The organism is Streptomyces sp. NPDC017936, assembly GCF_044328485.1.
Classification (GTDB): domain Bacteria; phylum Actinomycetota; class Actinomycetes; order Streptomycetales; family Streptomycetaceae; genus Streptomyces.
The window spans coordinates 57,672-172,524 of sequence record NZ_JBIRHK010000019.1 but is presented as its reverse complement, the minus strand read 5'-3'; the positions used below and the strand labels follow the sequence as shown (position 1 = coordinate 172,524).

At 70.5% G+C, this 114,853-nt stretch carries 83 protein-coding genes, 24 pseudogenes and 2 riboswitches (1 of these 109 running past the window's edge); of the genes and pseudogenes, 39 read left to right on the top strand and 68 right to left on the bottom strand.

Annotated elements, in window-relative coordinates:
* Positions 1–122: 122 nt before the first annotated feature.
* Positions 123–755, bottom strand: a complete 633-nt coding sequence (locus ACH4F6_RS32960; RefSeq protein ID WP_397964031.1) for a TetR/AcrR family transcriptional regulator — start codon at positions 753–755, stop codon at positions 123–125.
* 101 nt (positions 756–856) lie between these two features.
* Here ACH4F6_RS32960 and ACH4F6_RS32955 point away from each other — a divergent pair, with 101 nt between their 5' ends.
* Positions 857–1,771 carry an NmrA/HSCARG family protein gene (locus ACH4F6_RS32955; RefSeq protein ID WP_397964030.1) on the top strand — a complete coding sequence of 305 codons (915 nt, stop codon included), beginning with the start codon at positions 857–859 and terminating at the stop codon, positions 1,769–1,771.
* Positions 1,772–2,060: 289 nt separating this feature from the next.
* On the opposite strand, the pseudogene tpg (ACH4F6_RS32950) reads toward ACH4F6_RS32955, so the two are convergent.
* The 4 genes and pseudogenes from tpg (ACH4F6_RS32950) to ACH4F6_RS32935 form a co-directional block, all read right to left on the bottom strand.
* Positions 2,061–2,615: pseudogene (gene tpg / locus ACH4F6_RS32950) on the bottom strand (telomere-protecting terminal protein Tpg); the annotation flags it as partial.
* Between the two features lie 9 nt (positions 2,616–2,624).
* Positions 2,625–3,358 (bottom strand): annotated as a pseudogene (locus tag ACH4F6_RS32945) (transcriptional regulator); the annotation flags it as partial.
* Positions 3,359–3,399: 41 nt separating this feature from the next.
* Positions 3,400–3,645, bottom strand: coding sequence for a hypothetical protein (locus tag ACH4F6_RS32940; RefSeq protein WP_397964029.1), 246 nt, complete (start codon positions 3,643–3,645; stop codon positions 3,400–3,402).
* Positions 3,646–3,911: 266 nt separating this feature from the next.
* Complete coding sequence (locus ACH4F6_RS32935) at positions 3,912–4,691, bottom strand: alpha/beta fold hydrolase (RefSeq protein WP_397964028.1); 780 nt, start codon at positions 4,689–4,691, stop codon at positions 3,912–3,914.
* Between the two features lie 34 nt (positions 4,692–4,725).
* Between ACH4F6_RS32935 and ACH4F6_RS32930 the strand changes: the two genes are divergently transcribed.
* The 5 genes from ACH4F6_RS32930 to ACH4F6_RS32910 all read left to right on the top strand — a co-directional run bounded on the left by ACH4F6_RS32930 (position 4,726) and on the right by ACH4F6_RS32910 (position 9,269).
* Entirely contained in the window at positions 4,726–5,391 is a 666-nt protein-coding gene (locus ACH4F6_RS32930) for an NAD(P)H-dependent flavin oxidoreductase (RefSeq protein ID WP_397964027.1), read from the top strand.
* A complete protein-coding gene (locus ACH4F6_RS32925; protein ID WP_397964046.1) occupies positions 5,279–5,611 on the top strand; it encodes a hypothetical protein in 333 nt (110 codons plus the stop codon). The genes ACH4F6_RS32930 and ACH4F6_RS32925 overlap by 113 nt, the downstream gene beginning before the upstream one ends.
* 603 nt (positions 5,612–6,214) lie before the next feature.
* Positions 6,215–6,496, top strand: coding sequence for a hypothetical protein (locus ACH4F6_RS32920; protein WP_397964026.1), 282 nt, complete (start codon positions 6,215–6,217; stop codon positions 6,494–6,496).
* An 818-nt stretch (positions 6,497–7,314) separates the two neighbouring features.
* Positions 7,315–8,778: a PP2C family protein-serine/threonine phosphatase gene (locus ACH4F6_RS32915; protein WP_397964025.1), complete on the top strand. Its 1,464-nt coding sequence runs from the start codon at positions 7,315–7,317 to the stop codon at positions 8,776–8,778.
* Positions 8,778–9,269, top strand: a complete 492-nt coding sequence (locus ACH4F6_RS32910) for an STAS domain-containing protein (RefSeq protein WP_397964024.1) — start codon at positions 8,778–8,780, stop codon at positions 9,267–9,269. The genes ACH4F6_RS32915 and ACH4F6_RS32910 overlap by 1 nt, the downstream gene beginning before the upstream one ends.
* Before the next feature lie 275 nt (positions 9,270–9,544).
* Here ACH4F6_RS32910 and ACH4F6_RS32905 read toward each other — a convergent pair whose 3' ends face one another.
* Together ACH4F6_RS32905 and ACH4F6_RS32900 are read right to left on the bottom strand one after the other, a co-directional pair.
* Positions 9,545–10,498, bottom strand: a complete 954-nt coding sequence (locus ACH4F6_RS32905; RefSeq protein ID WP_397964023.1) for an anti-sigma factor RsbA family regulatory protein — start codon at positions 10,496–10,498, stop codon at positions 9,545–9,547.
* Positions 10,495–11,418, bottom strand: coding sequence for an MEDS domain-containing protein (locus ACH4F6_RS32900; protein ID WP_397964022.1), 924 nt, complete (start codon positions 11,416–11,418; stop codon positions 10,495–10,497). Before ACH4F6_RS32900 ends, ACH4F6_RS32905 begins: the two co-directional genes overlap by 4 nt.
* A 210-nt stretch (positions 11,419–11,628) precedes the next feature.
* Between ACH4F6_RS32900 and ACH4F6_RS32895 the strand changes: the two are divergent.
* Positions 11,629–11,844 (top strand): annotated as a pseudogene (locus ACH4F6_RS32895) (hypothetical protein); the annotation flags it as partial.
* Here the strand turns inward: ACH4F6_RS32895 and ACH4F6_RS32890 are convergent.
* Positions 11,837–12,403 (bottom strand): winged helix-turn-helix domain-containing protein, encoded by a 567-nt coding sequence (locus ACH4F6_RS32890; RefSeq protein ID WP_397964045.1) that lies wholly within the window; start codon positions 12,401–12,403, stop codon positions 11,837–11,839. The pseudogene ACH4F6_RS32895 and the gene ACH4F6_RS32890 sit on opposite strands and share 8 nt — an antisense overlap.
* A 624-nt stretch (positions 12,404–13,027) precedes the next feature.
* On the opposite strand from ACH4F6_RS32890, the gene ACH4F6_RS32885 reads away from it, so the two are divergent.
* Positions 13,028–13,546 (top strand): hypothetical protein, encoded by a 519-nt coding sequence (locus ACH4F6_RS32885; protein WP_397964021.1) that lies wholly within the window; start codon positions 13,028–13,030, stop codon positions 13,544–13,546.
* Here ACH4F6_RS32885 and ACH4F6_RS32880 read toward each other — a convergent pair.
* Entirely contained in the window at positions 13,431–14,465 is a 1,035-nt protein-coding gene (locus ACH4F6_RS32880) for a transposase (protein ID WP_397964020.1), read from the bottom strand. The two genes, ACH4F6_RS32885 and ACH4F6_RS32880, sit on opposite strands and share 116 nt — an antisense overlap.
* A gap of 598 nt (positions 14,466–15,063) precedes the next feature.
* Entirely contained in the window at positions 15,064–15,651 is a 588-nt protein-coding gene (locus ACH4F6_RS32875) for a TetR/AcrR family transcriptional regulator (RefSeq protein ID WP_397964019.1), read from the bottom strand.
* Positions 15,652–15,725: 74 nt separating this feature from the next.
* Between ACH4F6_RS32875 and ACH4F6_RS32870 the strand changes: the two genes are divergently transcribed.
* Positions 15,726–16,556 carry a class I SAM-dependent methyltransferase gene (locus ACH4F6_RS32870; RefSeq protein ID WP_397964018.1) on the top strand — a complete coding sequence of 277 codons (831 nt, stop codon included), beginning with the start codon at positions 15,726–15,728 and terminating at the stop codon, positions 16,554–16,556.
* A 410-nt stretch (positions 16,557–16,966) separates the two neighbouring features.
* On the opposite strand, the gene ACH4F6_RS32865 is transcribed toward ACH4F6_RS32870, so the two are convergent.
* Positions 16,967–17,803, bottom strand: coding sequence for a helix-turn-helix domain-containing protein (locus ACH4F6_RS32865; protein ID WP_397964044.1), 837 nt, complete (start codon positions 17,801–17,803; stop codon positions 16,967–16,969).
* 185 nt (positions 17,804–17,988) lie between these two features.
* On the opposite strand from ACH4F6_RS32865, the gene ACH4F6_RS32860 reads away from it, so the two are divergent.
* The 3 genes and pseudogenes from ACH4F6_RS32860 to ACH4F6_RS32850 all read left to right on the top strand — a co-directional run bounded on the left by ACH4F6_RS32860 (position 17,989) and on the right by ACH4F6_RS32850 (position 19,146).
* The gene (locus ACH4F6_RS32860) at positions 17,989–18,360 is read left to right on the top strand and encodes a helix-turn-helix domain-containing protein (protein WP_397964017.1); all 372 of its coding nucleotides are present in this window, start codon (positions 17,989–17,991) and stop codon (positions 18,358–18,360) included.
* Positions 18,324–18,663: pseudogene (locus ACH4F6_RS32855) on the top strand (transposase); the annotation flags it as partial. The gene ACH4F6_RS32860 and the pseudogene ACH4F6_RS32855, both read left to right, overlap by 37 nt.
* A gap of 4 nt (positions 18,664–18,667) precedes the next feature.
* Positions 18,668–19,146, top strand: a pseudogene (locus ACH4F6_RS32850) (superoxide dismutase).
* A gap of 181 nt (positions 19,147–19,327) precedes the next feature.
* Here the strand turns inward: ACH4F6_RS32850 and ACH4F6_RS32845 are convergent.
* The 5 genes and pseudogenes from ACH4F6_RS32845 to ACH4F6_RS32825 form a co-directional block, all read right to left on the bottom strand.
* On the bottom strand, positions 19,328–20,146 hold the full coding sequence (locus tag ACH4F6_RS32845; RefSeq protein WP_397964016.1) for an ABC transporter ATP-binding protein: 819 nt from the start codon (positions 20,144–20,146) through the stop codon (positions 19,328–19,330).
* Positions 20,143–21,171, bottom strand: a pseudogene (locus tag ACH4F6_RS32840) (FecCD family ABC transporter permease); the annotation flags it as partial. The gene ACH4F6_RS32845 and the pseudogene ACH4F6_RS32840, both read right to left, overlap by 4 nt.
* An 82-nt stretch (positions 21,172–21,253) precedes the next feature.
* Positions 21,254–22,297, bottom strand: a complete 1,044-nt coding sequence (locus ACH4F6_RS32835; protein ID WP_397964015.1) for an ABC transporter substrate-binding protein — start codon at positions 22,295–22,297, stop codon at positions 21,254–21,256.
* A gap of 29 nt (positions 22,298–22,326) precedes the next feature.
* Positions 22,327–22,507, bottom strand: a riboswitch (cobalamin riboswitch).
* 55 nt (positions 22,508–22,562) lie between these two features.
* The gene (locus ACH4F6_RS32830; RefSeq protein WP_397964014.1) at positions 22,563–23,312 is read right to left on the bottom strand and encodes a class I SAM-dependent methyltransferase; all 750 of its coding nucleotides are present in this window, start codon (positions 23,310–23,312) and stop codon (positions 22,563–22,565) included.
* Positions 23,281–23,895 (bottom strand): hypothetical protein, encoded by a 615-nt coding sequence (locus ACH4F6_RS32825; RefSeq protein ID WP_397964013.1) that lies wholly within the window; start codon positions 23,893–23,895, stop codon positions 23,281–23,283. Before ACH4F6_RS32825 ends, ACH4F6_RS32830 begins: the two co-directional genes overlap by 32 nt.
* A gap of 166 nt (positions 23,896–24,061) precedes the next feature.
* A riboswitch (cobalamin riboswitch) is annotated at positions 24,062–24,186 on the top strand.
* Between the two features lie 61 nt (positions 24,187–24,247).
* On the opposite strand from ACH4F6_RS32825, the gene ACH4F6_RS32820 reads away from it, so the two are divergent.
* On the top strand, positions 24,248–24,652 hold the full coding sequence (locus ACH4F6_RS32820; RefSeq protein ID WP_397964012.1) for a (2Fe-2S) ferredoxin domain-containing protein: 405 nt from the start codon (positions 24,248–24,250) through the stop codon (positions 24,650–24,652).
* A 743-nt stretch (positions 24,653–25,395) separates the two neighbouring features.
* On the opposite strand, the gene ACH4F6_RS32815 is transcribed toward ACH4F6_RS32820, so the two are convergent.
* From ACH4F6_RS32815 to ACH4F6_RS32800, 4 genes and pseudogenes are all read right to left on the bottom strand, one after another.
* Positions 25,396–26,937 carry a PepSY-associated TM helix domain-containing protein gene (locus tag ACH4F6_RS32815; protein ID WP_397964011.1) on the bottom strand — a complete coding sequence of 514 codons (1,542 nt, stop codon included), beginning with the start codon at positions 26,935–26,937 and terminating at the stop codon, positions 25,396–25,398.
* A 226-nt stretch (positions 26,938–27,163) separates the two neighbouring features.
* Entirely contained in the window at positions 27,164–27,865 is a 702-nt protein-coding gene (locus tag ACH4F6_RS32810) for a hypothetical protein (RefSeq protein ID WP_397964010.1), read from the bottom strand.
* Positions 27,866–28,268: 403 nt separating this feature from the next.
* Positions 28,269–29,083: pseudogene (locus ACH4F6_RS32805) on the bottom strand (IS5 family transposase); the annotation flags it as partial.
* 122 nt (positions 29,084–29,205) lie between these two features.
* A pseudogene (locus ACH4F6_RS32800) lies at positions 29,206–29,460 on the bottom strand (transposase family protein); the annotation flags it as partial.
* A gap of 116 nt (positions 29,461–29,576) precedes the next feature.
* Between ACH4F6_RS32800 and ACH4F6_RS32795 the strand changes: the two are divergent.
* Positions 29,577–30,044 (top strand): annotated as a pseudogene (locus ACH4F6_RS32795) (transposase); the annotation flags it as partial.
* A 171-nt stretch (positions 30,045–30,215) separates the two neighbouring features.
* On the opposite strand, the gene ACH4F6_RS32790 reads toward ACH4F6_RS32795, so the two are convergent.
* From ACH4F6_RS32790 to ACH4F6_RS32780, 3 genes are all read right to left on the bottom strand, one after another.
* Entirely contained in the window at positions 30,216–31,496 is a 1,281-nt protein-coding gene (locus tag ACH4F6_RS32790; RefSeq protein ID WP_397964009.1) for an MFS transporter, read from the bottom strand.
* 988 nt (positions 31,497–32,484) lie between these two features.
* A complete protein-coding gene (locus tag ACH4F6_RS32785; protein ID WP_397964008.1) occupies positions 32,485–33,564 on the bottom strand; it encodes a response regulator transcription factor in 1,080 nt (359 codons plus the stop codon).
* A complete protein-coding gene (locus ACH4F6_RS32780) occupies positions 33,561–33,902 on the bottom strand; it encodes a hypothetical protein (RefSeq protein WP_397964007.1) in 342 nt (113 codons plus the stop codon). The genes ACH4F6_RS32785 and ACH4F6_RS32780 overlap by 4 nt, the downstream gene beginning before the upstream one ends.
* On the opposite strand from ACH4F6_RS32780, the gene ACH4F6_RS32775 reads away from it, so the two are divergent.
* From ACH4F6_RS32775 to ACH4F6_RS32765, 3 genes and pseudogenes are all read left to right on the top strand, one after another.
* The gene (locus ACH4F6_RS32775) at positions 33,901–34,077 is read left to right on the top strand and encodes a hypothetical protein (RefSeq protein WP_397964006.1); all 177 of its coding nucleotides are present in this window, start codon (positions 33,901–33,903) and stop codon (positions 34,075–34,077) included. The genes ACH4F6_RS32780 and ACH4F6_RS32775 overlap by 2 nt on opposite strands.
* A 375-nt stretch (positions 34,078–34,452) precedes the next feature.
* The gene (locus ACH4F6_RS32770; RefSeq protein WP_397964005.1) at positions 34,453–34,851 is read left to right on the top strand and encodes a hypothetical protein; all 399 of its coding nucleotides are present in this window, start codon (positions 34,453–34,455) and stop codon (positions 34,849–34,851) included.
* Positions 34,852–34,867: 16 nt separating this feature from the next.
* A pseudogene (locus ACH4F6_RS32765) lies at positions 34,868–35,107 on the top strand (macro domain-containing protein); the annotation flags it as partial.
* Here the strand turns inward: ACH4F6_RS32765 and ACH4F6_RS32760 are convergent.
* The 3 genes from ACH4F6_RS32760 to ACH4F6_RS32750 form a co-directional block, all read right to left on the bottom strand.
* Complete coding sequence (locus tag ACH4F6_RS32760; RefSeq protein ID WP_397964004.1) at positions 35,077–36,342, bottom strand: MFS transporter; 1,266 nt, start codon at positions 36,340–36,342, stop codon at positions 35,077–35,079. The pseudogene ACH4F6_RS32765 and the gene ACH4F6_RS32760 sit on opposite strands and share 31 nt — an antisense overlap.
* On the bottom strand, positions 36,342–37,562 hold the full coding sequence (locus tag ACH4F6_RS32755; RefSeq protein ID WP_397964003.1) for a radical SAM protein: 1,221 nt from the start codon (positions 37,560–37,562) through the stop codon (positions 36,342–36,344). The genes ACH4F6_RS32760 and ACH4F6_RS32755 overlap by 1 nt, the downstream gene beginning before the upstream one ends.
* A 294-nt stretch (positions 37,563–37,856) precedes the next feature.
* Complete coding sequence (locus tag ACH4F6_RS32750; protein WP_397964002.1) at positions 37,857–38,522, bottom strand: IclR family transcriptional regulator; 666 nt, start codon at positions 38,520–38,522, stop codon at positions 37,857–37,859.
* A gap of 817 nt (positions 38,523–39,339) precedes the next feature.
* On the opposite strand from ACH4F6_RS32750, the gene ACH4F6_RS32745 reads away from it, so the two are divergent.
* Positions 39,340–39,567, top strand: a complete 228-nt coding sequence (locus tag ACH4F6_RS32745) for a hypothetical protein (RefSeq protein WP_397964001.1) — start codon at positions 39,340–39,342, stop codon at positions 39,565–39,567.
* A gap of 32 nt (positions 39,568–39,599) precedes the next feature.
* Here the strand turns inward: ACH4F6_RS32745 and ACH4F6_RS32740 are convergent.
* The 3 genes and pseudogenes from ACH4F6_RS32740 to ACH4F6_RS32730 all read right to left on the bottom strand — a co-directional run.
* A pseudogene (locus ACH4F6_RS32740) lies at positions 39,600–40,316 on the bottom strand (integrase core domain-containing protein); the annotation flags it as partial.
* Positions 40,309–40,746, bottom strand: a pseudogene (locus tag ACH4F6_RS32735) (transposase family protein); the annotation flags it as partial. The pseudogenes ACH4F6_RS32735 and ACH4F6_RS32740, both read right to left, overlap by 8 nt.
* A gap of 78 nt (positions 40,747–40,824) precedes the next feature.
* Entirely contained in the window at positions 40,825–42,180 is a 1,356-nt protein-coding gene (locus ACH4F6_RS32730) for a hypothetical protein (RefSeq protein WP_397964000.1), read from the bottom strand.
* Between the two features lie 334 nt (positions 42,181–42,514).
* Between ACH4F6_RS32730 and ACH4F6_RS32725 the strand changes: the two genes are divergently transcribed.
* Entirely contained in the window at positions 42,515–43,573 is a 1,059-nt protein-coding gene (locus tag ACH4F6_RS32725; RefSeq protein WP_397963999.1) for an IS630 family transposase, read from the top strand.
* Positions 43,574–43,724: 151 nt separating this feature from the next.
* Here the strand turns inward: ACH4F6_RS32725 and ACH4F6_RS32720 are convergent, their stop codons facing one another.
* Positions 43,725–44,456 (bottom strand): SDR family oxidoreductase, encoded by a 732-nt coding sequence (locus ACH4F6_RS32720; protein ID WP_397963998.1) that lies wholly within the window; start codon positions 44,454–44,456, stop codon positions 43,725–43,727.
* Positions 44,457–44,526: 70 nt separating this feature from the next.
* On the opposite strand from ACH4F6_RS32720, the gene ACH4F6_RS32715 reads away from it, so the two are divergent.
* Positions 44,527–45,384, top strand: a complete 858-nt coding sequence (locus ACH4F6_RS32715) for a LysR family transcriptional regulator (RefSeq protein ID WP_397963997.1) — start codon at positions 44,527–44,529, stop codon at positions 45,382–45,384.
* 241 nt (positions 45,385–45,625) lie between these two features.
* On the opposite strand, the gene ACH4F6_RS32710 is transcribed toward ACH4F6_RS32715, so the two are convergent.
* Positions 45,626–46,090 carry an SRPBCC family protein gene (locus ACH4F6_RS32710; protein WP_397963996.1) on the bottom strand — a complete coding sequence of 155 codons (465 nt, stop codon included), beginning with the start codon at positions 46,088–46,090 and terminating at the stop codon, positions 45,626–45,628.
* Positions 46,091–46,145: 55 nt separating this feature from the next.
* On the opposite strand from ACH4F6_RS32710, the gene ACH4F6_RS32705 reads away from it, so the two are divergent.
* On the top strand, positions 46,146–46,745 hold the full coding sequence (locus tag ACH4F6_RS32705; protein ID WP_397964043.1) for a TetR/AcrR family transcriptional regulator: 600 nt from the start codon (positions 46,146–46,148) through the stop codon (positions 46,743–46,745).
* A gap of 149 nt (positions 46,746–46,894) precedes the next feature.
* On the opposite strand, the pseudogene ACH4F6_RS32700 reads toward ACH4F6_RS32705, so the two are convergent.
* Positions 46,895–47,032: pseudogene (locus ACH4F6_RS32700) on the bottom strand (IS5/IS1182 family transposase); the annotation flags it as partial.
* Between the two features lie 322 nt (positions 47,033–47,354).
* Here ACH4F6_RS32700 and ACH4F6_RS32695 point away from each other — a divergent pair.
* The 7 genes from ACH4F6_RS32695 (at position 47,355) to ACH4F6_RS32665 (ending at position 52,534) form a co-directional block, all read left to right on the top strand.
* Complete coding sequence (locus ACH4F6_RS32695; RefSeq protein ID WP_397963995.1) at positions 47,355–47,603, top strand: transposase; 249 nt, start codon at positions 47,355–47,357, stop codon at positions 47,601–47,603.
* A complete protein-coding gene (locus ACH4F6_RS32690; protein WP_397963994.1) occupies positions 47,594–48,061 on the top strand; it encodes an IS3 family transposase in 468 nt (155 codons plus the stop codon). Before ACH4F6_RS32695 ends, ACH4F6_RS32690 begins: the two co-directional genes overlap by 10 nt.
* Positions 48,062–48,101: 40 nt before the next feature.
* On the top strand, positions 48,102–48,335 hold the full coding sequence (locus ACH4F6_RS32685) for a DegT/DnrJ/EryC1/StrS family aminotransferase (RefSeq protein ID WP_397963993.1): 234 nt from the start codon (positions 48,102–48,104) through the stop codon (positions 48,333–48,335).
* Complete coding sequence (locus ACH4F6_RS32680; RefSeq protein WP_397963992.1) at positions 48,332–48,718, top strand: hypothetical protein; 387 nt, start codon at positions 48,332–48,334, stop codon at positions 48,716–48,718. Before ACH4F6_RS32685 ends, ACH4F6_RS32680 begins: the two co-directional genes overlap by 4 nt.
* On the top strand, positions 48,648–49,358 hold the full coding sequence (locus tag ACH4F6_RS32675; RefSeq protein ID WP_397963991.1) for an MFS transporter: 711 nt from the start codon (positions 48,648–48,650) through the stop codon (positions 49,356–49,358). The genes ACH4F6_RS32680 and ACH4F6_RS32675 overlap by 71 nt, the downstream gene beginning before the upstream one ends.
* Before the next feature lie 147 nt (positions 49,359–49,505).
* Positions 49,506–50,825, top strand: coding sequence for a maleylpyruvate isomerase family mycothiol-dependent enzyme (locus ACH4F6_RS32670; RefSeq protein ID WP_397963990.1), 1,320 nt, complete (start codon positions 49,506–49,508; stop codon positions 50,823–50,825).
* Positions 50,792–52,534, top strand: coding sequence for an endo-1,4-beta-xylanase (locus ACH4F6_RS32665; protein ID WP_397963989.1), 1,743 nt, complete (start codon positions 50,792–50,794; stop codon positions 52,532–52,534). The genes ACH4F6_RS32670 and ACH4F6_RS32665 overlap by 34 nt, the downstream gene beginning before the upstream one ends.
* A 321-nt stretch (positions 52,535–52,855) precedes the next feature.
* On the opposite strand, the gene ACH4F6_RS32660 is transcribed toward ACH4F6_RS32665, so the two are convergent.
* Both ACH4F6_RS32660 and ACH4F6_RS32655 read right to left on the bottom strand, forming a co-directional pair.
* Positions 52,856–53,356, bottom strand: a complete 501-nt coding sequence (locus ACH4F6_RS32660) for a GNAT family N-acetyltransferase (protein WP_397963988.1) — start codon at positions 53,354–53,356, stop codon at positions 52,856–52,858.
* Positions 53,357–53,419: 63 nt separating this feature from the next.
* Positions 53,420–53,560: pseudogene (locus ACH4F6_RS32655) on the bottom strand (AAA family ATPase); the annotation flags it as partial.
* 89 nt (positions 53,561–53,649) lie between these two features.
* Here ACH4F6_RS32655 and ACH4F6_RS32650 point away from each other — a divergent pair.
* Positions 53,650–53,853 carry a hypothetical protein gene (locus ACH4F6_RS32650; RefSeq protein ID WP_397963987.1) on the top strand — a complete coding sequence of 68 codons (204 nt, stop codon included), beginning with the start codon at positions 53,650–53,652 and terminating at the stop codon, positions 53,851–53,853.
* Between the two features lie 126 nt (positions 53,854–53,979).
* The gene (locus ACH4F6_RS32645) at positions 53,980–54,330 is read left to right on the top strand and encodes a cupin domain-containing protein (protein WP_397963986.1); all 351 of its coding nucleotides are present in this window, start codon (positions 53,980–53,982) and stop codon (positions 54,328–54,330) included.
* Between the two features lie 71 nt (positions 54,331–54,401).
* Here ACH4F6_RS32645 and ACH4F6_RS32640 read toward each other — a convergent pair whose 3' ends face one another.
* Positions 54,402–55,163, bottom strand: coding sequence for an isocitrate lyase/phosphoenolpyruvate mutase family protein (locus ACH4F6_RS32640; protein ID WP_397963985.1), 762 nt, complete (start codon positions 55,161–55,163; stop codon positions 54,402–54,404).
* A 282-nt stretch (positions 55,164–55,445) separates the two neighbouring features.
* Here ACH4F6_RS32640 and ACH4F6_RS32635 point away from each other — a divergent pair.
* Positions 55,446–55,571, top strand: a pseudogene (locus tag ACH4F6_RS32635) (hemin transporter); the annotation flags it as partial.
* 79 nt (positions 55,572–55,650) lie between these two features.
* Here ACH4F6_RS32635 and tnpA read toward each other — a convergent pair.
* Positions 55,651–56,055 (bottom strand): annotated as a pseudogene (gene tnpA, locus ACH4F6_RS32630) (IS200/IS605 family transposase); the annotation flags it as partial.
* 39 nt (positions 56,056–56,094) lie between these two features.
* Here tnpA and ACH4F6_RS32625 point away from each other — a divergent pair.
* Positions 56,095–56,792: pseudogene (locus tag ACH4F6_RS32625) on the top strand (RNA-guided endonuclease InsQ/TnpB family protein); the annotation flags it as partial.
* A gap of 312 nt (positions 56,793–57,104) precedes the next feature.
* On the opposite strand, the gene ACH4F6_RS32620 reads toward ACH4F6_RS32625, so the two are convergent.
* Together ACH4F6_RS32620 and ACH4F6_RS32615 are read right to left on the bottom strand one after the other, a co-directional pair.
* A complete protein-coding gene (locus ACH4F6_RS32620; RefSeq protein ID WP_397963984.1) occupies positions 57,105–59,417 on the bottom strand; it encodes an FdhF/YdeP family oxidoreductase in 2,313 nt (770 codons plus the stop codon).
* Between the two features lie 36 nt (positions 59,418–59,453).
* Entirely contained in the window at positions 59,454–60,074 is a 621-nt protein-coding gene (locus ACH4F6_RS32615) for an SRPBCC family protein (RefSeq protein WP_397963983.1), read from the bottom strand.
* A gap of 171 nt (positions 60,075–60,245) precedes the next feature.
* On the opposite strand from ACH4F6_RS32615, the pseudogene ACH4F6_RS32610 reads away from it, so the two are divergent.
* Together ACH4F6_RS32610 and ACH4F6_RS32605 are read left to right on the top strand one after the other, a co-directional pair.
* Positions 60,246–60,542: pseudogene (locus tag ACH4F6_RS32610) on the top strand (hypothetical protein); the annotation flags it as partial.
* A 387-nt stretch (positions 60,543–60,929) separates the two neighbouring features.
* Positions 60,930–61,208, top strand: a pseudogene (locus ACH4F6_RS32605) (hypothetical protein); the annotation flags it as partial.
* 42 nt (positions 61,209–61,250) lie between these two features.
* On the opposite strand, the gene ACH4F6_RS32600 reads toward ACH4F6_RS32605, so the two are convergent.
* The 5 genes from ACH4F6_RS32600 to ACH4F6_RS32580 form a co-directional block, all read right to left on the bottom strand.
* The gene (locus tag ACH4F6_RS32600; RefSeq protein ID WP_397963982.1) at positions 61,251–61,583 is read right to left on the bottom strand and encodes a hypothetical protein; all 333 of its coding nucleotides are present in this window, start codon (positions 61,581–61,583) and stop codon (positions 61,251–61,253) included.
* A gap of 11 nt (positions 61,584–61,594) precedes the next feature.
* A complete protein-coding gene (locus ACH4F6_RS32595; RefSeq protein WP_397963981.1) occupies positions 61,595–68,107 on the bottom strand; it encodes an RHS repeat-associated core domain-containing protein in 6,513 nt (2,170 codons plus the stop codon).
* A 145-nt stretch (positions 68,108–68,252) separates the two neighbouring features.
* A complete protein-coding gene (locus ACH4F6_RS32590) occupies positions 68,253–71,936 on the bottom strand; it encodes a LamG-like jellyroll fold domain-containing protein (RefSeq protein WP_397963980.1) in 3,684 nt (1,227 codons plus the stop codon).
* A gap of 202 nt (positions 71,937–72,138) precedes the next feature.
* On the bottom strand, positions 72,139–72,555 hold the full coding sequence (locus ACH4F6_RS32585) for an MFS transporter (RefSeq protein ID WP_397963979.1): 417 nt from the start codon (positions 72,553–72,555) through the stop codon (positions 72,139–72,141).
* Positions 72,556–72,730: 175 nt separating this feature from the next.
* Positions 72,731–73,375, bottom strand: a complete 645-nt coding sequence (locus tag ACH4F6_RS32580; protein ID WP_397963978.1) for a TetR/AcrR family transcriptional regulator — start codon at positions 73,373–73,375, stop codon at positions 72,731–72,733.
* A 166-nt stretch (positions 73,376–73,541) separates the two neighbouring features.
* Here ACH4F6_RS32580 and ACH4F6_RS32575 point away from each other — a divergent pair, with 166 nt between their 5' ends.
* Positions 73,542–74,504: a zinc-binding dehydrogenase gene (locus tag ACH4F6_RS32575; RefSeq protein ID WP_397963977.1), complete on the top strand. Its 963-nt coding sequence runs from the start codon at positions 73,542–73,544 to the stop codon at positions 74,502–74,504.
* Between the two features lie 903 nt (positions 74,505–75,407).
* Here ACH4F6_RS32575 and ACH4F6_RS32570 read toward each other — a convergent pair.
* Positions 75,408–76,159, bottom strand: a pseudogene (locus ACH4F6_RS32570) (transposase family protein); the annotation flags it as partial.
* A 157-nt stretch (positions 76,160–76,316) separates the two neighbouring features.
* Positions 76,317–77,315 carry an NADP-dependent oxidoreductase gene (locus ACH4F6_RS32565; protein ID WP_397963976.1) on the bottom strand — a complete coding sequence of 333 codons (999 nt, stop codon included), beginning with the start codon at positions 77,313–77,315 and terminating at the stop codon, positions 76,317–76,319.
* 122 nt (positions 77,316–77,437) lie between these two features.
* Here ACH4F6_RS32565 and ACH4F6_RS32560 point away from each other — a divergent pair, with 122 nt between their 5' ends.
* A complete protein-coding gene (locus ACH4F6_RS32560; RefSeq protein ID WP_397963975.1) occupies positions 77,438–78,313 on the top strand; it encodes a LysR family transcriptional regulator in 876 nt (291 codons plus the stop codon).
* 313 nt (positions 78,314–78,626) lie between these two features.
* Here the strand turns inward: ACH4F6_RS32560 and tpg (ACH4F6_RS32555) are convergent, their stop codons facing one another.
* Entirely contained in the window at positions 78,627–79,184 is a 558-nt protein-coding gene (gene tpg, locus ACH4F6_RS32555) for a telomere-protecting terminal protein Tpg (protein ID WP_397963974.1), read from the bottom strand.
* Positions 79,185–79,196: 12 nt separating this feature from the next.
* Positions 79,197–81,449, bottom strand: a complete 2,253-nt coding sequence (gene tap / locus ACH4F6_RS32550; protein WP_397963973.1) for a telomere-associated protein Tap — start codon at positions 81,447–81,449, stop codon at positions 79,197–79,199.
* 278 nt (positions 81,450–81,727) lie between these two features.
* On the opposite strand from tap, the gene ACH4F6_RS32545 reads away from it, so the two are divergent.
* On the top strand, positions 81,728–82,063 hold the full coding sequence (locus ACH4F6_RS32545) for a hypothetical protein (protein WP_397963972.1): 336 nt from the start codon (positions 81,728–81,730) through the stop codon (positions 82,061–82,063).
* A 24-nt stretch (positions 82,064–82,087) separates the two neighbouring features.
* Here the strand turns inward: ACH4F6_RS32545 and ACH4F6_RS32540 are convergent.
* Positions 82,088–83,222, bottom strand: a pseudogene (locus tag ACH4F6_RS32540) (IS630 family transposase).
* A 75-nt stretch (positions 83,223–83,297) separates the two neighbouring features.
* Between ACH4F6_RS32540 and ACH4F6_RS32535 the strand changes: the two are divergent.
* Positions 83,298–83,477: a hypothetical protein gene (locus tag ACH4F6_RS32535; RefSeq protein WP_397963971.1), complete on the top strand. Its 180-nt coding sequence runs from the start codon at positions 83,298–83,300 to the stop codon at positions 83,475–83,477.
* A gap of 12 nt (positions 83,478–83,489) precedes the next feature.
* Here ACH4F6_RS32535 and ACH4F6_RS32530 read toward each other — a convergent pair whose 3' ends face one another.
* From ACH4F6_RS32530 to ACH4F6_RS32520, 3 genes and pseudogenes are all read right to left on the bottom strand, one after another.
* Positions 83,490–84,377, bottom strand: coding sequence for a prohibitin family protein (locus ACH4F6_RS32530; RefSeq protein ID WP_397963970.1), 888 nt, complete (start codon positions 84,375–84,377; stop codon positions 83,490–83,492).
* A 430-nt stretch (positions 84,378–84,807) separates the two neighbouring features.
* Positions 84,808–85,499 (bottom strand): annotated as a pseudogene (locus ACH4F6_RS32525) (class I SAM-dependent methyltransferase); the annotation flags it as partial.
* Positions 85,500–85,622: 123 nt separating this feature from the next.
* The gene (locus ACH4F6_RS32520; RefSeq protein ID WP_397963969.1) at positions 85,623–86,093 is read right to left on the bottom strand and encodes a hypothetical protein; all 471 of its coding nucleotides are present in this window, start codon (positions 86,091–86,093) and stop codon (positions 85,623–85,625) included.
* A 1,010-nt stretch (positions 86,094–87,103) separates the two neighbouring features.
* Between ACH4F6_RS32520 and ACH4F6_RS32515 the strand changes: the two are divergent.
* Positions 87,104–87,676: pseudogene (locus ACH4F6_RS32515) on the top strand (transposase); the annotation flags it as partial.
* A 39-nt stretch (positions 87,677–87,715) separates the two neighbouring features.
* On the opposite strand, the gene ACH4F6_RS32510 reads toward ACH4F6_RS32515, so the two are convergent.
* The 17 genes and pseudogenes from ACH4F6_RS32510 to ACH4F6_RS32430 form a co-directional block, all read right to left on the bottom strand.
* Entirely contained in the window at positions 87,716–87,940 is a 225-nt protein-coding gene (locus ACH4F6_RS32510; RefSeq protein WP_397963968.1) for a hypothetical protein, read from the bottom strand.
* A gap of 387 nt (positions 87,941–88,327) precedes the next feature.
* Complete coding sequence (locus ACH4F6_RS32505) at positions 88,328–88,612, bottom strand: transposase family protein (RefSeq protein WP_397963967.1); 285 nt, start codon at positions 88,610–88,612, stop codon at positions 88,328–88,330.
* Between the two features lie 73 nt (positions 88,613–88,685).
* Positions 88,686–88,748 (bottom strand): annotated as a pseudogene (locus tag ACH4F6_RS32500) (hypothetical protein); the annotation flags it as partial.
* Between the two features lie 292 nt (positions 88,749–89,040).
* Entirely contained in the window at positions 89,041–89,457 is a 417-nt protein-coding gene (gene panD / locus ACH4F6_RS32495) for an aspartate 1-decarboxylase (protein ID WP_397963966.1), read from the bottom strand.
* A 49-nt stretch (positions 89,458–89,506) separates the two neighbouring features.
* The gene (locus ACH4F6_RS32490) at positions 89,507–94,150 is read right to left on the bottom strand and encodes an SDR family NAD(P)-dependent oxidoreductase (RefSeq protein ID WP_397963965.1); all 4,644 of its coding nucleotides are present in this window, start codon (positions 94,148–94,150) and stop codon (positions 89,507–89,509) included.
* Positions 94,150–95,283 (bottom strand): pyridoxal-phosphate dependent enzyme, encoded by a 1,134-nt coding sequence (locus ACH4F6_RS32485; RefSeq protein ID WP_397963964.1) that lies wholly within the window; start codon positions 95,281–95,283, stop codon positions 94,150–94,152. The genes ACH4F6_RS32490 and ACH4F6_RS32485 overlap by 1 nt, the downstream gene beginning before the upstream one ends.
* Before the next feature lie 113 nt (positions 95,284–95,396).
* Positions 95,397–97,184 (bottom strand): ABC transporter ATP-binding protein, encoded by a 1,788-nt coding sequence (locus ACH4F6_RS32480; RefSeq protein WP_397963963.1) that lies wholly within the window; start codon positions 97,182–97,184, stop codon positions 95,397–95,399.
* Positions 97,181–98,794 carry an ABC transporter transmembrane domain-containing protein gene (locus ACH4F6_RS32475; RefSeq protein WP_397964042.1) on the bottom strand — a complete coding sequence of 538 codons (1,614 nt, stop codon included), beginning with the start codon at positions 98,792–98,794 and terminating at the stop codon, positions 97,181–97,183. The genes ACH4F6_RS32480 and ACH4F6_RS32475 overlap by 4 nt, the downstream gene beginning before the upstream one ends.
* 228 nt (positions 98,795–99,022) lie before the next feature.
* Positions 99,023–100,177, bottom strand: a complete 1,155-nt coding sequence (locus tag ACH4F6_RS32470; RefSeq protein WP_397963962.1) for an acyl-CoA dehydrogenase family protein — start codon at positions 100,175–100,177, stop codon at positions 99,023–99,025.
* A 47-nt stretch (positions 100,178–100,224) separates the two neighbouring features.
* Positions 100,225–102,645 (bottom strand): amino acid adenylation domain-containing protein, encoded by a 2,421-nt coding sequence (locus tag ACH4F6_RS32465; RefSeq protein ID WP_397963961.1) that lies wholly within the window; start codon positions 102,643–102,645, stop codon positions 100,225–100,227.
* Complete coding sequence (locus tag ACH4F6_RS32460; RefSeq protein ID WP_397963960.1) at positions 102,642–103,364, bottom strand: thioesterase II family protein; 723 nt, start codon at positions 103,362–103,364, stop codon at positions 102,642–102,644. The genes ACH4F6_RS32465 and ACH4F6_RS32460 overlap by 4 nt, the downstream gene beginning before the upstream one ends.
* A gap of 55 nt (positions 103,365–103,419) precedes the next feature.
* Positions 103,420–107,946 (bottom strand): amino acid adenylation domain-containing protein, encoded by a 4,527-nt coding sequence (locus tag ACH4F6_RS32455; protein ID WP_397963959.1) that lies wholly within the window; start codon positions 107,944–107,946, stop codon positions 103,420–103,422.
* A 5-nt stretch (positions 107,947–107,951) separates the two neighbouring features.
* Positions 107,952–111,092: a condensation domain-containing protein gene (locus ACH4F6_RS32450; protein ID WP_397963958.1), complete on the bottom strand. Its 3,141-nt coding sequence runs from the start codon at positions 111,090–111,092 to the stop codon at positions 107,952–107,954.
* A 1-nt stretch (position 111,093) separates the two neighbouring features.
* On the bottom strand, positions 111,094–112,344 hold the full coding sequence (locus ACH4F6_RS32445; protein ID WP_397963957.1) for a hypothetical protein: 1,251 nt from the start codon (positions 112,342–112,344) through the stop codon (positions 111,094–111,096).
* A 5-nt stretch (positions 112,345–112,349) separates the two neighbouring features.
* Positions 112,350–114,218 (bottom strand): CocE/NonD family hydrolase, encoded by a 1,869-nt coding sequence (locus ACH4F6_RS32440; protein ID WP_397963956.1) that lies wholly within the window; start codon positions 114,216–114,218, stop codon positions 112,350–112,352.
* A 118-nt stretch (positions 114,219–114,336) separates the two neighbouring features.
* Positions 114,337–114,588 (bottom strand): acyl carrier protein, encoded by a 252-nt coding sequence (locus ACH4F6_RS32435; protein ID WP_397963955.1) that lies wholly within the window; start codon positions 114,586–114,588, stop codon positions 114,337–114,339.
* A gap of 35 nt (positions 114,589–114,623) precedes the next feature.
* Positions 114,624–114,853, bottom strand: partial view of a 3-hydroxyacyl-CoA dehydrogenase family protein gene (locus ACH4F6_RS32430; protein ID WP_397963954.1) — the 3' end only. Its footprint extends 622 nt past the window's final position; 230 of the gene's 852 nt are visible here — the last part of the coding sequence; the start codon falls outside the window, past its right edge; it ends in the stop codon at positions 114,624–114,626.

Below are 114,853 nucleotides of genomic sequence, written 5' to 3'. Positions count from 1 at the left end.
CCGGCACCCCGCGGATACACGAGTGAGCCGAAGCTCAGGAGTTGTCACCGGCGTCGCCGGATGAGCTGGCGGAGAGGGCCGGCCGAGGCAGCTTGGTCGTCACCGATGAGGCATCCCACTTGTCACACGCGCTCATTCGGCAGACTTTCCGTCACCAGCGCCGAAGGGGTGGAATTCCCGGGCACCCCGGCTGTGCCCTGCTCAGGGCTGAGCCCTTCCACAGCGAGGCGGAAGAGGCGGTCGGCCTGGGTATCGGGGTCTGTGTGGTGCTCGGTGGCCAGGGCAATGCCGACGGCGAGGGTCAGCAGGTCGTGAAAGGTGACGTGCGGTGCGACCGCCTTGTCGCGGATGGCTCGCTGGAGCAGAGGAGTTCCGGCCGCTTCGATTCTGCTGCCACAGCTGTTCGGGGAGGGTTTTTCGGTGGGGGGCTCGTAGCTGAGGATATGGGCGAATCCGCGGGCTGAGACGGCGTAGAGGACAAAGGCGTGGAGCCACTCCAGGAGTGCGGTGCGGCTGTCCTCGGTCGCACTCAGCCGGTGGGCGCGCTCGCACAGGCCCTCGATGCGTTCCTGAAAGACGGCTTCGAGCAGGGCCCGGCGGGTGGGGAAGTGACGGCGCACGGTCGCCGAGCCGACGCCTGCGGTGCGGGCGATCTGCTCCTGGGATGCCTCGGCGCCGTGCGCGGCGACCTCGGCTTCGGCGACGGCAAGGATGCGCTGGTAGTTGCGTCGGGCGTCCGAGCGCTGACCGGTCATGATCTCCTCATTGCTAAACGGCGGGCCCCGCCATATCTTAGCGACATACAAAACGGCGGGCCCCGCCATTTTGTCTCTCCGGTCTGCGAGGAGCAGCGACCATGCCCGGCAGCAGCGATATCGTCCTGGTCACCGGCGCCACCGGCCAGCAAGGCGGGGCCACGGCTCGCGCACTTCTGGCCGCCGAGGTGCCCGTACGTGCGCTCGTACGCGATCCGTACTCGAAGCCCGCCCAGGCGATCGAGGCGCTGGGCGCCGAACTGGTGAGGGCGGATCTTTCCGACCGGGCCTCCCTCGGCCCGGCGGTCGAGGGGGTCCGCGCGGTGTTCTCGGTGCAGATGCCGCCTATGACCGAGACCAGCGTGGATTTCGCGAGCGAACTCGCCCAGGCCACCAACCTGGTGGACGCGGCGAAGGCCGGAGGAGTACGGCAGTTCGTGCAGTCCTCAACCAGTGGAGTCGGTGAACACACCCGGGTCGCCGGCTGGGCCGAGGGCCGCTGGGCGGCGATGACGGACTACTTCCACACCAAGCAGGCGATCATGGAAGCGGTGCGTGGTGCGGGTTTTGCCCGCTGGACGGTGATCAAGCCCGCCTTCTTCATGGAGAACCTGCCCCTGCTGGCGCCCAAGGGGCCCCGCGGCGGACTGCTGACAGTGCTGAAGCCGGACACCGAACTGGCCCTGGTGGCCGTGCGGGACATCGGCACGGCCGCGGCGCACGCCCTACGGGATCCCGACCGGTTCCACCAGGTGGAACTGGAACTGGCCGGTGACCTGCGCACGATGGAGCAGATCGCGCAGACCTTGTCCGCCGCCTGGGGCGTGCCCGTGACCGCGCCTTCCATGAACGTGGAAGAGGCCCTGGCCGCGGGAATGCCGAAGTGGGGAGCCGGGCACGAGTGGAACAACGTGGTCCTCCAGCCCGCCCGGCCCGAGTTCGCCAGGGAGTTGGACATCCCGCTCACCACCTTCACCGAGTGGGCGGACGAGCAGTTGACACCCGTGTCCGGCTAGGGGCATCCGACGCTGTGGCCTTCGGCAGCGCCCGCCGGAGCGGACCGGGGCGAGCAGTTGAAGTGGCCTGCCCGGCATCCCCGCCACGGTGGTTGCCCGATCCGCCGGGCACCCATTGGCCGGTCCGCCGTTCTTCACCCTGGAGACGGTGACGACCGAACACGGATGTGCCTACCGCAACCGCTGCCTGTTCGGCCTGCGGTGACAGCAAGCCCGCCTATGTGACAACTAACGCGCTTCGGCTCAACGAGCGTGCCCCGGGCTGATGCGGTCCGGGGCCCGGCTGCCAGAGGTCGAACTCGAGGTGTTCGATGTCGGTGAAGCGGACCTCTTCCAGCCGGCCGGCGCGGCGGCCGTTGTCCTGGAAGTACACCTCCTTGAGCGCGTCGGCGGCGATCTGCTGGAGCTGCTGGTCGCCGGCGCCGGCCTGCTGGGCGTCGAAGAGGCGGGCGGCGTGCTGTGGGAGCAGGGCGACGGTCAGGTGCCGGATGCGGTCCTGGTCCGTGGACCCGATCGGCGCGGTGTAGCCGAGGCGGGCGCGGGTGTCGATGACGATGCCGCCGGTGGTGGCCGCCCTCGCCCTGGCCTTGGCCCGGATCTGCGGCTGCCAGCGGGCCTTCACCTCGCGCTCCAGGCGCGCGGCGAGGTCCGGGCGGGGCTTTTTGATCTGGTCCTTCACGTACCGCTCCATGGTGCGCTGGGAGATCCGCAGCATCTGGGCCACCGCCTTGGTGCCCTTGAGGTGCTTGACCAGGTAGCGCATCTGCGCGGGCGCGCTCTTGGGAACCGGGCGGGTGAACGCCTTGTGCACTGCGGCGTCCAGGCCGTCCCTGACCAGGCTCATGCCCCTTTCCTACTCTCCGTTGTCGATGTCGGTGACGGTGCCGTCCTTGATGTACCGGGCGAGGTTGAGCTCCGGCGCGTCGAACCGCTCGCGCACGCCCTCGCCCCACAGCACTTCCTGGGTGCCCTCGTGCTTGACCAGGCCGGGGTTGACGCCGAACTTGAACCCGCCGGGCAGCGGCTTGCCGCCGGAGCAGGGCAGGAAGTCCAGCGGGCTGGGCCCGCCGGCCGCGTAGACGACGCGGTCGGACAGGACCGTCACCGGGTACTGGCCGGTGAACGCCGCATGCTTGACGATCTTGCGGTGCAGGTTGACGCGGGTGCGGGAGATGACGGCCGCGCGGATGTCCGGCCGCCGCGTCGGGCGGGACAGCGCCCGCCACGGCTGGCCCGGCCGCCAGCCCTCCCCGCGGGGGCGCTCGCGCAGCTTGCCCAGGCCGCCCTTGACCGTCGCCTTGATCGCCGAGACGACGATCGCCAGCTCGGGGGCGCGCTCCTTGTGGCCGTCCATCGCCGCCAGGAAGTCGGCCGGCGCCAGGTCCGCGTGCACGCCCGGGGCGGCCATCGTGGCCAGGTAGGCGTCCCGCAGCCGGGTGTACCAGCCGTCCAGGTAACGGCCGCTGTCGTAGCGCACCCACGCCTCGAGCGGGCGCGCATCGTAGCCGAGCTCGACGGCGTAGGCGACGGTGGGCGTCGCGTACCAGGCCGGGCCCTCGGGCGCTCGCCTTTCGGGGTGAACGGGCTGGCCGGAGACTGAGTTGATCTCCGTGATGAACAGGGTCGGGTCACCGGGCTTGGCCTGCGGGGGGGGTCTGGCGGGTGGTCAGGTCAGTCTCATCGGAGACCGGGGCGGGGACGACGACGTTGACCGGAATGGTGAAGACGTTGTCGGCCAGGCGGGTGTCACCCTCGTAGTCGATGCGCACGGTGGCCTGGTAGGTGCCCGGTGTGGTGTTGGGCAGTGCGGTGATCTGGAAGACGCCGCCGTGATGGGGATTCTTGAAAACGGCCGGGGCTGCTCCTCGCACCACTCAGTCCCCCTCATCAACGGAGTGGGGAAGTTCGGCGAGCGGCAGGCCGCCGATGAGCCGGGCCGCCCACTTGTTCAGTGTCCGGACTCGGTCGGCCCGTTCAGGGCGCATGCGGCGTCGCTCACGCGATGCGCTGCACGCGCCCTGGACTGACCACCGCCCCCCTGCTGCTGGCAGGCTGCTCGGCCGCCCCTCCCCTGTGGCGTCCGACCGCATGTCAGTGGAGGCTGATGTTCAGACTTGAGCAGGACGCCGACTCCCCTGCCTCAGCCGGTACCCGTGGACAGCAGGAGGCGGGCAATCCGGACAGGATCGTCGGACATGGGCGAGTGCCCGCAGCCGCGCAGCCGGACATGGCGGGCTGCGGGCAGGAGCCGGGCTGCGCGGTGGGCCTGGTGCCGGGGTGTCAGAAGATCCCGGGAACCCCAGGCGATCGTGACCGGGATGCCGGGGGTGAAGCCGGGGAGCCGGTAGGTGCGGGCTGCCCGGCGTGTGGCTTCGAAGCCCGGTGAGCAAGCCAGGTTGCGCAGGGCGCCGTCGGCCGCCTCCGCCGTCATCCGCCAGGGACGCGCAGCGAGTTGCCAGAAGGTGAGCGTGCGGCCCAGCGGGCTTCTGGTCAGCCGTGCCGTGCGGGGGCCGAGGGTCTCCGCCATGGTGCGCGCGATGCGTAGTGAGCCGAGGGCGTAGGCGGCCCCGGGGCCGGTCCACAGGCCGATGGGGGACAGGGCGACGGCGCTGGCGACCGCGCCGGCCCGGGCGAGTTCGAGTGCGACGGCTCCGCCGAGCGAGTTGCCCACGACGGGCGGGCGAGTGAGGCCGACCATGGAGAACCACAGGGCGACCTCGGTGGCCAGTGCCTGGACGGTGGGCCTGGTGCCCGACAGCGGTGGGCTGTCGCCGAATCCCGGAAGGTCGACGGCCACGACCTCGCGTTCGCGGCTCAGCAGATCGATGACGGGCGCCCAGCCCTCCCGGTCCAGCTGCCGGATCACCACCAGAGGCGACCCCGTGCCGCGGCGGCTACTGGCGAGCTGAATCTTCGGCATATTCTGATCATACGGGTATATCACCATCAAGGTGATGATTCGGGCGGTCATCGGGGAAGGAGTGCGGACACAGCCCGGAGGAGCCCCCGGTCACCTTGCGCTTGGCAACCGCCCACATCGCCCGGCTACCAGCTCAGCTCACTGCTGCGGCTCCAGCCGTGCCGAGCGCTCCCGGCCGGCTGCCGCCGCCCCAACCGCCGTGCGCAGACCTGACCGCCGGGGCAGGATGGAGAAAACGGCTCAGCTCCGCTCGATCGGGTGCCGGCATGAGACGACCATGCTCCGGACGTGGCTGTGCGACGTGCTCGGTATCGAGGTGCCCCTCATCGGCGCACCCTACGGTCCATTCGACCAGGTCGAGCTGGCCGCGGCCGTCTGCGAGGCGGGCGGCCTGGGCACCGCGGTGCGCCCGGTCGCTGACCTGCGGCGTCAGTGGTCCCGGATGCGGGAGCTGACTGATCGCCCCTTCGCCATCAACCACACCCTGCGCCCTCTGAACGAGGAGGCGTTTCAGGCGACGCTGGACGAGCGTCCGGCCGCGATCTCCTTTCACCTCGGTGTCCCCGACGACCTGGTCGAGCGCGCCCATGACGCGGGCATCCTGTGGTGTTCTGGTCCTGGGCATTGCCACGCGGCTGGTGGACGACGTGGAGATCCTCGACCGAATCGTGCCGGTCGACCGCGCCTCGGTCGACCGTGACCAGATCCGCAAGCTGATGCGTGCGCGCATCACCCCTGCGCCGCGCGGGGTGAGCGTGGACTGGTCCGATGACCGGCAGGGCGTCTGCGTGCTCTACATCGATGTCCCCGCCCAGGTGGCGAACTGCCTGTTCGTCGTGGCGGCACCAGTCGGCAGGCCCGGTACACCGCGCACGGACACGGTCGCGGTGCCCATGCGCGAGGCGGACGGGGCGCACTGACTGGCGCGCACCGAGATCCAGAGCCTGCTCTCGGCCGGTGTCGCCGCCTTGGGCATGCCCACCGCCGAGACGCTGTCCCAGCTCCTGCACGATGCCGTCGCGCGCTCCCAGGATTCGGAGCCGCCTGTGCTGCGGGTCGGGCAGGGACTGCCCGACCGGGAATGGGAGATGCGTGCGGCTCACGAAGAGCTGGCCGACGCGTGTCCGGGTCGGCCGACCGGTGAAGCCTACTCCCATGGGCCGGCTGCTCTGCAGCACCTCGCTCACGCTCTGGACGGGAAACCGGGGTGGGTGCTGTGCGTGGCTCCGCCGCGTCCGCCGGTCGTGGTCGCCGCGCCTGCCTGGCAGGCGATCATCAACGCCGGCAGGGCCGCGCCCGGCGGGGATCCGCTTGCAGCGGTCGGCTACCCTGCGCCGCCCCCGCCGGCGCAGGGTGAAGGCCCAGCACCGTGGGTGGTGGGAGCCGACGCCTCGTACGTGGACCTGAAAGGCGGCACGTGGGGCACCGGCCAGCTGGTTCGCCAGCTTGGTGAATGGCGGTGGCGGCCCGCCGTGCGCTTCAGTCTCGACCACACGCGCTCCGCGCACAGATGGACGAGCCAGGTGCCACCGCCACAGCTGCGACTGCGCGCCCTGGTGACCCTGCCCTGGGCCGACACGTCGGTCCAGGAGATCACGAGGGCCCGCCGCCGTCTCTTCGAACACGACATGCCCTACAGCCCGCTGGCAGGTGCGGTGACGATGCTGTCCCGACGCCGGGGCGGCCGCCTTCCTGCGAGCCGGTGGGAGGCGGGCCCGCACGACAACTCGCTGCACGCCGCGAGCCACACCAGCGTCATCCACGCCCCTGACGGGCGGCCGGTCCTGACGGCCAACCGGCACTGACGAGTTGGTGCCGCGCACCCGCGGCCCCGGGGGCCTGGCGCGGGGCTCACACTTGCCCCGGTCGGTGGGACGCACCCCCAGGCGTCGGCGAGCGTCCGCACCCGTAGCAGCCCCCGCCCGAACTCCCCGTCCCCGGTGGCGGCCATGAACGTCTACGTGCGGCCGGGGCCCCGGTGTGGGACTCCTTATGCCTCTACCTATCGCACCGCCTTCGCAGGTTCCGGGGCCCGCCGCCGACCTGCCACCCTTGCCCGCATGCGCTGCTCAGAGCAGTCCGGGGACCGCTGCAACAAACGGTAGAGTAAATGCTTGAGCGTTGTTACGCCTTCTTCGAGCTGGGCTGGCGAGGCCTCAGCCCGACCGCATCTGCCGCAGTAAATGCCGGTGCGGCGTAGCCGCTCCGTTCTTTTCTGACCCGCAGATGACCACTGCGCAGCAGCGCGGCCGGTGTTCTGGCGCGGCAGGTAACGCGGCGGTTGGTGGTTGGGGCGTTGGTCGCCGGCTGAGAGCCGAGCAGCTCCCCACGCGCGCGAGGGCACACCGGTCCCCGGTGAAGCGATGTCGGCAGCTTGAGACCGGGGGCGCCAGCCCGCGTCGGGGCTCGGTCTGGCGACTTGGGATCCCCGTGTATGGGCGGATCGCCAAGACAGAGCACCTGCTGCGCGTGGTCGACCCGGTCGACGACACCTGCCTCTGTCAGATGAACCGGCAGCTCACCATGCAAGAGTCCCGCCATTGGCGTTCGGGCGTGTTGTCGATTTAGGCTGCGTCGGTTCGTGCCGTTCACGGCGGCAGCCCATCGACGGAGAGGAAAGCCGATGATGCAGCAGGCATCGGCCACTGACCCGACTCCCGGGCGCCGCCCCGAGCTGGTCCCTGACCCGGATGAGGAAGCGGCCCGGATTGCGGCGGTGCGCCGCTACGACATCCTCGACACTCCCCCCGACGGGGCGTTCGACCGAGTGGCGGCGATGGCCGCCCGCCTCTTCGACGTGCCGGTGGCGACCGTCACTATCGTGGATACCGACCGCATCTGGTTCAAGGCCGCCCACGGCCTGGAGGGTGTCGCGGAGATCGGCCGTGATCCGGGCCTGTGCGGCTCGGCGATCCTTCGTGACGACACGATGGTCATCCCCGACACTCTCCAGGACCCCATCGCGGTGGACAATCCGCTGGTCGCCGGGGAGATGGGGGTGCGCTTCTACGCCGCCGCACCGATCATCACCCCCGACGGGCACCGGCTGGGCACAGTCAACGTCCTTGACACCCGGCCGCGCTCGATCACCGAGGAGGACACCGCCACCCTGGCCGATCTCGCCGCGATCGTGCTGGACGAGATGGAGCTGCGGCTGTCGGCGCTGCGCGCCCTGCGCGACGAGCAGGCCCGCCGGGAGGCGGAGAGGCGGCACGCCGAGGCGGAACGGGCGGCGCGGGAGAAGGCGGAGCAGGACAAGGCCGCCATCGCCGCGTTCGCCTCCACCCTCCAGCGCACCCTGCTGCCCCCGGCCCTTCCCGTGGTGCCGGGCCTGGAACTGGCCTGCCACTACCGCACCGCCTCCGCCCACGACGTGGGCGGCGATTTCTACGATGTCTTCCCCCTCGACGGAGACCGGTGGGCGTTCTTCCTCGGTGACGTGTGTGGCAAAGGCCCCGAGGCAGCAACCGTCACCGCCCTGGCCCGCCACACCCTGCGCGCCGCGGCCCAGATCAACGTCGACCCCGTCACCGTGCTGAGCGCGCTCAACACCATGCTGCTCACCGACGTCACCGCCGGCCGCCGCTTCTGCACCGTCCTCTTCGGGCTCCTGGAGCCCCGGGAGGACGGCGGCTTCACCGTCACCATCGCGACCGGTGGCCACCCGCCGGCCTACCACGTGCGTCCCGACGACAGCGGCGCCGTCTGGGTGCGGGCCGTACGCCCCCAGGGCGGGATGCTCGTCGGCGCCTTTCCCCAGGCGCCCTTCGCCCAGACCACGTTCTCCCTGACGGCCGGGGAAAGCCTGTTCCTCTACACCGACGGGCTGATCGAAGCCCGCACCGCCGAGGGCGCCATGCTCGGTGACGACGGCCTGACCGGCTTCCTCCACCAGTGCACCGGGCCCGTCACCGCCACCTCCCTGGTCGAGGACAGCATCACCCTGCTGGCCTCGCTGCCCGACGGAGCCGGCGACGACGTGGCCCTGCTGGCCCTGTCCGTCCCCTACCCTCACACCACACCCGACGGCAGTGTCGCTGCCACCGCCCACACCGCCGCCGCGCCCGAACACTTCGGCCAGGAGTGATGACCGACGTGACCGACACGCTGCAGCTGACCGTCCAGCACCCCCGCCCCGGCCTCGCGATCGCCGTCGTCGCCGGCGACGTGGACACGCGCACCGCGGACACCCTGCGCCACGAAGCCTCGGGAATCATCGAGCAAGGGTGCCCGCACCTGGTTCTGGACCTGTCACAGGTCGGCTTTTGCGACTCCGCCGGTCTGAGCGCGCTCATCGGCCTCTGGCACGCCGCCCAGGCGGTGGACGGTGCGCTTAGACTTGCCGCCGTCCCCGACCGCCTGATGCGGATGCTCGTTCTCACCGGTGTCGACGCAGTCCTGCCGGTCCATGCCACCGCCACCGAAGCGGTCGCCACCATGACCGCCGGCCAGTCCACCAGTGCAGGCGTGCAGGGCTGCGTCACCCATGTCTCCACCGACGGTGGGGCCGGTGAGCCGGCCAGAGGGGAGCACATGGCCCGCGACGGCGCTCAGACCCCCTCCTCCAACCCGAGCTGATCGCGTCGACGCCCCATGGTGGGCGTCTGTACCAGCGTTCGAGCCCGGCCCTCTTGGCGCAATACCGGGCTCGGGCTGGCTTTCCCGTCCCCCGGGTGCCGCGGCGACCCACGAGTGACGGGGCGGCCTCGGCGCCTTGGAGACGCAGCCGGCGTTCTTCCGCTGCCTGCCGGGTCTGGTCGGCGAGGTGGCGCTCGATGGCCGGCGCGGCGTCACGGGCGAAGAGGTGAGCACGTACGAGGTCGATGTGACGACGTGTCCCTGCAACGCACCGCTCAGTCCAGCGCCAGGTGCATACGAACGATCAGGCCCGTCGGCGGAGTGCGCATCTCGACCAGGTCGCACAACTGGTGCATCATCCAGACGCCACGGCCGCCGGCCGGCGACAGCGGATCGGGACGGCGCCGGCCCACGAGCGCGTCCGTGAGCCGTCCGCGGTCCCGCACCTCGGCGACCAGAGTGTCGGCCGTGCGCCACAGCCGCAGAACGCCCTGCCCTCCGCCGTGCCGCACCGAATTGCCGGTGGCCTCGTTGACGGCCAGCAACCAGTCGGTGTGCCGATCAGGGGACAGGCCGGCCGTCCGTGCCCAGTGCCCTGCGGTGTCACGGACATCGGCGAGGTCCTGCTCCGTGAAGTGCAGGACGAGTGGATCCGCCGGCTCCTCCAGGGGCTCGTCGCAGTCGCGGCACACTGTCAGCGGGTCCTCATAGCGCGGGCTGTGCCGGTAGCCGTCGGGATCTCCGACAACGGGGTGCGTGCGGTGCGCCTCCGCAAGCACCGGCTCCGGCAGGGCGGTGTCGTAGGGGCACAGGATCGTGACGGGCCGGCCGTCGAACGCCAGGTTGATCAGCGCCTCGTGGCGGGTCGCCTCACGCATCTCCGCCGCGGTGCGGCCGAGCCAGATCGGTTCGCCCACGATGGACGGGCGCCGGTCCCGGTGCTGGTCGGCGAAGTTCTGCAGCAGCGACAGGATGCGCCCGGGGTTGCGCCCGGCCTGTCGCATGTCGACGAAGGTGACGTCCGCGTGTCCGGTGCCGATGGCTTCCCGGAGCAGTTGCAGCCGCGGACCGGGAACGGCGACCAGGACAGGGCGCCCGCCGGTCGCCTCCGTGCGGACAAATGCGGCGACGCCCCGCAGGTAGTCCTCCTCGGTGGTGTAGAAGAGGGCGGGGTGGTGGAAGGACGGGCCGACCCGGCTCTCCGTCGGCGCCGATGCGTAAGTCGTCACTGGTCGGCCCCCTGGAGGCCGGCCCCCAGCTCGGGGAAGAGTTCCAGCATGCGGTGGAGCACGGGCGGCGCCCCGACGAGCCGCACCGGTGCCTCCGACGGGCGCCGCTGCGCGGCGCGGGCGATGTCGGCGAGTGCGGAGACGTCGAGGTGGTCGAGGCCGGACAGGTCCAGGGTGATGTCCTTCACCGTCGACGCGGCGATGGCGGCCGAGGCCGAGGCGGCCACGCGGCGGCTCTCGTAGCCTGCGGATCCGGACAGACGGAAGCCGGGCCGGCCGGCCAGAGGCGCGACCGAGAGGCCGGGCCGGGCGTGGGGGCGAGGTGCGGTCCCCGCCCGGGTCAGGTGGGCTCCCACCAGCGCGTCGAGGGCCTCGGGTGCCAGCAGGCGGCGATCGTAGAAACACCAGGCCGTCAGCGGCAACTGCTCGAAGACCTCGTGGTGGATGCGCAGTTCGTACTCCAGCAGGCGCTCCGCGCCGGTTATGTGCCGGGCGCCCCAGGACATCTCGCCGATCACCCGCAGGTTCCCGTACCCCTGACCGGCGGCGGCCTCGACGGCGCGGCGCCACAGTCCGATCATGGCGTCGGGGTCGAACCGGGCCCCGATCAGGTAGGTCTCGTCGGCGGTGGTCACCACGAGCTGTCCGCGCCGGATCGCGGAGTCGGCGTCCACGCCCCGCTCGGCGAGCGTATGGATCACGAGGCGCGGGTCGGTGGCGTCCGCGAAGTACTGCACCTGCTCGCCCCTGTCGAAGCCCGCACGGACGAAGGGCACGAGATGGGCGGCCCACTCGTCGTCGGTGGAGTACTCCACCGCCACATGACGGGCCGCCGCGGCGTCGCCGTCAGCCGATCCGCTCACGTCCCGCATCAGCCTGCCCTCCCGCGTGTTCTGGCTGCCCGCGCACAGGGCGGCCATCAGCCTATCTCAGGGCCCGGTGGTCCAGGGGGCGGTCACACACCCACCGGCGGACGGACCTCCCGCATCACAAGGGCGCAGCCGTAGGTGTCATGCGAGCGGGCAGGCGCTGCCGACGGCACCGTCCTGGGTGATGGGTCACTCCACCACGGTCTCGTTTGATGGTGGTCGGCTACGACCGGGCGGCTGGTGCACTACGGCTCGAGTGTCATGCGCACCCAGGTGATGCTGCTGGACCGTGATCCTTCGGTCATGACGATGGCATGTCGGCCTGTAGAGCTGTCCTGGCGGGAATCCAATGGGACTGCGGTGTCGCATGCGCCGCATCTGATGGCACGGTTCAGCGACGGCGGCGGTCTGCTGCTCGACTGTGCCGGACGCGGGGAGATCTCTCCCCGGCTCACGCACCGTGCTGACGTCATGGCAGCGGCGGCACGTACGGTGGGATGGCTGTACAGGGTCGCCTCACCTCCAGAACCGGTTGTCCGCTGCCAACCTGGGCTGGTTGTCGGGATACCGGCACCCTCGCTACCGGGACACCGCGCGTTCTCCCGGCCCTCTTCCACGCCCTATGGACCGGTTGGGCGACCCATCGGGCGATCTCGAACTCGTCCCGCTCGACGGCCTGGCGCCCGGGCCGCTGCAGACTCCATCCCAGCCGCCCGGTCAGCAGGCGCCATACCGAAGCCCGGGCCAACCTCACCCCGGTCACCCGCTCAACCACCACGCCGACCCGTTCCAGCGTCCACAGGTCCGCCTCGAACCCGTGCGCCAGGGCGCCCTGCTCCAAAGCGGCTCGCACCGCTTCGACCTGGGCGTCGTCCAGCTCGGGCGGCCGACCCGTAGCCGGACGCCGCCGCAGCGCCTGAACCCCGCCCTGCTCCCACAGGCGTTTCCACCGGCGCACACTCTCGGGATGCATCCCCACCGCCCGGGCAACCTCGGATGAAGGACGTCTCCGCTCGAACAACTCGGCCGCGCGCATGCGACGGGCCTCGGCCAACTGCGGCCGCGTCAGCGGCAGAACGAAGACATCAGCAACAGCATCCCGCGGCCTGGAAGACACACCATCATGCTCACACTGCCGAAGCCCCAACCACCACAGAACCAACGAAAAGCACAGTAAAGGGTGTTGCACAAGGCAGTTGAAGATCCTGCAGCACGCCACCGGCAAGCTCAACGAGCGTCACCAGTCGCCGCAATACTGGACAAACTGCAACTGTCGGCAGGTCGGATCATGACGTGAAATCGGCGCCGAGTCCGTTGTGTAACACCCTTTAGGAAAGTTCTAGGCCGCTCCTTCGGCCGCCAGGACAACACGGGACCGCGTTCCAGGTCGACGGCGGCTATCCGCACCGATACTTCCTGGCCCTCGCGGACACTCTTCGTCATGTCCGCGACCGGCTCGGTGAGCGGAACGAGCCCTTCGACGCACCTGCCGCCGTTCTCATCCGGGCCGGTTGGTAACTCGCTCCCCAACACGTTCACCGGGATCCACTGCTGAGCATCACCACTGTGGCATGCAAAGGTGAGGTGCGTGGGCAACTCACAGGCTTACCCGGTCTTTCGTACTACTGATGCCGTCGAGGCGTGGACGCAGGCATTGCGCTTGAACGCTCTGCTGGAGGAGCACGACGACGAGGTGACCCTGATGGCCGATCTGCTGACCGTCGAGGACGCGCGGCGGATCGCGGCGGTGCTGCCCGAGGCCGAGTTCAACTACACCAAGCCCCGAAGGGACCCGGTAACACGTGACTTTCTGGACTTCGGCCTGGACATCGCCACGGCGGACCGCTCCCTCCTGGAGCCGGAGCTGCCTCTGTCCGTCCTGCACTACGTGCCACCGGGCACCGTGGAGAACCGGTTCGTGAGGGCTGTGGGGCAAGGCATCGCCTCGATGGGCTTGCACGGCAGGTGGCCGGACGACGCGGAGACGGATTCGTACGGCTTTGCCAAGTACGACGGCGTGGAGATCCTCTTCAACTGCGACGACGTCAACTGGTCAAAGCCGACTAACCACCACACAGTCTTCGTCCACGTCGACAAATTGGGCGACCTTCCACGCGCCAAGAGACTTGCCGCGTACCTCGGCGGCACCGTACTGGGGGACGCCCAGCACGGCTGGTGAGGGCCCAGCTTGACCGGTTGCGGGCCCAGGTGACCAGAGAAACAGAACTTGGCCTCGGACTTTCGTGATGGTCCGCCGACGGAGTTGGCGGACCATTTCGCGTTCTGCGGCTGAGGGCGGGCAGGGCGGCGGCCCGCGCGTCGGTGATCACCATGCCGACGGAGTAGGACAGCCAGCGCCCGCGCCGGGCGAGCCAGGAGACGAAGTCGTGGGTGCCGCCCGCGGAGTCGGTGCGGATCAGGGTCTGGCGTCCGCGCCGGTATTTCTTCGGTGGTTGGGCGAGGGTCAGGCGGGCTGCGGTGATGTGGTCGGCGGCGGTGTTCGACCCCGCGTTCCCCGGCCTGAGCAGGGCCGCGACGGGTTCCCCGGTGCCGCCCGGGCCGTGGTCGACGAAACCCATCAGCGGGTGGTGGCCGTAGGTCCGCTTCCAGGTCGGGGCGGCGTCCTGCTTGTCGGAGTGCGCGATCACCAGCACCCCGTCCAGGTCGGTGGTCACCGTCCCGTCCGCGTCTGGCGCCTTCCGGTCGGCCAACCACCAGACGCGTTCGCGGACTTCGGCCCGTGCGGACCGGATCGCCTGCAGGGCGGTGTCGCCGGAGACGGCGGGAGTATCGACCAGGCGGGAGACCGTCGGGTCCGAGGCAACCGGCCCGAACACGGCCGGCTCGGCCCGCAGCAGGCCGGCATCGGCCAGGCAGTCCCCGCCCAGCGCGACCGCCAGGGCGAGGTCCAGGACGACCTTCCCCGGGTCGTGGACGGCCCGCGGCCTCCGCCACGGCGCCAATGCGGCGGATATCGCCTGGTCAAGGCCCACCTTGCGGACCGTCTCCACCAGCAGGACCGAACCGGCCTGCGAGACCACCTGACGGCCGTCCTCCTGGACACGGACACTCGGGTACGACGAGATAGGCTCTCTCACCTGGAAAGTGCTCTTTCCCTTGCAGCTAACAGGACCCTCAGCAAGTCCTATCGTTGCAGGTCAAAGGCACTTTCCTCGTTTCTGGTCAGCTCTTGGACAACCCGCTTCGTGAAAGCGCGAGGCTAAAGGCGGGGTAGCAGGACGGACGGTTGGACGAAGGAGCGGACATCCGGGTGCCGGCGGGCACACGGCGGGGCGGTGGCGGACAAGACCTGGGGAGGTCACACGCCACCGCCCCGACGCAGCAACAGCCCGCCCCGACCACGAACCGCCCATGACCCCAACCACACAGGCCAGCACACCGCGCAGACCAGGACGGCAGATTGCGCAGCCACCAACCCACAGCCCACCGGCACACCGAAATGCCCCCAAGCACGGACACCACGACCCCACCGCACCCGTATGGCGCCCCGTCACCCACCCCAACCGCAGGGTCGGCTGGATGCACACCCGACATCCATAAGCGCCGCCATGGTCAGGGCTGTGGTCGGGCATTGCGCAGACCCCGACCACGACCACCAGAACCCCGAACTCGCTGCGGAGGCCTACCAGATCTGGGGCAGAGGCGGGCGGAGCGACGTGCAACCTGGCGTTTAGGTCACGGCTCGGGTGGCCGCAAGGCGCCAGCGATGACGGTGGTCACCATCTTGCGGACGGCGGGGGTCTGCGGTGGGGCGCTGGTCCGGTCGGCGAACAGCAGGTGACCGGCCCCGACGAGGGTGGGGGCGAGTGTGTCGATGTCGGCGTCACCGGCCAGACGCCCCGACTCCCGCTCGGCGGTGAGGTATGCGGCGATCATGGCAGTGCCCTGTGCGGCCAGTGGGATACCGGTCAGACCGGCCTCGCGCAGCCGCGCGCGGAGGCCTTCGCGGAAGGTGATGAGCGCGACGATTGCCACCGTGACCGGACCGAACAGGTCCTGCAGCGCGTTGGCGAGGTTGTCCACCACGCTCCCGGTGCCGGCGGCCGCGCGCAGAGTCGTGGTTCGGTCCTCGATGCCGCGGACGCGGTCGAGGACGAGTTCCGCCAGGAAGGCATCGAAGTCGGTGAAGTGCCGGTGCAGCACGCCCTTGGCGCAGTTCGCCTCCTCCGTGACCGCCCGGCTGGTCAACGCGTCGGGCCCGTTCCGAAGCAGCACGCGCTCGGCGGCTTCGAACAACTGGCCGCGCACGTTGCGGATGTGCACCCCTGACGGCATTGTCTCCCTTTCCGCGCCGCCCCAGCCTTAACAAGTGGGCAACCGCCCATTAGTGTGGGCGCATGCCCACTTTATCGCAGGGACAGCCGGACACGTCCGGCCCCGAGCCCTACCGCCACCGGCAGACGGCCGAGTCGTTCGGCGTGGACGCCGAACGCTACGACCGCGCCCGACCGCCGTATCCCCAGGCCCTGGTGGACAGGATCATCGCGGCAAGCCCCGGTCGGTACATCCTCGACGTCGGAGCCGGAACCGGCATCGAGGCCCGGCAGTTCCAGGCGGCCGGCTGCACGGTGCTCGGTGTCGAGCCCGACGAGCGGATGGCCGCCTTCGCGCGCCGCAGCCGCATCGAGGTCGAGGTCGCCAGGTTCGAGGACTGGCAGCCAGCCGGGCGGCAGTTCGACGCGGTCATCGCCGGCACCGCCTGGCACTGGGTGGATCCCGTCGCCGGCGCGGCCAAGGCGGCCCAGGTGCTCCGGCCCGGCGGCCGACTCGCCCCCTTCCACCACGTCCCCCAGCTTCCGGTCCAGTTGATCGACGCCCTCGCTGAAGCACTCCACCGGGTCGCTCCCGATTCCCCGTTCAACCCCGGCCTGCTCAGCGGATCGGCCGTGGACGCCTACCAGCCACTGTTCGCGAAGATCGCCGACGGGATCCGGCAGACCGGCAGCTTCAGCGAGCCGGAACAGTGGCGCTTCACCTGGGAGCACACCTACTCCCGAGAGGAGTGGCTCGACCAGCTCCCCACCTTCGGCGGCCTCACCCAACTCCCCGCAGACAAAATGGCGGAGGTCCTGAACAGCGCCAGGAACGCGATCGACGAGCTCGGCGGCCACACCACCATGCCCTACACATCCGTCGTGATCACCGCGACCCGATCCAATACGGCCTGACCACCGCAAACGCTAGATGTCGCCGACTGATGAGCTCGGCGACACCCGCCGAGGAGCGGGGAAGGTTCACCGGCTTGTTGCACCGGACCTCAGTCCAACGGTCCGTCCCGGCGAGCGGCACGATTGGTACTCGCGCCATCTGACCACTGCACGGTCAGCACTGTTGCCCTTGACGGGATTCACCGGCGCCGACGGGCGCGGACGTCCGAACAGCAGCAGACAGGGCCTGGGGCTTCCGGGCGTAGCGCGATGGGTTCGGTTGGCCGAGATGCCATCCGGTCGGCAGGGCGATCGCTGTCTTCTGGGTTGTCTCGCCCATCCGCGGCCGGTCATCTGCCTACGATGCCGTCTATCGGGCGGTCTTGAAGAAAAGGGAAGAGAAGCCGACGCGAGGGGCGGACGGTTGGCGGCTACCCGGCTCCGAGGAGGACTTCGCTGCGACGCCAGGCCGTCGGCGATCGGCCCGTGAACTCGCGCCAGTCCCGGACGAGATGGGCCTGGTCGGCGTAGCCAGAGACTGCTGCCGCATCGCCCCACGGGAGCGGGTCCTGCGTCGCCGTCAGTTCGTGCGCGTGCTCGAAGCGCAAGACTCGGGCGAAGGTCTTCGGCGACAGGCCCACCTCACCGCGAAACCGCTCGGTGAGGTACCGACGGCTCCAGCCGAGTTCCGCGGCGACCGCACCAACCTGGACGCAACCCCGCGCGGCGACGAGGCGGCGCCAGGCCTCGGCCACCTCGGGGCGCACCCAGCGCACATGGTCGCCGCAGGCGCTGCGGCCGACAGCTCGGAGGAACAATTCGTCCAGCGCGGTGAACCGCGCCGCCCATGTTGTCGCCGATCGGAGCCGGTCGACCAGCTCGACGGCAAGGGCTCCGAGAAGCTCGTCAAGTGGGACCAGTCGGTTGGCGAGCTCGGCAGACGGCATGCCGTAGACGGCCCGGGCCCCGAGCGGTGTCAGCGATACCTGAACACCTTGCTGGCGTCCGTCATGGTGAATCGCGACGGACCGGCACATCAGACCGCCGGCCACGCTGCCGAATCGGGTGACCGGTGACCCGTCGTCAACGCCTGTCGCCACCTCCAAAGGATCTGACAGGCTGATCACCGCAGTGAGCGCGCGGCTCGGCGGGCCGCAGTGCACCCCCGCCGGGAGCCCGCGGAGGTCGAAGCCGACATACGAGTCGACGTACTCCCGCAAGACGCGCGCCGGACGTGCACCGATCCCGGTGGCCGTGTGGTCCTCCATTTTCGTCAGTGTACGAGCCGCCCAGCCCAGGAAAATCACCATCCAGGGTCTCTACTTCCGTACACCCGAGCATGGGTTCAAGAAGTCCTGAGACAGGGACAGCATGAAGCTAAGCAGGTCCACTGTCGGTCTAAAACTGACGATCATCGTTGACACCTGGGTCTCCGATCACTGCGGAGATCCACATGCCCAAGTCCAGTCCCGCCACCCCGCCGCTTGACCGTGAGGCCAAGCGGCGCCTGGCCGTCATACGCCATGTCGAAGAGGTCAGCGGCAACGTCGCGATGTCCTGCCGGTACTTCGGGATCAGTCGGCAGGCTTACTCCACCTGGTACCGCCGCTGCCGGGCCGAGGGCGTCGAGGGCCTGCGCACCCGCTCCAAGGCACCCAAGACATCCCCGAACGCGACGCACGTCGAGGTGGTCGGGAAGATCATCTATCTCCGGCAGAACTACCACTTCGGCCCGGAGAAGATCGCGATGTACCTCAAGCGGTACCACGACGTGACGATCAGCAAGTCAGGCGTGTGGCGGACGGCTCGCACGTCCGGGACCTGAAGGGGGGGCTCACACCGGACCTTCGCCGGTCGACCGCGGCCGCCGGGGCAGCAAGCACCATGTGATCACCGATCGGCACGAAACACTCCTCGCAATGTCGCTGACCAGCGAAAACCGTCACGACGTCACCCCGCTCATGCCCCCTGCCGGACGCGATTCCCCGCATCCGCGGCCTGGTGGGCGGGCCACGTCACCGGCCCACGGCGGCTGTTCGCCGACCGCGGCTACGACTACGACACATATCGTCGGCTCCTGCGCGCTCACGGCATCACGCCGAAAACCGCCCGCAAGGGCACCGGACACGCCCGTGTACACGCTCCCGGAACTTCCGTACGACTGCTCGGCGCTCGCTCCGGTCCTCAGCCCGGAGATCATCGACCTGCACCACGACAAACATCACGCGGCGTACGTGAAGGGTGCGAATGACACACTGGAGCAGCCGGCCGACGCGATCACCGAGGCCTTCGGCTCCTTCGCCGGTTTCAAGGCCCAGCTGTCCAAGACCGCCACCACCACACGCAGGGCTCCGGCTGGGGTGTGCTCGCCTACGAGCCGCTGAGCGGCCGGCTGATCGTCGAGCAGGTCTACGACCACCAGGGCAACGTCGGGCAGGGCTCCACCCCGATCCTGGTCTTCGACGCCTGGGAGCACGCCTTCTACCTGCAGTACAAGAACCAGGAGGTCGACTTCATCGAGGCGATGTGGGCCGTCGTCGACTGGCAGGACGTGGCCAAGCGCTCCGCCGCCGCCAAGGAGCGCGGCGACAGCCTGCTCCTCAAGCCGTGACGCCGTGGCCACGCAGATGTCCTGCTCGTGATCGTCTTCTCACCGTTCACCGGGCCGGCGCGGCGAAGGGCCCCCGCAAGCACACCGGTTGCGGGGGTCCTTCCGCGCCGCGGTCGGACGACGACGGGTCGGCACCGGCGCTGCTTGATCACGGGATGACCGGCGAAAACGGCGCCGACGATCACGAGACGGGGGGACCCGCCTCGACTTGAGCGGCCAGGGGCGGTGCTCCGGGGAGGAAGGTCACCTGGGGGGCGCCTGTGCGTGGATGGATGGTGACCTCGCTCGTCACGCCGTAGACCGTGGCCAACAACTGGGGCGTGAGGACGTCGACGGGCGAGCCCGAGGCCGTGACGCTGCCGTCGCGCAGGACGTAGAGGCGGTCGCAGTAGTACGCGGCGAGGTTGAGGTCGTGCAGGGCCACCAGGACCGTCGCGGGCAGTTGCCGCAAGGTGCCGAGGACCTCCAGCTGGTGGCGGATGTCGAGGTGGTTGGTCGGTTCGTCCAGGACGAGGAGGGACGGCTGCTGGGCGAGGGCGCGGGCGATGAGGACGCGTTGGCGTTCGCCGCCGGAGAGCCGGTCGAAGGGGCGGTGGGCCAGGTCGGTGGCGTCCACCGCGGCGAGCGCCGACCGGATCAGGTCGGCGTCTTCGGGGGTGTCGCCGTCAAGCAGCTGTTTGTGCGGGGTGCGGCCCATGGCGACGACCTCACGCACCGAGAGGTCGAACTCGGCACCTGACTCCTGTACGACCGCTGCCACCGTTCGGGCGAGTTGCCGCACGGGCAGCGACCAGGCGTCCATGCCGTCGACATCGACCCGGCCGGTGGTGGGGCGCAGGACGCGGTAGACGGCGCGCAGCAGGCTGGACTTGCCGCTGCCGTTCGGTCCGACCAGGCCGATGACCTCGCCGGGCCGGGCGGTCAGGGAGACGTCCTCGACCAGGCGGCGCGCGCCGGCGGTGAGGGTGACTCCGTCGATGACGAGTTCCGTGCCGGTCATGCCCCTCCTCGGGTGGTGCTCCGCCGGGCGTCGCGGCGCATCAGCCAAAGGAAGAACGGGCCTCCGCACAGTGCGGTGAGCACACCGACCGGTATCTCCATGGGCGCGGCGACGACGCGTGCGGCGATGTCGGCCCAGATGAGGAAGACCGCGCCGCCGAGCGCTGCCGTCGGCAGGACGCGGCGGTGGTCGCCACCGACGGCGAGCCGCACGATATGCGGAAGCATCAGCCCGACGAAGCCGATCGGCCCGGCGGCCGCGACGAGGATGCCGGTGACGAGGGAGAGCAGGACGAACATGCGGGCGCGGAAGCGGGCCACGTCCAGCCCCATCGTCGTCGCGGCCTCCTCACCGGCGAGCAACAGGTTCAGGTTGCGGGCCTGCACCATGAGGATGCCGATGCCCAGAAGCAGGGCGGCGCCGGGCAGCCACAGAGTGTCCCAGTTGACGCCGCCGAGACCGCCGAGGGTCCAGGCGAGGACCGCGCGGGCCTCGTTGCCCCGGTCGGTGGTGAGCAGCAGCAGGTCCAGCACGGCGGTGAGCACCGCGGCGACGGCCACACCGGACAGGACCAGCCGTGCAGACGTGATCCGGCCGCCGGTGCGGGCGGTGGCGTAGACGAGCAGCAGTGCGCCCAGCGCGCCCGCGAACGCGGCGACCGACAGCGACACCGGCCCGAACCAGGTCACCCCGAACACGATCACCACGACGGCGCCCAGGGACGCCCCGGAGGAGACGCCGAGCAGGTAGGGCTCCGCGAGCGGGTTGCGGATCAGGGCCTGCAGGGTGGTGCCCACCACCGCCAGTCCGGCGCCGGCCACGGCCCCGAGGAGCACGCGCGGTGCCCGCACGTCCAGCACGATGGTCTCCCGCGCCCGTGACCAGTCGGCATCCGCCCAGTCGGCGCCCAGCGCGTGCGTCACGATGCCCCATACCTGGCCGGGCGGCACCTGCACCGAGCCGATGGCCAGGCCCGCCGTGGCGGAGACCGCCAGCAGGACGGCCAGGACGACGAGCGTGAGGGCGAGACCGGTCGGGCCCGCCCGCCTCTCGGCCTGTTGCCGTTGTGGCCCGGCCTGCTCGGCGCCGGGACGGGTGCCGGGGCCGTCACGCGAAGCTCTCGGGGTGGATGCCGCGGGCCAGGTCCCCCACTGCGTACGCGGACCGGACCCCGACCAGGGTGGCGGTCAGCGGCAGCACGACGAAGCGCTTGTTCTTGACGGCGGGTACGTCCTCGAGGGCGGGCTGGGACAGCAGGAACTCCTTCTTCTGACCGACGCTCCCGGCGTCGGCGTAGTCGTAGATCGCGATGACCTCCGGCCTGCGCTCGACGACCTGCTCCCAGGAGACGTCGCCGAAGACGTCGTCGAGGTCGCCGAAGACGTTCTTGCCGCCGGCCAGCCGGATCAGTTCGGTGCCGAGGCTCTTGCCGCCCGCGGTGAAGGCGGTCTTGTCGCCGCTGTCGTAGACGAAGACGGGCACCTCGGGCTCGCCCTCGACCGTGGTGGCGGCCTTGTCGACGCGGCCTTCGAGGTCGGCGACCAGCTTGTCCGCCCGGTCAGAGACGCCGAAGATCCGGCCGATGGTGCGGACCTCGTCGTAGGTGTCCTTCATCGTCACCCGCTTCTTGCCGCAGTACTCACGGTTGAGGTGGGTGTCGATGCCCGCGTCTGCGAACGCCTGGCGGGAGCGGCCCTCGTTCTCGGCGAAGGCGCTGCCGTAGCCGCCGTAGACGAGGTCCGGATCGGCCTCCAGAACCGTTTCGAAGGACGGTTCCTTCTTCGCCAGTTCCGGAATCGACTCGTAGTCCTGCTTCAGCTCGGGCAGGACGGCGGAGTCGGGGAAGGAGGTGCCGACCATGCGGTTCTTCAGACCTAGGGCGAGCATGAGCTCCGCCGGGTGCTGGTGGACGGTGACGACACGGGAGGGCGGTTTGTCGTACGTCGTCTTCACGCCGCAGTTGTCGATGGTGACGGGAAAGCCGTCGGCCGGCATGGCCGTGGCCTCCGCGGCCCGGGCTGTGTCCTGCGACGATCCGCAGCCGGCGGTCAGCAGGGCCGCCGACAGGGCCAAGGCCGCGGCCGTGGCACGCAGGGCGTGACGCCTGCGGGCAGGGGTGAACAGGGGGGGACGGAACGTGCCGTCGTACACGTGAAGCCTCCTGGGGAGTCCGCGCTCCTCGGAACGGGCCCGCGACAGGCCAGTGTCCTGACTCCCGGATCGACGCCCTCCTGCCTTCCTGCGGCTCGCGCAGTGGCATGTCGGAGGGGGCACTCCCCGGTCACAGTGGCGGGACCGTGCCGGATTCGCACCGGCTTCCTGTCTCCCGTCGCGGCGATGACCCGGTGATACTACGATCCGCCGAGCTCGGGTCGAAAGGGCGTGCTGACCCACCCGCACTCCCCCACGCCCTCCGTCACGCCTCCCGGACCGCCCGGAGCACCAGCCGCTCGGCGTTCTCGTCGTAGGGACGGCCGTCGAAACCGCCGAAGACTTCCACCCGGCCGAATCCCGCCTCCCGCGTCATCCGCCGCAACTCGACCGCGCTGTACACGAACCACACCAGGGTGGTACGCGTCACCCGCTCGCCCCGGACCAGGACCCGGTCGCTGCGCAGCCGTGCCCAGTCGTCCAGCACGGTGTCGGTCTGCACCATCAGGTCGTCGCCGCGTCGCACCACCTTGGGCGGGGTGATCCTGCGGGCCAGCAGTTCCTTGCCGGCGAGGTCCAGGACGAGGGTGCCGCCGGGTGCCAGGCAGGTGTACATGGTGCGCAGCACGCGGGCGTTGTCGGCGGGCTCCTCGAAGTATCCGAACGAGGTGAACATGTTGAGGACGACGTCGAACGCGCCCGGTGCCTCGTACTCGCGCGCGTCGGCCCGTACGTAGGTGACGTGGGCATCGGCGTCAGCCGATTTCTTGCGTGCGCGCTCCAGCATGGCTGGACTGAGGTCCACTCCGGTGACGTCGTGACCGAGCCGGGCGAGTGGCACGGTGAACACCCCTGGACCGCAACACAGGTCGAGTACGCGAGAACCCCGGGGAAAGGACAGCAGCGGAGAGCTGTCCAGCAGGTCTTCCGCCTGCTCGTAGCGCTGTTCGGGGAACAGGAAGTCGTGGAACTCGGTCCAGAAGTCATCGTCCTGGAACCCGTCCGTCCGTGTCATGCGGTCTCAGTGCTCCTTCGTCGTCATCGTGTGGGTGGGTGTGTTTCACCCCGCGATCGCGCAGTGCCAGCAGCGCGGGGGGCAGCACCAGGCACTGTGCTGCGGCCAGCAGCCAGAACCAGCCCGTTTGGCTCGCGCGTTCGGTGAGGCCGTACAGCTGTCCGCCCAGCACTCCGCTGGCGCAGGCGCCGAGTCCCGCCGCCAACCGCTGCTGGCCGAAGACCACGGCGTCCGAGCGCGGGCTGCGGCGCAGTGCCTCCAGGTCGTTCTTGAGGAACAGGACGATGTCGCCCAGGGTGATCAGCGCTCCGCCCGCCAGCAGGGCCGGCCGGGTGCCGACCGCCAGGGCGGCCAGCCCGGCCGCCAGGCCCGTGAAGCCGATCGCGAGGGCCGTCGCGTAGGGCATGCGCCGGATCAGGCCGGACGCGAGGGGCTGGACGACGATGACGAGCGTGAAGCAGACCAGGAGGACCAGGCTGTAGAACACGCCGGAGGCCCGTTCGACGGCGTACACCGCCAGGAAGTGCTGGAAGTGGAAGTAGAGGTAGAAGGCGAGCTCGTCCTCGTGGTCGCGTCCGGCCATGACGGTGGCCGAAAACGCCCGGCCGAGCCACCTTCGACGAGTCCGCACGCTCACGAGCCCGAGTGATCCGGTCCTCGGCCGTCGGCCGGGGAAGGCCGGCACGGGCTTCCGAGGGCGGGGGACGGACTTGATGGGATGATGGCCGGCGACAGGGCGACGACGGTCCGAGGAAGCCGGTGCGAATCCGGCGCGGTCCCGCCACTGTGATCGGTGAGCGGATCCCGAACAGGCCACTGCCCCTCGAAGGGTGGGAAGGCCGGGACGAGCTGTGACCCGAGAGCCAGGAGACTCACGTCGTCGCCTCCTTGAAGGACGCCGGGGCGGATCTCCCCGGAGAGAGGGGTGTTTCGGCATGTTCGAGACAACGGACGGTGAGGCGTTCGGCGCCGAGGAGACCGCGGGACCGGCCGGTGGTGTGCCGTGCCGGATCGTCGTGTGCCGGGACTGCTGCTGCGGTACGCCGAAGGTGACCGGCGTCGACCACGCCGCGCAGTCCGCACGTCTGCGCGCGGAGGCACCCGTACGTGTCTCCGCCTGCCTGGACGTGTGCGACCAGGCGAACGTGGTCGTCGTGCAGCCCTCGTCCGCGGGGCGGGCGGCCGGAGCCCGGCCGGTGTGGTTCGGCCTGGTGAACGACCCGGACGCGACGGAGGACATCGTCGCCTGGGTACGGGCGGGCGGCCCCGGCGTCGCTCCCCGGCCTGAGATCCTCGACCTGTACGCCTTCACCCCACCGCGCCGCCGTACGGCTCCCTGAGCGGCGCGGACCGCCACGGCTCGGAACGGCAGCGGGACGAGGCCGCGGGCGGGACGGCGCGGGCCGGGGAAGACGACGATGCCCTTGCCGTCGGGGAAGGGGTGGGCGGCCCGGGTCCAGCCCGGGCGGCGGCAGAAGGCCACCGCCCGGGGCGCCCGGACGGAGGTGAACAGCCTGGGACCCTCGGGGGCGCCCGCGGTGACCGCCTCCAGCAGTTCTCCGGCGAGCCCGCCGCCGTGCGCGCCGGGCCGGACGGCGAGTTCGTCCACCCTGAAGGCGTCGTACAGCCGGTCCTCGGTCCGTCGGGCGACGAGGCCTGCGGCGGCCTGCGGACAGCAGCGGTCCATGGGGAAAGGCAGGAGCGTGGTCCACCCGCCGACGAAGCCGGGCACGCCCCCGCCCTCCACGGCCACCGCGGCGGTGAAACCGGGGGCGCGCGCGTCACGGGGGAGGCGCGCGGCGAACTCGGCGGCCTTCTCCTCGTCCCCGTTCCAGGGCGGTGCGCAGAAGGCGTCGACGTGGACCGAGCGCAGCGCGCCGGCGTGGGCGAGGACGTCCTCGCCGCACGGCACGCGCACGACGGGAGTCGGCGAAAGCGTTCACGGGATCCCTCCTCTTCCCGCCCCCGGGACCTTGCTGCACGCTGCGTGCAGCAAGGTCCCGGGGGTCCTGCACGGGGTACGCCGGCAGTGCCGACCGCGACCGTTGCCACGAGCCGGACCGACAAGGACCCTGCCGTGAGGTCAGGCGCGCACGGCAGCGCGGCCGACCCGCCTGTGGTGGATCAGGCCGAGCAGTGCGTCGAGGGCCAGGAAGGCCAGCAGGGACCAGCCCAGCAAGGGGAACGCCCAACCGACCGCGATGATCAGCGGCGCTGCCACGGCCAGGGCGGGCCAGGGCAGGTGCCGCCACGTGCCGCGGGCGGGCGCGCGGCCCACCGGCGCGCGGCGGTCCCCACGCGTGGGCCGGCGCTGCCACCACATGCGGTAGCCGAGCACGATGCCCGACGTCAGGCCGAGCGCGATGACCGCGAGGACGATCTGGTTGGCCAGGCCGAACAGGGTACCCATGTGGGCGCGCACGCCGAGGGTGCTGAGCTTGGCGAGCACCGGGTGGTCCGCCCAGTCGACTCGCGCGGTGACCTCGCCGGTGTGCGGATCGACGGCCGCCTGGTCCAGGCGGACGGGCCACAGTCCGTCGGTCTGGGCGACCGACCAGGTGCTCTTGTCGTCGGCGGGCGTGCCGATCTCCACCGGACCGTCGAGTCCCGCGGCACGGGCCTTCTCCAGCACCTGGTCCACCGTGAGCCCGGCCGGCAGGCCGCCCGCCGCTGCGGCTTCGTGCCCGCTGGAGTGGTCGTGCCCGGAAGTGCCTTGCGCGCCACCGGAGATGGAGGTGTCCAGTTCGGGCGCGTATGCGCTCAACGAGGTGCGCAGTTCGGTGAAGCGTTCACCGGCGTACGCCGACCAGGTCAGCCCGGTGGCACTGAGGACGAGCAGGCCGGCCGAGATCCACACCCCGGTGACCGCGTGCAGACTGCGGCTGCGGCGCACACCCCGTGCCCCGCGTTCGGGCAGCACCGCGTGGCGCTTCGATCCGCCCGCGTAGGTGCGGCGGCGTCCGAACCACAGCAGAAGACCGCCCAGTACCAGCACCCACAGCCAGCTCGCGGCGAGTTCGGAGTACAGGCGGCCCGTCTCGCCGAGGTGGAGATGGCGGTGCAGGTCGTCCAGCCAGGTGGCCAGGGGGGTCGAACCGGACCACGTGGTCAGGGCGCCGCGCACCTCGCCCGTGTAGGGATCGACGTAGACGGTGCGCTGCTTGTCCTGCTCGGCGAGCTCGGGCACGGACAGCACGACCTTGGTGGTGTGGTCCGGCGCCTCGGGCGGCACGACCGAGGCGACACTGCCCTCGGGATGGGCCTCGCGGGCGGCCGCCACCTGCTCGGTGAGCGGCTTCGCCGTGACACCCACCTTCTCCACCCGCAACTGCTCGCTGTAGACGAGCTGGTCGAGCTGCGGTACGGCGGTGTACGCCAGCCCGGTCAGCGCCGCGACGAGCAGGAACGGGGCGACCAGGACGCCGGCGTAGAAGTGCAGCCGGGTCAGCAGGGGCCACCAGCCGGAACGGGTACGACGGCTTACGGCCCCGCCGTTCTCGGCCGGTGCGGCCCCGGCGGCGATCGCGGTGGACGCGGCCTCGTCGGAGGGAGCGGGTGCCGGCGTCTGGCCCGGGGAGCCGGCGGGTGGGATCCCGTCGGCGGAGGGGTGGGAGTGGGTACTCATGAGCGGGTTGGCTCCTGAAGTCGTGCCGGCCCGTACGGAGGGGGCCGGAGTTCTGTTCACTGCCGATAGGGCACGCGCCGCGCGCCGTCGGCACCGCGATGAGCGGGCAGGAGAGATGCGCGGCGTACGCGTGACGGCCGCCGCGTGCGCCCGGGCGGCCCCGGGACACGGGCGGTGGAAACACCGGCCGGGCGAGAGGTCCGTCGACTCCCTCGGCTCGGCCGGATCAGCGGGTGAACAGAACGGGCGGCCCACGCCGGGCGAGCGCGTGTCGCAGCACCCGGGTACGGCACGCTGCCTCACGCCCCGCCCGGAAGCCCGGTGGGACGCGACTACGCGAGAGCTCCGCCCGGTACCGTGACCACCGCCGCAGCAGGGCCAGCGCATGCAGGACCGCCGACACGGGTGCGCCCAGCAGCCGGCCCAGCCGCCACACCAGGGCCTCTCCCTGACGCAGCCACCAGGCGGCACCGAGCCCGGCGAACAGGTGCGCGAGCAGCATGAGCGGGCTGAGGTGGGCGGCGGCCGCGGTCATGCCGACGGGTTCCGCCCCTGCCTCTGCAGCTCCCGCCACGACCTCGGAGCCGTAATGCCCTGCATACGGCACGTACCCCATATGTGCAGCCGGGTCAGCGTGTCGTCCTTGCTGCGCAGAGGACGAGGCATGGGAATGAGCGGGACCGGCGAGCACGAACAGCAGGTGCAGCGCGCCCTGCGTGACCGTGACCGCACCAGTGATCTGGCCGAGGGTGCGCTCGCGGCCGGCGAGACGCCCCGCCGTGAGGGCGACAGCCGTGCCGCCGAGCACCAGCAGGGCCAGGGACGGTCGATGACCGCCGGCCACGCCGTGACCGGCGGCCGCCAGCAGCACGCACACCAGGCTGAACACCGTCACCCGCACAGCGCGGAGCGGGCCATGGCCGGCCATCACTTCTCCTCGCGTTCGTCGGGTGGCTCATACCACTTGCGAACTCACTACGCGCGCGGGTCAGCCATTGTTCAACCTCAGCCGGGAGGCATTCCCGGTGACGGCCGGAGCATGTGACGTGGCTGACCACCACAGTGCGCGTTCACGACAGGGCAGGGGCGGGCGCGTACACGGCGGAGCAGCGGGATCCTACGGTGACTGAAATCGTCCGCACCAGTGACCGATGGGCCAAAACCCTCGAGGCGCCCTACCCCGTCGGGACCCCGCGGTCAGGAAGCGTCCAGCTCCCCGCGTACGGTACGGGCAGCGGTGACCAGGTTCCCCAAGGAGGCGCGGGTCTTGACCCAGCCTCGGTGTTCCATGACAGTGAAAGACCCCGGCGGAACCTTGACACCGTGTCCCATGTGGTGAGGCGGACGAGTCGTCTGTAGCAGCAGACAGCGGCGGCCAGGCCAAGAAAGGCCAGGTAGTTGCGGGGTTTGCGTTCGTAGCGGAGGCTGAGCCGACGCTGGCCGGAGAGCCAGGAGATGGTCCGTTCGATGACCCAGCGGCGCCGCCCTGATCGCTCGCTGAACTCGATGCCCTTACGCGCGATGCGTACCCCGGTGCGCTTCCACCGTAGCCGTCTACGCAGGTCAGCACGGCCATAGGCCTTGTCTGCATGCAGGCGCTGGGGCTTGGAGTACCGGCCGTTGTGGGGGTCGTGTCTCGTTTGGTCACCCTCCACCATGGGCCTCAGCCCTTCGCTGTCGTGGGTGTTGGCGGCCGAGACGCCGACGAGGAGGGGCAGTCCGTTCGCGTCCGACAGGGTGTGCATCTTGGAACCCGGCTTGCCCCGGCCCGCGGGGCTCGGACTTGTGTGTTCACCCCTTTTTTGGCGCGGACGTGGGCGGTGTCGAGGACGACGCGCGAGATGTCGATGAGACCGGCGTCGTCGAGCCGGTGCAGCACGGCCTCGTGCAGCCGGCCCCAGACACCGGCTCTCGACCAGATGACGAACCGCCGGTGGGGGGTCGACTTCCATATCCCGAAGCACGGCGGCAGCGCCCGCCAGACACAGCCGGACACCAGCACGTAGATGATCGCAGCGAACAGCGTCTCATCAGGCGTGTCCCGCGTCCCGCCGCCCTGCGGCCGCACCTTCGACGGAGGGATCAGCGGCTTCGCGATCTCCCACAGCCCGTCCGGCACAATCCAACTCCACGTACCCCGCCCCATGCATGGCCCAACGACCGCCTCACCACATAGGACACGGTGTTAGTACTGCAACGGTGCTTGCCGTGACTGCTGACCAGGTCGGTCGTTGGTGTGGTTATGGGTGGGGACCTTGCTGACGTCAACCGCCAGGCGGTTGCGGTGGAGATTCCGAATCCCGTCGCGGGCTGGGGCAGCGTCTCGTTCTTGCGTAGAGGCACCAGCATCAGCAGGGCCTGGTGGAAGCAGCCCAGCTTGCGCCACCGCGTGCCGCGTTCACACCTTCGGGCATAGGTCAGCCATGAGACATGCTCGACCAGCTCATGCGGGACGTCGAGCGTGGCTCGATACGGGACCAAGCGAGGCTCCTCGGACGAAGCATGGTGCGTAGAGAACACCACCGCAACGACCAGGAGCCTCGCCTCGTCACACCACCCCGCTGACCTGCACCATCACCTCTACAGGACAGGATGAAAACGGTTCACTGACGCGCTCTCACTGACACGAAGCCGACACATCGCCGTCAATCAAGGCCGCCGAGACCGTCAGCAAGGACTCCCGCGGCTACGACGCCGGCAAGAAAATCAACGGCCGTAAACGGCACCTGGTCGTGGACACCAAGGGCCTCCCGCTGTTCGCCAGGGTCACCCCGGCCGACATGACCGACCGCAGCGCGGCCAAAGACGTACTGTTCCGGCTGCGGCTGGTGCACCCCGAGATCACCATCGTCTGGGCCGACTCGGCCTATGCCGGACAGGTCGTGACCTGGGCAAAGACCTACTTGAACCTGACGATCAAGACCGTCGGCCGCCCGAAGGACGCTTTCGGGTTCGTCGTGCTGCTCCGGCGCCGGGTCGTCGAACGCTCACACGCCTGGGTCATGCACGCCCGTCGACACGCGCGCGACTACGAACGGCTCGTCCAGCACTCGGAATCGCTCCTCACCTGGGCCGCGATCACTCTTATGACCAGGCGCATCACCCGCCGAAGCTTCCGCAGGGCAGGACAGCCGGCCTCCCGCGAGGCCCAACGAGACTGATCATCTCGGCCCTGACGGCCAGCAGCGCCATCAAGAGTCCACCGGGCCCGGACACAGCCCCTGAGCACTGCTCTCCCCACCCCGACAGAGCCGCATCACTGCAATCCGGCGAAGCCGCTATGCGGAGGGACTATCCGTGGCTGGTGACGGGGCCGCTTCCGTCGTGGGCGCCGGAACATTGCTCGCGGAGATGCGTTCCCTCCGCCATGGCAGGAGCAGCGCGCTCGCCATGCACAGCAGCCCCGCGATGAGCAGGGCACCGCGGACCCCCGCTGGGGCGGCGATGAGACCACCAGCGATCATGAAGGCGGCCTGGCATGTCTTCGAGCCGACGGACCAGGATGTGCCGACGCGGGACATGAAGGCGTCCGGTGTGGCCGACATGCGATACGTGGTGAACGACGGGTTGAAGACACCGGCGGAGAAGAGCAGGCCGAAGTCGGCGGCCACGATGACGAGCACGCCGAGGGCGCCGGAGGGCGTCAGGGGCAGCAGGATCGTCCAGAGGGTGCGTGCAACCCCGGACAGCAACAGAACCCGGCGCTGCCCGAATCGCTGGGTGAGCAGCGGGGCCAAGCGTGAACCCAGCACGCCGCCCAGGCACGGCAGTCCCAGTGCGAGTCCGTACTGCCACGGTGCCAGGCCAAGGTCATCCAGCATGAGGACGGCCATCAGTGGTGAAGTCATCATGATGGATCCACCGAAGAGCAGCGCGTTGAAGAACAGCGGCCGCAGTCCTGGGTGCCGCAGGAGGTACTGCCAACCGGCAGCGATGTCGCGGCCCAGGTGAGAGGTGGCGGCGCGGGCCGGTGGCGCGGGTTCGGGCTGTCGGATATGACGGATGCCCAGGGCCGATCCGAGGAAGGACAGCGCGTCGACCACCATCGTGGCGGCCGTGCCCAGTGCCCCGATCAGGAGCCCGCCCATGGGCGGGCCGGCGCTGACGCTAATCCAGTTGGTCGTCTCGAACAGGCTGTTGGCACGAAGGCGGTCCTCGGGCGGGACAAGTGCCTTCAGATGCGCGCCACTCGCCGCGTCGAACGCGACAGACGCCGCCGTCTGGAGAACCCCTACGACGCACAACTGCGTGTAGGTGAGCCTTCCGAAAGCCATGGCGACCGGAACGCTCACCAGCAGAACGCAGCGGGCCAGGTCGGCGGTGATCATGACCGGCCGCTTGTACTGGTGCTCGATACGCACACCGAGCGGCAGAGCGATCACTCCACTGGCCACCGCGGACAACGCCGCGAGCAAAGAGACCTGGAACGCAGAGGAATCCAGCACCAGGAGGGCAATCAACGGCAATGCCCCCATGCCGACGGCACTGCCTGCTGCGCTGACCGCGTAGGCGCCCCACAACTGCCGGAAGTCCCGCCCGAGCGTGCTCCGCCGTACCAACCGAACCTCCCGAGGTGTGAAGGCGCTCAGCGTAGTGACTCGAACCAACCACCCCGTGATCAAGACATCACCAGACGCATCTCAGAGCTGGGATCAGAAACAGGTGCTGATTATGCTGCCCTCGCGTACACAAAATCGCGCATAAGGCGCACATGAGGCGTTTATCATGCGCGAATGGTGGTTTTCTGATCATCAGGATGCCGGCCCGCACTGGGTTGCCGCTGCCGGCGGTGCGGAGCCCAGGGTGGTGCGCGCCAGCGATGGGCGTGCAGGAGCTGCTCGGGCCGGCCTGCCCGGGAGCGTGCGCCGGGGTCGGCGGCCGCGGCCGACGCAGCGCCGCCACGTTCCCGCCTGCCTGCGCCAGCACCTCCCACGCCTGGTCGGCCACCTCCAGTCGGGCCCGCGCCTTGGCTCCATGCGGCCCTCGCTCCGCGCCGCCTGAAGCCAGCGCCACACCGTGCGCACATTCACCCCGCCGACATGGGCGCCCGCACGCACATGCGCCGTCGTCAACGCCCCGGCCGCATCCAGCTCCAGCAGCCGCGCAACCAGCACCGGCCTGGACACCCTCAACCCCGCCGTGACCTCACCCCACGCGCCCGGCTCCCCCACCCCACACCCTTCCGCCCGCGCAAGACCGACACCGACCACCGTGCCGCCACGCAGCCCCCGGAAGGATCAGAAGTACCGTTCCCAAGACAGCGGAGCGGAGCGGGGGTGTACCGCTCCACGACAGCCCCGGCCGCCGCACGTACTGCCCTACGACAGTGACGCCGCCCTTCCTCAACGCCCGACCGTCGAAAACACCCAGTCCTGACGCGCCGTCACTGACACCCACCCACCGACACCGAACCGGCACATCGCACACCGGGCCGGTGGCCGCCGCATGGCAGCGGCGCTCACCGGCCCCATCCCGAGGCGAGGGCAGACCCCCGCCGTCGCAGGGCCGACCCTAGGGAGGCCTGATGGCTGACGCGTTGCGCGTACGTCACAGGTAGTGGCGGGCGAAGACGCCGGCCACCAGCTCGCGCCGACTGTGCAGGCCGGTCTTGTCAAACACCGACTTGAGGTGGTCCTGAACCGTGTGCGGGGACAGCCCGGCGCGGCGTGCGATGTCGGCGGTGGAGTGCCCGCGCAGAACCAGCCCGGTGACGTCCCTCTCGCGCGGTGTCAGCCCGTAGGCCGCGGCGATCAGCCCGAAGTGCTCGCCGGGGCCCGCCTTCTCGACGACCACGGCGGTGCGGGCCCCCGTCGTGTCGGAGCGGCCGAGACGCCAGGCGTGCAACCGCACGCAGCCGTGGGCACGGCTGTGCATCCAGGAGGTGCGGGTTCCCGGCGCGTCGGGCGCCTGGACCGCGGCCGCCACGGCGTAAACGGCAGGAGGCAACCGATCACCCGCGGACGGGGCCGGTTCGCCGGCCAGGCCCTCGAACCACATGTCCACGGTGGGGGTGCGGTGCACCACCCGGTACTCCCCGTCCAGCAGCACCAGACCCGGTGCCGCCGCCGACGCGCCGGCCTCGGCGAGCCGGGTCAGGTGCAGCCGGCGCAGTACGGAGCCAAGCGGCTGAGCGAGCGAGGCCGCCACGGCCAGGTCGGACGGGGCGAAGGCGGGCGCGTCCTGCGCGCGCCCCATGATCAGCGCGCCCCATGCTCCGTGCCGGTCACGCAGCAGCACCCGCAGTTCGTCCCGGAACCCCAGTGGCCGCATGATGTCCCGGTAGCGGGGGCTGCGTTCGAGACAGCCGCCCGTCTCGCGGCTCAGCAGGCCCACGGGCTTCGCCCTGGTCGCCAGCTGGGACAGGTCGTTGGCGTCGCCCTCCCGGTACTCGATGTCGAGCATGCGCGGCATCATGGACGGCGGCAGTGCATCGCGGTAGTCGCCGCCGGTGTTCATCAGGGTCTGCGGGTCCACGGTCACACCGGCCCAGATGTCGAACCGCAGCGCCGGACGCGTGGCCCGTTTGACCTTCTCGAAGAACTCCTCCACGGTCCGCGCGGACCGCGCCGCCCGTGACACCGCGTCCGTGACACGACCCGCGCGTAGATCTCCCCCGTTGCGCTTCATGGCCCCAGGCTAGCGCCCAGTGTCGTCGCCGGGTGCTGTTCGCGCAGGTGGGAGCCATGGCTCCGGTTGCCGCGCCCCGAGGAACCGGGAACGGCGGCGGACCCGGGCGGGCCGGTGAACCAGGTGACCCGCCCAGGCGTGCCGTCAGCGGTCGTTGTGCAGGGTGAGAGGTTGAGCTTCGCCCAGTCCTTGCCGCCGTTCTCGCCGCTGCGCAGAGTGATCTCACTGAGCGTGGAGATCTGCCCGGCCGGGACGTAGCGGTTGAAGTCCAACTCCGCGTCGAGGTCGGTGTTGGTGACGTTCGTGTCCTCGTACAGCCGCAGCGTCACATAGATCATGACGCCGCCGGAGGCGTCCGTCTGGGCGGACAAGTGCTTCTCCAGCCGGATCTCGCCGCCGCACGTGGTCTCCCACCACAGCGACGACGACCTGGCCTCGTTCACCCAGCCTTCGGAGGCGACGCTGCCGTTGCAGTACGTACCGGCGGAGAAGAGGCCCAGCGCCGCGGTGTGACCGAACCAGAATCGTCCGGAGCAACGGTTTCGATCGGATCAGCCATGTACCCCCGCCCAGCCCCACTCTCCCCGAGCACGCAGCGTAAGCGGTACCACACTGGTCAGTCGATCACTTCGACGGAACTCGCCGAGCTTGCCCGCTGGTTGCCTCGAGGGGCCGGGACGTTGCCGGTGGCGGCCGCTACGTTGCGATCATGGGTGTCTATCTGGTGAGTGTCGCCGCGCAGGACTGGTCGCAGCCGGGAAAGGACGGGTACGGAGACGTCGCCGCCGCGCTGAACACCGAGCTGGAGCGGCGCGGGCTGCCCCCTTACGAGCTGCGGCAGCGGCACGGGAGACGCCGGGCTGGTTCGAGGAGAAGGTCAGCCCGTCCATGGACGGCTTCGTGGCGCTGTGCAGGACGCGGCTGACCGACTCGGAGCTGTCGACCCTCCTCGACTGGAGCGTGCTGGTGCCCCTCGCGCTGGAGGAGGAGATCGTGCTCCCCGTCGGCACCGCGTACTCCGGCGAACAGACAGCGGTCGCCGGAGCCCCGCGGGTGCTCGCCCTGGCCGAGCGGCTGGCCGACGCCGTCGGACTGCCCGTGGACGCGATACCCACGGGCGAGAACCTCGCACTGAGCCTGTGGTTCCTGGAGGGCGGGGCGGAGCGGACCGCCCGGATGCGGCCGGGACCGTGGGCCGCGGACCGGGACGCGGCCTTCTACGTCGCGCTCTACCTGCGCGCCGCACAGTACTCCCTGCGGAACGGCTGCCCGATGACCTACCCCTGACAACGGCTGACACAACGACCGCTCGGAGCTGCCGGCCTCCTGCTACCGCGAACCCCTCCGCATCGCCGCCGAACTGGGCGCCCGCACGGTCGCCTTCCCGGCCACCTCCACCGGCGTCTACGGCTGGCCCATGGACGACGGCGCCCGCATCGCCATCGAAACGGTCCGCACAAGCTCCCCCGCCCCCCTTGAGGAGGTCCGCTTCGTCCTCTTCGGCGCCGAGACCTACGCGATCTTCGAGGCAGTCCTCAGCTGATCCGTGCCGTCGAGTTCGGATATGGGCGTTCGGACGTCACCGAGGAGAAGGAGCGGTAGGGGAAGCAGCACCGTGGCAGTGACGGCCGTCCACAGAATCGGTCCGGAACCGACGGCGACCGCCGCGATCCCGCCCAGCGTGAGCCCGGCCGGGCGCAATGCGTACGTACCGGTGGTGTCCCAGGACGTGACCCTGCCCTGGGCCTCCTGCGGTACCACTCGGCCGATGGTGGTGAACCACAGCACTCCGATGACGGCCTCGCAGGCCCCGCTCAGGACGGACGTGGTGACCACGACCGTGAGGGGCGCGCCGAGAGCCAGCGCCAGTGGCGTGGTCACGAGGGGGAAGATGAGCACCGCCACCCCGAGCAGGGGTCTTCGGACGGTGAACCGGGCGGCCGCCAGACCGCCCAGAACAGCTCCCAGCCCGGAGGCGGCGATGAGCCAGGAGTAGCCGCGGGCTCCCCCGTACAGGTCCTCGGCGAGCAGCGGTTTCAGGGTCACCAGGGGCGCGGAGACGAGAAGTTCGAAACCGCCGAACACCGCGATCGTTCCCCAGAGCCACGGACGCCGTGTCAGTTCGGACCAGCCTTCCCGCAGTTCCCGGACGAAGCCGGGCGCTCTGGTCCGCCCTCCCTGCCGGCGGTCCGACGGCTTTGCCCGTGCACGGATCCGTACGACGAGGAGGGCGCTGCAGGCGAAGGTCGCGGCGTCCACCGCGATCGTCCAGGCTGCCCCGATCAGCGGGACGAGTATCCCACCGAGGAGAGGAGCGATGATTTTCGTCGTGGACATGAGTGTGCTGCGCTTGGCATTCGCCCGCTGGAGGCCGTTCCGGTCGACGATCTGCGTCAGCAGGGCCCGTGATGCAGGCCCGGAGAAAGACCCTGCAGCACTGCCGGCGAACGCCAGTACGGCGAGTACGGGCACGGACATGACCCCCGCCGCGAGGCCGGCTGCCGTGCCTGCCTGAATGATGAAGCTGACGCTGTCGGCGGCGATCATCACGCGCCGGGGCGCATAATGATCGGCGAACACGCCTCCCAGGGCGCTGCAGGCGACCACCCCGCCGAACCCCGCTGCCAGAACGGTCCCGACCTCGGACGGGCCACCGTCCAGTGGGCCCAGGACCGCGAAGATGACGGCGACCGGCTCCATGAGCGATCCCGCCGCCGAGCAGGTCAGGGCCGTCAGCAGCAGCCGGAGGTCGCGGGCGGCGGAAGGCGGCCGGAACATTACGCAGCCGCCCCGTCCGCTTCGCGCACCTTACCCGTCCCGAGGCGTCCCGACCGGTAGTGCCGGTCCAGGAGGAGGGCGTCCAAGGTGTCCGTGAACGTCTGCCGCACATGGGGGTCGACCTGGCCGTTCGCGGTGTATCCGCACGCGACCCAGCGGGAGGAGATGACGCTCTCCGGGAGATAGCCCCGGGTCACGTCCCCCACCTCCATGCCTTTCTGGCCTGCGGACTCCCAGCAGCTGTACAGGACGCCGTTGGCATTCACCGTCGCGCCTGTCCGTCCGCTTGTTTCCCCGCAGGTGGCGCAGGTGCTGTAGGTCGGCCGGGGCAGTGGGAATCCTGCTTCGCCGACTCTCCCGTACAGGTCCGCGACCTGCTCGGCCACGGCGCGCGAGTGCTCCACGGTGCCGGCGAAACCGATCCCGGGATCGTGGACGAGGGCGAAGTAGATGCCGAACCTGGCCGGGTCGAGGCGTCCGGACAGCCGGTCGACGAGCCGGTCGGCGCCCTTGATCGATTCGGCGGTCAGGTTCACCCGCAACTGCCAGCGGATGTCGGTTTTCTGGGACACCTCGGCCAGGTTGTCCAGAATCCGGGCGAAGGTACCACGGCCGCCGATGGTGATGCGTGACCGATCGTGGGCTTCGGCGTCACCGTCGAAAGTCACCTGCACATCCCGAAGTCCGGCTTCTTCCAGTGCCTTCATCTGCGGCACCGTGAAGAGTGTCCCGTTCGAAATCATGGATGCCCGGGCCAGCCCGATCTCACCGGCTCCTCGCAACAGGCGCAGACACTGGTCCATGTACATGGTCGGCTCTCCACCGAACAGCATGACGTCCAATGCCTTCTTGCCGTTCTGGGCCAGCTGCCGCTTCGCGAATTCCAGGATCTCGCCCGTGCGGTCCTCGTCGATCGACATGCCGGCGATGCGCAGCGGTATGCCGGTCTGACCGGTGGCCGGGAGTTCGGTGTTCTGGAAGCAGTAGGCGCAGGCGAGGTTGCACCGGGTCGTGACCAGCACCGTCAGCTGGTACGTGTCGCGCTCGACGGTCGGGGACAGATCCGCGGCCCTGATGAGTTGTTCTGCCTCGGGGACGAGCTCCCGATCTTCCGTCACCGCGGCCAGGGGCAGCCTCGCAATGCTGCGCGTCCCTATGGCCCAATAACAATCCGCGCCACGGATGATCCGCATCCGTGGAATTCTGTCCAGGCTGGTCAACGAGATCCTCCTCGTCCGTCAACGGTGATGGTGCGGAGATGCTGCTGGTGGGGGCCGAAGCCCCCACCAGCAGAGCGGCTCACGTGCTGTAGCCCTTGCAGCTGACGTAGTCCTGGCAGATGTCCAGCGACTCGACGTCCCCGTTGTCGAAGATTTCGATGCGCATGATTCTCACCTCCTTCGCGTCTCTCCGCCGATGCGCGGTCCGGTGTTTTCCGGTGCGCCCACACCATGGCGGGAGCGGACCGTGCAACGCCACGAAAGTTCCGCTGGACGGAACTCCGGAAGTGGAACTCAATGCAGCAATACGGCGGACAATGCGGCGGACGGAATGGCAGGTTCGCCGGAGCGCTCGGCGCGTGCGAGGCGGTCTCCTATGGCCGTCGCCGCCAAGGCGACCGCCGCTGTCACCGGTGCGAGCGCCTGGTCGGCCGGGGCCATCGCCGCCAGTGCCGCGATCACGCGCCCGTCCGGGCCGCGGACGGGGAGGGCGACGCAGCTCAGGCCCGGCACCACCTCCTCACGGTCCAGCACCGGGCCCCGCTCGCGGCCCGCCAGGGCCCGGCCGGCGGCCGTGTCGAGCGGGAAGCTCATCCCGTCGCGTACCGGCACCAGCGGTTCCCCCCGTCCCGGCACCGAGGACACCGTCAGTGCGAGACCGTCGCGCAGCACGGTCAGTACGGCGCTGGCGCCCGTCGTGGCCCGTAATCGGTGTAGCGGCCCCCGGGCCGCTATACGCAGCCCGGGATACGGCTGCCAGGACTGGCCCAGCCGGAACAGCTGCGGCCCCAGGACGTACCTGCGGCCGCGCCGTTCGACCGCCCCGACCGACGCCAACTGCTCCAACAGACGGTGCGCCGTCCCCTTCGGCACCCCACACGCCACGGCGATCTCCGTCAGCCCGGCCTCACCGCCCCGCCGCCGCACGGCATCGAGCAGCGCGAAAGCGCCGTCAAGCACACCTCTGCCCCCAGATGTTTCCGATGTTTTCGTCACGGGTCCCCCCTCGAAGGCCCGAAGGCTGTGGGAAGTGTGCGAACGGCGGCGGAGCGGCGGTATCCCAGGAATCTGGGGGGTGTGTCCGATGCGGCCGAAAGCGGTGCATCGGCAAGTCGGCAGCACCGGCAGCCCGCCAACAGCCCGTTTGTCGAACGTTCAACGCGCCGAGCGAACCTGCCCCGTGGCCCGGTCGGACGGGCCGTCAGGAGGTCAGACGGCAGGCCCCGCCAACTGGCAGGCGGCACACCGGCGGACGGTCCGCGCCGCGCAGCAGACGACACCGGGCCCCTGGCGGTCCTGGAAGCGGCAGCGGCCGGGCTCGCGCACGCCGTGTCCTTCGAGGTCTGGGCGGGGGTCCTGCTGGATCCGGATACCCTGCCCAACATAGGCGGCTGCTACCGGCACGGGGTGAGCGCGGCATGGATGCCCCGGGTGCTCGACATCGAGTACCGCGAGGGCGACGCCAACCTGGTGCCCGCCCTGGCCCGCCAGGCCACGCCCACGGGCACCTTGCACGCCGTACTCGACGGCCGCCTCGACGGCAGCATCCGGTACCGCGACATCTACCGCCCGCTCGACCTGGGCGACGAGATGAGCGTGCTCCTGCGGGACGCCGGCCGGGTGTGGGGCGCCCTGGTCCTCGTCCGCGCCGCGGACCGCCCGTCGTTCTCAGCCGCCGAGACGGAGTTCGCCGCCGGGCTCTCCGCCCCCGTGGACAGCGCAGCTGCGCGCCTCCCTGACCGCCGCGCCCGCCGGCCCCGACCCGGGCGCCCGCGCGATGGCGCTGCTCACCGCGGAGTACGAGGTGGTCAGCTCCACCGCCGAGGCGGCTGCCTGGTTCGGCGGACTGGCCGAGGCGCCCGCCGTCGGAGCCGGGCTGCCCGCCGCCGTGTACGGGGTGGCCGCGGCCGCCCTGCGCAGCGGGACGGGCGCCAGCCGGGTGTACGTACCGACACGCTCGACGCCCTCTCCTGCTGCGCGTCAGGCGCGGTCGATCAGCTCCTGAACCTGTGCCGCTCGAAAAGTCATCGTCGCCGGTCAGGCGATATAGCGGTACTCGCTGATCACGCCGCCGAGGATCCTGGTCCGCAGCACTCGGCGGGCGTTGAGGTCGTGCACTGTCGCATCGGGCCGTTCCTTGGCATCAGGCGGTAGTTGCTGTCGGGCTCGGTGAGGTCGGTGGGTGTTGTAGTGCCGCCGGCAGGCGGCCAGGACCTGGCGGGCGTGGGCCTCGTTCACGATCAGGACGTGGTCGGGCATCGCGCGCCGGATGCTGCCGATGATCCTCTCGCAGTGGGCGTTCATCCGAGGAACCCGCGGGACACTCAAGATCACCTCCAGCTCCTCGGCCTCGAAGACCGTGTCGAACGCCGCACCGTACCTGCCATCGCGGTCACGCAGCAGGAACCGCACAGACTCCCTGCGCCTGCCCAGGCCGGCGGCGAGATTCCGCGCCTGTTGCACGGCCCACTCCCGGGTGGGCCGGGCGGTGACTCCGGTGATGTGCAGGCGCCTCGTGCCGTGCTCGAGGAACACCAGTGCGTACAGCCTCGTGCCGAGCACGGTGTCGAGGTGGAAGAAGTCTGCCGCGATGATCCCCTCGGCCTGGGCGGCCAGGAACTCGCGCCAGGTTGGACCGGCACGACGCGGCGCCGGGTCGACGCCCGCGGCGTCGAGGATCTCCCAGACCGTCGAGGCGGCGATCCGATGCCCGAGCCGGGCCGACTCCCCCTGGGTCCGCCTGTGCTCCCACCGCCACCACCAGACGACTGTTGGCGTCAATGACGACCTGCAGGTTGGTCGAGTACCGGTAGTTCTTGCTCGGGGCGACGATGCTGCGGTCCCGGGCAGGCACCAGAGTGCCGTCTACGATGCAGACGGTGTCCTTGCGCGGTCGGCGTGCCGGCGAGACGGCCAGCAGAGGTGCCAGGTGATCGAAGATGCGGTCGGCCGCCGACTTCGAGACCCCGGACAACGGCGCCACCTGCCGCAACGTGAGGTTCATGCGCCAGTACGTCGCCACCAGCGACACCCGGTCCTCCAGCGACAGCCGCCACGGCCGGCCCCGCTGCACGTCACCACCACGACGTCGTACCAACGCCACCAGCCTGGCGAACTGCACCTCGGTCAGCCCCGAGAACGGCTCGATCCACTTCGGATCATCTGCTGAGATCACCCCGCCCATGCTCAGCCAACGCACCAGCCGCCCCACCGGTTACGGGACAATCTCCAGCGTGATCAACCCGAAGACCATCCCACCCGGTCAGTCAACGTGACGGCGCCCGTTGTACGCGTGCGACGCCTTCCACTCGTGGACGTCTTGGCGGCTGAGCAGTAGAACACCGGTGATCAGCGCGATCCCGATGGGGAGAGACAGGGGCCCAGCGACCAAGAACCCATCGCCGGTGAACGGCCCGGTCAACGGCACTGCGACGAATATGAGCCCGAACAACCCGGAGAACAGCTTGAGGATCGCCGGTGCAAACTGTCCCCCTCGCCAGGTCCGGTACAGCGCCAGGGCAAACGGTAGGCCGAGAATCACCAGCATCGTCAGGTCGTCGTCTCCAAGGCTCCGCCCGCTGCTCGCGAGGACGGCTCCCCAGGCCAGCGTGGTCAACGGAACCGCGACCTTGACCGCCCAGGGGCGGGCGACGCGTCCTGAGGGCAGGCCGGGCGGGGTGAGGCCGGCCCGCGTGTAGACGGGCCGGATGGCCAGGGGAAAAGCCGTCTCCACCCAGGCGTGGGGGTTGAACAGGAAGTCCACCTCGACTTCGGGATCGCCACTGCCGAGCGGAGTGATGTGCGGTGTCCAGTCCGCATCGAACCAGACGGCTTCACGAACGTACGTATCCGCCCCCTTCGTCAGGTCCTTCCGGTCCATCGCCGAAGGCGGCAGGCCCTTGGGGAAGAAATCCTGCATCGCGAGCCGGAAGGACTCGTACTGCGCGGCATCTCGTACGCCGATGAGCACCAGCTGCTCCGGCTGGTTGCGGGCGACGACCTGTTCCACCTCCCAGCGCAGTTGGCGCCCGGGTCCACAGACCAGGAGGACGAGCATGGCCCGGTCCAAGGCGGCCAGTACCTGTTCCTGCCATTCCAGATCGGAGCTGTAGTGCCGTCCCGCGCCCGCCTGCGGAAGCATGTCGCCGGGCCGGCCGAGCGCCACCATCGTCCCGAACGGGCTGACGGACCGGGCTAGTTGCTGCTCCTCGGTGTCGGTGGACGCGAGCCAGAGGCCCTCCGTCATCGAGCCCCCCTGAATCCGTGCGAGCCCTTCGTCGTCGGCGAAGGACCGCAAAAACAGCACGACCTGCTCGCCTTCGGAAAGACCGGTGAGGGTCTGGAGCACCTGTGCCCGATGCCGCTGTCCCCGCCGGGTCGCCCAGCGCCCGCCCGCCAGCAGAATCGACGTCAGGGCCAGCCCGATGACGACCGACGCCCCCTGCTCGGCGTCCCAGGTGCGCAGGGACATGAAGGAGACGGCCGCGCTTATGCCACCAAGGGCCATCGAGATCGTGCCGACCGTCTGCAGCAGCCAACCCAGGGGCCGCGATTGGCGGATCCGGGTGGGAGGCCGCGGTGGTCGCACGGTGGGTAACGGATCCTGTCCTTCGACCATCGCCCCTCCCGCCAGCACATGGTGACGTCCCCTCACCATAAGATTGGCAGAATCGTTCTGGAAGCAGTAGAGGCGCTGGTTACAGCTGGTGGCGTAGACACCGTCGGCTGTGACTGTGGTACTGGGCAGCGTGTTGATGCCATCGAAGCAACCTGCGACGGTGCCGTCCGCGATGCGGAAGGACAGACGTCGCCACCCGGGCTTCTAGTGGCTTGGCTCGGATCCTTGGTCGGGTAATTGATCTTCCGTTCGTTGCGCGGCAGGCTGCTTCCACGTTGTGATGGTGGAGGTGGTCGTGGGACGTCGTCCGGGGGTGTTCGTCCGGCCGGTAAGCATGGAGGAAGGGCGTCGGCTGCAGCGGATCAGCCGGACCGTGAAGGACGCGGTGCGGCTGCGGCGGGCGATCGTGGTGATGATGTCCGCGCAGGGGCGGTCGGTTCCGGACATCACCTCGTTGATGCAGGTCAGCGCCGACTATGTGCGAGACGTCATCCACGCCTTCAACGAGCAGGGGTTCGAGTCGCTGGACCCAAAACGGAGCGGGGGCCGCCCCAGGATGATCAGCAGCCAGGTGCGTGAGCACATCTGCCTGATCGCCCGGACGTCCCCCGCCGACTGGAAGATCTCCGCGTTCTCCACCTGGAGCCTGACCAAGCTCGCCGAACACCTGGTCAAGCAGAACGTGGTCCCCGCCGTCAGCCGCGAGACACTGCGACGGATACTGCGCGAGGGCAGGGTCTCCTGGCAGACCAGCACGACCTGGAAGTCCTCGAACGACCCGGACTTCATCGCCAAGATGCACCGGATCCCGGCGCTCCACGACCCCCCGCCGACCGACGGCCGGGTGGTCTGTGTGGACGGGTTCGGGCCGCTCGACCTCATGCCCCGCAAAGGCAAGGCATGGCGCCCGCACCGCTCACCACGTCGTCTGCGGGCCACCTACAACCGCTACGACGGCGTGATGCACGTGCTTGCCGTCCTCGACCTGGCCACCGGCAAAACGTACTACCGCATCCGGACCCGCAAACGGTGGTGCGAGTTCCTGTCCCTACTCAAGTCCCTGCGCATCCGCTGGCCCGGCGAGAAGCTCTACGTCGTCCTGGACAACTTCTCCCCTCACAAGCACCCGGACGTCCGCGCGCGGGCCGCGGCGAACCACATCGAGCTGGTCTTCCTGCCGACCTACGGATCGTGGCCGAACTGGATCGAGTCCGAGTTCGCCGCCCTGCGCTACCTCGCCCTCAACGGCACCGACCACCGCAGCCATGGCGAACAGAACGCCGCCATCGGCGCCTACGTGCGCTGGCGAAATATCCGTGCCGAACCGAAGACCAGCTTTGCCCCCGACTCACCCATCCGCAGCTGGACCGAGTACCCGGCCAAGGCTGCCTGACGGTCCGCTACCCTTCCGTCGGCTGTTGCCGGAGCGGTCCGGCGGGTGACCCGGGCGCTGCGGCCCGTCGGGCGCCGGCGCGGTCTCCGGCTCGCCCGTCCCGTCCGGGCTGACCCCCACCACCCCGTCCCTCGGTTCCCTGACAGGCAGCTCACCAGGGAACCGGGCCGTGCTCGTCGAAGAAGCCGCCGGTCGGCCCGTCATCGGGCAGCGTGGCGAGCCGGACGACCACGGCCGCGCCGTCGGCCGCGGTGCGGGTGAGGCCGGGGAACGCGGTGGTGAGGTCGGTCGCACACGGCCCCGGATCGGCGGCGTTGACCAGGATGTTGCGGCTGCGCAGTTCCTTGGCGTACTGCACGGTCAGCGAGTTGAGTGCGGTCTTGGACGGGACGTACGCGGCCAACGGGGGCCGGGTTGTGAAGTAGTCCTCGGGATCGGTCATCCGGGCGATGGAGCCCAGTCCACTGCTGACATTGACGATCCGGGCGGCTGGGGAGCGGGCGAGCAGCGGCAGCATCGTGGTGGTCACGCTGATCACGCCGAACACGTTGGTCTCGAACACCTCGCGTACAGCGGGCAGTTCGACACTGTCAGGGCTCTGGGCGGCGAGGTCGCCAGAGATGCCGGCGTTGTTGACCAGGATGTCCAGCCGGCCAAAGCGCTCCTCGATCCAGCGGGCGGCGGACAGGACGCTGGCGCGGTCGGTGACGTCCAGGGTGACCGGGTACACCCGCGGGCCCAGGTCGGCTGCGGCTGCCGCACCGCGGTGCGGGTCGCGCGAGGCCAGCAGGACGTTCGTGCCGAGCGAGGCGAGCCGGGCTGCGACCTCGCGCCCGATGCCCTTGTTGGCACCGGTGACCAGGGCAGTCGTGGTTTCTGTCATGCGTTCAGCCCATCACGGGGGCGGCCGGGAGTTCCAACACCGACCAGGTACGCAGCGATACCCTGCGGGTATGGAAAGACTGGAGGTCCGCGAGCTCGTCTACTTCACCGCTGTCGCCGAAGAACTGCACTTCGGTCGGGCGGCCGCCCGGCTAGGGATGGCCCAACCGCCGCTCTCCCGCGCCATTCAGCAGCTCGAACGACGGCTGGGCGTAACCCTGTTGGAACGTGGCAGCCGCCGGGTCGCACTGACCGAGGCGGGGGCCGTCCTGCTCCGCGAGAGCCGTACGGTGCTCGACGCCGCGTCGGCCGCGGCGCGCCGCACCCGGCGGGCCGGCCGCGCCGACCCGCGTCTGGTCCTGGTCATCAAGCCGGGCGGCGACGGTGGCCTGCTGCCCGCGATCCTCGACGCCTATCAGGCTGAGCCGGGTGCGCTGCCGGTCGAGCTGGTGTGCAGCTTCGGCGAGCGTGAGATCCTCCTGCGGGAGGGTCGTGCCGACGCCGCCCTGCTTCACCGCCCCCACCACGACCTCACCGGCCTGGACACCCAGGACCTCCTGACCGAGACTCAACTTCTCGTGATGCCGAGTTCGCATCGCCTCGCGGGCCGTACCCGGGTCTGCCTGGACGACCTCGTCGGGGAGCCCCTGCCGCGCTGGCCGGGCGCATCTGAGGGCGGCTCACACGGACCCGAGGTCCACGACCTTGGGCAGCTTCTCCACCTCATCGCCTTGCGCCGCATGGTCGCCGTCCTCCCCTCCTCCATCCGCAGCCAGCTCCGCGACGACCTGGTCGCTGTCCCAGTCGATGATGCCGAGCCCACCACGCTCGTCCTCGCCTGGCCCGAGCACGCCACCTCCCCGGCCCTGGCCGCCTTCGTCCGCGCGGCCGCCGCCGTGGCGCGCAAGGCGACGGGCCACGGCGGGTAGAGCGGGGAGACACGCCGGGCGGGAGGCGCCCTCGCCCATGCTCGCAGGCGTGCGAACACTCCAGGACGCCCTCACGGCCACCGTCGAGATCACACCTGGAGGCAGAATGACGGGCACCGGACGGCGAACCGATTACGCGGTCGACAATCCGAGCCGAGCCCCCAGAGGAGCCCGTGCCCGAGGGCAGGGCCCCGGTGCGTGTCGGGCCTGCGCCGGGGAGAAGGGGCGGTGCGTACCGCTGTCAGGATTCGGCGGCGGACACGTGGCGAGCCAGCTCGCTGGCCAGGCGTCGCATGACCGTGCGGTTGGCGTGCCGCATCGTGGCCCGTACGACGGGGGCCAGCAGCCGGTCGGCGAGCGGGGCGCGTACCCACGTGTACGTGAACGAGACGCGGGCCTCACCGGTGGGCAGCGGTTCGATGGCGTAGGTGCCGCGGCCCTGCCGCCGGCCGGCCGCGCTGACGTTGCGTTCGACGATGCGCCGAGGGGCCTCGGCCTCGACGACATCGATGGTGACGTCGGTCTTCGTGCCGCCCAGCGCGGCGGTGACCGTGGCGCACGATCCGATGCCCTTGGCGGGGCCGGTGTAGCGCCAGTTGGTCAGGTAGTGGTCGGTGAACCGCTCGTGGTTCGCCATGACGTCGAGGAAGCCGTAGACCTGCTCGGGAGTCTGAGGTACGTCGATCGACACGGTGACAGGCTTCATGTACCACACGGTACATGCGCCATGTACCGATTGGTACAGTCGTGACGTGGTGACCATGGACGACTCGCATCCCGAGGGCGAGGCCGAGCAAGGCGCGCACGGGGCTCGGCGCGCACAACTGGTGGACGCGGCTGTCGACCACGTCGCGGCACACGGCATCGCGGACCTGAGCCTGCGCAGGCTGGGCGCCGCGATCGGCGTCAGTCACCGCATGCTGATCCACTACTTCGGCTCCAAGGAACAGCTGCTCGTTGAGATCGTCCGGACGTCGGAGCGACGCCAGCGCGACGTGCTGTCCCGGCTCCGCCTGGAGCCCGGTCTCTCGCCCGCCGATGTCTCGCGGCTGCTGTGGCGGCAGCTCACGGACCCTCGGATGGCCGGTCAGGAGCGGCTCTTCTTCGAAATCTGCGGGCACGCGCTTCGCGGCCGCCCCGAGGCCGCCCCAGTCCTCGAAGGGCTCGTTACGGACTGGCTGGAGCCGCTCGTGGCCGCCGAGGTCAGGGCGGGAGCGGACCCTGCCCTGGCCCGGAACCGGGCCAGGCTGGGACTCGCCACCGTCCGCGGCCTGCTGCTGGACCTGCTCGCCACGGGTGACCGCGCCGGCGTCGACGCGGCGATGGAGGAGTTCCTCTGGCTGTACTACGGCTCGGAGTGAGGAGTCACCGAGCAGGCGTAGCGACTGGGCCAGACGTCGTACCACCGTTCCTCGCGGGTTTCTGAGACACATACGAAGCGTCGGGGGAACCGTCTCACTTCGGCTCCGCCGCCCACCCGAAGGGCAGCGTCGGGTGGGCGGCCACGGTCATTGCCGGGTGCCGACCGAGCCGAGACCACCACCAGACGGGTGTCAGCATCGATGACGACCTGCACGTTCGCCGAGAACCGGTAGTTGCGTGAGTTGCGTGAGGAGGCCGCGACCTGCCGGTCGCGGACCGGGATCACGTCCGTCCACGTCGCCCCTGGATGGGCGACTCTGTCGGGGATATTGGAGTTTCCCGGTGCGACAGCATGATCAACGGGCGTGCTCGGGTCGTTCCGCCGACCGATGCAGCTGTCGAGGTGCTCGTTGTCCCTTCGTCCCCGTTCCGGTGAGCAGGTCCCGTCTCTGACTGCGCAGGTCGCACGGGCGAGCAACCCGGACGGCACGACGGCGATATGGGTACGTGACCGCCTCGATGGGCTGTGGTGCGACGAGGACTTCGTCAACTGGTACCCGTGAGACGGGCGTCCGGGTCTCTCCCCTGCTCAACTGGCCATCGTCTGTGTGCTGCAGTTCCTGCTCGGCCTGTCCGACCGGCAGGCCGCCGAGTCGGTCCGCTGCCGCATCGACTTCAAGTACGCCATGGCCATGGAGCTGGACGACCCCGGCTTCCACCACAGCGTGCTGGCCGACTTCCGAGACCGTCTCGCCGAGGACGACCGCGCCGACCGCCTCCTCGACCTCGCACTGGTCCGCCTCGAGGAGGCCCTGCGTCGGCCCGTCGGCTGCGTGACGAGCAGCTCATGCTGCTGATCGAACAGGTTCATGCCGAGTCCGGCGGCACCTACGGCGTCCGCCGGATCACCCGCGCGCTCAAGCGCAAAGGTGTGCAGGTGGCCCGCTGCACCGTCGAGCGGCTGATGGACGAGCCGGGCCTGGAGGGCGTCATCCGCGGTCAGCGGCGGCGGACCACCGTGCCTGAGCCGTCGGCGCCCCGACCGCCGGACCTGGTCGACCGCGACTTCACCGCGTCCCGGCCGGATCAGCTGTGGGTGGCGGGCATGACGTATGTCCGCACTTGGACGGGCTGGGTGTATGTGGCGTTCGTCCTGGACGTGTTCTCACGGATGATCGTCGGCGGGCTGGCACCGCTCAGCGGTGCCAGCCTCAACGGCTCCACATGCCTGTCCGCGCTGGGCGAGGGCGGTCTCTTCGCCACCCGCGACGAGCAACACTGGCGCCTCGCCCGCAGGGTCTTGATGTATCGGTGAGGAGCTGGAGGGCCAGAGCCTCGACCACAACGCGCGCATCATGGGCTGGGACTACCGCATCGACGTCCTCGCCGCTGCCTTCGCGCGCTCCCAGCTGGAACAGCTGCCCGACTTCACCGCTGCACGGCAGGCCGACGGTGCCGCACTCACGGAGGCGCTCACCGGGCTGTTCGGCATCCGCACACCCCATGTCCCCGACGACCGCGCCCACGTCTCCTTCTTCTCCTCGCTCCTGGTCGCCCCCGAGGACTACGGGCTGGAGGGCATGCCGTGACAGCGTTCCGTGACGCCGTGGAGGAGGCCGTCCTCGCCGAAGGGCTCGGCATCATGCGCTGGCAGCCCCAGCCCGTCCCGGCCCAGACGCTCTTCCAGGACCTGCGCGGTTACGGCCGCGGCTGCCCCTGGTCCTACGACCAAGCCGCCCCGGGTCGGCGCTACGGCCCCGACGACCACCCCGTCGCGCGGGACGTGTGCGAACGGCGACTGGTCCTCGGCCAGACGTTCAGTTCGCTGGGCACACCGAACGACACCGCCACCCTGGCGCGGTACGCCGAAGCCCTGCACAAGGTTCTCGTCGACGAACGGGATGCGCTCACGGAGCTCGCGTGGCAAGAGGCGGGGAAGGCGTCGGGGTCGTCGTGCACTTCACACTCGTGAGCGTGGTGCTCGCGCTGCTCGGCGCGGTCGCGGTCCTCGGCACCCTGCCGGACGGCGCGGCACACGCCGCCTCCGCCGGGTTCGCTCTGCCCTCGCGCGCCCTGCTCGTGGCGGGCGCGGTCTGCTTCTGCGCCATGATGATGGAAGGGGTCCTCAACGACTGGGGGCGCTGTATCTGCGGCAGGTCTCCGACGCCTCACCGGGTATGGCGGCCGCCGGTTTCGCCCTCTTCTCCGGCGGCATGGTCGCCGGCCGTCTGGGCACGGACCGGCTGGGGCACCGCCTGGGCGACGCCCGCTTCCTGCTGGGCTGTGCCGTCACCTGTCTGGCGGCCTCCGTCTTCGTCGTGGCCGGGCCGGCGAGGCAGGCGGTCCTCGCCGGGTACGGGGTGCTGGGGCTGGGTCTGGCCGTCGTCACCCCCGTGGCGTTCAGCGACACCGCCCGGCGTCATCCGGACCGGCCGGGGCCCGCCATCGCGGCGGTCACCATGATCGGCTACACCGGCTTCCTCAGCGGCCCGCCGGTGATCGGCCTGGTCGGCGGCGCCTTCGGGCTGCGCCGGGCCTTCGTGGCGCTGATTCTCCTGTCCGTGGCCATCCTGGTCCTGCTGTCGGGAAGCGACCGCCGGACACCGACCTGACGGGCCGCCGCACGGCCACCTCCCACTCTGCGCCCCGCCGTGCCGTCGTACGGCGGGGCGTGACATGCCGGACGCGCGATCGGTGCGGTGCAGGACGGCGCAGGCTGGGAACAGGTGAGGCGACGCGTCGTCACCGATCGGAGACCCATGCCGCACGATGAAGGACACGACAGCCCCGCCTCGATCCTGCCCCTGTTGCACACCTCGGCCGACCGGCTGCTCGCAACTGCGGCGGCGCTGTCGGACGAGGAGGTGCGGGCGCCCTCCCTGCTGCCCGGCTGGACCCGCGCCCATGTCCTGACGCACCTGGCCCGCAGTGCCGACTCCCGCCACCGGTTGCTCGTCTCCGCCCGCTCGGACGCCGGCCTTCCGCAGTACGCCGACGACGACCAGCGCGAGCGGGAGATCGAGGAGGGTGCCGACCGGCCCGCCGCCGTCCTCCTCGACGACCTGGACAGCTCGCTGCACCGCTTCCTGACCGCGGCCGGCAAGCACCCTGACGATGCTTGGGAGGTGCCGGTGCACTGGCTCGGCGGGGGCCTGCGCCCGGTGCGCGGCGCCGTCGGGAGCATGCTGCGCGAGGTGGAGGTGCACCACACCGACCTGGCGACCGGTCACGGCCCGGCGGACTGGCCCGCGTTCTTCGTAGCCCGCGAACTGGAGACGACCGTGACGAAGCTGCGCGAGAATCCCGTCGCCCCGCCCATGGCCCTGTGCGCCGACGAGGACCGGGTTCTGCGGGTCGTCGGCGACGGGCCGGGACCGCGGGTGACGGGGCCGGCGGCGGAGCTGCTGGGCTGGCTCACCGGGCGGACCGACGGCAGGGCGCTGACCGTCCGACCGCCCGGTCCCCTGCCCTCCGCGTCGGCCGGCACCCCCGACAAAGCCAGGGGGAGAGTCGATCACCACCCAAAACCAGTCCAGCTGGTTCTTCGACCGCAGCTTGTTCAGCAGCAACTGGTGGAACTGGTCCCAGACGCCGGCCTCGTTCCAGGCCGTCAGGCGGCGGCTTCCTCGTCAGGCGTGGTGTCGGCGTGCAGGCAGTGCATCACCCATGTCGACACCAACAGCCCCGGCGCCGATCCCGGCCCGGTCGTCATCGCCTGTCACGACCAGCGCGTCAACTCCGTACGCTCAGCCTCGCCGAGTACCAGTTCCGACTTGTGGCGACCCGGCCGCGGCTCGTCCGCCGGTCCCACCATCCGCCGGTCAGCGAACCGTGAGCGCTACTTGCGTACCGTCTCCGTGGATACCCTGAAGTCCCCTGGCACACGCGTGTCTGACGCGCCTTCCGCGCAGGCCGCAACGATCCGGGCCCGCTCCGCCACACGAGCCGGGACGTGCCGCACAAGGCCGCCGTACCTCATGTGTGATGAACTGTGGCCCGGTTTCGAGACGTTGATCCCGTCTCGAACAAGAGAGTGGGAGGGGCCGTGGACCTTGGTGGGGGGACGTGGCAGCGACTGACCGCCGTGGTGCTCGTCATGGCGGTGGCGGCCGGGTGTACGGGGCAGGGCGAAGGCGCGGGCGGCGGAAACGACGAAGACCTGCTGCGGAACCACGACTGGACGCAGATGCCGGGCACCACCGCGCGGAACGACGTCCTGCGGGTCAGCGCATTGGATCGGCACATCGTGGAGCAGGACTCCTCCGGCGGCCAGCCCAACCCCCCGCTGAACCTGGCCGGCCCGCATCTCAGGTCCGATGGCGACTTCACCGTCACCGCGCGCATGTCCGGTGTGGGTGACGATGACGGCGACTCATGGCTGCGGTTGTACGGACGGGTACCCGTCATCTACGACGAGTGGCGGCAGGAGCGGCCCTCACTCCGCGTCGGCGTGACCGCTGACGGACAAGTGAAGGTACAGATATGGGACGGCGAGGGCGATGAGCCGGCCACCTCCAAGGATTTCGACTGCGGCTGCTCCGGGACGGTGACGCTCGCCGTGTCGAGCATCGGTGACACCTTCCGCGTGAAAGCCGACGGGCGGCGGCTGGGAACCGTGCAGGACCCGGGGGTGTTCGCCGAGGGCACTGTCTGGTTCGGTCTGGAGGCGGACGCGGGCGAAGACGAGCGCCACGCGGGATGGCGTCTGACGCAGCTGATCGCGCGGGCAGAGAGCGGTGACTCGCTCCGCGTGATCAAGGCGCCGCAGCTACGCCAGGAGCAGTCCGACGACTCGCTGCGTGCGCGGGCCGCAGACGTGGGGCGGCCGTTCGACGTCGGCGCCGCCCTGGCCGAGAACCCGCTGCTCACCGACTCACGCTACCGGGCGCTCGCGGGGAGCCAGTTCTCCATGCTCACTCCGGAGAACGCGTTCAAGCCACAGTTCCTCCACCCACGCCGGGGCGTCTACGACTTCCGCGACGCGGACCTACTCGTACGCTTCGCCCGCGCAAACGACATGAAGGTGCACGCGCACACCCTCGTCTGGCACGAGGCTCTGCCCCACTGGATGCGGGAGAACGACGACCCCGAGGAGGTGCGCCGGACCATGCTCCGGCACATCGCCATGGTCGCCGGGCACTTCAAGGGAAAGGTCGCGGAATGGGATGTGGTCAACGAGCCCATGTCCGACGACGAGAAGAGCTACACCAACGGGGATCTCGGTCTGCGCTCCGAGCAGAGCCCGTGGTTCGAGGCCATGGGCGAGGAGTACATCGACGAGGCGTTCAGGGCCGCCCACCGGGCCGATCCGAAGGCACGGCTGTTCCTCAACGAGTACGGGGTCGAGGAGGAAGGCGAGCGGTGGGACGGCCTTTACGATCTGGTCAAGCGGCTCAAGGAACGCGGCGTACCGATCGACGGCGTGGGTTTCCAGAACCATGAGTACGCACCCGGCGACCGCATCGACCCGGAGACCTTCCGCAGCCATGTGCGGGATCTGGCGGAGCTCGGGGTTCAGGCGCGGGTGTCGGAGATGGACGTCCCCATAGGTGAGGACGAGGAGGACGGGCGGCAGACCCAGGCTGATGAGATGGCGGGCAAGCTGCGGGTCTGCCTGGAGGAGCCGAACTGCACATCGTTCTCCACATGGGGATTCACCGACCGGTACGGTTCCACCGCCGACACCAAGATCTATCCTCCGCGCACGGCCGATTCCCTGCCGTGGGACGCGGCCCTGCGGCCGAAGCTGGCGTACGAGCGCCTGCTCGAGGCCTTTGACGAGGCGTGAGGAATCAAGGTGCGATCTCTCGGTTTGGTGTCGGTGGTAGTGAGAGTCAGTAGTGCTGGTCTGGGCCTGTGGTCTTTCAGCACTGGGGGGTCATTGTCATAGGACGAGAGATGTGGGTGGGGGATCGCTGTCATGGGGTTTTATCTCATGGCAAGTGATGCTGTCTCAGGTTCGAGAGTTTCTGATGCAGCGCTGGAGCCCGGGCCTCAAGAGACCCGGGGTCCAGAACGACAAGAGCCGCATGACGGGCGGCTGTCACGTACGGATCTGTGAGAGCCTAGGGGTGAGAGCGTCACCTGACGCTTAGCGCGGAGTCGCGAGTCATGCGCACATCTGGCAGTTTTCCTCGCCAGGTCTCTCGCTCGCCTGTGGTCTTGAATCCGTGGCGCTCGTAGAAGTGGACCGCTCGCTCGTCGTATTCGGTGACCCACAGGCGCATAGGCGAATAGGCGAGCTTCCCGCCCAGGTGAAGAGCTCGTTCGTCATCCGGCCCCCGACACCTTGGCCCTGGGCTTCGTTCAGCAGATACAACGGCCCGAGGGAGACCACCTCGTCCCGGCGACCGCAGAGGAAGCCGACGATCTCCGCCTCGGAGCGGACAACACGGCAAAAGAGCAGATCCGGTTGCTGTCCGGCGGCCTCGATGAATTGCCGCCACTGGGCGGTGCCTTCTGCAGTGGCGGAGGCGCCGCGGTGCTCACGGATCCAGGTCTCGTTGATCCCCGCCGCCTCGTTGGGATATGTCTGCAGCCAGGTCCTCAACCGCAGAGGCCCCGGAAACGCGGCGTCGCCGGCATGAGGAACTTCGATCACGTGGGCCATGGCAGCCATCCTCGCCGATGCTCCCCGAACGCGTCGCAGGTTTCTCGGCAGCTGGGGCAGAGATCAGCCGGCCTTCGCGGACTTCTCGGCTCGTGCCCGGATGCTGGCGAGGCGGTAGGAGCCGGTGCCGGTTTCGATGATGGTGCTGTTGGAGGTGAGGCGGTCGACGATGGCTGCGCAGAGGAGTGGGTCGGTGGATGTCTTACCCGTCCGCGTCGTTCTGCTCGGTGCTCATGCTGTGGTGCGGATGCTGGTCACCACCGCCGGTTCGGCTGGGGCGAGCGGCTCCTCGAATGGCAGCCGGGCTGCTGGAACTGGTGGCGACACTGATCCAGATGCGGGCGGGCTTCCGCCACGGCGATCCCAACACCGAACAGCCGCTGGCGCAGGTTCTCCCTCTCGTGGGACGGACCGCCGCCCCGGGACCGGTCCGCACCGCGCTGTGCCACAGCGTCGCCTTCAGCGGGATCAACGCGGCGGTCGTCCTGCGAAGGTGAGCCGGCCGGACGTCCACCGCTACGACGAGGCAGGCCGGCGGATGCGGACACAACGTCTGGTCTGCCACCGCAACTCCCTACATGCTGTCGTCACCACGACGGCGGCCCCGTGGCTAGGGTCGCCGCATGTCACTCGTGCAGACCCTCGCCCTCCACGTGCCCGACGCCGAACTCGAAGCGGAGCCCCTGGAACCGGAGCAGATCGTGTCCGGGACCCCCACGGTGACCGGGAAGGTCCTGTGGGGCTCGCAGGAGAGCGGTCAGCTGGGCGGGATCTGGCAGATGACACCGGGAGTGGTCACCGACACCGAGGCGGACGAGATGTTCGTCGTCGTCAGCGGTTCGGCGACGGTCCAGGTGCAGGACGGCCCGACGCTCCGCCTGGGGCCCGGTGACATGGCCGTACTGCGCGAGGGCGACCGCACGACGTGGACGGTGCACGAGACCCTGAGGAAGGTGTACGCGCTGCGCGTGTGACGCGGGAACGGTCCCGGGGCCGGCCGGGAGGACAGCGGCGGACCCGCCGCGCTGTCCTCCCGGCCGGCTCCTCAGGGCGCCCAGGGCTTGAGCATGTCCGTCATCGCGTCCGTCAGGGCGAACTGCAGCAGCGGGCCGTAGGTGACCCGGCCGACGCCCAGACGGCGGAAACGCTCGAGGTCGTGCTTGACGGGATGGGCCGTGGAGTTCACCGGAACGCCGACGGCACCGGTCACGGCCGCGAGCAGCTCGTCGTCGTCCTGGATGGCCACCGGGTAGACGCTGTCGGCGCCGGCCTGTTCCAGGGCCCGCAGCCGCTCGATCGCCTCGTCGAGGACGCCCGCGGCGTCCTGCGCGTGCAGGAAGAGGTCGGTGCGCCCGTTCACCCAGAGCGGGACCCCCGCGTCGTCGGCCGCCGCGCGCAGGCCGGCCACGAAAGCGGCGTGCTCCTGGGTGCTGCGCACGCGGCCGCCTTCGGAGTGGACGGTGTCCTCGATGTTCAGGCCCGCCCCGCCGGCCTCGATGAGCCCGGCGACGATGTCGGCGGGCTCCTGCCCGTACCCGGCCTCCAGGTCCACTGACACGGGCACGTCGACCGCCGCGACGATCGGCTTGACGGCGGCGATGACCTCCTCGAAGGTCTGTCCCTCGTGGTCGTCGGCCCCGCGGGAGTCCGCGAGGGGATGGCTGCCGATCGTCAGCGCGGGGAACCCGGCGGCCGCTGCCGTGCGCGCGGACCAGACGTCCCAGACGGTCGGCAGCACGAGCGGCTGGTACTGGGCGTGCAGCTGCTTGAGGCGTTGAGCACGCTCAACGACGGTGTGGAGATCCATACGAGGAACGCTACCCCGCCCGTCGCCGGGCACCGGACAGGCGACCGGCGTTCGCCACGCCCGCGTCGCCGGACGCGCCCGGCAGGGCCCCTCGCAGCACGCACAGGGCCGTTCGGCTCCGCTTCGGCCCGCACTGCCGGAACCAACGGTCCTGACCTGCGCGGCCGTTCGTCCCCGAGGGGCACGGCAGGCCGCCACCGGGGCCGGATCGCTGGTAGGCCCATGGGCAGCCGGGACGTGCGAGCCCCTGTCCGCGCACGTCCGCCCTTGCTGGGGAGACCCGTGCTTTCGCCCGAGTCCGCCGCCGTCGTCCGCGCCACCCTGCCCGCCGTGGGCGGCGCACTCGACGAGATCACGACCCGCTTCTGCTCCACCATGTTCACCGGGCAAACCGGCCTGTCGGACGGGCCGTTACCGGGACTCTTGCAGAAAGTCCCGGCGTTCACGCCGGGGATGATTGCATCTCAAAACTGCTCTGACGTGCACGTTAGAGCGGACGTTTTTGCTGCTCGATGTACTGGCGGACGATCGCCAACGGTGCTCCGCCGCACGATGCGGAGAAGTACGAGGGCGACCACAGGTGCCCGTGCATGATGGCGCGGTTGATCCGGCCGGTGAACTCCTGCCGTATCCGGCGGGCGGAGACGCCCTTGAGGCTGTTGACCAGTTTGGAGACGGCGACCTTGGGCGGGTAGTGCACCAGCAGGTGGACGTGATCGCGTTCGCCGTTGAACTCCTTCAGCTCCGCCTCGAAATCCTCGCACACCTTGCGCATGATCTCTTCGCAGCGCGTCAGCATCTCCTCGTCGAACACCCCGCGCCGGTACTTCGTCACGAAGACCAAGTGCACATGCATCACCGAAACAACGTGCCTGCCACGCCTGTAATCGTTCGACCCTCCAGGAGATCAACCGTCAGTAGGATCTTGGGCGTGCAGCTGCGCTACAACTACCGGGCCTATCCGGACGCTTCCCAGCGCCGGGCGCTGGCAGGGGCGTTCGGGTGCGCCCGCGTGGTATGGAACGACTGTCTGCGCGATCGGAAAGAAGCGCACGCGGCGGGACTGCCGTATGTGAAGTCGGCCGAGCTGTCCCGGCTGCGCATCACCCAGGCCAAGCACACCGCCGAACGCGCCTGGCTCGCCGACGTCTCAGCGGTCGTCCTGCAACAGTCCCTGCGGGACCTGGACACCGCCTACAAGAACTTCTTCGACAGCCTCAAGGGCAAGCGGCCCGGCCACAAGGTCGGCCCTCCCCGCTACAAGTCGAAGAAAGACACCCGGCAGTCGATCCGCCTCAACACCAACGCCTTCTCCCTGAAGGACAACGGCAGGATGTACGTGGCCAAGGTCGGCAACCTCGAGGTGAAGTGGTCCCGCCGGCTTCCGGCCGCACCCGGCTCGCCAAGTCCGTGCACGACGCGGGATGGTCCGCGTTCGTCGGCATGCTGCAGTACAAGGCGGCTCTGCACGGCCGCGCCTTCGCCAAGGTGGACCGCGATTCCCCCTCCTCGCGGGTCTGCTCGGCCTGCGGATTCCGGGACGGTCCCAAGCCCCCGCATGTCCGGGAGCGGACGTGCGGCGCATGTGGCACCGTGCACGACCGCGACCACAACGCAGCCCGCAACGTCCCCTTCGGACGCACTCCACTCGCACATCGATCCCGGGAAACAGCACAGCCTCGACCGTCTTGCTCGCCATGCCGGGACACACTCTGCCGAAACGGTCCCTCGCTCACTTCGCTGACCTGGGGATTCACAGAACTGCGGCCAGAACCATTCTCAAATATCGCCGTCAGCGTTCGCTGGCGGTCCGCTCGTCGTCGACCGCTTTCTGCCCAAACCGCGGGGCACAGAGGGGGTGCGTCGCAGACACCTGTGCCGCACGGCGGGGCCCCGCCGCTGTCAGCGGGCCCCGCCGGGGTGCGGCGTCGTCGGTTTCGGTCAGACGGGTGCCGGCCGGGATCGGTCACCCGTGGGTTCGAGGCGGACGACGATGCCCTTCGACGTGGGCTGGTTGCTTACGTCGGCGACGCTGTCGAGCGGCACCAGGACGTTCGTCTCCGGGTAGTAGGCAGCGGCCGAACCCTTGGCCGCCGGGTAGGACACGACCTCGAAGTTCTCGGCCCGGCGCTCGGTGCCGTCCTCCCAGACGCTCACCAGGTCCACGCGATCGCCCTGGGCGAGGCCCAGTTCGGACAGGTCGGCCGGGTTGACGAGGATCACGTGGCGGCTGCCGTGGATGCCGCGGTAGCGGTCGTTGTTGGTGTACGGGACGGTGTTCCACTGGTCGTGCGAGCGCAAGGTCTGCAGCAGCAGGTGACCCTCGGGGGCCCGGGGGACCACCCGCTCGTTGCAGGTGAACCGGGCCTTGCCGGTCTCGGTCCTGAACACGCCCTCGTTGACCGGGTTGGGGAGCTGGAAGCCTCCCGGACGGGTCACCCGGGCGTTGAAGTCGTGGAAGCCCGGCACGATCCGGGAGATGCTGTCGCGGATGGTGTTGTAGTCGCCCTCGAACTTGGTCCAGGGGATGTCGCCCTCGCCGCCGAGGCTCAGCCGGGCGAGCCGGCACAGGATGGCGACCTCGCTCAGCAGCACCCGCGAGGCCGGTTCGAGTCGTCCCTGGGAGGTGTGCACCTCGCTCATGGAGTTCTCGACGGTGACGAACTGCTCGCCGTCGGCCTGGACATCACGCTCGGTGCGTCCCAGCGTCGGCAGGATCAGGGCGGTGTCGCCGCAGACGGTGTGCGAGCGGTTGAGCTTGGTGGAGATGTGGGCGGTCAGCCGGCACGAACGCATCGCCTTCTCGGTGACCTCGCTGTCGGGCGCTGCGCGCACGAAGTTCCCGGCCAGGGCGAGGAAGACCTTGACGCGGCCCTCCAGCATCGCCTTGATCGAGTTCACCGAGTCCAAGCCGTGCGGGCGCGGCGGATCGAAGCCGAACTCCTCCTGAAGGGCGTCCAGGAAGGTGTCCGGCATCTGCTCCCAGATGCCCATGGTGCGGTCGCCCTGGACGTTGCTGTGGCCGCGTACCGGGCAGGCGCCCGTGCCGGCGCGCCCCAGATTGCCGCGCAGCATCAAGAAGTTGACGATCTCCCGGATGGTAGGTACGCCGTGCTTGTGCTGGGTGATGCCCATCGCCCAGCACACGATGACGCGTTCGCTCCGCAGGACCTCGTCGCGGACCTTCTCGATCTCCTCGCGGGTCAGCCCCGTCGCCGCGCGCACGTCGTCCCAGTCGACGGTGCGGGCGTGCCGGGCGAACTCCTCGAAACCGGAGGTGTGGGCGTTGATGAAGTCGTGGTCCAGGACGGTGCCGGGACGCGCGTCCTCCGCCTCCAGCAACAGCCGGTTCAGTGCCTGGAACAGGGCGAGGTCTCCGCCCGGCTTGATGTGCAGGAAGCGGTCGGCGATCTGGGTGCCCCGCCCCACGACCCCACGCGGCTTCTGCGGGTTCTTGAAGCGTCGCAGCCCCGCCTCCGGCAACGGGTTCACCGCCACGATGCGGCCGCCGTTGCGCTTGGCCTCCTCCAGGGCCGAAAGCTGCCGCGGGTGATTGCTGCCCGGGTTCTGCCCGACCAGGAAGATCAGGTCCGCGTGGTGGAGGTCGTCGAGACTCACGGTGCCCTTGCCGACGCCCAGCGTCTCGTTCAGGGCGAAGCCGCTGGACTCGTGGCACATGTTGCTGCAGTCGGGCAGGTTATTGGTGCCGTAGGCCCGGGCGAAGAGTTGGAAGACGAAGGCGGCCTCGTTGCTGGCCCGGCCGGAGGTGTAGAAGACCGCCTCGTCGGGCGAGTCCAGCCCCCGGAGTTCCTGCGCCAGGACGCCCAGGGCGTCGTTCCAGCCAATGGGCTCGTAGCGGTCCGACCCGGGCCGTTTGATCATCGGCTCGGTGAGCCGGCCCTGCTGGTTGAGCCACATGTCGGAGCGGGCGGCCAGATCGGACACGCTGTGCTCGCGGAAGAAGTCGGCGGTGATCCGGCGCGTCGTGGCGTCGTCGTTGATGTGCTTGGCGCCGTTCTCGCAGTACTCGTTGCGATGGCGCCGGCCCGGAGCGGGGTCCGCCCACGCGCAGCCGGGGCAGTCGACCCCGCCCACCTGGTTCATGGTGAGCAGGTCGACCCCGGTCTTGCGCGGGGAGGTCTGCTCCAGGGAGTACTCCAGCGCGTGCACGACGGCGGGAACCCCGGCCGCCCACTTCTTCGGCGGTGTCACGGAGAGGGAGGTCTCCGGCTCCTCACCGGGCGGGTTCTGCATCGCTTGGCCTTTCTCTTGCCGTGTGCGGTACGCGGGTCAGCCGACGGGCCACTGGGCGACACGGCTCCTGGGCGGTTCCGGGGTGTCGTGCTGAACCCGGCCGTTGCGGATGGTGCCGCGCCAGGCACCGCCCTCCTGACCGAGCCCTTCGATGAAGTGCTTGAAGCTCACCAGTTCCCCGCGCACCAGTCGCACGGTCAACCCCACGACCCTGGACGAGCGGGTGAGGACCTTCGCGGCCCCCTGCGGTTGGAGGAGTATCCGGACCGTGATCGCGGTGCCACCGGATTCCGTCGGCCTGAACTCGACCTCGCCCTGGTGGGTGGGGTGCTGCTCCAGGCCACGCCAGGCCAGGTAGGCGTCAGGGTCCTGTTCCAGGATCTCGACCGCGAAACGGTGACGCAGGGGGCCGTAGCCGATGGTCCACGCGGTGACGGTAGGCCTGATCTGCTCGACGTCGCGCACCACGGTCGAGAAGCGCGGGAACGTCTTGAACTGCGTCCACTGGTTGTAGGCCGTGCGGACCGGCACCGCGACCTCGACCGTCTCCTCGACGTGCCGCTCGCGCAACGGACGGCGGCGTGTGACGCCGTCGCCGTCAAAGCCCATGCCCGGGGTGTTCGGCACAGCCTGCCCACCGTCGTCTTCGTGCGCCATCATGGTCCTTCTTCCGGTGAGGGAGCCGGGCGTCCAAAGACCCGGCCCTCCCCTTATGGGGCAGGCATCTCTTCCGGTTCCCCGATCCCGGGTTTCGAAGTCACCCGACCGCGTAGGCGTCCCGGGCTGCTCGAAGGCATCACGCCCCGCGTGCAGCTGATCGAGCCGGACATGGCAGCCGGACATGGCCATGGCCGTCCTCGACCTCACCGGGGCCCTCCCGTACTGCAAGCGCGACGCCCGGGTCCTGACCGAAGTGGTCCAGGTGCGTGTGCTCGCCCATTCGGCCTGCACAGTTCTGAGGGGTGCGCTGGCAACCGGATGCTCGCTGCCATGGCCCGCGCCCTCACCCCGCCAGGCCGGCGCACCGTCATCGACGACTCCCCCGAGGCGATCGCCGCGTTCCTGCGGCCCCGGCCCGTACGGGAACTGCCCGGCGTGGGCACGAAAACGGCCGCGACGCTCGCCGAGTACGGCCTGCACACCGTCGCCGACGTCGCCGACGTCCCGCAGCCCACACCGCAGCGCGTCCTCGGCGCCCGCGCCCTCCACGAGCACGCCCGCGGCCGCGGCACCACGGTCGTCGACCCCACCCCGGCACCGGCGAGCCTCAGCACGGAGCACCGCTTTGCCCGCGACGAACTCGCCCCGGCCGCCCACCGGCGCGTCCTCCTCGCCCTCGGCGCCCACCTGTCCCTGCCCTGCTCCGCAGGAGCTTCGTTTCCTCCCCGGCCTGAAGGCCGGAGTATCCACGAAAAAGTTCTGATGAAGGATCCAGGGCCAGCCAGGGACAACTTGTCCCCGGTTGAAATCACCCTTCATCCGCTTCTCGGTTCGCGTCAAGATCGCTCCGTCGAACAGAGGAGGTTGGACCCGGGCATCACCGAGTACGTACTGCTGGCCCGGCTGACCGCCGGCGAACGGCCGGAGACCCGGCTGGCGTTCCTCTTTCGCGGCCAGCGGGCGATCGCCGACCAGGCGGCCACCCGCCCTCTCGCCCGCAACCACGAGCGACTGGCCCGCAAGCACGGCGGCGGCACGTTCGTGCTGCTGCTGAAGGTGGTCAACTCCTCGGCGCACGGGCCGGACGTGGTGGAACTGGTCGGCGACGTGAGCCGGGCCGCGGCGCCCCCCTGCCGGTCCCGGACCGACATCCGGAGCCGGGCCCGCCCCGGCTCAGTCGGCCATCTCCACCTCGGGCGACACCTCGAACCGGTTGAAGATCATCCAGGCCACCTGCACCTGCTCCCGCAGACAGGACAGCCCCTCGGCCACACCGACCCTGACCTCCGTCTCCCCTTCCTCCACGACCCGGGAGACGGCGACTTCGAGAGTGCCGGCGTCGCCCAGCGGATAACCGAACCAGCCGTCACCGCCCGCCCCCGCCTCCAGCCCCGCTTCGAAGGCTCCCCAGTCGGAGCCGTCGAAGCGGTACCCGATGATTTCCGACAGGGCGACGAGGAATCCCTTCAGGTTGTCGCGCTTGAGCCAACCGTCGATGTATTCCACGATCACACCACCTATCCGGCGCTCGGCGGACCGACCGGCCACGCGTGGATCATCCGGCCTTCGCGGGTGACCCGGAGCCAGTTCGTCAGCTCTCCGCTCCGCCCCACGACCCCGACCGGGCCGTTCTCGACATACACCCTGGCCTTGTTCCCCTTCCACAGACCGTTCGCGTCCGCGTACGCGGCGGCGTCCAGAGTCACTTTCTCGGCTTCGACATGGAACAGGAACTGGCTCTTTCCGGTGTTGGTCTTCCCGTTCATGTGCGGCTCCATCGCCTTCCGGCGCACAGTGTAGGCGTCGTTGGTCCAGTTGCCCTTGGGGTTCACGTACGGCCGGGTGGCCTTCCCCTTCAGCAGGCCGTTGTGCCCGATGACGGCGGCCACCGCCGAGGGGACCAGGTACTCGTCGCTGGAGATGTCGTAGCCCTGCTCGGCCACCCACTGGTCGAACTGCGCCCCGTAGTCACAGCCCGGCGTTCCCGGACCGCCGCCCCAGCAGTCCTCGTCCCAGATCCAGCCGGCGTACTCGACCGCGTGCGGGACGTTGCTGATGGCGCCGTAGAAGACCTCGCCGACGCTGCGGCAGACGCTGGACAGGAAACCCCAGTCCTTGCAGCCGTCGTTGACTTGGACGGCCTTCTGCTGCTGTGCGGAGCCGCCGCTCTTGTCCATGGAGAAGCCGCCGCCCCCGCTGGAGCCGGTACCGCCACCGCCTCGGCCCCCACCGCCCGACGTGCCCCCCGTGTACTCCGGGCACTGCGGGTTGATCAGGCTCGGGCAGGCGTACACGGGCTTGACGGCCTCGCCGGGCCGGCCGTTGCCCGGGGTGCCGTCGGGGCGGGTCGGGCAGGCTACGCCGAACTGCGGGCCGCAGGCCAGCCCCAGGCCGCTGGGGTCCGCCTGGGTGACCGGGTTCTGGGCCGCGTAGCTATAGCCGTTGAGGGTCTGCGGGATATCCGTCTGCAGCAGTGGGTCGACGCTGATGAACTGGCCGATCCCGGCGTCGTACTCGCGTGCGCCGACATGGGTGAGGCCGGTGCTGTCGTCGGTGGACTTGCCGAGGAACGCCTTGTCGTCGGGCCAGTTCGTGGTGGTGTCGCCCCGTTCGGCGCCGAAGGGACTCAGGTACCGCTTCGTCAGCGCCTGGTCGTCGGAGGTGATCGCCACCGTGTCGGTGCCGTGCTGGTCACCGACCAGGTAGGAGGTCTCCGCCGTGCCGGACTGGTTGCTGCACAGGGCGACGGTCTCGCCGCCGTGGGTGTAGTACCGGTTGGCCCAGGTCTTGCCGCCCTTCAGGTGCACCTCGGTGGCGCCGAGGTAGAGGACCGTCTCGCCGCCGCCGGAGGTGTCCCGGCGGATGAGCAGGCTGCCGTCGGCGCCGTAGAGGTAGTCCGTGGCGCGGGCGGCGCCGTCCGGGTCCTCGGTCAGGCGGCTGAGCTTGCCCTCGCTGTTCCAGTCGAGTCGCTGGGTCGTGCTGCCGTCCGGGCGCTCGGTGGTGTTGCCGTCGGCGTCGTAGGCGTACTCGGCGCCCGCGTCGGCGCAGGTGCCGGGGGTCGTGGCGAGCAGGGTGTGGGGCTGGACGGTGCCTTCCCTGTAGCAGTAGGTGGTGGTGGCCGGGCCGCCGCTGCCGTGCGTGGTCTCGGTCGCCCGCTGGCCGGCGTCGTCGTAGGTGTAGCTGGTCCAGTACGGGGCGGCGCCGCCCAGGCCGGCGGTGGTGCGCCCGTCGGTCGCGCAGTCGCCGGTGGCCGGCGTCCACGCCTCGGTCAGGCGCTGGTGGCCGTCGTGGGCGAAGCACTGGGTGTCGGCCTGGCCGGCGCCCGCCAGGGTGGTGGTGTCGGAGATCTTGGTGACGTTGCCGGCGTCGTCGTAGCCGTAGTGCAGGTTGAGCGCGTCGTAGGCGTGGGTTTGCGCGTGCACCTGGGTCTGCAGGAGGCGGTGGGTGCCGTCCTCGTAGCCGTACGCGATGTCGACCTTGTTGGTGCCGGTGGCCTCGGAGGCGCCCAGCCGGAGCGTGGAGACCTGGCCGAGGTCGGTGTAGGTGGTGTTCAGGACGATGCCCTTGCCACCGGCGGTGAGGGTGGTGGGCAGGCCCTGGGTGGAGTAGTCGTACTCGACGGTCTCCGCCGCGAGGCCGCCGGCCGCCGGTTCGGTGGTCTGCTCGAGCGTGCCGTCGATCTTGTAGTGGGCGGTGAAGGCCAGGGTGTCGGAGTCCAGGGCGCCCGAGGTGACCAGTTGCTCGTCGGCGGGCAGGGTGAGCTTGGACCCGGTGACGTTGTAGCGGCTGTCGTACTCGGTGATGGTCTGCGTGTACGCCTTGCCGCCGGCTCCCCCGACATAGCGGGTGGAGGTGGCCGCCTGACCCTTGCCGGAGGGGACGGTGTCGTAGGTGAAGTGGGTGAGCTTGTTGGCGTCCGTCTTCTGCGCCGCGAGGACCGTGGCGTTCGTCAGGTCGGCGCCGGCCGCCGCCTGCCAGGTGTCGGTGACCCGGCCGAGCACGTCGTAGGCGGAGATCACCGCCTGCCCGCCGGCCGACTTCACCCAGGCTTCCTTGTCCAGCGCCGTGTACCCGGTGGTCGTGGTCCCCTTGTCCGGGTCGGCCGCCGAGACCTCACGGCCGTACAGGTCGTAGGTGTACGACCACACGGCGCCGTCCGGCCCGGAGACCGTCTTCTGCTTGTCGGCGGGCGTGTAGGTGTACCGGGTCCTGGTGAAGCCGGCGCCCACCCCGCCGCCGTAGTCGCTGTCGGTGGGCGAGGTGCTCGCGTACTGGCGGGTCTCGACCGTGCGGCCGAGGGCGTCGGTGATCGTACGGGTGGCCGAGCCGCCGGCGACGGCGCTGGTGGCGGTGGAGTCACCGGTGTAGGTGGTGCTGGTCTGCCACTTCTGCACGCCGCCGACCAGGAAGGCCGTGCTGGTCGGGCGTCCGGCGGCGTCGTACCCGGTTCTGGTCAGGCTGGGCGCCTCTCCGTACTCGGTCTGCGCGTACGTTCCCGAGGGCGCGGCGGTGTCGAAGATGTCGGCGTACGCCTCGTAGGCCAGGCCCCGGTCGTCGTAGCGGGTGTCGGTGAGGATGCGGCCGCTGGTGGCGCCGGGGGTCTGGGTCTGCAGGGTGCGCAGCAGCGAGTCGTAGATGGTGTAGGAGGTGGAGTAGGTCGCGCCGTCCGCCTTCAGGGTCCCGGTGGAGGTCCAGGACGGGGCGGTACGGGAGAGGGAGTAGCCGAAGACGTAACTGGCGCTCTGCTCGCCGGCGCGGCTGCGGTTGGGCAGCCACACGGAGGTGGTGCGGCCCAGCGCGTCGTACTCGGTCTCCGTGACCCGGTTGTTCGGGTCGAAGGTCTTGGTGGTCTGGCCCCGGGCCGGGTCGATGTAGGCGTAGGTGCTGTAGAGCTTGGCGTCCTTGGTCTGGGTGCGGGTGAGCGGGCCGGTGGCGGCCGGGGTGTAGGTGACGGTCGTCGGGTTGCCGGTGGCGTCCGTGGTGGTCAGCGGACGGCCGAGGGTGTCGTACGTGATGCGGCTGACGGTCGCCCAGGACGGGGCGCGTTCACCGCCGGTGGTGGCGGCCGGGTAGCCGGATGCCCGGCCGTGCCAGGTCGGCTCGCCCTTGGTGGGGGTCTGGGTCGCGGACCAGGCGGTGGCGCTCGCTGAGTCGTAGACGGTGGCGGTGTCGGTCACGACGTCACCGGCGCTCGCCGTGCTCGTGGGCAACGACAGGTCCGCCTCGGCGACGGAGCAGGCCCGGCCCACCGTGCGGGTGCGTGAGGTGAGGGAGTTGATGCCGAGGCTGTCGTTGCGGGCGTACCAGGTGCGGGTGCAGGTCTCGTCGCCGGTCTTGGCGGTGTCCCCGGTGCTCTCGGCCTTGACGGCCATGCCGTAGTCGTCGTAGGTGGTGGCGGAGGCGGTGGAGCGCCAGGACCGGGTGGCCGTGAGGTAGGTGTGGCCGGTGGTGCGGGCGGTGCGGATGTAGTACGCCTCGGTGTCGGCGTACGACTTGTGCTGGGTAGCGGTCCGCTTCGACCAGGGGTCGCTGACGGTGACGGAGACCGGGGTCGAGCCGTTGTAGGTGATCTCCTGGCGGAGGAAACCGGCCAACTGCTCGCCGTCGCTCTGTTCGGGTACGTCCAGACCGGTGAGGTCCTTGCCGGGGACGGTCGCGGTGCGGCGGGCGTCGGCGTCCAGGGTGCCGTCGGCGGCCAGCAGCCGGTCGCCGTTCATGCCCTGGAGGTAGACCGAGGTCTTCTTCGACAGGTTGGTGCCGGAGCCCTGGGTGACGGTGACGGTGCGGTAGCCGCGCCAGATCGACCAGGTGCGTTCGTCGGCCGGGGTGAAGGGCGAGTCGTTGTAGTGCCAGGCCGGGGTGGCGTAGGCGTAGTGGCTCTCCATGGTCGCGCCGTGGCCGGTGGGGTCGCTGGTGACCACGTCGGTGACGCGGTACTTGTGGAACCAGTCGAGGGTGGCTTCCTCGGCGCCGTTGACGTGCCAGTACTGCGGGTAGCAGGACGACGTGTTCTGGTCCTCGGCGGTGGGTACGGAGGTGCTGCGCACGCACTCGGGGTCCGAGAGGGTCACGTCGGTGATGGCGCCGGTCTCCGAGGTGACGGTGCGGATGCGGGGCCTGGTCAGCGGCAGGATGTCGTCGCGGTCGCCGTCCACCCGGTTGGGCCGCATGTCGTAGGTGAAGCCGACCGGGTCCAGGCCGATCGCCGTGCCGTTCTTGCCGGTGCGCCTGACGCTCTTGAGGGTCAGGGTCTGGTCGGTGGTGTCACCGATGTCCCCGCCGTCCAGGAACTCCTGGGTCAGGTCCCAGGCGTCGACCGCCGTGAACGCGCTGGTGGCGGCGGACCAGACGGAGGTGTCGATGCCGGTCAGCCGCTTGCGGCTGAAGAAGGACGGGCCGGTGGCGGGGCAGTCGTCGCCCGAGGCGCAGATCGAGTCGAAGGGGACGTCCGGCCAGTTCGGCGCGGTGGAATCCTTGAGTTCCGAGCAGTCGGCGGCGGTGCAGCGCTCGGCGTAGCTGAAGTCGACCTTGCCGGAGGTCACGCCGGTGAACAGGGCGTCCGCGCGCTGTCCGTAGAGGATCTTGGTGAGGTAGCCGCCCCGGGTGTAGGAGGTGGTGGCGGTGTCCGCGCCGTTCTTGGCGTAGGAGTTGGTCTCCTTGGTGTACCAGTACGACATGGCGTTGTCGTGCAGGTCCTCGACGTAGTCCAGGTTCCACCGCCACGCCTGGGTGACGGACCGGTCGGCGAACGTACCGCCCTGGCTGTAGCCGGGCTCACCGGAGTCGTCGCCGAAGACGGGGACGGTCCACACCGAGTTGGTGCGCTGGGTGTCGGCTCCGGCCAGTTTGTTCAGGCCGAAGACGTAGCGGGTGCCGTCGCCGGTGGTGACGGTCCAGTGCTCGCCGTTGTCGTCACCGTTGTCGGCGCCGGTGGACAGGGTCACCGTGGAGGCGTCGTCGTTCTTCAGCCGCCACTTGCCCGTGCTGTCGTCCTTGACCAGTTCGGAGGACTTGCCGTTCAGGACGAGGCTGGCGTTGTCGAACTTCCAGCACAGGTCGAACTTGTCCTTCTGTCCGTCCTCGTCGCACGACCCGTAGGCGCGTTCGACGTAGGAGTCGGCGGTGGAGGTGAAGCCCTCGCCTATCTGGGTGGCCTGGTTGTTCGTCGACGCGGTCTTGCCGTCGACCGCGCCGGAGTCGTAGTTCAGGGACAGGTCGAGGGACGGGCCGGGTGCGGGCGGGAGCTGGAGCGGGTCAGACCAGGTGAACGCCCCGGAGGAGCCGCCCGCCGTCCAGGTGGACGCCGGGGAGAGCGGGGTGGCCGTGTAGGTGCCGGAGCCGGACGCGGACTCGCCCGAGGCGGTGGCGGCGAGGGCCAGCACGGTGGGGGCGATGGCCGACAGGGTCACGGTGCCGGTGACGGTCCGCGCGGAGACGTCGTTGGCCGAGGCCACCTCGGTGGTGGTGCGGCACTCGGCCTTCTCCGGCGTGGTCAGCGCGCACCCGGGCAGCCGGACCAGGCCCAGCCGGCCCGACCAGCCGCCGCCGTACGCGGAGGCGAACCGGCTGTAGTCCACGCTGATGTCGGCGCGGCCGGCGCCCTCGGTGGCCTCGGCGGACAGCAGGACGCCCTTGACTCCGGCGTCGGCGGCGGCCTGGTGGCTCAGTACCCGCACCCGCACGGTGCCGTCGGCGGACGACTCGGCCGACTCGGGGGCGGCGACGGCGACGGGGAGGCCGCCGACCTCGGCCGGGGCCTTGCCGCGCGCGGCCGAGACGGATATCCGGCCGCTGCCACCCCGTGGCCAGGCAGCCCGCTGCTCGGCCTCGGCGTGCTCGGCCTCGGCCTGGTTCCGCTTCCTCCCGGCGGACACGACCGCGCGCTGCGCCTTGGCGCCGAGCCCGGTCACCGTCTCGGTCTCAGTGATGTGCCGTTCCCACAACGGCTTCAGGTCGGCCGGGCCGTCCGCCGCCCGGGCGACCGGCGTCAGACCGCCGACGGTCACCGCCGCCGACACCAGCACGAGCATCACATCTCTGGCGCGAGCATGCCAACCGCGGCCGCGTGGCATCCGTCTTCCGAACACGAACAACCCCCATCAGGGTCACGGGTCAACTGAGAGTGAGGAGCGGGCGGCGGGACGGCCGGGCACGGTGGCCGGCCGTCCCGCCGGATCAACCGGACACGTCGTCGTTCTCGTCGTCCTGGGCGAGACCCACCATGTCGCTGACCTGGGCGCTGTCGGCGGCGGCGCCGGCCCAGACCCGGATGTCCGTGATCCGGCCGGGCAGGTGGTGGCCCCAGGTGCCGTCGACGAAGCCCATGCCGCCGGCGAACTGTCCGGCCCCGACGACCGCGGTGTACGCGGTGTCCTCACCGTTCTGCACGGAGGCGAGGTAGAGCCGGATCGTGCCCTCCTGGGCGTCGTACACCCCGGTCAGGCGTACCGCGCCGTCGGCGGCCGCCTCCTCGGAGTCGACGGCGGTGAACGAGCCGTCGTCGTTCAGGCGGCCGAAGCGCCAGAACCCGACGGGCCGGGTCAGCAGGTCTCCCGTCTCCTCGTCGACGTACTCCTCGGAACCGGTGCGCTGGTACCACAGGCCCCACGCGGAACCGTCCGCCGAGCGCTGTCCGAGCACCTGGGCGGCGTAACCCTCCGCCTTGCCGTCCAGCACCGTCCGGTCCAGTTCGACCTCGGTGGTCACCGTGAACGACTCCCGGTCGTCAACGAGGGGGCCGGGCGTGGTGACCGAGTCGTCGGCGCCGTCCAGCACGATCGCGTCGTCGGTGACCGCCGCGCCGCCGTTCAGCTGGAGCGGGCGGCCGTAGCCGCTGACCGTGTCGGCGAGGGCGGCGGTGCCGGTGCTGCCCTGCGGCTGCCAGGCGGCCACGAGTTCCACCGCGCGGGCGGTCCCGTCCGCGGTCAGCAGCTTGGCCACCTTGGCGACCTCGGCGTCCGGCAGCGCGCTCTGGTACGTGGCGACCTCGTCGACGCGGCCCTTCCAGTAGTTGTTGTACGCGCCGCCGGTGGTGCCGGCGCGGCCGACCTGGAAGCCGCCGTCCACCACGGTCGGCAGGCCGGCGTCCGGCACCGGCACCGGGTCGCCCTGCCGCTTGCCGTTGACGAAGAGGCTCAGCGTGTGGGCGTCACCGTCGTAGACGCCGGCCAGGTGGGTCCAGGCCTTCAGGGTGATGCCCGGGGTGGCGTCCGCGTTGGCGCCGATGTACTTGCGGGTGCCGTTCTCGTACCAGTGCATCAGGAACACCCAGCGGCCGATGCCGGGCGAGTAGTACAGCGAGAACCCCTTGTTGTCGCTCCCGGCCTGGGACAGCACGGTCCGGAACGCCGTGTCGTCCGTCGGATAGGCCCAGGCCGAGACCGTGAACGACGACTGCGAGTTGACCACGGGGCCCGAGGAGTCCGCGTAGCCGCTCTGGTTGGCGGTGTTGGTGGTGTCGTTCAGCCACAGCGAGCGACCCGCGTCACCGGTCCTGGAGAACGACGACCAGCCCGCGCCACCGGTGCGCAGCGTGAGGCTGTGCCGGCTGCCCGGCGCGGTCCCCGTGTCGGCGGCGGACGTCGCGCCCGAGCCAGGCGCGGAGTCGTCGAAGTGCCACAGCCCGGACGGCCCCTCGCCCTCCGCCACGTTGAACCGGACCGCCGTGGTCTCACCGGACTGGCCGGTGCCGACGCTGTCGACCGCCCGCACATACAGGACCTGCACCCCGGAGAGCGCAGGCTTGACCGAGCGGGTGAGCGTGCTGGTCGCCGTCGCCTTGGTCCAGGTCTTGTCGGTGGCGAGCTTGTACTCGAAGGCGACGACGTTGGCGTCGGCCGCGTTCTTGGCGAAGGTGAACTGTCCCGCGACACCCGGACCGCCGGTGGCCGCGCCGCAGCCGTCACCGTCGTCCGGGCACAGCGCGTACACCGCTCCGGTGGGGACGGTGACCGTCGGCGCCTTCGGACGGGTGGAGTCGACCGTGAAGTAGCACCAGCCCTTCGTCGTCATGGTGCTGTGGCTCTCGATCGCGCTGTCGCCGCCGTTGTAGTACGAGCGCGTGAACACGGCCATCCGGTAGGAGGTGTTCTGGGCCAGCGTGACCGGGGAGTCCACGGTCACCACCGCGTTGTCGCCCACATAGCCGCTGGACGGGCGGACCGGCTCGGTCGCCACCACGGTCCAGCCGTCGGCCGTCTTGCGCTGCACGTAGAACCGGGCCCGCAGGCTCGCCCCGCTCTCACCGCCCGAGGCCGCCTGTACCCGGGCGCTGAACCTGGGTGTCGGGTCGGAGATCCACGCCGGGTCGGCCGCGTCGGTCTCGCACGAGGAGGCGACGGTCGGGCTGGTCGGCACGGCGGGCAGACCCACGTAGGTGACGGCCAGCACGGCGTCGTTGCGGAACCGCTTCCACGCCGACGCGTCCGACTCGTCCTTCGCCTTGAGCATCAGGGTCAGCCGGGAGAACTTGCCGTCGGCGAAGTTCCTCACCGTCGGCGTGAGGTTCTCGTAGCTCTCGTTCGGGTCGTCGTTGAACTCGATCGGGGCCGCCGGAGTGTCCGGATCGCACGACGAACCACGGCCTGCGGAAACGTTTCGGTCACCGACCAGATCGAGATGGGCGGGGCGCGAGGCCCAGGTGGTGGACGAGGAGATGTTGTTGGTCCGGTACAGCTGGACCCATCGCGGATCGCACTGGAACGCCCACGGCTCGGTCACCCGGAACGTGGCGTCCAGCACTCGCTTTCCCTTGAGACTGGCCGGCGAGAATTCGAAGTACAGGCGCTGGCTGTAACCCGGGCCGCAGTAATAGCCGCTCCAGGTGCCGCATTTGCCGACACCTTTGCCCAGATCGTCGTCGCCGTTGCCCCAGCCGTAGGACTCGTACCCGTCCGAGCGCAGCAGGGTCCGCTCCGCCTCGCCCCAGGTGACGGTGGGGTCGATGTACAGCGGGAAGTGCTGCTCGTCGGTGTGGGCGAGCAGGTCCGCGTCGGGCGTGACGGTGAACGAGTCCTCGTCCACGCTGACGTCCATCGGCTTGACCGTGTCACCGGCCATCGGCTCGGCTCCGGGCCGGCCGTCGTCGGCTCCGTCACCGGGGCCGGCCGCCGGGCCGGCCGCGCGCAGCGCGGAGGTGACCACCGCCGGGCCGGTCGTCGCGGCGCCCGCCGAGTCCCACATCTGGGCCCTCGGCGCGCGGAACACCCAGTTGCCGTCGGCGTCGACGGCGTTGTAGCCGCCGCTGCTGTTCTCGACGACGCTCAGCTCGGACGTCCGCAGGGAGTACTCGATCCGCTCCAGTTCGGGCAGGGCCGCCGCCTCGGGGGTCTTGACGACCAGGACGTGCCGGAAGCCCTCGGTGGACGCCGTGACCTGGAGGTCGACGTCCTGGAGGACGTCGCGGTACACGGCGCTGGTGCCGGCCAGTTCGGGTTCCGGCAGGGTGCCCAGCCACCCCAGCGCCAGGGACTGGCCGCCCTGCCCGATGCGGGCCAGCGGCTGGTCGTCGCCTCCGCCGGAGAACGCCATGTCGACGGCGGCGGCCTTCGGCGCCACCGTGCCGTCCGCGCGGCGCACCAGGGTGGCGTCCGGTGTCTGCCAACCGCCGTCGGACGTCGCCACCCGCACCGGCACCGCCGACTGCTCCAGGGTGAAGGACTCCCCGTCCGGGTTGGCGTACACGGTGGTGTCCGGCGACCGCTCGCCCAGCACCTCGACGCGCTCGCCCGTCTCACTGGCCTTCGCCAGCGCCTGCGCGGCCTCGCTCGGCGCGGCTCCGCTCGGCGCGGCGGCGGGAGCGTCCCCGGCCGCGGCGGCGACCCCGGCGGTGGACCCGGCCAGCAGGGCCACGGCGGTCATGACCGCTGCTATGCCGTCCGGCCATGCATGTCTTCGAAATCGCCCACGCACCGGCCCCACCCCATTTTCCCATGTAAAGGATCAATAAGCGCCCCAGGACCAGCCACATACAACATCAATTCGCTGCACATGACAAGCGATCTTCACATGGATCTCCGCAAGAGAAACGGAAATTGAATGACGGGTGAATTCAGAATGCCTTTCAGCTGTTCCGCCGCCGGGCCGTCGACAGGAGCAGGAAGACGAGCCCGGCGCCCGCCGCGGCCACCCCGCCGGCGAACAGCGCGCCACGGGGGCCGAGGAGCGTGCCGACCGCTCCGACGGCCGGGGCGCCGATGACCGTGCCGCCCATCCGGCCGATGGACCAGATCGACGTGACCCGGCCGCGCGTCTGCGGCGCGGCCCCCAGTTGCGTCAGCGTCTTGGCCGACGAGTCGAACGTGAGGGAGCCGACTCCCACCACGGCGAGCAGGACCAACGCCACCGCCGGCGCGGACGCCAGGGCCGCGGCGCAGATCAGGGCGCCCCAGATCAGCGCCGACACCGACAGCGACCGGACACTGAGCCGCCGGCGCCGCATCACCACCAGCCCGCCGAGCACCCCGTGGCGACACCGCAATCCTTTTCGTCAGTTTGACGATTAATGCGGTATGCCGCCTCTCGCGGCGAGACTTCGTCCGCCGGGCGAGCCGTCCTCGGGAGGGGCACACACGGAGCCCTTTCCCACCCGCCTGCGGCAGGGGCCCGACAAGGATGTCGGGCTGCAAGGACTGACGGACCTCCAGGTGACGGATTTATGGCGTGCTGGGCGAGTACGTGAGCTGCAGGCGTGGTACTGGCGGCTGCGGCGTAGGCGCTCCCGTCCCTGGTGTGGCGCGGAACGCTTCGATCATGTAGGCGGCGAAGCGGCGGGAGGCCGTGACCCGGGCGACACGCGGCATGTCTTGGAGGCCCCGGTGGGCCATGAGCATGAGGACCAGGTCGTCGACGACGAAGCCAGGGCGCAGCCGGCCGGTCTTCTGGGCACGGCGGGCCAGTTCGCCGACCGCGTGCAGAGTCCGCTCCCGGTCTGCGGCGAAGTCCGTGGCCTCGGGGAAGGCCGTCATGAAGGCGTCGGCGAATCCCCTGCTGCAGGCGTGGAGTTCGCAGATCCGCTCGATCAGGCTCCGGAAACCTTGCCACGGGTTCGAGTCCGCGAGGGCGTCACGGACGGCGGCATGGCAGGCTCGCCGTTGCTCGGCGAAGGTCTCCGCGAACAGCGCGTGCTTGGTCGGGAAGTGCCGGTACAGCGTGGCGGGGCCGACGCCTGCATGCCGGGCGACCTCGCGCATGGGCGCACCCAGGCCTTCTTCGCCGAACACCGTGCGGGCGGCGTCCAGGATGCGGGCCCGGTTGTCGCGGGCGTCGGAGCGCACAGGCTGAGGCAAGTGGTTGGTCATCGTTTCTCATTTTAGCCAAACGGACGGGGGCGTCCGTTACGGTCCGATGGCGGTGTTGCCGCCCCGTCCCGGCACTTCGCCGGTGATGCCCCGACGACGGGGGCCGACTCGGCGCCCACCGCCGCAGCAGCTGCGCTCCGTCCTTCCACCGACCCGAGGAGCAGAGATGAAAGCCGTCGTGATCAGGACGTTCGGAGACCCCGATGGTCTGGAGGTCGTCGATGTGCCCGTGCCCGTTCCTGCCCCGGGGCAGGTGCAGATCGCCACGGAGGCGATCGGAGTAGGCGGCGTGGACGCGGTGATCCGCCGGGGAACGCTTGCCGCCTACGGCTTCCGGGAGGGCCATCTCCTCGGCAGCGAGGTCGCGGGAAGGGTCACCGCGGTGGGAGAGGGCGTGGACGCCTCGTGGATCGGGCGGCGGGTGTGGGCGTTCACCGGCCTGTCCGGTGGGTATGCCGAGCATGCCGTCGCCTCGGTCGAGGACGTCCTTGCGCTGCCCGACGGCCTGACCGGCGCCGACGCGGTGAGCCTCGGAGGCTCCGGCGTGGTCGCCCACTTCGCCCTGGACCGGGCCCGTTTCACGCCCGGTGAGACGGTGCTTGTGCGCGGTGCGGCGGGCGGCATCGGGATCACGGCGGTCCAGCTCGCGGCCAGGAACGGCGCGGGCGCGGTGGCGGTCACCACCTCGTCGGTGGAGCGTGGCGCCCGCCTGCGGGACCTGGGCGCGACGCATGTCCTTGACCGCTCCGGCGAGGGCGGCCCGGGCGCACCGGCGGGCTTCGACGTGGTGATCGATGTCGTGGGGGGTCCCCAGCTTCCCCTTTTCCTGGACAGGTTGAACTCCAACGGGCGGTATGTGGCTGTCGGTGTGGTTGGTGGGCAGCCGCCGGCGGACTTCGGCATGCGGCTGATGGACGCCTTCCGCAGGTCGTTGTCGTTCGCCGCTTTCAGCTCTGACACCGTGCCCGGCCCCGACCGGCAGGCTGTGCGGTCGTCCCAGTTCGCCGATGCTGCGCACGGGGACCTGCGCACGGTCGTGCACGAGGTGTTGCCGCTGGACCAAGCGGTGCTGGCCCACCGCGAGATGGACGCGGGGGAGGTGTTCGGCAGGGTTGTGCTGGTGCCCTGAGTCGGGCAGGGACGGCGTTCGCGGCCCCGGGTGACGCGATGGGACCCGCTCAGGTCGTGGCTGATGCCCGGCGCTGACGGTCGCCATCGTCGACGCCGGGCAAGTACGGGGCGCGCCCCCTTACCACTGTCTCGTCCGGCATCAGGGTGCGCCGTCGTGCGCGGGCCGCGTGATGATGCCCTGTAGGGCCGTGAGCTGCTTTCCGACCTCGGTGTGATGTCCCCGGTGGAGGGCGGGAGTGGCTTTGACCAGGTCGGCGGTGGCGGTTGCAGCAGAGGTGGCAGAGAGCGCCATCGGCGTCGACCAGTGCCGCGACCGCGGTCTTGCCGCAGGTCACGCAGGTGTGAGTGGAGCGCTTCCAACACCGGGTGCACAGGCCCCGGCCGTCGTCTCGGCGGACCACCGGGTTCTGGAGTTCGCCGCACCCGGCTCACTCCTCCAGACGGGCGGGGTCCTTGTGATAGCAGGCCGAGCAGATGCCGCCCCCGGGGCGACGGGCGGAGATCCGCATGCCCTCGCGGTGGCAGCGCGCGCAGGTAGCACGGCGGCTCTTGGCGTCGCAGGTCGCGCAGAGCCGTCCCTCGGGCCGCAACCTGCCGAAGATCGGTCCGCGCCGTGCCGCAGTGCGCGCAGCCGGGGCGAACCACCGGATGGCCGCCCTCGTGCAGCATCTTGGTCAGCCGCAGCAGGACCGGCGGACAGAGCGAACTCCCAGGGGTCAGGGCCTGGGGATGGCCAGCCAGGTGCTCGGAGAGCTCTTCCAGGAAGCGGACCGCCCCGCGCACGGGGATCGGCACCGCGACCACTAGGGCCTGTCCGGCGGATCCTGGTGGCTAAAGGGTGTTGCGCGAGGCTGTGTTCGGGCAGGTCAGGGCAGGTGGAGACAGTCCTCTGGTCATGAGCGAGGGCGAGGTTGTGCATGTGGGCAACGGCCCGGACGGCGTGGTGGAGGCCGTCGCCGTGTTGCCGGCAGCCGCGGAGGATCTTGTAGTTCTTCATCCAGGCGATCACATGCTCCACCCTTGCGCGGACCTTGCGGTGCGCGGCGTTGTCGTCCTCCTCGCCCGGCAGCAGCTCGCGTCGAGGGCGTTCGCGGTGCGGGGTGACCATGCCGCAGATGAGGTAGGCGCCGTCCGCCAGGACGGTCACGCCCTGACAGTGCCCGGCCAGGCCGGAGGCACGCCAGGCATGCGCGTCCGCGGTGGTGCCAGGCACCGGTCGGGCCGCCGCGATCACCAGGCGGGTGTCGGCGTCCACGTGACCTGCGCGTTCACCGAGAACCGGTAGTTGCGTGACGAGGAGCCGACGTTCCGGTCGCGGACCGGGATGAGGGTGCTGTCCACGATCCGCAACCGGCCGGCCGCATCGCCTGGTCGGGAGACGGGCTCCAGTGCGAGCAGCGGACCGAGCCGCTGGATCACCCGGCACACCGTCGAGGACGAGATCCCGGACAGCGGCCCGAGCTGCCGCACGGTCAGGTTCGTGCGGTAGTACACGGCCACCACCAAGACCTGTTCGGCCAGCGAAAGACCCCACGGCCGGCCCCGCGGAGTCCCGTTGCCGCCGCGGTCACGGACCGCCTTCAGCAGCCGCTCGAACTGCCCCAACCGTAGCCCCGTGAACGTCTCCACCCACACGCGTTCAGCCCTCAACACCCCAGCCGTACACCGGAAATGCCCAGTTCACGGTCTTGCGCAACACACTTTACTGGGCACAGAAGCCTCCTTGAGCGTCTGGAGCACCATCTGTCCAGCAAGATGACTCCACCAGACCCGGGGCACGTCACCGCCTGCTGGAGTCCGGCGATCACGATCACGAGACCACCGTCAGCACGATCTTGCCTTGGATGTGCCCTTGTGCGGCTCGCTTGTGCGCGCCGGCCGCCTCGGACAACGGGTAGGTGCTGTCCACCCCGACCCGGAGCGCCCCCTCATCGAACAAGCGCCCGATCTCGGCGAGCTGGGGGCCGTTGGAACGCACTTGAATGTTCGAGACCGTGATGCCCAGGCGCGCCGTCTCTTCCGGATCGTACTGGGCGAAGAACACCGGAAGCATGGTGCCGCCGCGCTTGAGCACCGTCAGCAAGCGCGAGCCGTCCGGTCCGCCGACGGCGTCGATCACCAGGTCGACGCCGCTGACCATGTCCGTGACCTGCGTCGCGGTGTAGTCGATGAACTCATCGGCGCCGAGCCCGCGCAGGAACCGCTCGTGCCGGCCAGAGGCCACCGCGACGACGCGTGCCCCCTTCCACTTCGCCAGCTGCACCGCGAAGTGGCCCACTCCGCCGGCGGCCCCGTTGACCAGCACCGTCATCCCCGGTGTGATCGGCACCGGCTGGTGCACCTGCCCGGTGAAAGGAGACGGCACGTCGTGGCCGAGATCAACCAGGTACTGCCAGGCCGTGAGCACGGCCATCGGCGCTCCGGCCGCCTGCACGTGGTCGACACCGGCCGGCTTGTGAGCCAGATCAGAAGCCGGCGCGGCCACGTACTCGGCGTACGTCCGGCCGTCGAATCCGGGAAACCGCAGCATGCCGAAGACCTCGTCGCCGACGGCGAATCCCAGCACGTCCGGAGCGACCGCCTGGACCACACCCGACATGTCCGTTCCAGGTATCAGGGGGAACTCCAGCGCCGGCCTCATCTCGGCCGGCATGACCTTCATCCCCTCGCGCAGGTACCAGTCCGGCGGATTGATGCCCGCCGCGTGCACCCGGACGAGCACCTCGCCCGGGCCGATCTCGGGCACCGGCACCTCGTCATACCGCAGAACCTCCGGCCCGCCCGCTTCGTGGATCTGAATCGCCCTCATCGCGCCTGTCGCTTTCTCGAGGAAACGCTGCTCCTGCAGTCAAGGCCCCGAACGGCACGGTCGTCCAAGACCGGTTCGGCAACCTGGTCATTCCGAAACGGCATGACGCGTACGCTGGACGAGTGAACGATCTCGGACAGGACCTGGACCTGCGGCTGGTGCGCTCCTTCACCGTGGTGGCGGCGCACCAGCACTTCGGCCGGGCCGCCGCCGACCTGCACGTGGCCCAGCCGGCGCTGAGCCGCCAGATCCAGCGGCTCGAGAAATATCTCGGCACACGGCTGCTGGACCGCACACCCCAGGGCACCCGGCTCACCCCGGCCGGCCGGACGTTCCTCCCCCGGGCCCAGGCCCTGCTGCAGGCCGCCCGCCAGGCCGAACTGGCCGTGCGTGAACAGGCCCGGACCGAACGTATCGCCATCGGCTACGTCGAGGACCTGGTGATCACTGCCGCCGTACAGGAACTGCGGCGCCGCTACCCGGACGCAGAGATCACGACCCGGCATCTGAGCTGCAGCGACGTCGGGGCGCTGTTCGACAAACGCGTCGACGCCCTGATCGCGCGGGCCCCGCTGCCGCTGGCAGCCGACGACGTGTCCGTCACTTCGCTGTACGAGGAGCCCCGGATGCTCGTGGCCCCGCGCGACCATCCCTTGGCCGACCGCACGTCGGTGACCGCGGAAGAACTGGCCGGCGAGGAGACGGCGCCGTGCGCGTTCGAGACCGCGGAGTGGACTTCCTACCGGATCCTCGGGGCCGGCCTGCCGCCGATCGAGAGCTACGAGGACAAGCTCGAACTCGTCGCGAGTGGCGAGGCGATCGCCGTGCTACCGGTCGGCGATCGGCGTAGCTCACTGCGTCCCAGCCTCGTCACCGTCCCGATCGAGGGCGCTCCTCCCAGCCGGGTCGTCCTGGTCAGCCGCAAGGGCGACCCGAACCCGATGATCAATAATCTGCGGCTGGCGGCCAGGACCGTCCTGACCATCCCGGCAGCCTGACCGGAAGGCCGACCCGCTCGGCGCTGAACCGTACCGAACGGTGCTCGCGCACACGCGGGACAATCCCTTCGCGGTCGACGTCCTGTTCGGGGACGGCGGGCAGCAGCGCATCGCCAGAACTGCCGACGGGAACGGCTCTTCCTTGCTTGTTCAGCGCACTCAGCCTGAAGGTCGGCCACCTGACTTCCTACGACGTCGTCTGCCATGAAGCGAGCCTGCCGCCCGTAGCCCTGATATAGACGGCGTACGGCACACTCGCCAGCTGAAGTTCTCAGTCGTACTGGTCCCGAGATCGCGTGGTGTGCGGTGGCGTCTACAGCTCGAACTCCACGTGCTCGATGTCCGTGAAGCGGACCTCCTCGAGCTGGCCGGCGCGGCGGCCGTTGTCCTGGAAGTACACCTCCTTGAACCCCTCGGCGGCGATCTCCCGCATCTGCTGCTCGGTGGCGCCGGCCTGCTGGGCGTCGAAGAGGCGGGCGGCGTACTGCGGCGGCAGCGCCACCGTGAGATGGCGAATGCGGTCTTCGTCCGTGGAGCCGATCGGCGCGGTGTAGCCGAGGCGGGCGCGGGTGTCGATGACGATGCCGCCGGTGGTCGCCGCCTTCCGCCGGGCCTTGGCCCTGATCTGGGGCTGCCACCGCTTCTTCACCTCGCGGTCCAGGCGGGCGGCGAGGTCCGGGCGGGGTTTTTTGATCTGGTCCTTCACGTACCGCTCCACGGTGCGCTGGGAGATCCGCAGCATCTGCGCGACGGCTCTGGTGCCCTTGAGCTGCTTGACCAGATAGCGCATCTGCGCGCCGGCCGACTTCGGCGTCGGGCGGGTGAAGGATTTCTGCACCGCGGCGTCCAGGCCGTCCCCGAACAGGCTCATCGTCGCTTTTCCCTACTCTCCGTTGTCGACGTCGGTGACGGTGCCGTCCTTGATGTACCGGGCGAGGTTGAGCTCCGGGGCGTCGAACCGCTCGCGGACCTCCTCGCCCCACAGGACGCTCTGGGTGCCCTCGTGCTTGACCAGGCCGGGGTTGACGCCGAGCTTGAAGCCGCCGGGCAGTGGCTTACCGTCCCGGTAGGGCAGGAAGTCCAGCGGGCTGGGCCCGCCGGCCGGATAGACGACGCAGTCGGACAGGACCGCCACCGGGTACTGGCCGGTGAACGCCGCATGCTTGACGATCTTGCGGTGCAGGTTGATCCGGGTGCGGGAGATGACCGCCGCGCGGATGTCCGGCCGCCACGTCGGCCGGGACAGCGCCCGCCACGGCTGCCCGGGCCGCCAGCCCTCCCCGCGGGGGCGCTCGCGCAGCTTGCCCAGGCCGCCCTTGACCGTCGCCTTGATCGCCGCAGCGACGATCGCCAGCTGCGGGTCACGGCTCTTGTGGCCGTCCATCGCCGCGAGAAAGTCGGCCGGCGCCAGGTCCGCGTGCACGCCCAGGTCGGCCATCGTGGCCAGGTAGGCGTCGCGCAGCCGCTGGTACCAGCCGTCCAGGTAACGGCCGCTGTCGTACCGGACGTACGCCTCCAGCGGGCGCACCTCGTAGCCGAGCTCCACCGCATAGGCCACGGTCGGCGTCGCGTACCAGGCCGGCCCCGTCGGGCGGTCGCCCTTCGGCGTGAACGGGCTGGGCAGCAACGAGCCGTCCAGTTCCACCCACTCCTTGCCCACCTTCACCCGGGACAGGTCGACGTGGCTCAGGTCCACCAGCCAGGAGCCGGGCAGCTTCGCATCGAACACCGGGGCCTTGACGTGGGTGGGTGCGCCGAGGCCGACGACCAGGCCGTTGGCTCCGGCGGCGAAGGCCATGTTCACGTCGATGCCGACCAGGTACCGCAGGGTGCACTCGGCATCGGTCATCGGCCGCGCCCAGTCGTACGCCTCCTCGAACAGCTTCTCCCCGGGACCGCGCACGTGGAAGCGCGGCAGGTCCGCCAGCAGCGGGTGACCGTCCGGGGCCTCGCACGGCGCGCAGTCCACCGGCTCCTTGCCCAAGCTGCCGGGATTGCGCTCGGAGTGCCGGCGGCCGGCGGCGTCCGGTTCGGAGGCCCGGGTCGGCGGATGCAACGCGGTCATCAGCTCCAGGCCCGTGACGGCGGTGGAGCCGCGCGGGGTCATCACCCGGGACGCGTACACGCCCAGCATCCGGGCGAGCTCCGCCGGCGGAAGCTGCGAAGCGTTGCCCCAGTGGCGGGCATCGAGCGCGTGCCAGGACGGGATGCACAGCTGCACGCAGCTGCGCTCCGAGCCCTGTGCCGGGCGGTAGATCCGCGCCCACGGCCCGAAGCCCCTCTTCGTGAGCTTCCAGTCGGCGCGCGCCAGCTGCTTGACGGCCTTGTGGCCCTCCGGGATCCGTCCGGCCAGCCGCTCCTCCTCGGTGAGAGCGACCGGCAGGCCGTAACGCTCCAGTGCGGCCTCGGTGAGCACGAGCAGCGGATCGGCGTCCTTGCCCGGCCCGGACAGCTTCGCCTGCCCGAGCCTCGCCTCCTTCAGCGTCCACTCGACCAGGGCCGGAAGGCTCTTGGCGGGCACGTCCAGGACCAGACCGCCGACGCAGTACGCCAGCACCTTCCCGTCGGCATCGACGTCGACGACCGCCAGGGGGCCGTTCTCGAAACGCGGGTCGCTGCTGCCCGCCGGGGGCCCGGCCGGGGCCGCCTTCCGCACGCCGGGGCGGCGCGACGTCGACGTGCTCCTGGCGGTGCGCGCCGGACGCGGCGCGGCCGCCGGAGCAGCAGGGGAAGGGGGAAGGCCAGGGTTGGTCTGGGTGTTCCGGGCTGCCGTCGTGGCCGCAGTATCGGGCGCCGGACCGGGGGGCGCAGCCTGCGCTTCCACCAGGGCGGGCGCGGCAGTGAAGGTGGCCGGCGCCGTCGGGGCGGCTGACCCCTCCGTCGCCGAGGGCGCGGGATAGAGCTCCGCGAGCTTGTTCAGCAGCCGCGCATACGCCTCACGCTCCGGGCCCCGCGGCTCGACCGGCTTCTTCACCGACTCCCAGCCGGACACCGTCGCCCGGCGCACCTTCAGCGCGGCGGCGACTTCGTCCAGCGTCAGGCCATGGGCCGTACGCAGCCGCTTGCGCTCCTGCACCGACGGCAGCGCCGAGCGGGACGCCACCAGGGCGTCGACCGCGTCGAACAACTCGGACATGGAACACCTCCTGACCAGCACCCTACCCTCTCGAACCGCACAGATAGCGCACTTCTGCCGTACGAACTGCGTACGGGATATGTTTGAGGTAGGACGCCTTCAAAAGCTGGCCCGCCGTTATGCGGTTCACCGCCGGGTGGTCCGCCAAGCCATCGTCGACCGGCTCACCTTTGAGGCCCGCATCATCGAGACCGGCACCCAGTCCTTCTGGTCACCCTGGTGTGGCTGGAGCGATGGGTGGAGCGTGTGACTCTGTCCACGAGGACGGGCAGCTAGAGGTGGTGGTCGAGACGAGGGAACGGGCTCTGCGTGACCGCTCGGCGGAGGGCGAGGCGGCGGGCGTCCTGGTCGGGACCGCGTTGAACGACGACGACGCGGAGTTCGTCGAGCACTGGTGCGTGCAGGTCGGGACGCGGGCTGTGTCGGGAAGCCCACTGCTCGGGCTGGCCGGCCTGTGCCTGGGACACACCGCTCGACGCTTCGGGCGACTCAGCGATGAGGCCCTCGCGCTGGCGAAGTCGCTGGCGGCGCGAGCCGAGGCAGACCCGACGGACGTGGACGGGCGGGCCCTCGACGGCCATGACGATGTCCGGAGCTTCCTGCATCTGTGGTGACTCCGCCTGCCCCGCCGCGCCGGGTCAGGCGGCGTTGGCCCCGCTCACGAGGGCTTTAGGGCGCTTGTCGGCGGCGTGTTCTTGTTCCGCCAGATGATGTAGCGGCGGATCATGCCGCCCTGGGCCTTGTGGCTGGGGTGGTCGGTGCCGTCGAGCGCGAAGTGGCGCAGGGCCGTGAACGGGGCCTCGATCCGGTTGAGCCAGGAGCTGTTGGTCGAGGTGTAGGCGATCTCGACGTTGTTGGCCTCGTCCCAGTCCCCCACGCGGCGGCAGCGCCTGGTGGTCAGGTGGGGTGAGTAGGTGTCGCAGATGATCGCGATGCGCACGTCCGTCGGGCGCAGGGAGCGCAGGGAGCGGCAGAACTCCAGGAACTTCTACCTGTTCTTGGTCTTCTTGACGTGGCCGTAGAGCTGGTCCTTGCCCAGGTCGTAGGCGGTGAACAGCTGCCGGGCCCCGTGCGGGCGGGTGTGGGTCGCGCGGCGGCGCGGTCGTGGTTCGCGCTCGGGGTCTTTGTGCTTGCCGCCGCGTGCGGCCACTGGAGACCGGGACGGGGCTGGAGGGCGAGCGGCCCGAACTCGTCCAGGCAGAACACGCCCTCGGGCTCGCCCGGCTCGGGAAGGACCTCGCCGTCGGTGATGGCGTAGAGGTGCTCGACGCGGGTCTTCTTGGCCGCGTAGTCGGGTTCCTCCGAGGTCTTCCAGGTCTTCAGGCGTTGAAAGCTGACGCCTTCCTCGCGGAGCAGGATGCGCAGGCCCTCGTGGCTGATGTCGTCGGCCACCCCCTCGGCGACCAGGAAGCCGGCCAGTTTGACCGGGCTCCAGGCCGAGAAGGGCAGGCCGTGCTCGACCGGCCTGGACTTGGCGATCTCCTTGGTCTCGCGGCGTTCGGGCAGGGTGAAGTTCCTGGGCCGGCCGCCCTTGTACTTCGGGTAGAGCGAGGCGAAGCCGTCGGCGTGGAAGTGGCGGATCACGTCCCGGACCCGGTCCGGGCTGGTGAACGTCACCCCGGCGATCTCGGCCACGTCCATGCCCTGCGCCGATAACAGCACCCTCTGGGCCCGTAGCCGGGTCACCAACGACCCGGTCCCTCGACGGACGATCCGCAGCAGTCGCTGCCCCTCGTCGTCATCGATCCCGCGGACGCGCACACGCTCAGCCACCCGCACAGCATGACGCACAACGCGCCGTCCGGATCACCACCGGACGACGCGTCACAACAGGGCGAAGGTCGCTTGATGCGGCAGCTCACCCTTCAGGGAGCAAGCGCCACCCCGGCCCAGCTGGCGTCCTTGGCGGCGGCGATGACCCTGCTGTGGGTGTCCTCGCTGACGGTGACGACATGGCTGGCGAAGGCCGGGACAGCGGTCGTGCCGGGCGGCCCGCTCCTCAACGAGGAGCAGGTGCAGGCCGGCTGACGACGCCTGGCGTCACCTCTTGCCGCTGTCCACGATCACCGGTGTGCCGTTGGCGTCCGCGCCGCAGGGGACCGCGTAGACCGGGTTGGCCTTGGCGGCCTCCTTGTAGGCCTCCAGGCACTGGTTGTACAGCACCTTGTCGCTGAGCGAGCGTTCGATGATCTTGTTGGCGGCGGCGATGCCCTCCGCCTCGATCCGCTTGCGTTCCGCCTCCGCCTTCGCCGTACGTGCCGCTTCCGTGGCCCGCTCGGTGGCCTGCTCCTGCTGGATCTTCTTGTCGATCTGGTCCTGCAGCTTGTCCGACGGCCGCACGTTGCGCAGGTTGACGGTGGTGACGTCGATCCCGCGCGGCGCCAGACGCTCCTTGACGAGGCCGGCGATCTCGGCGCCGATCTGCTCGCGCGCGGAGGCGTACCCCTCTTCGCTGGTGTGCTTGGCGAAGACGTTGCGGATGATCTCACGGCTGTCGGGCAGCACCAGCCGCTGCTCGACGGCCTCCTCGCTGCCCGCCAGCCGGTACAGCTCGACCGCCTTCGCCGGCACCACGGCCCACTTGATGGTGACGTCGGCGTACAGCACACCGCCCTGCGAGGAGCGGACCTCGACGACGTCCTTGCCGTTGAGATCGAGATCGACCGGGCGGGTCGAGAAGGACGTGACGTCGGTGAACGGCGACTTGAAGTGCACGCCGGACGTCAGCGGCGTACCGATCTTCCCGAAGGTCACCGGGACACCGACCTCATGAGCACTCACGACATGCACACAGGCGAACGTCGCCGCCAGCAGCCCCGCCACGCCGCTGAGCGCCGCCCCGAGCTTCCAGCCCGTCACGTCCCGATGCCGGCCGACGAGAAAGAGGACAACGGCCGCTATGAGCAGCACGATGGACAGCACGAACACAGGTGATTCCCCTCCGGAAACGTTTCCGCGCCCCCTGGGACGCGACCCCGGCGCGCATCGTAGCGACCGGGGGTGACGCCCGTGCCTCACCGCGGTTCATCCGTGGTACGGGCAAGCGAACGTGAGGAGGGTGCCGGGCGTCCGCAGCGTCGCCCTCAGCGGATGAACGTCCCCGGTTTGTCGGCGTTTGCAGTCGGCGCCGAGCGCGTCGACCAGCGAGGCACGCAGGCGCCGGAGGGATGCCGTACGGGCCGGACGCGGCGGCCGCGGGTGCCCCACCCCCGTACGCGCCGCCCTTGCAGCGATCCGGCCGTTCGGCAGTGCCCGGATCCACGCCGGGGCCCCGTCCGTCGCGAGGTCCAGGCTCCCGGGCGGGGGTGTCGGACAAGCTCAGCGCTCCTGGTCGTTGGCGGAGCTGGACCCTGCTCCAGGACGGGCGGTGCGCGCTCACCAGCAGCGTGTCGGAGGTGCGCGGCCCGCCGGCGGTGGCAGGCAGCACGTCGACGGTGATGTCGGTGAATCCGGCTTCGTCGAGCAGTTCGGTCCACACGTGCTCCTGAGGGACCCAGCGGCGCACCGTGGTGGCTTCGCCGTCCGGTGTCTTTGCCGGAACACAGGCGGCCACGACGTCGGGCTGGGCGGGCGCCCCGTTCAGGTAGTGGGCGAGGGTGGCGAACACCAGCCGCCCGCCCGGCTTGAGAGCGGCTGCCGCCGCCGGCAGCAGTTCGCGTGGGTGTCGGTGAAGTCCAGGGCACCGAAGACGCTGTACAGCTCGTCGTACGCGCCGGTCATCGCCTGCAGGTGGAGCACCGCGTCGCACTGCACGATACGCAGACGAGGGGCGAGGTGGGCGTGGAGATCGGTTGCCAGGGCGTGCTGGGCGGGCGAGGCGTCGATGGCGACGACCCGGGCCGGCTGACGGTGAACCACCAGGTGCGCGGCGTGCCGGGCTGTGCCGGCGCCGAGGTCGCCCACCCAGCGGCCGGTCAGGTCACCGAGGATTTCGGGGCCGGGCCCGGCGTTCTGGCCCCAGTCCCAGTGGAAGATGCCAGGAACGGTGCGGTCACTGGTGGCGCGGGCGCGGCCGTAGGGGTGCCAGAGGTCTGCGGTGCCGGTGGTCACCCGGCCCGTCCTGGCGGGCCGCAACCGGGCCGCGGGCCCGGTTCGCCGAAATCCCACCCGCGCGTGCCCTCGAGCCCCGGGTCGTGTGGCCGGGGCCCGAGGAGCTCTCAGCTGCGGGGAGGGTCAGTGCGCGTCGTTGCCGGGGTGGCACGGGCCGCAGGTGGAGGCGTCCGTCCACAGCGGCAGATCGGCCTCCCAGCCGTCGGCGGCGACGGTGTGGGCCGTCTTGAGCACGGATCCGTCGTTCTTCATGTCCACCTTGGGCACGTGGTGCAGGAACTGTCCGCCGTTGAAGTTTTCGCACGGTTCGGCGTACGCGACGGTGTCCAGGATGATCGTGTGGACGCCGATGTCGACGAGCTTGCTGGGCGCCAGGCCCAGCCCTTCGCCCCGGTGGTTCATCGCGGCCAGCGGGTAGGCGTAGCCCTGGCCGAGGCCCCGGGCGGCCATGACCGAGTCGTAGGGGTAGTCCCGTATGAGGAGCCCGACCTGCTTGTCCCACAGGTCGGGCGGCACGACGTGGCGTGCGCAGCGGAGCGGGCCGGTCGCCGGGGCGGCAGCCGGAGGGAACGCGACAGCGGCGGTGGTTGCCATGGAGTGCCTCCGATGGACGGTGCCCCGCGGCTCGGGGCGGTGTATCCAGCACACCGCGCCCACCGGCCGGCCGGTAATCAACTCTCGATCTGTACAAGGCGCTTGCACATCATGCAAGGCGACCTCGACGCGCCCGGCCGGCGCCCGTAACGTGGAGGCCCCCGTCTGTGCGGTGTGGGAGGGACTCGTGCCCGTCGACCCGCTCTGGAACAGCACGACAGCACTGCGGTTAGCTGCGCAGCGGCGCCCCGGCGCGCTCATCCGGATCGGACGCCGGCACCATTGCTGGACGCTGGCCGCGCTCGCAGATCGGATCGGCTGCTCGCCCGCGGCCGTCTCCCGTCCGGAGCGCCACCCGGATCTCGACCTGGTCCTGGTGCACCGTGCCGCACAAGAAGTCGGCGTGCCCCGGCATATCCTCATGAGATCTCTCGCGCCACTCACCGCTACAGCCACGACGGCCACTAGAGTGACGGCCAGTCAGCGTGACGTCGGGGAGGACCCCATGCGACGCCGTACGCTGCTCACCGCCACGGCGGCCGCAGGCCCCGCCGCCTTGCTGATGGGCCTGGACGATGCCCTGGCCGACACCCCGGCCCCGCCCGGCGCCGGGCCGCTGGACGGCCGCCTGGCCGACGCCCGCGCACTGTACGACCAGGGCGCGCACGCACGGCTCCTGACCGCCCTGCCCGGCCTCATCGCCGACGCCCACCACGGCGCCGCCTCCGGCCACGACCTCGACCAGGCCCGGCTGTCCGCCGTCTACAGCCTCGCTTCCGCCGTGCTGATCAAGCTCGGCTCCTACGGGCGCGCCCGGCTCACCGCCGACCGCGCCCGTACCTGGGCCGGGATCTCCGGCTCCCCGCTCGCAGCCGCGGCCGCGGCACGGGAACTGGCCATCGTCCTGCGCCACCAGGACCGGCACGGCGCCGCTCAGCGCCTGATGTCCTCGCGGTGGGTCAAGTGGAATGATCACTGTGTGGCCGGGGTGATCGCGGCGTCGGAAAGGTCGACAGCTTGGTCCGCTGTTCGGGATCTCCAAGTCGGCAGCTGGCCGCGTTGTCGACCGCCTCGGGCCGTGTCTCGCACTTCAGCCGCGCAAGCGGTTCGGCAAAGACACCGTTCTCATCGTCGACGGCGCCTCGGTGCCCCCGCGCGGCCACACCGTCGCCGAGCGGTCGAAGGATTACCGCTGCTCCAGCAACCACCAGGTGGCCATCGGTGCCGGCACTCGCTTGGTCGTTGCCGTCGGACGACCCGTGGCCGGCAACCGCAACGGCTGCCGAGCTCGGGAGCTCTCGGGAGCGAAGGACGCCGTCGGCAACACGACCGTGATCGCTGACGGCGGTTACCGCGGCACCGGCCTGGTCCTCCCCCACCGCCGTGAACGCGGCCAAGCTGAGCTCCCGGGCTGGAAAGAGGAGCACAACCGCTCACACCGCAGGGTCCGCGCCCGCGTCGAGCACGCCTTCGCTCACATGAAGAACTGGAAGATCCTCCGCGACTGCCGCTCGAAGGGCGACGGCGTGCATCGTGCGATGCTCGGCACCGCGCGCCTGCACAACCTGGCTCTTGCCGGATAGACCAAGTGGAAGGCCAGCGCCAGCCATGTCCGCTCCCATTCAGTTGATCGTTGCGGGACACCCCGTAGCCAGGTCGTCAGACTTGACGCTCTTTTGATTTGCCTGGCCGGACAGCTCGTTGGCTGCCTCTCCTGTCTCGTTCGCCTCGCGGGAGACGGTGAGCCCCTCTGAGGCCGCCCGGTCCGCTTCCTTGGCCTTCCCCAGACTCGCGAACGACAGTCCCAGCCCGACGATGCCTGTGACGGCACCGGTCAGCCCGGCCACATCACCCCGTTCCACTGTCGTCGGAACAGGCTGACGAGCTCGTACACGAGAGGCAGTGAGGCGTCGAGGATGACGGCCGGGCCTGGTGTTCACACGGGCCGTGCCGAGGTCGGGTCGGCGGTCTGCTGGTGGGACAGCAGGTCGGCCACGGCCTGGACGGTGCCGCTCATGTGCTCGCGGCGGCCGAGATGGCGGGCCAGGGCAACGCCAGTTCTTCATATGCGCGATGCCGTGCTCGACCCGGATGCGTCGCGAGGAGTGCGCCTTGCGCTGCCGTTCGTGCGTCTCCTCTTGAACTTGCGATACGGAGGTGTCACCACCCGTCCGCCGGTCTGCGCGCCCAGACCCTGGTAACCGGCATTCACGAGGATCTCCACCGCGGGCCCATCAGCCAGAGGACTGACCAGCCCTGCCTGACGAGCATGGGTGATGTCCGCGCAGCTGCCCGGCTGGGCCGGGCTGGGCTGGGCTGCAGAACAGCACCTGGCCGTCCCCGTCAGTGATGACCGTGGTCTTGACCGCGTTCTGCTTGCTCCTGCCGGAGATGAACTTGTCCCGGTCCTTGCGGCCGGCTGCCGGGCGCCGGACACGGATCTCGGTGCCGTCGATGATCCCGGCCTTCCCGCCGGCGCCGAGATGGTCGACGACCCCGGCCGGGGTCCACAGGCACACCCGGGCCGACGGTGCACCCTCGCTCGGCTAGCAAGGGCCGGACTTCGCCGACGGCACGGGTGCGGGTAGAGCGGTCGATGCCGAACCAGCAGGCCAGCACGTCGTGCGTGGTGGGGTGGCGGAGGTGCACGAGCATGGCCGGGAACCGGTCGACGAACACCAGCCGGTGCTTCGCGCCCGCGCCCACAGCCCGCTTACGAGGTCTGGACGCGAGCTCGGCCCGGTGTCGTTCGTGCTGCAACGGACCTGCTTCGGCGATGAGTTCAGCGATCACATCAGCCGACAGGCCCGTGATCCTCCGGTCGCTGGCGATCGCTGCACGAGACGCGTTCCCCTCCACACGACCATGGTCGACGATCGGGAACTCGACGCCTCAGCGTTTACCGTGCACGAGTTCGTCAGCGGTCGGTAGATCGGTGCGTACGCGATCAGTTGCGAACCGCGTCGCCTCGTTCAAGGTCGAATCCGGCGGGTACGGCAGCGGGGTCGGTGCCCAAGTCGACGACACGGTTGTCGGCGTCGACGAAGACCACGCGGGGTTCGAACTCCCGGGCCTCGGCATCGGGCATGGACCCGTAGGCAATGATGATCACGATGTCACCCGGACTGATCAGCCGGGCAGCCGCGCCGTTGATGCCGATGACGCCGGAGTCGCGCGGGCCCTCGATGACGTAGGTCGAAAGCCTGGCACCGTTGTTGACGTCGACGATGTCGACCTTCTCTCCCGGCAGCAGGTCCGCGGCCTCCATCAGGTCGGCGCTCACCGTGAGGGATCCCACGTAGTGGAGGTCGGCTTGGGTCACGGTGGCGCGATGGATCTTGGACTTCATCATCGTGCGGTACATGGCGCTCTTTCTTGTGTTCGGAGTGCGGGAACGGATGGCTGATTCGAGGTCAACGGGCCGAGCGACGGCGGCGTGCCCTGGCCTCGGACGCGCGGTTCTGCTGATGCGCCCGGCGGGCTGCTGCCCGGTCCCGGACCTGCTCGATCGCCGGATCGACGGCGCCGGTCTGCCGACCGCCGTCACCGTCGACCAGACGGGCCAGCTCGGCCACGGTAAGGGCTTCGTACAGCTGAGCCACAGTGAGAGAGGCGCCGAGCGTGCTGTTGATCCTCGGCACGAGCTGGATCGCGACAAGGGAGCTGCCGCCGAGATCGAAGAAGCTGTCCTGTACGCCGACGCGGTCGACCCCGAGAACCTCTTGCCAGGCCGTGCAGAGCCGCTGCTCCGTCGCCCCGCGCGGCGGGGTGTACGGGGTCGCGATGTCGGGTCGCGGCCCCTGCCCCCCGGTGAGCTCGTACTCCGCCAGTCGCCCGTCGCCCTCCACCCCGGCAGAGGCCGGCGGCAGCGTGAACGCCATCTCCACCAGCACGTTCACATCCACTGGGGAGACTGCCAACTGGGGCTCAGCGGAGGAACCCAAGATCCGGTCCAGCGCGTCCAGAGCCTGCGCAGGGGCCATGCCGCGCTGGGCGACGTCCTCGGCCCGGGCCTTCGCCAGGGGTTCCGGAAGGCTGGTCTCGACGGCCATTCCGGCTTCTTGCCAGGGTCCCCAGTCGATGGCCACCACCCGGCGCCACGGGGTGCGGGATTGCGCATAGGCGTCCAGGAAGGCGTTCGCTGCGACGTAGTCGACCAGACCGAAGTCGCCGACGTTGGCAGCGTTGGAGCCGAACAGGCAGAGGAAGTCCGGGTCGTACGGGGCAAGCGCCTCCTCCAGGTGGAGCGTCCCACGGACCTTGGGGTCCATCACCAGGGCGGCTTCCTCGGCCTGCTTCAGCTGGATCAGGCCGCCGCCCGCCTGCCCGGCAGCGTGGAAGACCCCGTGCACCGCACCCCAGCGCACGGCGATCCGGTCGACGGCGGCACGCACCTGGTCGCGATCGGTGACGTCCGCGGGGACGACCATCACCTGGGCCCCGAGGCCGCGGACGCGACGGAGCCGCTCCACGGCCTGCGCCGCCCGGCGGCCGTGTTGCCGCTCCGTCACCCGGAGCCACTCCTCCTCGGGCGGCAGTGCGGTGCGGGCCAACAGCGCGATGCGCCGGCCGGGTGCGGCCAAGTGCTCGGCGAGGGCGAGCCCGAGACCACCGGTACCACCAGTGATCACATATACGCCGTCTGCGCGCAGCACCGGTGACTGCGGGAGCGCCGGCGGCAACGGGGCGGCCACGTACGTCTGCGCCCACCGGTAGGGGCCCCGATAGGCGATGGCGGCGTGGGCCGGCCGCACCGAGAACTCCTTCAGAAGCTGCTCGACGGACTCCCGGACCGCCGCGGGGCTGTCCAGCACGAGGTCGACCGTGCGGCAGGAGATACCGGGGTGCTCCCGGGGGATCACCCGGCCCGGCCCCATCAGCATGGCCTTGAGGGGCATGACCTCCTCCGCGCCGGTGACCCGGTGGAGCCCGTTCGCGACGATCCAGATGCGGCACTCCGGCCGCTCGGTGTCACCGTTGAGCGCCTGCGCGAGCGCGACCAGGCTGTCGAAGGCGAGCCTGGTCGCCTGCCGCCTCGGCAGGGCGGCGTACTCGGCTCCGCTCACGTTCCAGCAGTGGGCGATCGAGGCAGGAGTGACACCCCGTTCCCGCAGGTCGTGCAGCAGCCGCTCGCAGTGCCGGCGGTCGCCCGGGATGACGGTGTAGTGGTCAGGCGCTGCAGCGGACCACTCGGTGCCAGCCGCAACGGTGGTGACCTCGGCCCCCCGCGCCCGCAGGCGCTCGGCGAGCAGCGATCCGACACCAGTGCCGTCGACGAACACGAGCCAGGACTCTCCGTCGAAAGCGGGCGTGGCCGACGGCGGGACGGTCCGCTCCCAGGACGGCGCCTGGATCCAGTCGGTGACCTCCTGCCGACGGAGTGCGCCGGGGGTGCCCACTGGGCCGGACTTCCGGTCCAGCCAGTACCTGCGCCGCTGGAAGGGGTAACTCGGCACGGCCACCCGGCGGCGTGGCGCGTTTCCGTGGAGCCCTGCCCAGTCGGGTTCGACGCCGGCCGACCACAGTTGGCCGAGTGCCCGGCGCAGCGCCTCGAGCGCCGAGCGCCGGTCCCGGCGGTGCGGCAGAGAGGAGGTGACCATACGGGAGTCGCTGCCTGTGATGCGTCGGGCCAGACTGCCCATGGTTTGGCCGGGGCCGATCTCCAGGAACACCAGGCCGGGCTCCGCCGCCAGGGTCCGCACACCGGCGTCGAACTCCACCGGCGCCAGCACGTGCCGGCCCCAGTACTCCGGGTCCTGGGCCTGCTCGTCGGTGATCCAGGTGCCTGTGACGTTGGAGACGAACCGGACGGCAGGCGGCTTCCTCGGCACCGCCGCGACCTCCGCGACGAACCGGGCCACCATCGGTTCCATGAGCGGGGAGTGGAAGGCGTGCGAGGTCGCCACCGGCTGCGCGGAGATCTCCCGGTCGGCCAGCGCTTCGGCGAACGCCGCGACGGCAGCCACCGGGCCGGACACCACGCAGTCCTGCGGACCGTTGTGCGCTGCGAAGGACAGCTCCGCCGGGAGCAGGGCGGACAGCGTCTTGCGGTCGGTGACGACGCCGAGCATCGCCCCGGCCTCCTGCTGCTGCATCAACTCGCCCCGCAGGCATACCAGGCGCAGGGCGTCCGGGAGAGTGAAAGTGCCGGCGAGGCAGGCCGCCACCAGCTCCCCGAGGCTGTGGCCGAGCAGGGCCGCGGGCCGGATCCCCCAGGCCTCCCACAGCCGGCTCAGCGCGTATTCGAGCACGAAGAGCGCCGGCTGCGCGGCGGCGGTGCGCTCGAGCGCGGCCACCGCCTCCGCGGAGATGTCCGATCCGAGCATGAGGTCGAGGAAGCCGCTGTCCAGGCCGGCGCGGTCCAGTTCGGTACGGCAGGCGTCCACGGCCTTCCGGAACACCGGTTCGCCGTCGTAGAGCTCGCGTGCCATGCCCGGATGCTGGCTGCCCTGGCCGCCGAGAAGGAACGCGACACCCGTCGCGGGCGTGCCGCACTCCCGGGTGGTCACCTGGGCCGGGTCCCTGGCCTCCAGGGCGGCGGCGATCGAGGCGGTGTCGGTTCCGGTGACGGCACGTCGGACCGGGAACCGGTGCCTGCCCACGGCAGCGGTGTGGACGATGTCGGTCAACGAGGCTCCGCCGCGGCGCAGTCGGCCGGCGAACGCGTCAGTCAGCTGCTCCAGTGCCTGCCGGCTGCGGGCGCTCAGGACCAGGAGCTGGGGACTGCCGTCCGGGCGCTCCGGTCCGTCGTTGCCGTCCGCACCGGCAGGCGCCTCCTGCACGACCACGTGCGCGTTGGTGCCGCCGAAGCCGAAGGCGCTGACGCCGGCCGTCCGGGGTCGGGAGCCCCGCCGCCACGGGGCCGTCTCCGTCTGGAGCCGGAAGGGTCCCTCGTCCAGACCGAGGTCGGGACTGGCGGTCTTGATGTTCAGTGTCCGCGGAAGGGTCTCGTTCCGCAGCGCGAGGACCGCCTTGATCAACCCGGCGATCCCGGCCGCGGCGTCCAAGTGGCCGATGTTCGACTTGAGCGATCCCAGTGCCACACTTCCGCGGCGCACCCCCCGGTACGTCTTGTTCAGGGCGCGGATCTCGACGGGGTCGCCGAGTGCGGTGCCGGTTCCGTGGGCCTCGATGTAGTCGACCTCGGCGGCATCCACGCCGGCGTCCCGCAGCGCGTCGCCCACCACCCGGGCCTGCCCGGCGACCGCGGGCGCGGTGAAACCGACTTTCACGGCTCCGTCGTTGTTGACCGCGGATCCCTTGACCACTGCGTACACGGTGTCGCCGTCTGCCAGCGCGTCGTCGAGGCGCTTGAGGACGACCACCCCGGCTCCGCTGCCGAACAGTGTCCCCGCCGCGGCCCGGTCGAACGGCCGGCAGTGTCCGTCCGGTGACAGGAACGATCCCTCCTGGTGGAGGTAGCCCTGCTCTTGTTCCAGGTTCAGGAACACCCCTCCGGACAGCGCCAGGTCGCATTCCCGGTCCCGCAACGCCCGGCAGGCCAAGTGCACGGTGACCAGCGAGGTGGAGCAGGCCGTGCGCAGCGAGACGCTCGGCCCGCGCAGGTCCAGCTTGTACGAGACCCGGGTCGCCAGGAAGCCCAGCTCGTTCCCGAGCAGGACCTGGGTCCGGCCGACGGTCTCCACCACGTGGGGGTTGGAGTGGACGTTCGCGATGTAGTTGTTGGTGCCGGCGCCGGCGAACACACCGACGCTTCCGTCGATCCGCGCCGGATCGTACCCCGAGTGCTCGAGGGCCTCCCAGGCCGTCTCCAGGAACACCCGGTGCTGCGGGTCCATCGTCTCGGCCTCGCGTGCGGTGTACCCGAAGAACTCCGCGTCGAAGGCGTCGAGGTCGGAAAGGCACGCCCCTGCCCGCACGTGGTTCGCCCGGGCCACGTCCTCGGGATCCGCACCCGCGGCCAGGACCTCCTCCGGGCTGAAGAACGTGACGCTCTCGACACCGTCGCGCAGATTGGCCCAGAACTCGTCCAGGCCACGCGCCCCGGGGAAACGCCCGGCCATGCCGATGATCGCGATGTCGCGTCCCTGATCCATCAACGGACTCCGTCCTGCAGCGCGGGCATCCGGCTACGCCCTGTGAGGTTGACCAGGACGGTCTCGTCACCCCGGAGCAGTCCGGCGGCGGTCCGGTCGCGGAGCGCCGCGATCGTCGCCGCTGCTGCGTAGCACACGTCCAGGCCCTCCAGTTCCCTGAGCATCCGCCGGGCCTGGACGAGCGATTCGCTCGGGACGGCCACGATCGCGCCGCCGGTGTCGTCGGCGATGTCGTGCAGGTAGGGGAAATAGGGTGCGCCGTCACCCAGCAGGATGGCCGTGGCCAGGCCTTCGGGCCGCTCGATCCGGTCGGCCGGGCCCAGGTCGCGCCGGCCCTCCCGCCAGGCGTTCGCGGCCGGTGCGCAGGATTCCTCCTGGACCATGAGGAACTGCGGCATCCGATCGACCAGCCCGAGCTTTCGGTACTCGCGCAGGCCCTTGTGTGCGGCCAGGATGCCCATTCCACTGCTGATCGCCTGCACGACGACGTCGGGCGTCCGGTCCATCTGGTCGACGGCTTCCAGGTAGGCCAGCTTGAGGCCTTCGCGGCGAGCCCAGTTGAAGAAGCCCGGGTCCAGATGGAGCCCCTGGTCCTCGGCGAACCGCCGGGCCTGGTGCGAAGCCTCGACGTAGCTGCCTTCCACAGCGGTCAGCACGGTCCGTTCGTGCCGGGGCACGTCGTGGTTGGGCACGAACCGGGTCCCGCAAAAGAAGTGGGCCTGCATGGCCGGGTCTCGCATGACCGCGCGGGCCAACGCGGTGGAGCTGTTCCCGGTGCTCGACGCGACGAACTCCTTGACGCCGAACTGACGGTAGACGGCCAGCACGGTCGCCGCGAGGCGGTCCTTGGTGGTGCCGGTCGGCTGCTGCGACTCGTCCTTGAGCCACAGGCCGGGTACCCCGATGGCGGCACCCAGCGCCGGGGCAGGACGGCAGGGTGTGCGGACGGTGATTCCGTCGTCCAGGAAGTGGGGCGAGCTCAGGGGCAGGAGGTCGAAGTACACCTGCTCCGGGGCCTCGTGGGACCGGCGCTCGAACCGGTCCAGCCGGTACTGGGGCTCCAGCGCGGCAGCGCAGTCCGGACATCGGAAGACCAACCCGGGTTCGATCTCGCCGTCACAGCTCGTACACACAAGTACGTACTTCCTGGTTGCACCGGCCCCGTGGATCCCTGCTTCCGGCATGGCACCTGCTTCTCTCTCGGTCGTTGAGTGATGGTTCGAACGTGCGCGGGAGCGGACCGGCCTCAGCCTGGCCGGCCCTCGTCGGAGGCCTCCGGCCGGCCGTGCCACGAGCGCCACAGCGCCGCGTACGCGCCGTTCGCGGCCAGCAGCACGTCATGGCTGCCGAGTTCGACGATCCGTCCCGCGTCCACCACGGCGATCCGGTCCGCGTCGTGTGCGCTCTGCAGGCGGTGGGCGATCGCGATCACGGTACGGTCCGCCCGCACGGCCGCCATCGCCTGCTCCGCACGCCGCGCGGTGCCGGGGTCCAGCAGGGCGGTGGCCTCGTCCAGGATGAGCGTGTGCGGATTGGCCAGTTCGACCCGGGCGAGGGAGAGCTGCTGTGCCCGGGCCGCATCCAGGTCGAGCGCGCCGGGCCCGAACCGGGTATCCAGTCCGTCCGGCAACTCGTCGACCCAGTCCGCCCCGACCAGCGCCAGCGCGGCCAGCAGTCGGTCGTCCTCCGCCCCCGGAGCCGCCATCGACAGGTTGTCCCGGAGGGTGCCCATGAACACGTGGTGCTCCTGCGTGACCATGATGATCCGGCCGCTCAGGTTGTCGGACGCGGCCAGGGCCGCCACCGGTACCCCGCCGACCGCGGCAGTGCCGGTGCGGGGGGTGTCCATGCCGGCGATCAGCCGGCCCAGCGTGGTCTTCCCTGCCCCGGACGGCCCCACCAGGGCGAGTCGCTCGCCGGGACGGACCGACAGGTTGACGTCCGTCAGCACGTCGTGCCCGTCGACGTACGCGTAGCACACGTTCTTCAGCTCGATCCCGTCGCCCGCCGGCTCCGGGACGTGGACCGTCTCGGCCTCGGCGGCGGCCTCGATTCCCTTGATCCGGGCGAGTGCCGCACCACTGCCCTGGAACTGCTCCACCAGCGCGAGGACCTGGTCGAGCGGGTCGACCAGTTGCCACATGTAGAGCGTGCAGGTCACCACGACGCCAAGCTCGACGTCCCCGTTCAGGTAGGCGGTTCCGCCGACGAGCAGGGTGAGGGCCATCGGCAGGAAGTGGGCGAATTCGGTGACCGGGAAGAGCACGGAGCGCAGGAACAACGTGCGCCGCGCAGCGCGGTAGGCCGTGTCGATCGACCGGTCCGCGGCCTCGACCCGTTGCGCGCCCAGCCCGAAGACCTCCACGGTGCGGCCGCCCTGGGCGGTGCTGGAGACGACCTCGGTCACCGCGGAGGCGGCCTCTCCGGCGGCCAGGTAGGCGGTCTTGGCCCTGACCAGGTACCAGCGGGCGGCCCAGGCGATGAGCGGCAGGCCCACCAGGGCGCACAGGCCGAGCAGCGGCTGGAGGACGAACACCGCGCCGTAGAGGAACAGCGCGTGGATGGTCGCCACCGCCATGCCCGGAAGTGCGTCCCGCAGCGTCGTCGCCACGGTCGTCACGTCCAGCGAGGCGCGGGTCAGCAGGTCTCCCTTGCCGGCCCGGGCGACGATCCGCGCGGGCAGCGCGAGTGACCGGTCGACGACCTCCTCGCGCAACCGGGCGAGCGCCCGCTCGCCCAAGCGATGCGCCTGGTTGAGGGCGAACCGGGTGAGGAGCAGCTGGGCCAGTGCGGCGATCAGCGCGCAGGAGGCCAGGATGTCGATCCGGGACACGGCGGCGTGCCCGGTCTGCACCTCGGTGACGATGCGACCCAGTAGCCAGGGCCCGGCCAGTGCCGACACGGCGGCCAGGCAGACCAGCAGGACGGCCCGGACGACCGCCCACAGGTCCGAACGCACCAAGTCGACGCAGGCGCGGCGGACGGTCGCGGCGTCCGCGACCGGCAGCTGCGCGGAGTCCTCGGTAAGGCTCATCGGCCGACTCCGGTTTCCAGTGGTTCGCTCGGGAAGGGGATCTCGCCGTCCTCGGCGCCTCGCATGGTGAGGGCGCGGTAGCCGGGATGGGACGCCAGCAGCTCGGCGTGCCGGCCTACGGCGACCACCTTGCCGTCCACCAGATAGGAGACCTGTGCGGCCCGGTTGAGCATCAGCGGGGAGGTACTGACGACCAGGGTCGTCGCACCCTGGCGCGCCGCGCACAGGCGCTCGGCGACCACCGCCTCGGTGTGCGCGTCGAGGGCCGAGGTCGGCTCGACGAGCAGCAGCACCTCGGGATCGGCCAGCAACGCGCGGGCCAGGCGCAGGCGCTGGGCCTGCCCACCGGAATAGTTGCGGGCCTGGTCGTCGAGCCGGGCCTCCAGCCCCCCGGGCGCGAGGTCGAGGATGTCGTCGGCCGCGGCCGTGCGGAGGGCCGCGGCGACCTCCTCGGGCCGTCGGCCGGGGCGGGCCTGCACCGCGCTGCGGATCGTGCCGGAGAAGAGGTGGGCGTCGTTGTCCGCCAGGACGATCCGTCGGCGCACCTCGGCCGGGTCGATCGCAGACAGGCGCTCGTCACCCCAGGTCACGTCGGATTCGGTGAACCGGGCGATTCGGTCCACCACGGCGTGGGCCTCGTCCAGGCGGGCTGACACCAGCGCCGACATCTCTCCCGGGGCCAGCTCCAGCCCGGAAGGGGGGTCGCGCAGCACAGCCGGGCCGTCCGGGGCGGGCCGGCCCCCGGCGTGCGGAGCTGCCGGGGCGAGCGAGAGGATGCCGATCACCCGTCGCGCGGCCACCAGGCCCCGGGGCAGGTCGTCGGCCCCCTCGATGAAGAACGAAACGGGGATCAGGAGTGCGGCGACGTAGCCGTACACCGCCACCATGCCGCCGATCGTGATGGAGCCGTCGGCCGCCATACGGGCGCTGATCCACGTGACCGCGGCCAGGAAGACCACCGGGAGACAGGCCCCGATGCCCTGGATCCAGCTCGTGAAGCCGGCCACCCGGTAGGCGTCCGTCACCAACTCCTGGGACTGGTCGCGGAACCGCTTGTTGAAGGTCGCCTTGCCTCCGAGGCCGCTCAGCACGCCGAGCCCGGAGACGATGTCACCGATGCGCGCGGTCAGCTGTGCCTGGCGGTCGCGGTAGTCGCCCTCCGCACCGTGCAGCTTGCCGAGCAGCGGCCCCACCGCGACTGCCAGCAGCGGCACGCCGAGCAGCACCACGGCGGCCAGGACGCCCGAAACGGTGGACAGCAGGACGGCGGTGATCGCGTAGGCGAGGACCGAGCCGACCCCCGGCCCGGCGATCGTCAGTGTCACGGCGATCCGGACCGTGTCACCGGTCTGCAGCTGGGCCAGTTCGCCGGTGGACACCCGCTGCGGCAGGACGGCGCCGAGCCGGGCCACCTGGCGCACGAGGACCTGGATCGTCCGGTTGGACGCGTCCACGCGCACCAGGGTCATCGCCCGGTGCCGCAGGATGCCGAGCCAGGCGATGGCCGCGCCGATGACCAGGATCGCCGCGGTCCACTGCAGCAGCGCGCCGGTGTCCCGCTTCTGCAGCCCTTCGTCGACGGCCTGCTCCAGGAAGTAGGGCGGCAGCATCAGCGCGCACATCCACAGGGTGCTCCACAGCGAGCCGAGCAGGACACGCCCGCGCTGCATCCTGACGAGCCACCACAGGTAGTGCCAGGGACTGCGGCAGTCCGGATCACCCGGGTCGGTGTAGGGGACCCGGTGGTCGTAGGTGTACTGCTCGGGTTCGGCGGCGGACTGCCGAGTGCGCTCCGCGTTGGGTGTCAATGCGATTCCTCAGATTGCGTCAGGCAGAAGTCAGCCGCTCGTGACCAGCCGCCGGGCGAACTGGCCGAGCATGGTCTGCTGGATCTGGGTGGTGCCTTCGATGATTTCCATGACCTTGGCGTCGCGGAAATGCCGCTCGACGTGGCCCTGAGTGCCGATGCCCTGTGCTCCGTGGATCTGCACGGTGTCGGCCGCGGCCTGGTTGGCCAGCAGCGAGGCCCGGTACTTGGCCATCAGTGTCAGGTTGACCGCGTCGGGCTCGCCGTGGTCCTTGGCGAGGCCGGCCTGCAGGCACAGCAGCCGGGTGGCCGTCACGTCGGTGACCATGTCGGCGAGCATGCGGCCCACCAGTTGGTGGCCGCTGATCGGACCGCCGTACTGCGTGCGCGCGTCCGACCGTCGGACCGAGGCTTCCAGACAGGCCCGGGCCAGACCGACCGAGCCCCAGGCCGTGCTGTAACGGCCCAGGTCGAGTGAGGTCGAGGCGATGAAGGTGAGGCCCATGCCGGGGCGGCCGAGCAGGGCGTCGGAACCCAGGCGGCAGCTGTCGAGGACCAGTTCGCCGAGCATGGAGCCGCGCAGTCCCAGCAGGCCGGTGATCGGCCGCACGGTCAACCCGGGGGTCTCGCGCGGGACGAGGAACGCCGTGTGCTTGCCGTCCAGCTGGGCGAACACCAGGAACAGGTCGGCTGTCTGACCGAAGCTGATCCACTTCTTGCGCCCGTTCAGCACGTATCCCCCGGACTCGCCGTCTCCGGTCTGCTCGGCGACCGTCTCGATGGACGCCGCGTCGCTGCCGACCTCCGGTTCGGTGAGCGCGAAGGCGGCCAGTACCTCGCCCCGCCGGATCGGCTCGACCCAGCGGTGGCGCTGACGGTCGCCGCCCCAGCGGTCGACCGCCGAGGCGACCATGTCGGTCACCGCGACGAAGTTGCGGATGTTCTGGCAGGCGTGGCCGAGCTCCTCGCTCATCAGCCCGTACGTCACCCAGTCCGCCGCGGTGCCGCCGGTGGGTGCGATCACGGACGCCAGCAGACCCTCCTCGGCCAAGGCGGCGATCATGTCCGCGGGGACGGCTTCACTCGCGTCGAAGCCGGCGGCGTACGGCGCGATCTGCTTCTCGGCGAACGCCTTGAAGCGGTGCCACGCCTCCTGCTGTTCGGGGGAGAGCTGACTGAGCATCATGGGGTACCACCTCGGGGAGGGAAGGGAGTGCGCGGATCGATGGGGGGTCAACGCCGGGCCGGGGGAACTTCCGCGGTCTCGCGCAGCGCCTCGGCGAGCGCTCTCGGTGTGCCGTGGCGCATCATGAGTCGCAGCGAGACACCGGCCAGACCCTGGTCGCGGAGCACGCGCAGGATGGTCACGGCCGCCACGGAGTCGCCTCCCGCGTCGTAGAAGTCGTCGTCCGGTCCGACCGGCAGGCCGAGGACCTCCGCCCAGACGCGCCTGATCCGGTCGGTCAGGACCTCGTCCGGGTCCGTGGCGCCGGGCAGCCGGTCTGGGTCCTGTCCGCCGGACCGGGGAAGGGGCAGCGCGTGCCGGTCGAGCTTGCCGTTGACGGTGACCGGCAGGCGCGGAAGTGCGGTGCATGTCGCGGGAACCATGTACGCCGGGAGCAGGCGCGCCGCGCCCCGCCGTACGGTTTCGGCGTCGCCGCCGTCGAGCACGACGTAGGCGTCGAGACGCTGGCCGTGGGCGCCGCCCTCGCCTGCCGCCCGCACGACTACGGCAGCGGCGGTGACGTGCGGCTGTTCCAGCAGGACGGCCCGGATCTCGTCCGGCTCGATCCGGAACCCGCGCAGCTTGACCTGCGAGTCGATCCGGCCCAGGTGGTCGAGTGTGCCGTCAGGGCGCAGTCGGCCGAGGTCCCCGCTGCGGTAGAGCCGACCGCCGGGGGAACGGTCGTCGGTGGGGAAGCGCTCGGCGGTCAGCTCGGGGCGGCCGAGATAGCCCTCTGCCAGGCCCGCGCCACCGACGAGGATCTCGCCCGCGACGCCCGGCGGCAGGGTCCGGCCGCGGGCGTCGACCACACGGATCCACCAGCCGGGCAGCGGCCGGCCGACGGACCTGGTGGACGCCGCGGCGAGGTCGGGGGTGAGCGTCTGCGCGGTGACGTGCACCGTCGTCTCGGTGATGCCGTACATGTTGACCATCCGGCACGTTCGCGCGGGGTGGCGCTCGAACCAGGGCAGCAGCATCCGGGCGTCCAACGGCTCGCCGCCGAAGACGACCAGCCGCAGGGTGAGGTCGGCGGACCTCCCGCGGTCCGCCTCGGCCAGCTGGGCGAAGGCGGACGGGGTCTGGTTGAGCACGGTGACCCGTTCCTCGGCGAGCAGGTCGCGGAACGCCTCCGGGTCGCGCGAGACCACGTGGGGGACGACGATCAACCGTCCGCCGGTGAGCAGGCAGCCCCACACCTCCCAGACCGAGAAGTCGAACGCGATGGAGTGGAAGAGCGTCCAGACGTCGTCCGGGCCGAAGCCGTACGTGTCCCTGGTCGCCGCGATCAGGGCGAGCACGCTGCGGTGGCGGACGACGACGCCCTTGGGCCGCCCGGTGGATCCAGAGGTGTAGATGACGTACGCCGCGTCCTCGGGTTCCGGCGCCGCGCCCGGCCCCGTGGCCGGTGGCCGGCCGGCTCCGGCGTCGGCCAGGGACCGAGGGCGAACGCACGGCACTCCGGTCGGGGCCGGGAAGTCGTCGTGGTCGGTGACCACCAGCGCCAGGCCCGCGTCGTCCGCCGTGTAGCGCAGGCGCTCCTCGGGGTAGGCCGGGTCCATCGGGACGTAGGCACCGCCGGCCTTGAGGACGGCCAGCACAGCGACCACCAGATCGGGCCCGCGCTCCAGGCACAGCCCGACCCGGCTGCCCCGGCGGACGCCCGCCGCGCGCAGGCCCTGTGCCAGGCGGTCCGCCGCGGACCTCAGCTCTCCGTAGGTCAGGGCGGTCACACCGTCGCCGACCGCGATCGCCCCGGGCCGGGCGGCGGCGACCGCGTCGAAGGCGGCCGTGAGCGAGGTCTCGGTGCGGTCCGGCAGCGGCTCCCCCTGCCCGAGCGCGTGGACGGCGGCCTCCTCGACGGGGTCCAGCAGCCGTACGTCATCGACCGTGGTGTCCGGTGCCGTGACGGCTTCCCGGTGCGCCCGGACGAGGTGTCCCGTCCACCGGTGCACCACGGTCGGGTGCAGCAGGCGCGGGTCGTGCCGGACCTGCAGCCGCGGCTCTCCGTCGGCGTCGGTGTGCGGGCGCAGCGTGAGGGCGGGAGCGCCTCCGTCCGGGGCGGGGAGCGTGAAGGTGGCTCCGTGCCGCCGCACGAGGTCGTGCACGGGGCGCTCCGCTTCGGTGTAGCGCCGGGAGAGGGCGCCGAGCGGGTCGGTGCCCCCGACCTCTCCGTCCGAGCAGCGGACCGGTACGGCCGGTTCACCGTGGGGGCCGGGGAGCAGGTCCACCACGGGCCGGCCGTGGGGGTCGTACCGGTGGAGGACGGCGGCGAGGGCGGCGAACCAGGGCGCGGGTTCGACGGAGGTGCCCGGCTGCAGGCGCAGGTCGTGGACGGCCGTGGGCTCGAGCGAGTCCGGGTCGCCCAGGCCCCAGGCGAACGGGGAGCCGACCGCGGTGGCGTGACGGCCGGTTTCGGGACGGGAACTCACCGGCTCTCCCGGGCGTCGACCGGTGCGCTCGACCCGAGGACGAGCTGCAGCAGCTCGGGGGCCCGCTCCGTCAGGTACATGTGGCCGCCGGGGAGTTCGACGGACTCGAAGTCCGCGCTGGTGGCGGACGACCATCCGTGGACATCCGCCGCGCTGATCAGCTCGTCCTCGCTGCCGCGGACCGCGGTGATCGGGACGGGGATCCGGTCGGCCGGGTCATGGCGGTAGTTCTCGTACATCTCCACGTCCGCGCGCAGGGTGGGCAGGATCAGCTCGCGCATCTCCGGGTCGGCCAGGGCGGGGTGCCGGTATCCCGCGAAGTCCTCGATGCGCGCGAGGAACTCCTCGTCGGGCAGCCCGGTGGCCCGATGCGGCGGTGGGACGGCCGGCCCCCGGGCACCGCTGACGAACAGCCGGACCACCTCGGTCCGGGTCTCGGTGAGGAGCGCGCGGGCCAGGGCGTACGCCAGCACACCACCGCTGCTGTGGCCGAAGACCGCCACCCGAGTGCCCACCACCCGCTCCGCGGTCTCGGCCAGCACCGTCCGGACGGCCTCCCCCACATCGTGCAACGGGGCTGCCTCGATCAGCCGTTCACGTCCGGGCAGGAGCACCGGCACGACCTCTGTGCCGGGAGGGGCGTGGCGTCGCCACGGGCGGAAGAACGCGGCGCCGGCCCCGGCGAAGGGACAGCAGACGAGCGACATGATGGATCTCACGGTTTTCTCGTTCTCCCCTGGAACGGCGGTGCCGGACGGAGCGGGCTCTGCGGAGCTAGACGGCTGCACCCTCGGTCACCTCACTCAGTCTCAGTTCTGGGTTCCTCGAGGCCGCTTCGAGCGTTGCCTTGTACCCGTCGAGGAGTTCCCGCGCGGCGTCGGCGGTGAAGAGGCCGACTGCGTAGGTCAGATTGACGTCCACTCCGTCCGGACCGTGCGCGCCCCGAGTCCGCTCCACGACCTCGAAGCGGAGGGGGAAGCGCGCGGTGTCGTCCGGGATGCTCTCGAGGCCGGCCGTGAGTCCGGGCAGACCGAGCGCCGGGGCGCGGTTGTTCTGGAAGGCCAGCATCACCTGGAAGAAAGGGACCCGCCCTGTGGAACGCGCCGGGTTGAGCGCCTGGACCAGGTGGTCGAACGGCACGTCCTGGTGGGCGTACACCGCCGTGTCGGTCGTGTGAACCCTGGTGAGGAGCTCGCGGAAGGTGGGGTCGCCCGCGGTGTCGGTCCGTAGGACCAGCGTGTTGACGAAGAATCCGACCAGGTCGTCCAGTGCTTGGTCGGTCCGGCCCGCCACGGGCGTGCCGATGGCCAGGTCGGTACCGTCCCCGCGGTCGGTGAGGACCGCCAGCAGGGCGGCATGGAACACCATGAACAGGCTGACGCCGCTCCCCCGCGCCAGGTCGTGCAGGGCGTGCGCGACGGCGGCGCTGAGCCGGATCCGTACGGTCGCGCCGGGGGCCTCGGCTCGGCCGGCCGGGCCGAGCCCTCCAGGCGGCCACTGCTCCGGCAGGTCGGCCAGCTCGCGCTGCCAGAACCGGGTCTGACGACTGATCTCACTGTCCGGATCAGCCGGGTCGCCGAGCAACCGTCGGTGCCAGAGCGTGTAGTCGGCGTACTGCACCGCCGGGGCAGGCTCGGTCGGCTTGCCTCCCGCACGGCGCGCGGCGTAGGCAGCTGCCGTATCGCGGGCCAGCGGCCCCCACGACCATCCGTCGCATGCGATGTGGTGGACCGTGAGCAGCAGCACGTGCCGTTGTTCGGTGAGCCGGAACAGCCGGGCGGACAGCGGCGTGTCGAGGGTGAGGTCGAACGGCCGGCGCGCGGCCGACGCCAGCTGGTCGGACAGCTCCGGGCCGGTGACGGCGGTCACCGGGAGGCTGACCGGGCACTCCTCGGGGTCGAGGACGATCTGCTGCGGGGTGCCGTCCCAGTCCGGGTACACCGTGCGCAGGCTCTCGTGCCTGGCCGCCACATCGTTCAAGGCCAACTCCAGCGCGTCGACGTCCAGGTCGCCGTCCAGCCGGATCGCGGCCGAAAGGACATCGCTGCCGCGAGGGCCATGAAGTCTGTTGAGGAACCACAGCCGCTGCTGGACGGGACTGAGCGGAATCACGTCCGGACGGGGCTCGGGACGCAACTCGGGCCGGACGGGACCGGAGCCGGACTCCAGCCGCCGGGCGAGCCGGGCGACGGTCGGAGCCTCGAACACCGTCCGCAGCTCCACCTCCGCCCCGAGGTCGGCGCGGATCCGGCTGACGAGCCGCGTCGCGAGCAGTGAGTGTCCGCCCAGATCGAAGAACGAGTCCTCCGCCGTGACCTGCTCCAGGCCCAGCACGTGGGCGAACGCGCGGCACAGCACCTCCTCCGTGCGGCCGCGCGGAGCGCGACCGCGTGAGAGTGCGCCGAAGTCCGCAGCCGGCAGGGCAAGGAGGTCGATCTTGCCGCTGGAGTTCATCGGGATCGTGTCCACGGGGAGGACGAGCGCGGGCACCATGTGCTCAGGCAGCCGTCGGCGCACCGCGTCACGCAGCTCCGCCGGGACCGGTGCCTCCCCGGAACCGGTGGGTGTGACGAACGCGACGAGCCGCCGTTCGCCGTGCCCGTCGGGCTGGTCGACCACCACGGCCCGGTCGACCGACGGATGCGCGGTGAGTACCGCCTCCACCTCGGCCGGCTCGACCCGTACCCCACGGATCTTCACCTGCCGGTCGGCGCGCCCGTGGTACTCCAGACGGCCGTCCGCGCGGCGGCGGACCATGTCACCGGTCCGGTACATGCGCTCGCCCGCGGGGCCGAAGGGGCACTGCAGGAAGCGGTCGGCCGTCAGCTGGGGCTGATTCAGGTAGCCGTCGGCCAGGCCGGCTCCGGCGAGGAACAACTCCCCCAGCACACCCGTGGGCACCGGACGCAGCCAGGAGTCCAGGACGTAGGCCTGGGTGTTCCAGATCGGGCGGCCCAATACGATGTCGGCCTGCTCGTCGCAGACGGCGAACAAGCTGTCCGCGCAGGCCTCTGAGGCACCGTAGAAGTTGGCCAGCCGGGAACCGGGGAGCAGTGCCGTGAAGCGGCGCACCAGGTCCGCGGGCAGAGCTTCGCCGCTGGACACCCACAGTCGGCAGGACGACAGGTCCGTGTTCCGGGACCCGGCGTCGTCCAGGATGGCCCTCAGCAGACTGGGCACCACGGTGATCCGGCTCTCACCGAGCTGTCCGATCAGGTCGACCAGGGCGCTCGCGCTGCGCGCCGTCGCGTCGTCGGCGAGGGTCAGGTGCGCGCCGCCGATCAGGGCGCTCAGCAGTTCCATGGAGCCGTCGACGAAGCTCAGCGTTGTCTTCGCCACCATCGTCTCGCCCGGCCGGAAGGGGAACTCGGCGGTATACCAGGCGATCCGGTTGAGGACGGCACGGTGACTCGCCACCACGCCTTTCGGCCGGCCTGTCGACCCGGAGGTGTAGATGACCGACGCGGGGTCACCCGCGTCCGGACGGGTGCGGCGGTCACCGTCGGTGAGATCGCTCCCGGAGAGGTCGGCGACCGCTGCCGCGAAGCCGTCCGGGACACCCGGGACGGCCAGGACGGCTCCCGCGCCGCCCCAGGAGTCCTGATCGGCCCCCTCGGCAGCGACCACCGCAGCCGGCGCGGCGTCCTCCATCATGAAGCGGATGCGCTCGGGTGGCAGGCCCGGGTCCATCGGGACGTAGGCGGCCCCGCTCTTCAAGGTCGCGAGCAGGGCGACGACCATGTCGACCGACCGGGGCAGCAGCAGCGCGACGCGGCGGCCCGCGTCGGCGCCCGCCTCGACCAGCCGACGGGCGAGCCGATTGGCCCGGGCGTTGAGCTCGCGGTAGGTGACCTGCTGCGTTCCGAAGGACAGCGCCACCGTGTCCGGAGTACGTGCCGCCTGCCGCTCGAAGGCTTCGGCCAGGGTGCCCGGCCGCACCGGGTGGACTTCGCCGTTCCAGCTGTCGACGAGCCGAGCGCGCTCCGCGGCCGACAGCCCGTCGGCCTCGGCCACGGTGCGGACGGTGCCCTCGGCGACCGCGGTCGCCAGCCGGACCAGCCGTTCGGCCCATGTGTCCGCCTCGCTCCCGGACAAGAAGCCCGGCCGGTGGGCGAGCCGCAGCTCCAGGCTCGGTCCGGGCACCGCGGTCAGGCTCAGCGGGTAGTGCGTCGCGTCCTGGATGTCCGCACCCACCAGCCTTATGTCTGGGGCCAGTTCGTCACCCGCGGCAGCGTTCACGGGGTAGTTCTCGAAGGCGAGCACGGTGTCGAACAGGGCCGGCAGCGCCAGCGCCCGCTGCAGGCCCGCCAGATCGACGTGATGGTGGGGCAGCAGCTCGGCCTGGTCCTGGTGCAGGCGCGTGAAGTAGGCCCGCAGCGGCTCGTCCGGCCGGAGCCGCACCGGGAGCGGGACCGTGTTGGTCAGCAGGCCCACCAGGGACTCCGTCCCGGGGAGCTCGGGCGGGCGTCCGGAGACAACGGTCCCCAGGACGACGTCCTGGCTGCCGGTGAAGCGGGCCAGGAGCAGCGCCCAGATGCCCTGCAGCACCACGTTCAGCGTGACCTGGCAGCTTCGTGCGAGCTCGTTCAACGCGGTTGTCGGACCGGGCGGAATCCGCACGGTGACGACCTCGGGGCGCTCCGGCGCTGCGGTGCCCGTCAGCGCGGGTGCCACCAGACACGGTTCAACGCCGTGGAGCGCCGTCTGCCAGGCCGCCTGCGCGGCCTCGGCGTCCTGGGCGGCCAGCCACTGGTGGTACGCCAGGTAGGAGGCGGCCGACGGCAGCGCTTCGGGGGTCGCCCCGCGGGCGTAGGCCTGGAAGACCTCCTGCACGAGCAGGGGGTAGGACCAGCCGTCGAGCACGAGGTGGTGGTTGGTCAGGACGAGCGTGTGGGCTTCCGCGCCGGTACGGATCAACAGGAAGCGCAGCAAAGGCGGGCGGTCGAGGTCGAACGGCCTCGTCCGCTCGTCGGCGAGCAACTGCTCCCGGCGGGCGGTGCGGTCGTCCGCCCCGAGGCCGCAGAGGTTCTCCTCCGCCCACGGTGCAGTGGCACCGCGCACGATGAACTGGATCGGATCGCCGTCGGCTCGGCCGCGGAATCCGGCCCGCAGCGCCTGATGCCGCTGCACGACGACCTCGCAGGCCCGCCTGAGCAGGACGGCGTCCAACGGGCCGGACAGGTCCAGCGTGAGCTGCGCGGTGTAGACGTCCGCGGCCTTGCCGGCCACCCGGGCGTGGAAGTAGAGCCCCGACTGCAGCGGAGTGAGCGGGTAGATCTGCTCCAGTGTGGACGAACGCATGACGGCTACCGCCACCCCTCCAGCTCGGACTCCAGTTCTTCGACCTCCGCCTGGCTCAGTCCCTTGAGGAAGAAGTCGGAGGGTGTGTGGACGCTTGTCCGCATGGTGGCGACGTGGTCGGTGACGTCGGTCAGGGCCTCGCACCACCGGTGGGACAGCTCCTGCAGCTCGCCCCGGTCCACGCACCCGGCGGGCGCGCTCCACAGGGCGTGCAGCTGCGGCTTGCCGCCCTCCTCGACGACCAGGACGTCCAAGGTCAGCGCGTGGCTGGCCGGCATGGCAGCGTCACGGCCGTCGCGCAGCACCTCCACGCCCGGCAGGGGCGCCCAGTCGGCGGAACCGGGCTCGGTCACCCGGCCCAGGTAGTTGAACAGGATCTGCGCCCTGGGCAGTCGACGGAGCTGTTCGGCGGTGCCGCTGTTCAGGTACCGCAGCAGGCCGAAGCCGAAGCCGTCCTCGGGTGCCGAGCGCAGCTGTTCCTTGATCCGGGCCACGGCCGCACCCGCGGCTCTCCGCCGCGCGTGGGCGTCCGTCCGGTCGACGGCGCCGGGGTCCAGACGGGCCGGGTGAACGGTGGTGAACCAGCCGACCGTGCGGCTGGGGTCGGCGCCGGGCAGCCGGGCACCCCGGCCATGGCCCTCGACGTCGACCAGGATGCCGGCGTCTGACGGCCGTCCGCGCTCCGCTCGGTGACGGGCGACGGCGACGGCCAGCGCGCCGAGCACGATGTCGGGGACCGAGCCGTGGAACGCGGCCGGCGCGTCGGTGACCAGCGGCGCGGTGACGACCGGATCGAGGCGGACGGGCAGGCGGACGCTGGAACCGGCGGTGTCGATCGTGGGGTCCAGCGGACGGTTCCCGAGCAGCGGGCCGTCACCGCTCAGGACGTCCTGCCAGTAGGGCAGTTCGGCGATCCGTCCGGGTGTCCGGGCGTCGGCGTGCAGCCGTGCCGCCCAGGCCCCGAAGGAGGTGGGGACCGGAGCGAGGATCACTGGCCGGTGCTCCCGGTACGCGGACCAGCCTGCCTCGATGTCGCGCAGCAGCACCCGCCAGGACACGGCGTCCACCGCGAGGTGGTGGACGACCAGCAGCAGGGCTCCCGCCGCGCCCGGCCCGCGGTCGAACCAGCAGACCTGGAGCATCACGCCCTTCCGGGGCTGCAGCCGGGCGGCGGCCGCCGGGACGCGGGCGGTGGCTGCCGCGGCGAGCTCGTCCTCGCCGTACCCGGCCGCGTCCACCCGCTCGACAAGAGCGGCCGCCGCACCGGGGCGCGGCGAGTCGACCACGAGCGAGCAGTCCGGGGCCACCAGCCGGGCGCGCAGCAGGTCGTGGTGATCGAGCAGTGCCTGCAGGACGACCCGCAGTCCGTCCTCGGTCAGATCCCCGGGTGAACGCAACACCACCGACTGGTGATAGGCGTCCACCTGATCGGAGAGCTCGCCGAGCCAGGCCGTCATCGGGGTGGCGGGCACGGTGCCGGTGAAGCGGTCGTGATTCCCGGGGAGAGCGGTCCCACCGTGCTCCGACACCCGTTCGGCCACCCTGGCCAGGGCCTGCGCGGTCTCGTGTGCGAACACCTGCTTCAAGGTCAGTGCCCAGCCGGCCTCGCGCGCCCGGGCGACGAGCTGGATCGCCATCACGCTGTCGCCGCCGAGCTCGAAGAAGCTTTCGCCGCTGTCGCAGTCGTCCAAGGCGAGGACGTCCCCGAAGAGCCCGACCAGGAAGCGCTCGGCGGCTTCGGTGTCTCCCCGGCCCTCGGCGGCCTCGGTCGCCTCGGCGGGCCGCGCCGCCGGCCGGACCATGGGCTGCGCCGAAGACGCCGCCGCGCCGGGCCACGGTGGCACGGTTCCCGGCCCCTCAGCGTCCGTGATGCGGCGGTGCGGATCCCGGGCCGCGTCCGTCAACAGCCCGACCAGGGCGTCGAGGTACTGGTCCGCGTCCTCGGGGCGGTGCAGTTCGACGCCGGCGTCCAAGTCGACGGTCAGGCCCGCACCCGGCCGACGACAGAGCCCGACAGCCAGGTCGGGCACCGGGCCGTTCGACAGGTTGTGCGCTGTGACGGGCAGCCCGCCGATGGCGAACTCGTGCGGAAACGTCATCACGTTGACAGAGGTCGCGGCGAGTCCCCGCTCACTCCTGCGATAGCCGAGATCGCGGTGCAGATCTTCGGCACGGTACCGCTGGTGGGCCAACGCCTGCTTGATCGCCACGTTTGCCCGGCCGGTGAGGTCGGCGAAGGTGGTCGAGTCCTGGATGCCCAGCCGCAGGGGTACGACGTTCGAGGACATGCTCGGGGTGGCCCGGGCCGTCCGGCCACGGCGTGCGGTGACCGGCAGGGACAGCACCACGTCCTCGACACCGGTGGCACGGTGGAGCAGCACCGCGGTGACGGCGACCGCAGCGGGGGCGACCGAACGGCCGAACGCCGCACGCAGCAGTGCGGCCTGGTCGGTCGAGAGCCGCACGGAGCGGCGGGTCGCCGCGGTGCACCTGCGCCACGGACGGTTCGAGAGCGAGGCGGGCACCGGACGGTCCGCCATCGTCCTCAGCCAGTGGTCCCGGTCCCGGACGAAGTCCGGCGAGCCCGGATACTCCGCCTCCTCCGCGAGCAGCGCGGCCAGCGGCGCGAAGGGGGAGCGCGAGGCCGCCGTCCCACCGACGGCCTCCGAGTACAGGGCGGCGACCCGCTCTGTGAACAGCGCCGCGCCGTAGCCGTCGACGGCCAGGTGGTGGGCGCGCTGGAACCACAGCGTGCGCCGCCCGGACAGGGTCAGCAGCGCGATGGTGAACACCGGCTCGGTGGTGACGTCGATCGGGCGGTTCACCTCCTCGTGCATCCAGCCGAGCGCGGCGGCCTCCGGGTCGTCCTCCGCGCTCAGGTCGAGGAGGGCGACCGGTGTGTCCGGGACCGGGACGAGGAACTGGCGGGGCCCGTCGGGCGAGTCGGCCACCCTGATGCGCAGGGTCTCCGCTTCGAACAGGGCCTGCGACACCGCACGGACGAAGGCCGTGGTGTCCAGTGCGCCGGTGATGTCGAAGTACTCGGCTATCTGGTGACGGCTGCCGCTCGGGTCGGCTTGTTCGGCGAGCCACATGCCGAGCTGCGCCTTGGACAACGGAAGGTGTGCGTGCTGGGGACCGGGCATCTCAGAACCCGCTCAGCGCCTGGACACCGGCCCGTACGGAGGCGGGCCACGCGTCGACGTCGAGTCCGTGTCGGCACAGGAAGGCGTAGGCCAGCCGTTCCAGGCCGAAGCCCACGCAGGCGCTGCGCACGGTGGAGTCCGGACCGTAGCCGATGCCGAACTTCTCGCCGAACAGGTCGTCGTGGAAGTTGAAGGAGGCGGCCGCGACGGTTCGCTCCGCAGCGACCGGAAGCCGCAGCTCGTACTTGAGCTCCATGAGCTTCTGCGACCAGATCCGGGTGGAGGTGTCCGGACCGCCGAAGAACGGGTCGTTGCCCACCTCGCAGAAGCCGGCGAGTCCGAGGTCCTCGATGAAGGCGAAGGTGCGCTGCATGAAGAGCCGGCGGGCGGCCAGCACCTCCTCGCGCTCGCCCATGAAGACGATCTCGCGGATGGTGAAGTCCCACAGCCGTTCGAGACTTGTGGCGTACCCGGCCTCGAAGCGGAACGCCTTGCCCTTGGCCGTGACGACGTGCAGACCCTCGGCGGGCAGCGCGCGGTCCCGGTACTGGTCGAAGGTGTGGTAGCACATGGTCGGCGGCAGGCAGTAGTCGACGTTGCGACATGAGTCCAGCACCGTGGCGTCCAGGCCCCGCTCCCCGTGAGACCGCTGGAACTCCTGGTACACGTCGATGTCGTTGTGCAGGCGGGTGACGAACATCAGGTGGTGCGGGAACGAGGCGGGGTAGCCGGTCGTCTCCAGGGTCCGGGTGCTGATCAGCGTGGGATAGCGGTACTCGACGGGAGCGAAGTCCTGGCGGAGCAGGCCTTTGATGGCGTTGTCGAGGTGGTCCAGCAGGGAGAGCAGAGGTTCGCCGAGTGCGACCAGTCCGTCCCGGGCGGCCCCGACCACCCCGGAACGGTGCAGCAGTTCGAAGGTCCCCTCCTCGGCGGTGTGCTCGTGCGGAGAGGTCCACACCACCTTCGGGAGGGTCGCGCGCTGGTCCCGGACGTCGTCGTCCACCACGCGGTTGATCTTCTCCTCCAGTGAGGCCCGGTCCAGAGGGGCGTCGGACTCCAGGACCGCGCCGACCACCGCGCCGTTCTCGACGATCAGCTGGAATCCGCTGATCTCGCCCGAGACGAACAGCAGGCGGCGCTCGACCTCCTCGGCGAGGTCACCGGGCAAGGTCGTGTGCAGGTCCACCCGGGTGCGGACAGGCCCGGGAACGGCGGCCGGGAGCCGGCCGTCCTGCTGGTACACGGATGTCATCTTGCTCACTCCTGGCCGGTGGGGAAGACGGGGAGATCCACATGGGAGGCGTACGGGCCACGCCGGTGGATCTGTACGACGGGAGACGGGTGGTGCACCGGAGTCTGGGCGTTGTCGCGGTCGCAGCCGGTCACAGTGACGCGCAGACGATGTCCCGGATTGAAGACGTGGCAGATCGGGTGCAGGTCCACGGTGAGCGCCACGGGCTCCTCCGGCAGCTCGCGGCAGCCGTCCTCGGTGCTCGGGAAGTAGGGCAGGCCGAGATTCTCGTACGGCGCGGTGCCCAGCGCGCGGTGTGAGGCCCGGAGCACCCCTTCGGTCACGTAATGCGACTCCCCGTCCGGATCGACGTCCTGGAGGTAGACGAAGAAATCACCGTCCGGGTAAGTGGAGGTGACCCAGATCCGGGCGATCGGATGCCCGGTCACCTCCATGGCCTGCTCCAGGGGCAGGGTCGTGTAGGTCAGGGCGCCGGCGTCGTTCGTGGTCAGCGGCCTGTAGCCGAAGGGGCCGCCGTAGCCGTTCGTCCAACGGGTCGCGTCACCCGAGGAGGCTGTGTAGTCGACCACGAACTCGTCCACTCCGCCGAGCCGGGAGGGAGCGTCGGCGGTGAGCGAACCGTCGTTGACGGAGGCCTGCGGCTCGGCGTCGCCGGCGCCGAAGTACATGCGCTCAGCCCGCACCTCGGGCGGCGGCCACTGATCGGCGGTGCGCCACTGCTCGCCCGGTGGAGCGAACCGCCGGTAGTAGCGGATCGGCGGCTCGTCCATGACACCGGTGTCGATCCCCTTGAGCCAGTAGTCGAACCAGCGCAGGTGCTCCCCGGCCAGGTCGGCGCCCTCGCGACCGTCGTGCGACCAATCGCCGACGATCAGCTTGCGCGGCCCGTTCAGGTTGGCGTGCCACAGGAACGCGTCGCGGACCCAGATGTCGTGCCAGCCGGCCAATTGGTAGACGGCGACCGGCGAGTCACGCACGGCCTCGACCGCAGAAGAAGGGCTCTGCCGTTCGTAGGGCAATCCTTCGTCCCCCGGTCCGCAGCTGTCGCGGAACGGCAGGAAGAGCGCCCTGGCGAACACGTCGGCGTTGTCCTGGTGACCGGCGACCGCCTCGCGCACCGCGTGGTCGTCGTCCCCGACCGGAGCGGCCTCCAGTCGGGTGTCGAGAGCCCGCACTTTGGTGCCCCAGTTGCGGATGAAGTCGTGCCGCAGCACTCCGCCCGGGTAGAGGAAGGAGTACAGGTCGAACAGCGCGACCTGAGGGAAGACGGCCTTCAGGCTGGGCGGGGCCATCCCGGCGGCGAGGAACTGGGTGATTCCGAGATAGGACTCACCGAACATGCCGACAGTGCCGCTGCACCAGTCCTGCGCCGCCAACCACTCCGTGATCTCGTAGGCGTCCCGAGTCTCCTCAGGACTGAACTCCTGGTTCCGCGAGCCGGTGGATGCTCCGCTGCCGCGCGAGTCGGCCGCGGCGATCACGTAACCCTGCTTCAGGACCTCGCGCAGCCACGGCCGGGTGTCCAGCTTGGTGCGCGGGATCCCGTCGACGATGTCCGACCGGTGATAGCGGTCGTGGCACCACAGGGCCGGCAGCGGAGTCCCGACCACCTCCCCGTCGCGCTTGGGACGGAAGACGTCGATAGCGATGCGGACCCCGTCCCGCATGGTCACGTAGTGGGTGGAGGATTCGACGGCGTCCATGTCCTCCAGGTAGGCCACGACCAGGTCCGCGTTCCGGTCGAGGCGTTCGCGCAGAGCGGCGTCCACCTCTCCGGATGCCGCTCGGCAGTGGAGCCGCCCACTGGACGTCCACACCCTCACGTCGGCCTTCCTGAGCTCCAGCAGGAGCCCGACGACACCGGAATCCGGCAAGCCGGCCGACCTGTCGTCATCACGCGTCCGTGCCGTCATGTCACGAGCCTTTCTCTCTCACACCCACCACTGCCGACCGAGGCCGCGCCTGCCCAGCGGCCCACGACCCCGGTCCCGTTCACGCGGACAGCACGACGCTCGACGTCACGAGGCGGACGAGACCGTCCACCGTGCGGAAGTTGTCGAAGTCCATCTGCTCGGGCTTGAGGGTGATCTCGAAGCTCTTCTCGAGGAAGAGCACCAACTGCATCGCGAACAGGGAATTCACGTATCCCAGCGCGAAGATGTCATCGGTGTCGTCCAGCGGGTGGCCGTTGAGGTGCGGGGCCAGGAACTCGCGGATCCGGGTGCGGACATCGTCCTGAGTCATTGCTTCTCCTCGGGTGGGAGTCGGAAGGGGGTTTTCTAGTACGCGTAGAAGCCGTGCCCGCTCTTGCGGCCGAGCTGCCCGGCGTCGACCATCTTCTGGAGCAGCGGGGCGGGCCGGTACTTGCTGTCCTTGAAGCTCTCGTACATGACGGTGAGCGAGTTCAGGATCGTGTCGAGGCCGATGAGGTCGCCGGTCTCCAGCGGCCCCATCCGGTGCCCGAAGCAGCCCTTGAACATACGGTCGACCTGGTCGGCCGTGGCTACGT

Excerpts from the sequence above, each read along its gene's own strand:
- ACH4F6_RS32915 (WP_397964025.1), top strand. The coding sequence starts at position 7,315 with ATGATGCAGCAGGCATCGGCCACTGACCCGACTCCCGGGCGCCGCCCC.
- ACH4F6_RS32590 (WP_397963980.1), bottom strand. The coding sequence starts at position 71,936 with ATGACCGCCGTGGCCCTGCTGGCCGGGTCCACCGCCGGGGTCGCCGCC.
- ACH4F6_RS32925 (WP_397964046.1), top strand. The coding sequence starts at position 5,279 with ATGACGCGGGCATCCTGTGGTGTTCTGGTCCTGGGCATTGCCACGCGG.
- ACH4F6_RS32960 (WP_397964031.1), bottom strand. The coding sequence starts at position 755 with ATGACCGGTCAGCGCTCGGACGCCCGACGCAACTACCAGCGCATCCTT.
- tap (WP_397963973.1), bottom strand. The coding sequence starts at position 81,449 with ATGTCCGAGTTGTTCGACGCGGTCGACGCCCTGGTGGCGTCCCGCTCG.
- ACH4F6_RS32490 (WP_397963965.1), bottom strand. The coding sequence starts at position 94,150 with ATGGATCAGGGACGCGACATCGCGATCATCGGCATGGCCGGGCGTTTC.
- ACH4F6_RS32470 (WP_397963962.1), bottom strand. The coding sequence starts at position 100,177 with ATGATGCTCAGTCAGCTCTCCCCCGAACAGCAGGAGGCGTGGCACCGC.
- ACH4F6_RS32715 (WP_397963997.1), top strand. The coding sequence starts at position 44,527 with ATGGAAAGACTGGAGGTCCGCGAGCTCGTCTACTTCACCGCTGTCGCC.
- ACH4F6_RS32780 (WP_397964007.1), bottom strand. The coding sequence starts at position 33,902 with ATGATCTATGTGACGCTGCGGCTGTACGAGGACACGAACGTCACCAAC.
- ACH4F6_RS32620 (WP_397963984.1), bottom strand. The coding sequence starts at position 59,417 with ATGCAGAACCCGCCCGGTGAGGAGCCGGAGACCTCCCTCTCCGTGACA.
- tpg (WP_397963974.1), bottom strand. The coding sequence starts at position 79,184 with ATGAGCCTGTTCGGGGACGGCCTGGACGCCGCGGTGCAGAAATCCTTC.
- ACH4F6_RS32725 (WP_397963999.1), top strand. The coding sequence starts at position 42,515 with ATGGAGGAAGGGCGTCGGCTGCAGCGGATCAGCCGGACCGTGAAGGAC.
- ACH4F6_RS32935 (WP_397964028.1), bottom strand. The coding sequence starts at position 4,691 with ATGCCGAAGATTCAGCTCGCCAGTAGCCGCCGCGGCACGGGGTCGCCT.
- ACH4F6_RS32830 (WP_397964014.1), bottom strand. The coding sequence starts at position 23,312 with ATGACACGGACGGACGGGTTCCAGGACGATGACTTCTGGACCGAGTTC.
- ACH4F6_RS32675 (WP_397963991.1), top strand. The coding sequence starts at position 48,648 with ATGCGCTCACGGAGCTCGCGTGGCAAGAGGCGGGGAAGGCGTCGGGGT.
- ACH4F6_RS32640 (WP_397963985.1), bottom strand. The coding sequence starts at position 55,163 with ATGGATCTCCACACCGTCGTTGAGCGTGCTCAACGCCTCAAGCAGCTG.
- ACH4F6_RS32660 (WP_397963988.1), bottom strand. The coding sequence starts at position 53,356 with ATGGCCCACGTGATCGAAGTTCCTCATGCCGGCGACGCCGCGTTTCCG.
- ACH4F6_RS32820 (WP_397964012.1), top strand. The coding sequence starts at position 24,248 with ATGTTCGAGACAACGGACGGTGAGGCGTTCGGCGCCGAGGAGACCGCG.
- ACH4F6_RS32435 (WP_397963955.1), bottom strand. The coding sequence starts at position 114,588 with ATGACTCAGGACGATGTCCGCACCCGGATCCGCGAGTTCCTGGCCCCG.
- ACH4F6_RS32705 (WP_397964043.1), top strand. The coding sequence starts at position 46,146 with ATGGACGACTCGCATCCCGAGGGCGAGGCCGAGCAAGGCGCGCACGGG.
- ACH4F6_RS32535 (WP_397963971.1), top strand. The coding sequence starts at position 83,298 with ATGCGGCAGCTCACCCTTCAGGGAGCAAGCGCCACCCCGGCCCAGCTG.
- ACH4F6_RS32670 (WP_397963990.1), top strand. The coding sequence starts at position 49,506 with ATGCCGCACGATGAAGGACACGACAGCCCCGCCTCGATCCTGCCCCTG.
- ACH4F6_RS32565 (WP_397963976.1), bottom strand. The coding sequence starts at position 77,315 with ATGAGGGCGATTCAGATCCACGAAGCGGGCGGGCCGGAGGTTCTGCGG.
- ACH4F6_RS32760 (WP_397964004.1), bottom strand. The coding sequence starts at position 36,342 with ATGTTCCGGCCGCCTTCCGCCGCCCGCGACCTCCGGCTGCTGCTGACG.
- ACH4F6_RS32645 (WP_397963986.1), top strand. The coding sequence starts at position 53,980 with ATGTCACTCGTGCAGACCCTCGCCCTCCACGTGCCCGACGCCGAACTC.
- ACH4F6_RS32615 (WP_397963983.1), bottom strand. The coding sequence starts at position 60,074 with ATGGCGCACGAAGACGACGGTGGGCAGGCTGTGCCGAACACCCCGGGC.
- ACH4F6_RS32710 (WP_397963996.1), bottom strand. The coding sequence starts at position 46,090 with ATGAAGCCTGTCACCGTGTCGATCGACGTACCTCAGACTCCCGAGCAG.
- ACH4F6_RS32860 (WP_397964017.1), top strand. The coding sequence starts at position 17,989 with ATGCCCAAGTCCAGTCCCGCCACCCCGCCGCTTGACCGTGAGGCCAAG.
- ACH4F6_RS32775 (WP_397964006.1), top strand. The coding sequence starts at position 33,901 with ATGACGCCGCCGGAGGCGTCCGTCTGGGCGGACAAGTGCTTCTCCAGC.
- ACH4F6_RS32785 (WP_397964008.1), bottom strand. The coding sequence starts at position 33,564 with ATGAAGCGCAACGGGGGAGATCTACGCGCGGGTCGTGTCACGGACGCG.
- ACH4F6_RS32865 (WP_397964044.1), bottom strand. The coding sequence starts at position 17,803 with ATGGAGGACCACACGGCCACCGGGATCGGTGCACGTCCGGCGCGCGTC.
- ACH4F6_RS32730 (WP_397964000.1), bottom strand. The coding sequence starts at position 42,180 with ATGGTCGAAGGACAGGATCCGTTACCCACCGTGCGACCACCGCGGCCT.
- ACH4F6_RS32575 (WP_397963977.1), top strand. The coding sequence starts at position 73,542 with ATGAAAGCCGTCGTGATCAGGACGTTCGGAGACCCCGATGGTCTGGAG.
- panD (WP_397963966.1), bottom strand. The coding sequence starts at position 89,457 with ATGTACCGCACGATGATGAAGTCCAAGATCCATCGCGCCACCGTGACC.
- ACH4F6_RS32845 (WP_397964016.1), bottom strand. The coding sequence starts at position 20,146 with ATGACCGGCACGGAACTCGTCATCGACGGAGTCACCCTCACCGCCGGC.
- ACH4F6_RS32480 (WP_397963963.1), bottom strand. The coding sequence starts at position 97,184 with ATGAGCCTTACCGAGGACTCCGCGCAGCTGCCGGTCGCGGACGCCGCG.
- ACH4F6_RS32650 (WP_397963987.1), top strand. The coding sequence starts at position 53,650 with ATGGCAGCCGGGCTGCTGGAACTGGTGGCGACACTGATCCAGATGCGG.
- ACH4F6_RS32770 (WP_397964005.1), top strand. The coding sequence starts at position 34,453 with ATGGACGGCTTCGTGGCGCTGTGCAGGACGCGGCTGACCGACTCGGAG.
- ACH4F6_RS32520 (WP_397963969.1), bottom strand. The coding sequence starts at position 86,093 with ATGGCAACCACCGCCGCTGTCGCGTTCCCTCCGGCTGCCGCCCCGGCG.
- ACH4F6_RS32475 (WP_397964042.1), bottom strand. The coding sequence starts at position 98,794 with ATGCTGCCGCCCTACTTCCTGGAGCAGGCCGTCGACGAAGGGCTGCAG.
- ACH4F6_RS32455 (WP_397963959.1), bottom strand. The coding sequence starts at position 107,946 with ATGCGTTCGTCCACACTGGAGCAGATCTACCCGCTCACTCCGCTGCAG.
- ACH4F6_RS32930 (WP_397964027.1), top strand. The coding sequence starts at position 4,726 with ATGATTCGGGCGGTCATCGGGGAAGGAGTGCGGACACAGCCCGGAGGA.
- ACH4F6_RS32720 (WP_397963998.1), bottom strand. The coding sequence starts at position 44,456 with ATGACAGAAACCACGACTGCCCTGGTCACCGGTGCCAACAAGGGCATC.
- ACH4F6_RS32900 (WP_397964022.1), bottom strand. The coding sequence starts at position 11,418 with ATGGCCGCCCTGTGCGCGGGCAGCCAGAACACGCGGGAGGGCAGGCTG.
- ACH4F6_RS32580 (WP_397963978.1), bottom strand. The coding sequence starts at position 73,375 with ATGACCAACCACTTGCCTCAGCCTGTGCGCTCCGACGCCCGCGACAAC.
- ACH4F6_RS32815 (WP_397964011.1), bottom strand. The coding sequence starts at position 26,937 with ATGAGTACCCACTCCCACCCCTCCGCCGACGGGATCCCACCCGCCGGC.
- ACH4F6_RS32870 (WP_397964018.1), top strand. The coding sequence starts at position 15,726 with ATGCCCACTTTATCGCAGGGACAGCCGGACACGTCCGGCCCCGAGCCC.
- ACH4F6_RS32690 (WP_397963994.1), top strand. The coding sequence starts at position 47,594 with ATGCTGCTGATCGAACAGGTTCATGCCGAGTCCGGCGGCACCTACGGC.
- ACH4F6_RS32595 (WP_397963981.1), bottom strand. The coding sequence starts at position 68,107 with ATGCTCGTGCTGGTGTCGGCGGCGGTGACCGTCGGCGGTCTGACGCCG.
- ACH4F6_RS32890 (WP_397964045.1), bottom strand. The coding sequence starts at position 12,403 with ATGCGCGCGGCCGAGTTGTTCGAGCGGAGACGTCCTTCATCCGAGGTT.
- ACH4F6_RS32810 (WP_397964010.1), bottom strand. The coding sequence starts at position 27,865 with ATGGCCGGCCATGGCCCGCTCCGCGCTGTGCGGGTGACGGTGTTCAGC.
- ACH4F6_RS32685 (WP_397963993.1), top strand. The coding sequence starts at position 48,102 with ATGGGCTGGGACTACCGCATCGACGTCCTCGCCGCTGCCTTCGCGCGC.
- ACH4F6_RS32445 (WP_397963957.1), bottom strand. The coding sequence starts at position 112,344 with ATGACATCCGTGTACCAGCAGGACGGCCGGCTCCCGGCCGCCGTTCCC.
- ACH4F6_RS32910 (WP_397964024.1), top strand. The coding sequence starts at position 8,778 with ATGACCGACGTGACCGACACGCTGCAGCTGACCGTCCAGCACCCCCGC.
- ACH4F6_RS32955 (WP_397964030.1), top strand. The coding sequence starts at position 857 with ATGCCCGGCAGCAGCGATATCGTCCTGGTCACCGGCGCCACCGGCCAG.
- ACH4F6_RS32745 (WP_397964001.1), top strand. The coding sequence starts at position 39,340 with ATGGCGCTGCTCACCGCGGAGTACGAGGTGGTCAGCTCCACCGCCGAG.
- ACH4F6_RS32825 (WP_397964013.1), bottom strand. The coding sequence starts at position 23,895 with ATGGCCGGACGCGACCACGAGGACGAGCTCGCCTTCTACCTCTACTTC.
- ACH4F6_RS32450 (WP_397963958.1), bottom strand. The coding sequence starts at position 111,092 with ATGCCCGGTCCCCAGCACGCACACCTTCCGTTGTCCAAGGCGCAGCTC.